This window comes from Pseudomonas sp. CDFA 610, assembly GCF_021147865.1.
Taxonomy (GTDB): domain Bacteria; phylum Pseudomonadota; class Gammaproteobacteria; order Pseudomonadales; family Pseudomonadaceae; genus Aquipseudomonas; species Aquipseudomonas alliivorans.
In genome coordinates this window covers 1-114,160 of record NZ_JAGTPM010000010.1, presented here as the reverse complement: position 1 = coordinate 114,160, position 114,160 = coordinate 1, and the positions used below count along the sequence as shown (strand labels likewise).

At 59.3% G+C, this 114,160-nt stretch carries 100 protein-coding genes, 4 tRNA genes, 5 pseudogenes and 1 riboswitch; of the genes and pseudogenes, 57 read left to right on the top strand and 52 right to left on the bottom strand.

The window, feature by feature from the left end; all coding sequences use genetic code 11:
* The first annotated feature begins 47 nt into the window (after positions 1-47).
* Positions 48-2,318 (top strand): molybdopterin guanine dinucleotide-containing S/N-oxide reductase, encoded by a 2,271-nt coding sequence (locus KDX39_RS19485; RefSeq protein ID WP_231661489.1) that lies wholly within the window; start codon positions 48-50, stop codon positions 2,316-2,318.
* Here the strand turns inward: KDX39_RS19485 and KDX39_RS19480 are convergent, their stop codons facing one another.
* The 4 genes from KDX39_RS19480 to KDX39_RS19465 all read right to left on the bottom strand — a co-directional run bounded on the left by KDX39_RS19480 (position 2,319) and on the right by KDX39_RS19465 (position 6,884).
* Positions 2,319-3,494 (bottom strand): acyl-CoA dehydrogenase family protein, encoded by a 1,176-nt coding sequence (locus KDX39_RS19480; RefSeq protein WP_231661488.1) that lies wholly within the window; start codon positions 3,492-3,494, stop codon positions 2,319-2,321.
* A 40-nt stretch (positions 3,495-3,534) separates the two neighbouring features.
* A complete protein-coding gene (locus tag KDX39_RS19475; protein WP_231661487.1) occupies positions 3,535-4,524 on the bottom strand; it encodes an ABC transporter substrate-binding protein in 990 nt (329 codons plus the stop codon).
* A 171-nt stretch (positions 4,525-4,695) separates the two neighbouring features.
* Entirely contained in the window at positions 4,696-6,279 is a 1,584-nt protein-coding gene (locus tag KDX39_RS19470) for a rhodanese homology domain-containing protein (RefSeq protein WP_231661486.1), read from the bottom strand.
* A complete protein-coding gene (locus tag KDX39_RS19465) occupies positions 6,279-6,884 on the bottom strand; it encodes a cysteine dioxygenase (protein ID WP_231661485.1) in 606 nt (201 codons plus the stop codon). Before KDX39_RS19465 ends, KDX39_RS19470 begins: the two co-directional genes overlap by 1 nt.
* Positions 6,885-7,090: 206 nt before the next feature.
* On the opposite strand from KDX39_RS19465, the gene KDX39_RS19460 reads away from it, so the two are divergent.
* The gene (locus KDX39_RS19460; protein WP_231661484.1) at positions 7,091-7,996 is read left to right on the top strand and encodes a LysR family transcriptional regulator; all 906 of its coding nucleotides are present in this window, start codon (positions 7,091-7,093) and stop codon (positions 7,994-7,996) included.
* Positions 7,997-8,048: 52 nt separating this feature from the next.
* Here the strand turns inward: KDX39_RS19460 and KDX39_RS19455 are convergent, their stop codons facing one another.
* Positions 8,049-9,137: an LLM class flavin-dependent oxidoreductase gene (locus KDX39_RS19455; RefSeq protein WP_231661483.1), complete on the bottom strand. Its 1,089-nt coding sequence runs from the start codon at positions 9,135-9,137 to the stop codon at positions 8,049-8,051.
* Between the two features lie 258 nt (positions 9,138-9,395).
* On the opposite strand from KDX39_RS19455, the gene KDX39_RS19450 reads away from it, so the two are divergent.
* From KDX39_RS19450 to KDX39_RS19440, 3 genes are read left to right on the top strand one after another with little or no spacing between them, the layout of a single operon-like run.
* Positions 9,396-10,250: an ABC transporter permease gene (locus KDX39_RS19450; RefSeq protein WP_210043256.1), complete on the top strand. Its 855-nt coding sequence runs from the start codon at positions 9,396-9,398 to the stop codon at positions 10,248-10,250.
* 2 nt (positions 10,251-10,252) lie between these two features.
* A complete protein-coding gene (locus tag KDX39_RS19445) occupies positions 10,253-11,086 on the top strand; it encodes an ABC transporter ATP-binding protein (RefSeq protein ID WP_231661482.1) in 834 nt (277 codons plus the stop codon).
* Positions 11,087-11,137: 51 nt separating this feature from the next.
* Positions 11,138-11,440, top strand: a complete 303-nt coding sequence (locus KDX39_RS19440; RefSeq protein ID WP_231661481.1) for a SelT/SelW/SelH family protein — start codon at positions 11,138-11,140, stop codon at positions 11,438-11,440.
* On the opposite strand, the gene KDX39_RS19435 is transcribed toward KDX39_RS19440, so the two are convergent.
* The gene (locus tag KDX39_RS19435) at positions 11,434-12,309 is read right to left on the bottom strand and encodes a DMT family transporter (RefSeq protein ID WP_231661480.1); all 876 of its coding nucleotides are present in this window, start codon (positions 12,307-12,309) and stop codon (positions 11,434-11,436) included. The genes KDX39_RS19440 and KDX39_RS19435 overlap by 7 nt on opposite strands.
* 132 nt (positions 12,310-12,441) lie before the next feature.
* Between KDX39_RS19435 and KDX39_RS19430 the strand changes: the two genes are divergently transcribed.
* The gene (locus tag KDX39_RS19430) at positions 12,442-13,269 is read left to right on the top strand and encodes a UDP-2,3-diacylglucosamine diphosphatase (RefSeq protein WP_231661479.1); all 828 of its coding nucleotides are present in this window, start codon (positions 12,442-12,444) and stop codon (positions 13,267-13,269) included.
* Between the two features lie 9 nt (positions 13,270-13,278).
* Here KDX39_RS19430 and KDX39_RS19425 read toward each other — a convergent pair whose 3' ends face one another.
* Together KDX39_RS19425 and KDX39_RS19420 are read right to left on the bottom strand one after the other, a co-directional pair.
* Positions 13,279-13,590, bottom strand: coding sequence for a DUF962 domain-containing protein (locus tag KDX39_RS19425; RefSeq protein ID WP_099229161.1), 312 nt, complete (start codon positions 13,588-13,590; stop codon positions 13,279-13,281).
* Positions 13,591-13,756: 166 nt separating this feature from the next.
* Complete coding sequence (locus KDX39_RS19420; protein ID WP_099229160.1) at positions 13,757-15,211, bottom strand: TrkH family potassium uptake protein; 1,455 nt, start codon at positions 15,209-15,211, stop codon at positions 13,757-13,759.
* A 174-nt stretch (positions 15,212-15,385) separates the two neighbouring features.
* On the opposite strand from KDX39_RS19420, the gene KDX39_RS19415 reads away from it, so the two are divergent.
* Complete coding sequence (locus KDX39_RS19415) at positions 15,386-15,946, top strand: nitroreductase family protein (RefSeq protein WP_231661478.1); 561 nt, start codon at positions 15,386-15,388, stop codon at positions 15,944-15,946.
* 6 nt (positions 15,947-15,952) lie between these two features.
* Here KDX39_RS19415 and KDX39_RS19410 read toward each other — a convergent pair whose 3' ends face one another.
* The 6 genes from KDX39_RS19410 to KDX39_RS19385 form a co-directional block, all read right to left on the bottom strand.
* Positions 15,953-17,308 (bottom strand): sensor histidine kinase, encoded by a 1,356-nt coding sequence (locus tag KDX39_RS19410; RefSeq protein WP_210043252.1) that lies wholly within the window; start codon positions 17,306-17,308, stop codon positions 15,953-15,955.
* A 90-nt stretch (positions 17,309-17,398) separates the two neighbouring features.
* On the bottom strand, positions 17,399-17,863 hold the full coding sequence (locus KDX39_RS19405) for an LTXXQ domain-containing protein (protein WP_231661477.1): 465 nt from the start codon (positions 17,861-17,863) through the stop codon (positions 17,399-17,401).
* A 120-nt stretch (positions 17,864-17,983) separates the two neighbouring features.
* Entirely contained in the window at positions 17,984-18,661 is a 678-nt protein-coding gene (locus KDX39_RS19400; RefSeq protein WP_231661476.1) for a response regulator transcription factor, read from the bottom strand.
* Between the two features lie 7 nt (positions 18,662-18,668).
* Positions 18,669-19,076: a translation initiation factor 2 gene (locus KDX39_RS19395; RefSeq protein ID WP_231661582.1), complete on the bottom strand. Its 408-nt coding sequence runs from the start codon at positions 19,074-19,076 to the stop codon at positions 18,669-18,671.
* Positions 19,077-19,231: 155 nt separating this feature from the next.
* Positions 19,232-19,531, bottom strand: a complete 300-nt coding sequence (locus tag KDX39_RS19390; protein ID WP_004884303.1) for a YciI family protein — start codon at positions 19,529-19,531, stop codon at positions 19,232-19,234.
* A 1-nt stretch (position 19,532) separates the two neighbouring features.
* The gene (locus KDX39_RS19385) at positions 19,533-20,129 is read right to left on the bottom strand and encodes a septation protein A (protein ID WP_099229295.1); all 597 of its coding nucleotides are present in this window, start codon (positions 20,127-20,129) and stop codon (positions 19,533-19,535) included.
* Positions 20,130-20,194: 65 nt separating this feature from the next.
* Here KDX39_RS19385 and KDX39_RS19380 point away from each other — a divergent pair, with 65 nt between their 5' ends.
* From KDX39_RS19380 to arfB, 8 genes are all read left to right on the top strand, one after another.
* The gene (locus KDX39_RS19380) at positions 20,195-21,058 is read left to right on the top strand and encodes a PHP domain-containing protein (RefSeq protein WP_231661475.1); all 864 of its coding nucleotides are present in this window, start codon (positions 20,195-20,197) and stop codon (positions 21,056-21,058) included.
* A 13-nt stretch (positions 21,059-21,071) separates the two neighbouring features.
* Positions 21,072-21,701: an L-threonylcarbamoyladenylate synthase gene (locus KDX39_RS19375; protein ID WP_004884308.1), complete on the top strand. Its 630-nt coding sequence runs from the start codon at positions 21,072-21,074 to the stop codon at positions 21,699-21,701.
* 119 nt (positions 21,702-21,820) lie between these two features.
* Complete coding sequence (locus KDX39_RS19370) at positions 21,821-22,519, top strand: segregation and condensation protein A (RefSeq protein WP_173335978.1); 699 nt, start codon at positions 21,821-21,823, stop codon at positions 22,517-22,519.
* A gap of 15 nt (positions 22,520-22,534) precedes the next feature.
* Complete coding sequence (gene scpB / locus KDX39_RS19365; RefSeq protein ID WP_231661474.1) at positions 22,535-23,320, top strand: SMC-Scp complex subunit ScpB; 786 nt, start codon at positions 22,535-22,537, stop codon at positions 23,318-23,320.
* A 157-nt stretch (positions 23,321-23,477) separates the two neighbouring features.
* Positions 23,478-23,669: a DUF1289 domain-containing protein gene (locus KDX39_RS19360; protein ID WP_231661473.1), complete on the top strand. Its 192-nt coding sequence runs from the start codon at positions 23,478-23,480 to the stop codon at positions 23,667-23,669.
* A gap of 185 nt (positions 23,670-23,854) precedes the next feature.
* Complete coding sequence (gene rluB, locus KDX39_RS19355; RefSeq protein ID WP_210043249.1) at positions 23,855-25,078, top strand: 23S rRNA pseudouridine(2605) synthase RluB; 1,224 nt, start codon at positions 23,855-23,857, stop codon at positions 25,076-25,078.
* A gap of 296 nt (positions 25,079-25,374) precedes the next feature.
* Complete coding sequence (locus KDX39_RS19350; RefSeq protein WP_231661472.1) at positions 25,375-26,784, top strand: amino acid permease; 1,410 nt, start codon at positions 25,375-25,377, stop codon at positions 26,782-26,784.
* Positions 26,785-26,898: 114 nt separating this feature from the next.
* Entirely contained in the window at positions 26,899-27,312 is a 414-nt protein-coding gene (gene arfB, locus KDX39_RS19345; RefSeq protein ID WP_231661471.1) for an alternative ribosome rescue aminoacyl-tRNA hydrolase ArfB, read from the top strand.
* Between the two features lie 57 nt (positions 27,313-27,369).
* Here the strand turns inward: arfB and KDX39_RS19340 are convergent, their stop codons facing one another.
* On the bottom strand, positions 27,370-27,882 hold the full coding sequence (locus tag KDX39_RS19340; RefSeq protein ID WP_231661470.1) for a 6,7-dimethyl-8-ribityllumazine synthase: 513 nt from the start codon (positions 27,880-27,882) through the stop codon (positions 27,370-27,372).
* 126 nt (positions 27,883-28,008) lie between these two features.
* A riboswitch (FMN riboswitch) is annotated at positions 28,009-28,176 on the bottom strand.
* A 212-nt stretch (positions 28,177-28,388) separates the two neighbouring features.
* On the opposite strand from KDX39_RS19340, the gene ltaE reads away from it, so the two are divergent.
* The 7 genes from ltaE (at position 28,389) to KDX39_RS19305 (ending at position 34,351) form a co-directional block, all read left to right on the top strand.
* Positions 28,389-29,393, top strand: coding sequence for a low-specificity L-threonine aldolase (ltaE, locus tag KDX39_RS19335; RefSeq protein ID WP_231661469.1), 1,005 nt, complete (start codon positions 28,389-28,391; stop codon positions 29,391-29,393).
* Between the two features lie 143 nt (positions 29,394-29,536).
* On the top strand, positions 29,537-32,161 hold the full coding sequence (gene alaS, locus KDX39_RS19330) for an alanine--tRNA ligase (RefSeq protein WP_231661468.1): 2,625 nt from the start codon (positions 29,537-29,539) through the stop codon (positions 32,159-32,161).
* 93 nt (positions 32,162-32,254) lie between these two features.
* Complete coding sequence (locus KDX39_RS19325; RefSeq protein ID WP_004884328.1) at positions 32,255-33,487, top strand: aspartate kinase; 1,233 nt, start codon at positions 32,255-32,257, stop codon at positions 33,485-33,487.
* Positions 33,488-33,659: 172 nt separating this feature from the next.
* On the top strand, positions 33,660-33,848 hold the full coding sequence (gene csrA, locus KDX39_RS19320; protein ID WP_002554426.1) for a carbon storage regulator CsrA: 189 nt from the start codon (positions 33,660-33,662) through the stop codon (positions 33,846-33,848).
* Positions 33,849-33,910: 62 nt separating this feature from the next.
* A tRNA-Ser gene (locus KDX39_RS19315) sits at positions 33,911-34,001 on the top strand.
* A 109-nt stretch (positions 34,002-34,110) separates the two neighbouring features.
* A tRNA-Arg gene (locus tag KDX39_RS19310) sits at positions 34,111-34,187 on the top strand.
* An 87-nt stretch (positions 34,188-34,274) separates the two neighbouring features.
* Positions 34,275-34,351, top strand: a tRNA-Arg gene (locus tag KDX39_RS19305).
* A gap of 43 nt (positions 34,352-34,394) precedes the next feature.
* Here the strand turns inward: KDX39_RS19305 and bamE are convergent.
* Positions 34,395-34,889 carry an outer membrane protein assembly factor BamE domain-containing protein gene (gene bamE / locus KDX39_RS19300; protein ID WP_231661467.1) on the bottom strand — a complete coding sequence of 165 codons (495 nt, stop codon included), beginning with the start codon at positions 34,887-34,889 and terminating at the stop codon, positions 34,395-34,397.
* A 323-nt stretch (positions 34,890-35,212) separates the two neighbouring features.
* Here bamE and mgtE point away from each other — a divergent pair, with 323 nt between their 5' ends.
* The gene (gene mgtE / locus KDX39_RS19295) at positions 35,213-36,655 is read left to right on the top strand and encodes a magnesium transporter (RefSeq protein WP_099229145.1); all 1,443 of its coding nucleotides are present in this window, start codon (positions 35,213-35,215) and stop codon (positions 36,653-36,655) included.
* 149 nt (positions 36,656-36,804) lie between these two features.
* Here the strand turns inward: mgtE and KDX39_RS19290 are convergent, their stop codons facing one another.
* The 3 genes from KDX39_RS19290 to KDX39_RS19280 form a co-directional block, all read right to left on the bottom strand.
* A complete protein-coding gene (locus KDX39_RS19290) occupies positions 36,805-37,131 on the bottom strand; it encodes an Arc family DNA-binding protein (RefSeq protein WP_004884331.1) in 327 nt (108 codons plus the stop codon).
* A gap of 493 nt (positions 37,132-37,624) precedes the next feature.
* The gene (locus tag KDX39_RS19285; RefSeq protein ID WP_099229144.1) at positions 37,625-37,810 is read right to left on the bottom strand and encodes a PA3371 family protein; all 186 of its coding nucleotides are present in this window, start codon (positions 37,808-37,810) and stop codon (positions 37,625-37,627) included.
* A gap of 38 nt (positions 37,811-37,848) precedes the next feature.
* Positions 37,849-38,091 carry a hypothetical protein gene (locus KDX39_RS19280; RefSeq protein ID WP_231661466.1) on the bottom strand — a complete coding sequence of 81 codons (243 nt, stop codon included), beginning with the start codon at positions 38,089-38,091 and terminating at the stop codon, positions 37,849-37,851.
* Between the two features lie 315 nt (positions 38,092-38,406).
* On the opposite strand from KDX39_RS19280, the gene KDX39_RS19275 reads away from it, so the two are divergent.
* Positions 38,407-38,483, top strand: a tRNA-Arg gene (locus KDX39_RS19275).
* A gap of 193 nt (positions 38,484-38,676) precedes the next feature.
* On the opposite strand, the pseudogene KDX39_RS19270 reads toward KDX39_RS19275, so the two are convergent.
* The 3 genes and pseudogenes from KDX39_RS19270 to KDX39_RS19260 form a co-directional block, all read right to left on the bottom strand.
* A pseudogene (locus tag KDX39_RS19270) lies at positions 38,677-39,037 on the bottom strand (isochorismatase family protein); the annotation flags it as partial.
* 180 nt (positions 39,038-39,217) lie between these two features.
* On the bottom strand, positions 39,218-39,676 hold the full coding sequence (locus tag KDX39_RS19265) for a thiol-disulfide oxidoreductase DCC family protein (RefSeq protein WP_231661465.1): 459 nt from the start codon (positions 39,674-39,676) through the stop codon (positions 39,218-39,220).
* 146 nt (positions 39,677-39,822) lie between these two features.
* Positions 39,823-40,422: a TetR/AcrR family transcriptional regulator gene (locus KDX39_RS19260; RefSeq protein WP_231661464.1), complete on the bottom strand. Its 600-nt coding sequence runs from the start codon at positions 40,420-40,422 to the stop codon at positions 39,823-39,825.
* Positions 40,423-40,542: 120 nt separating this feature from the next.
* Here KDX39_RS19260 and KDX39_RS19255 point away from each other — a divergent pair, with 120 nt between their 5' ends.
* Positions 40,543-41,421, top strand: coding sequence for an alpha/beta hydrolase (locus KDX39_RS19255; protein WP_414813209.1), 879 nt, complete (start codon positions 40,543-40,545; stop codon positions 41,419-41,421).
* A gap of 61 nt (positions 41,422-41,482) precedes the next feature.
* Here the strand turns inward: KDX39_RS19255 and KDX39_RS19250 are convergent, their stop codons facing one another.
* Complete coding sequence (locus KDX39_RS19250; RefSeq protein ID WP_231661463.1) at positions 41,483-42,409, bottom strand: alpha/beta hydrolase; 927 nt, start codon at positions 42,407-42,409, stop codon at positions 41,483-41,485.
* A gap of 118 nt (positions 42,410-42,527) precedes the next feature.
* Between KDX39_RS19250 and KDX39_RS19245 the strand changes: the two genes are divergently transcribed.
* On the top strand, positions 42,528-43,460 hold the full coding sequence (locus tag KDX39_RS19245; protein WP_231661462.1) for a LysR family transcriptional regulator: 933 nt from the start codon (positions 42,528-42,530) through the stop codon (positions 43,458-43,460).
* Between the two features lie 20 nt (positions 43,461-43,480).
* On the opposite strand, the gene KDX39_RS19240 is transcribed toward KDX39_RS19245, so the two are convergent.
* Positions 43,481-44,101: a TetR/AcrR family transcriptional regulator gene (locus KDX39_RS19240; protein WP_231661461.1), complete on the bottom strand. Its 621-nt coding sequence runs from the start codon at positions 44,099-44,101 to the stop codon at positions 43,481-43,483.
* Between the two features lie 143 nt (positions 44,102-44,244).
* Between KDX39_RS19240 and KDX39_RS19235 the strand changes: the two genes are divergently transcribed.
* Positions 44,245-44,685, top strand: a complete 441-nt coding sequence (locus tag KDX39_RS19235; RefSeq protein WP_099229135.1) for a hotdog fold domain-containing protein — start codon at positions 44,245-44,247, stop codon at positions 44,683-44,685.
* Between the two features lie 50 nt (positions 44,686-44,735).
* Here KDX39_RS19235 and KDX39_RS19230 read toward each other — a convergent pair whose 3' ends face one another.
* The 6 genes from KDX39_RS19230 to KDX39_RS19205 all read right to left on the bottom strand — a co-directional run bounded on the left by KDX39_RS19230 (position 44,736) and on the right by KDX39_RS19205 (position 52,964).
* Positions 44,736-46,589 carry an ABC transporter ATP-binding protein gene (locus KDX39_RS19230; protein ID WP_231661460.1) on the bottom strand — a complete coding sequence of 618 codons (1,854 nt, stop codon included), beginning with the start codon at positions 46,587-46,589 and terminating at the stop codon, positions 44,736-44,738.
* A 259-nt stretch (positions 46,590-46,848) separates the two neighbouring features.
* Positions 46,849-48,555: an amidase gene (locus KDX39_RS19225; protein WP_231661459.1), complete on the bottom strand. Its 1,707-nt coding sequence runs from the start codon at positions 48,553-48,555 to the stop codon at positions 46,849-46,851.
* Between the two features lie 55 nt (positions 48,556-48,610).
* Entirely contained in the window at positions 48,611-49,588 is a 978-nt protein-coding gene (locus tag KDX39_RS19220; protein WP_210042983.1) for an endonuclease, read from the bottom strand.
* A 337-nt stretch (positions 49,589-49,925) separates the two neighbouring features.
* Positions 49,926-51,983 carry a TonB-dependent receptor gene (locus tag KDX39_RS19215; RefSeq protein WP_231661458.1) on the bottom strand — a complete coding sequence of 686 codons (2,058 nt, stop codon included), beginning with the start codon at positions 51,981-51,983 and terminating at the stop codon, positions 49,926-49,928.
* Between the two features lie 81 nt (positions 51,984-52,064).
* Entirely contained in the window at positions 52,065-52,463 is a 399-nt protein-coding gene (locus KDX39_RS19210) for a DUF2946 family protein (RefSeq protein ID WP_231661457.1), read from the bottom strand.
* Between the two features lie 90 nt (positions 52,464-52,553).
* Entirely contained in the window at positions 52,554-52,964 is a 411-nt protein-coding gene (locus KDX39_RS19205; protein ID WP_231661456.1) for a DoxX family protein, read from the bottom strand.
* A gap of 138 nt (positions 52,965-53,102) precedes the next feature.
* On the opposite strand from KDX39_RS19205, the gene KDX39_RS19200 reads away from it, so the two are divergent.
* Complete coding sequence (locus KDX39_RS19200) at positions 53,103-53,450, top strand: winged helix-turn-helix transcriptional regulator (RefSeq protein WP_442964563.1); 348 nt, start codon at positions 53,103-53,105, stop codon at positions 53,448-53,450.
* Between the two features lie 199 nt (positions 53,451-53,649).
* Here the strand turns inward: KDX39_RS19200 and KDX39_RS19195 are convergent, their stop codons facing one another.
* Positions 53,650-55,272 (bottom strand): methyl-accepting chemotaxis protein, encoded by a 1,623-nt coding sequence (locus KDX39_RS19195; protein ID WP_231661454.1) that lies wholly within the window; start codon positions 55,270-55,272, stop codon positions 53,650-53,652.
* A 330-nt stretch (positions 55,273-55,602) separates the two neighbouring features.
* On the opposite strand from KDX39_RS19195, the gene KDX39_RS19190 reads away from it, so the two are divergent.
* Positions 55,603-56,106, top strand: a complete 504-nt coding sequence (locus KDX39_RS19190) for a cupin domain-containing protein (protein WP_231661453.1) — start codon at positions 55,603-55,605, stop codon at positions 56,104-56,106.
* A gap of 83 nt (positions 56,107-56,189) precedes the next feature.
* On the top strand, positions 56,190-56,831 hold the full coding sequence (locus KDX39_RS19185; RefSeq protein ID WP_231661452.1) for a TetR/AcrR family transcriptional regulator: 642 nt from the start codon (positions 56,190-56,192) through the stop codon (positions 56,829-56,831).
* 59 nt (positions 56,832-56,890) lie between these two features.
* Here the strand turns inward: KDX39_RS19185 and KDX39_RS19180 are convergent, their stop codons facing one another.
* From KDX39_RS19180 to KDX39_RS19170, 3 genes are all read right to left on the bottom strand, one after another.
* Entirely contained in the window at positions 56,891-59,581 is a 2,691-nt protein-coding gene (locus KDX39_RS19180) for a glycoside hydrolase family 3 C-terminal domain-containing protein (RefSeq protein ID WP_231661581.1), read from the bottom strand.
* A gap of 57 nt (positions 59,582-59,638) precedes the next feature.
* Positions 59,639-59,887 carry a hypothetical protein gene (locus KDX39_RS19175; RefSeq protein WP_231661451.1) on the bottom strand — a complete coding sequence of 83 codons (249 nt, stop codon included), beginning with the start codon at positions 59,885-59,887 and terminating at the stop codon, positions 59,639-59,641.
* Between the two features lie 603 nt (positions 59,888-60,490).
* A complete protein-coding gene (locus KDX39_RS19170) occupies positions 60,491-60,976 on the bottom strand; it encodes a hypothetical protein (RefSeq protein ID WP_231661450.1) in 486 nt (161 codons plus the stop codon).
* Between the two features lie 278 nt (positions 60,977-61,254).
* On the opposite strand from KDX39_RS19170, the pseudogene KDX39_RS19160 reads away from it, so the two are divergent.
* Positions 61,255-61,839, top strand: a pseudogene (locus tag KDX39_RS19160) (ATP-binding protein); the annotation flags it as partial.
* 65 nt (positions 61,840-61,904) lie between these two features.
* On the opposite strand, the gene KDX39_RS19155 reads toward KDX39_RS19160, so the two are convergent.
* Positions 61,905-62,099: a hypothetical protein gene (locus tag KDX39_RS19155; RefSeq protein WP_231661449.1), complete on the bottom strand. Its 195-nt coding sequence runs from the start codon at positions 62,097-62,099 to the stop codon at positions 61,905-61,907.
* A 10-nt stretch (positions 62,100-62,109) separates the two neighbouring features.
* The gene (locus tag KDX39_RS19150) at positions 62,110-63,183 is read right to left on the bottom strand and encodes a helix-turn-helix domain-containing protein (RefSeq protein WP_231661448.1); all 1,074 of its coding nucleotides are present in this window, start codon (positions 63,181-63,183) and stop codon (positions 62,110-62,112) included.
* Positions 63,184-63,458: 275 nt separating this feature from the next.
* On the opposite strand from KDX39_RS19150, the gene KDX39_RS19145 reads away from it, so the two are divergent.
* Entirely contained in the window at positions 63,459-64,265 is an 807-nt protein-coding gene (locus tag KDX39_RS19145; protein ID WP_231661447.1) for an SDR family oxidoreductase, read from the top strand.
* A gap of 47 nt (positions 64,266-64,312) precedes the next feature.
* Entirely contained in the window at positions 64,313-64,609 is a 297-nt protein-coding gene (locus KDX39_RS19140) for a YciI family protein (protein ID WP_231661446.1), read from the top strand.
* On the opposite strand, the gene KDX39_RS19135 is transcribed toward KDX39_RS19140, so the two are convergent.
* On the bottom strand, positions 64,588-66,654 hold the full coding sequence (locus KDX39_RS19135) for a hybrid sensor histidine kinase/response regulator (protein WP_231661579.1): 2,067 nt from the start codon (positions 66,652-66,654) through the stop codon (positions 64,588-64,590). The genes KDX39_RS19140 and KDX39_RS19135 overlap by 22 nt on opposite strands.
* 265 nt (positions 66,655-66,919) lie before the next feature.
* Between KDX39_RS19135 and KDX39_RS19130 the strand changes: the two genes are divergently transcribed.
* On the top strand, positions 66,920-68,035 hold the full coding sequence (locus tag KDX39_RS19130; RefSeq protein ID WP_231661445.1) for a sensor histidine kinase: 1,116 nt from the start codon (positions 66,920-66,922) through the stop codon (positions 68,033-68,035).
* A 45-nt stretch (positions 68,036-68,080) separates the two neighbouring features.
* Here KDX39_RS19130 and KDX39_RS19125 read toward each other — a convergent pair whose 3' ends face one another.
* Positions 68,081-68,971 (bottom strand): LysR family transcriptional regulator, encoded by an 891-nt coding sequence (locus KDX39_RS19125; protein WP_231661444.1) that lies wholly within the window; start codon positions 68,969-68,971, stop codon positions 68,081-68,083.
* Positions 68,972-69,138: 167 nt separating this feature from the next.
* Here KDX39_RS19125 and KDX39_RS19120 point away from each other — a divergent pair, with 167 nt between their 5' ends.
* The 4 genes and pseudogenes from KDX39_RS19120 (at position 69,139) to KDX39_RS19105 (ending at position 74,005) form a co-directional block, all read left to right on the top strand.
* A complete protein-coding gene (locus KDX39_RS19120; RefSeq protein ID WP_231661443.1) occupies positions 69,139-70,221 on the top strand; it encodes a 4-oxalomesaconate tautomerase in 1,083 nt (360 codons plus the stop codon).
* A gap of 58 nt (positions 70,222-70,279) precedes the next feature.
* The gene (locus KDX39_RS19115; protein ID WP_231661442.1) at positions 70,280-71,584 is read left to right on the top strand and encodes a dicarboxylate/amino acid:cation symporter; all 1,305 of its coding nucleotides are present in this window, start codon (positions 70,280-70,282) and stop codon (positions 71,582-71,584) included.
* Positions 71,585-71,700: 116 nt separating this feature from the next.
* A complete protein-coding gene (locus tag KDX39_RS19110; RefSeq protein ID WP_231661441.1) occupies positions 71,701-73,005 on the top strand; it encodes a CitMHS family transporter in 1,305 nt (434 codons plus the stop codon).
* 84 nt (positions 73,006-73,089) lie between these two features.
* Positions 73,090-74,005 (top strand): annotated as a pseudogene (locus tag KDX39_RS19105) (OprD family outer membrane porin).
* 69 nt (positions 74,006-74,074) lie between these two features.
* Here the strand turns inward: KDX39_RS19105 and KDX39_RS19100 are convergent.
* Positions 74,075-75,526: an NCS1 family nucleobase:cation symporter-1 gene (locus KDX39_RS19100; protein ID WP_231661440.1), complete on the bottom strand. Its 1,452-nt coding sequence runs from the start codon at positions 75,524-75,526 to the stop codon at positions 74,075-74,077.
* A gap of 346 nt (positions 75,527-75,872) precedes the next feature.
* Between KDX39_RS19100 and KDX39_RS19095 the strand changes: the two genes are divergently transcribed.
* Both KDX39_RS19095 and KDX39_RS19090 read left to right on the top strand, forming a co-directional pair.
* Positions 75,873-76,592 (top strand): GntR family transcriptional regulator, encoded by a 720-nt coding sequence (locus KDX39_RS19095; RefSeq protein WP_231661439.1) that lies wholly within the window; start codon positions 75,873-75,875, stop codon positions 76,590-76,592.
* Positions 76,593-76,602: 10 nt separating this feature from the next.
* Positions 76,603-77,334 carry an aspartate/glutamate racemase family protein gene (locus tag KDX39_RS19090; protein ID WP_231661438.1) on the top strand — a complete coding sequence of 244 codons (732 nt, stop codon included), beginning with the start codon at positions 76,603-76,605 and terminating at the stop codon, positions 77,332-77,334.
* A gap of 199 nt (positions 77,335-77,533) precedes the next feature.
* Here KDX39_RS19090 and KDX39_RS19085 read toward each other — a convergent pair whose 3' ends face one another.
* Entirely contained in the window at positions 77,534-78,754 is a 1,221-nt protein-coding gene (locus tag KDX39_RS19085; RefSeq protein ID WP_231661437.1) for a zinc-dependent alcohol dehydrogenase, read from the bottom strand.
* A gap of 432 nt (positions 78,755-79,186) precedes the next feature.
* Positions 79,187-80,092, bottom strand: a complete 906-nt coding sequence (locus KDX39_RS19080; RefSeq protein WP_231661436.1) for a LysR family transcriptional regulator — start codon at positions 80,090-80,092, stop codon at positions 79,187-79,189.
* Positions 80,093-80,196: 104 nt separating this feature from the next.
* Here KDX39_RS19080 and epsC point away from each other — a divergent pair, with 104 nt between their 5' ends.
* From epsC to KDX39_RS19055, 5 genes are read left to right on the top strand one after another with little or no spacing between them, the layout of a single operon-like run.
* Positions 80,197-80,961, top strand: a complete 765-nt coding sequence (gene epsC, locus KDX39_RS19075) for a serine O-acetyltransferase EpsC (RefSeq protein ID WP_231661435.1) — start codon at positions 80,197-80,199, stop codon at positions 80,959-80,961.
* An 18-nt stretch (positions 80,962-80,979) separates the two neighbouring features.
* Positions 80,980-81,870: a VOC family protein gene (locus tag KDX39_RS19070; protein ID WP_231661434.1), complete on the top strand. Its 891-nt coding sequence runs from the start codon at positions 80,980-80,982 to the stop codon at positions 81,868-81,870.
* 14 nt (positions 81,871-81,884) lie between these two features.
* On the top strand, positions 81,885-82,775 hold the full coding sequence (locus KDX39_RS19065; protein ID WP_231661433.1) for an NAD(P)-dependent oxidoreductase: 891 nt from the start codon (positions 81,885-81,887) through the stop codon (positions 82,773-82,775).
* 3 nt (positions 82,776-82,778) lie between these two features.
* A complete protein-coding gene (locus KDX39_RS19060; RefSeq protein ID WP_231661432.1) occupies positions 82,779-84,296 on the top strand; it encodes an aldehyde dehydrogenase family protein in 1,518 nt (505 codons plus the stop codon).
* A gap of 5 nt (positions 84,297-84,301) precedes the next feature.
* Positions 84,302-85,459, top strand: a complete 1,158-nt coding sequence (locus KDX39_RS19055; protein WP_231661431.1) for a M20 aminoacylase family protein — start codon at positions 84,302-84,304, stop codon at positions 85,457-85,459.
* Positions 85,460-85,599: 140 nt separating this feature from the next.
* On the opposite strand, the gene KDX39_RS19050 is transcribed toward KDX39_RS19055, so the two are convergent.
* Positions 85,600-86,976: an L-serine ammonia-lyase gene (locus KDX39_RS19050; protein WP_231661430.1), complete on the bottom strand. Its 1,377-nt coding sequence runs from the start codon at positions 86,974-86,976 to the stop codon at positions 85,600-85,602.
* A gap of 127 nt (positions 86,977-87,103) precedes the next feature.
* Between KDX39_RS19050 and KDX39_RS19045 the strand changes: the two genes are divergently transcribed.
* A complete protein-coding gene (locus tag KDX39_RS19045; protein ID WP_184320254.1) occupies positions 87,104-88,009 on the top strand; it encodes a LysR substrate-binding domain-containing protein in 906 nt (301 codons plus the stop codon).
* Positions 88,010-88,150: 141 nt separating this feature from the next.
* Here KDX39_RS19045 and KDX39_RS19040 read toward each other — a convergent pair whose 3' ends face one another.
* The 3 genes from KDX39_RS19040 to KDX39_RS19030 all read right to left on the bottom strand — a co-directional run bounded on the left by KDX39_RS19040 (position 88,151) and on the right by KDX39_RS19030 (position 92,606).
* Positions 88,151-89,479: a DUF3100 domain-containing protein gene (locus KDX39_RS19040; RefSeq protein WP_231661429.1), complete on the bottom strand. Its 1,329-nt coding sequence runs from the start codon at positions 89,477-89,479 to the stop codon at positions 88,151-88,153.
* 420 nt (positions 89,480-89,899) lie between these two features.
* Positions 89,900-91,312 carry a 2-oxoadipate dioxygenase/decarboxylase HglS gene (hglS, locus tag KDX39_RS19035; RefSeq protein ID WP_231661428.1) on the bottom strand — a complete coding sequence of 471 codons (1,413 nt, stop codon included), beginning with the start codon at positions 91,310-91,312 and terminating at the stop codon, positions 89,900-89,902.
* Between the two features lie 46 nt (positions 91,313-91,358).
* A complete protein-coding gene (locus tag KDX39_RS19030; protein WP_231661427.1) occupies positions 91,359-92,606 on the bottom strand; it encodes a 2-aminoadipate transaminase in 1,248 nt (415 codons plus the stop codon).
* Between the two features lie 247 nt (positions 92,607-92,853).
* Between KDX39_RS19030 and amaB the strand changes: the two genes are divergently transcribed.
* Positions 92,854-94,344 (top strand): L-piperidine-6-carboxylate dehydrogenase, encoded by a 1,491-nt coding sequence (gene amaB, locus KDX39_RS19025; RefSeq protein WP_231661426.1) that lies wholly within the window; start codon positions 92,854-92,856, stop codon positions 94,342-94,344.
* Between the two features lie 24 nt (positions 94,345-94,368).
* Positions 94,369-95,655, top strand: a complete 1,287-nt coding sequence (gene amaA, locus KDX39_RS19020; protein ID WP_231661425.1) for an L-pipecolate oxidase — start codon at positions 94,369-94,371, stop codon at positions 95,653-95,655.
* A gap of 9 nt (positions 95,656-95,664) precedes the next feature.
* On the opposite strand, the gene KDX39_RS19015 is transcribed toward amaA, so the two are convergent.
* Both KDX39_RS19015 and KDX39_RS19010 read right to left on the bottom strand, forming a co-directional pair.
* Entirely contained in the window at positions 95,665-97,038 is a 1,374-nt protein-coding gene (locus KDX39_RS19015) for a sensor histidine kinase (RefSeq protein WP_231661424.1), read from the bottom strand.
* Entirely contained in the window at positions 97,035-97,697 is a 663-nt protein-coding gene (locus KDX39_RS19010) for a response regulator (protein WP_025996527.1), read from the bottom strand. Before KDX39_RS19010 ends, KDX39_RS19015 begins: the two co-directional genes overlap by 4 nt.
* 171 nt (positions 97,698-97,868) lie before the next feature.
* On the opposite strand from KDX39_RS19010, the gene KDX39_RS19005 reads away from it, so the two are divergent.
* The 9 genes from KDX39_RS19005 to KDX39_RS18965 all read left to right on the top strand — a co-directional run bounded on the left by KDX39_RS19005 (position 97,869) and on the right by KDX39_RS18965 (position 107,102).
* Complete coding sequence (locus KDX39_RS19005) at positions 97,869-98,135, top strand: PepSY domain-containing protein (RefSeq protein WP_231661423.1); 267 nt, start codon at positions 97,869-97,871, stop codon at positions 98,133-98,135.
* Entirely contained in the window at positions 98,135-98,680 is a 546-nt protein-coding gene (locus KDX39_RS19000) for a cytochrome b/b6 domain-containing protein (RefSeq protein ID WP_231661422.1), read from the top strand. Before KDX39_RS19005 ends, KDX39_RS19000 begins: the two co-directional genes overlap by 1 nt.
* Before the next feature lie 67 nt (positions 98,681-98,747).
* Positions 98,748-100,046: a sialidase family protein gene (locus tag KDX39_RS18995; protein ID WP_231661421.1), complete on the top strand. Its 1,299-nt coding sequence runs from the start codon at positions 98,748-98,750 to the stop codon at positions 100,044-100,046.
* On the top strand, positions 100,043-100,663 hold the full coding sequence (locus KDX39_RS18990) for a hypothetical protein (protein WP_231661420.1): 621 nt from the start codon (positions 100,043-100,045) through the stop codon (positions 100,661-100,663). The genes KDX39_RS18995 and KDX39_RS18990 overlap by 4 nt, the downstream gene beginning before the upstream one ends.
* Before the next feature lie 10 nt (positions 100,664-100,673).
* Positions 100,674-102,707, top strand: coding sequence for an LTA synthase family protein (locus tag KDX39_RS18985; protein WP_231661419.1), 2,034 nt, complete (start codon positions 100,674-100,676; stop codon positions 102,705-102,707).
* Positions 102,708-102,803: 96 nt separating this feature from the next.
* Positions 102,804-103,079: a metal/formaldehyde-sensitive transcriptional repressor gene (locus KDX39_RS18980; RefSeq protein WP_099229092.1), complete on the top strand. Its 276-nt coding sequence runs from the start codon at positions 102,804-102,806 to the stop codon at positions 103,077-103,079.
* A gap of 25 nt (positions 103,080-103,104) precedes the next feature.
* Complete coding sequence (gene dmeF / locus KDX39_RS18975; RefSeq protein ID WP_231661418.1) at positions 103,105-104,058, top strand: CDF family Co(II)/Ni(II) efflux transporter DmeF; 954 nt, start codon at positions 103,105-103,107, stop codon at positions 104,056-104,058.
* 195 nt (positions 104,059-104,253) lie between these two features.
* Positions 104,254-104,868 (top strand): biliverdin-producing heme oxygenase, encoded by a 615-nt coding sequence (locus KDX39_RS18970; RefSeq protein WP_184320222.1) that lies wholly within the window; start codon positions 104,254-104,256, stop codon positions 104,866-104,868.
* On the top strand, positions 104,865-107,102 hold the full coding sequence (locus KDX39_RS18965) for an ATP-binding protein (RefSeq protein WP_231661417.1): 2,238 nt from the start codon (positions 104,865-104,867) through the stop codon (positions 107,100-107,102). Before KDX39_RS18970 ends, KDX39_RS18965 begins: the two co-directional genes overlap by 4 nt.
* 53 nt (positions 107,103-107,155) lie before the next feature.
* Here the strand turns inward: KDX39_RS18965 and KDX39_RS18960 are convergent, their stop codons facing one another.
* The 5 genes and pseudogenes from KDX39_RS18960 to KDX39_RS18940 all read right to left on the bottom strand — a co-directional run.
* The gene (locus tag KDX39_RS18960) at positions 107,156-108,058 is read right to left on the bottom strand and encodes a hypothetical protein (RefSeq protein WP_231661578.1); all 903 of its coding nucleotides are present in this window, start codon (positions 108,056-108,058) and stop codon (positions 107,156-107,158) included.
* Between the two features lie 165 nt (positions 108,059-108,223).
* The gene (locus KDX39_RS18955; RefSeq protein WP_442964562.1) at positions 108,224-109,108 is read right to left on the bottom strand and encodes a hypothetical protein; all 885 of its coding nucleotides are present in this window, start codon (positions 109,106-109,108) and stop codon (positions 108,224-108,226) included.
* Positions 109,109-109,247: 139 nt separating this feature from the next.
* The gene (locus tag KDX39_RS18950) at positions 109,248-113,033 is read right to left on the bottom strand and encodes a hypothetical protein (RefSeq protein WP_231661416.1); all 3,786 of its coding nucleotides are present in this window, start codon (positions 113,031-113,033) and stop codon (positions 109,248-109,250) included.
* 248 nt (positions 113,034-113,281) lie between these two features.
* Positions 113,282-113,827: pseudogene (locus KDX39_RS26450) on the bottom strand (DUF4123 domain-containing protein); the annotation flags it as partial.
* Positions 113,824-114,160, bottom strand: a pseudogene (locus KDX39_RS18940) (DUF2345 domain-containing protein); the annotation flags it as partial. The pseudogenes KDX39_RS26450 and KDX39_RS18940, both read right to left, overlap by 4 nt.

The window sequence follows — 114,160 nt, the reverse complement described above, 5'->3', positions numbered from 1 at the left end:
GTGTCGAACACGATAAACATCACCAAACCCAAGGAGTGCGCCCTGACATGAGTCTGACCTCGCTGCACTGGGGCGCTTATCGCCCGCAGGTTGTGAATGGCAAGCTGCAAGCCTTGCAGCCTGTCGAGTGGGACAAGGACCCTTCGCCCATCGGTGACTCGGTGGCAGCGGCCATCACCTCGCCGACACGCATTATGCGTCCGGCCGTGCGGCGCAGTTTTCTGGAGCAGAAGGGCGGGCGTGCGCACTTGCGCGGGCAGGAACCTTTCGTTGAGGTGTCGTGGGAGGTTGCACTGGATCTGGTCGCCCGTGAACTGAAACGGGTCAGGCAGGAGCACGGTAATCAGGCGATTTTTGGCGGCAGTTACGGGTGGGGCAGTGCCGGGCGCTTTCATCATGCCCAAAGCCAGTTACACCGTTTCCTCAACTGCATTGGCGGCTATGTGTCCAGCACCGACAGCTACAGCCTGGGCGCCGGACGGGTGCTTATGCCGCATATTGTGGGCAGCATGGACTGGCTGCTGGCGGCTCACACCTCATGGAAAAACCTCGCCGAACACTGCGAGCTGTTCGTCGCGTTCGGCGGCCTGCCTGCCAAGAACGCCCAGACCAGCCCTGGTGGCGCAACGGATCACCTGCTTACCGACGCACTGCAAAAAATGTCTGACGCAGGTGTGCAGTTCGTTAACGTCAGCCCGCTGCGTGAAGACCTGGCAGGCCCTGCGCAGATCCAGTGGCTGCCGGTCAGGCCCGGCAGCGACACGGCCTTGATGATGGCGCTGTCTTACGTGCTGATCACCGAGAACCTGCACAACGAGTCATTCGTTCAACGCTACACCGTTGGTTATGAACGCTTTCGCGCTTACCTGCTCGGTCACACCGACAATCAACCGAAAAGCCCGGACTGGGCCGCAGCGCTGACGGATATTCCCTCGGAACAGATCGTCCGGCTGGCGCGCCAGATGGCAAGCAAGCGCACCATGATCAACGTTGCCTATTCGTTGCAGCGCTCGGTGCATGGCGAGCAGCCGTTCTGGATGACCGTGACCCTCGCTGCATTGCTGGGGCAGATCGGCCTGCCTGGTGCAGGTTTCGGCCTTGGATATGGCTGCATGAACAACACCGGCAGTGGACGCAAGGCGTTCTCCGGGCCGCGCTTTTCCCAGGGCAGCAACCCGGTCAAGGCGTTCATCCCGGTGGCGCGGGTGACCGACATGTTGCTCAACCCCGGCACCCCGTTCGATTACAACGGCCAGCGTCATACCTATCCCGATATCAAACTGGTGTACTGGGCAGGCGGAAACATTTTCCACCACCATCAGGACCTCAACCGACTGCTGGGCGCCTGGCAACGTCCGCAGACCATCATCGTTCACGAGCAGTTCTGGACCGCGCAGGCCAGGTACGCCGATATAGTATTGCCCGCGACCACTGCGCTGGAGCGCAATGACATCGGCAGTTCGGCGTCCGACCGGTTCATGATCGCCATGCAGCAGGCCATTGAGCCGGTAGGCGAGTCCCGCGACGACTATACGATCTTCTCCGGTCTGGCCGAGCGCATGGACGTTGCCGAGACGTTCACCGAAGGCCGCGATGCCCAGGCCTGGTTGCGATTCATCTATGACGATTCCCGTCAGCGTGCCGAGTCGTTCGGCATCGCGTTGCCAGCGTTCGACACGTTCTGGCGCGATGGCCTGCTGGAAATCGACTTTCCAGAAACCGACAATGTGCTGCTCAAGGCCTTTCGGGATGACCCGGATGCCCATCCGCTGCCGACGCCGTCCGGGCGTATCGAAATCTTTTCCGAGCGCATAGCCGGATTTGGTTATGCAGACTGTCCAGGGCACCCGGTGTGGCTGGATAAACCTGCGCCAGCCTTCGCCTTGCACCTGCTGTCCAACCAGCCCAAGACCCGGCTGCACAGCCAGTATGACCACGGCAGTTACAGCCGTTCTTCGAAGATCCGCGAGCGCGAGCCGCTGACCATGAACCCGAAAGACGCGCAGGCACGCGGGATTGTCGATGGCGATGTGATCAAGGTTTTCAATGAACGTGGCGCGTTTCTGGCCGGGGTGATCGTGTCCGAGGCTATTCGGCCCGGTGTGGTGCAGATCGCGACGGGTGCGTGGTTCGATCCGCTGGTGCGGGGCGAGCGCGGCAGCCTGGAGAAACACGGCAATCCCAACGTCATCACGCGGGACGTCGGTGCGTCGAGCCTGTCGCAAGGCTGCTCGGCACAGACGGCGTCGGTGGAAATCGTCAAATGGACTGAGCCGCTGCCATCGGTCACGGCGTTCGAGCCGCCAGCGATGGGTTGATCAAACACTGGCGTTTCGAGCAGCGAAAGCGGCCTTGCCGACACCGATCAGCACGGCATCGTTCTGCGGTGTGTGAACCCGGCCGCACAGCACGTTGCGGTAATGGCGCTGCAGTGGATTGCTGCGCGACAGGCCGGGATTGCCGGACGCTTCGATGGCCAGTTCCACGGCGCGTATCGCATTGCCGGTCACCAGGTATTTGATCTGTCCCGCGTGCTGAGCAGGCGTCAGGCCCTGCGCAGCTGCGTCAAGCAGGCTGCGGTTGGCGAACAGCAGCGTGTCGATGTGGCCAACGGTCTCCTGAAAGCGCGGCAGTGTCGAAAGCGCTGCGCCGAGGTTGGAAGGCTGGCGTTGTTCGAGCCAGTCCACCAGCCAGTCGCGTGCGGACTGCGCGATACCGTCGTAGACCGACGACAGCAGCACTGACATCCACAGCATGCCCGCGGGGTCCAGATCCGACTTCGGTGCGCTCCATGGGCTGACGCTCACCGCATGCTCCAGCGGCACCAGCACGTTGTCGAAACGGATCTCATGACTGTTGGTAGCGCGCATGCCCAGATGGTCCCAGTCCTCGATGATCTGAATGCCGGGCGTGTCCTTGTGCACCAGCCAGGTGCCTACCAGCGGGTCGTCGTCATCGCTGCGCCCCCACACAGCAAACCAGGTCAGGCCGTGACTGCCGGTGGAGTAGATCTTGGTGCCGCTGATGCGCCAGCCTTCAGCGGTACGACGGGCGACAGTGCCCGGCAAACCGCCACGTGCGGGCGTGCCCAGATCCGGCTCTACCCGCAGGGCATTGATCAGCGCGCCTTCACAGACGGCTTCCTCGCCGACGCGAACGCGCAGGTCGCGGGGCCAATTGGCGTTGTCCTGCAGGCGGGCGTGTTGCAGGTACTGCATCACCAGAATCAGCGCCGTGGAAGGTTCGCCTCGAGCGATCGCACTGATCACCTGCTGCGCCTTTACGAGATCCGCGCCGCCACCGCCCAGGCCGCTTGGCACCACGAGACCCAGCAGGCCATGTTCATGCAGCAGGCTGAAATTGGCATGCGGAAATTGCGCAGTGGCATCGTAGTGTGCAGCCGTCTCGGCCAGGGTGGCGGTCAGGCTGTTCAGTCGAGCTTCAAACGCTGCGGCCGATTCGGGCAGCGGCTGACGAAGGGGAAAAGGGCTCATGCGGGATCCTTTCGCAACGGGGCTGGATGGAGCGTACTGGTCATTGGCTGGCTGTCTGCGCGATTTGAGGCCGCGCCGCGTTGAAACGCTTGTCGAAGCCTGTCGAAACGTCGATTGGCTTGCCCAGAATGCCCTCGGCCAGATAGGTGTCAGCGGTGGCTTGCAAACCTTGAATGATCGTGTCGTCAATCAGCGTGCGCTGCATTTTGGTCGCCTTGGCAACTGACAGGTGCACCTCAAGCGGCAGGCCGGTGACCCTGGCCTGCGCGGCGGCGTACTCCTCGGGATGCGCATTGGTCCAGTTGAAGGCACGTTCGACCCGCGCGACGAAGTCGTCCAGTTGCAAACGTTTGCCTTCGATGGCCTTGCCGGTTGCGGCGAGATACAGGTGATTGCTCAACAGCTCGCTGCCGCTGACCAGCACCCGCGCATCGCTCTGACTGATGGAAATGGTGGTGTAAGGGTCCCAGGTCGCCCAGGCGTCGGCCTCGCCGCTGTCCAGCAGCAGCCGTGACTCGCTGGGCAGCAGGTTGATGAAGGTGACATCGCTGGTCTTGAGCCCCGCTTCATGCAAGGCGCGGATCGCCAGATAATGGCCGATGGAGCCGCGCCCGGTCACGATTCGCTTGCCCTTGAGGTCGGCCACGGTCTTGATCGGCGAATTCTTTGACACCAGCAGGGCGGTGGTAAAGCGGCCCTGGGCGTGAGTGATGCTCACCACTTTCAGCGGCGCGCCCGCACCCAGCGCGAACACATAGGGCGCGTCGCCCAAGGCGCCAAGGTCCACCGCACCGGCATTCAGCGCTTCGCCCAGTGGCGCAGCGGACGGGAATTCGGAAAACTGGATGTCATAGGGCACGTCCTTGAGTTCGCCGGACACCTGCAGCAGGGTTTTCAACAGGGACTTCTGGTTGGCTACCCGCAATGGCGCAAGGTCTGCCGCCAGTGCCTGCTGACTGGTGAGCAGGCTGAGTAAGGTGGCGAGCATCAGGCTTTTCAGCGGCGCGGCTGATTTGAAGAAAGGCAGCATGGAAGAAGAAACTCCGTTATCAGTAAGGTGGATCGCTCCGTGCTCTGCGTCATGCATCCATCAGCCTCACACTGATCGTTGCCTACGCGCAGCGATGGGCACGATCAGTGCCGAGGCAGACTTGTATCTGAAATGCGCGTAGAGCATAGGCACGGGCAGCTGTCTGGCGTCTCATATCACCCGAAACCCGTGTGTCCCGTCGCGGGCCAGTTGTTCGACCAGACCGAACTCCCAATCCAGATACGCCTGCATGGCGGCCTTGGGCGCGTCGGTGCCTTCGTAAGGACGGCGGTAGCGGTCGATGCGCGGTGACGCCAGACGCGTTTCGCCCTGTTCGAGCGCAAATCCGGCCTTGACCCAGCTGGCCGTGCCGCCCTCCAGCACGAATACCGGCCTGTCTGTCAGGGCCTCGACGTCGGCTGCCGCGAAGCGTGCCAGACGGCTGCTGCCACAGGTCAGCACATAGCGCTCGGCAGTCGGCACCTTGGCCAGTACCTGTTCGAGATCAGCCCGCAGGCTCCACCAGGCGCCGGGGATGTGCTGCTTCACGTAGTTGACGCTGGTGGTGAAATCCAGCACCGCCACACCGTCGTGGGTCTGCCAGTCGGCGAGGGTCCCGGCACTGATGAACTCCACCTGTGCAGGCGCAGGGAAGGGCGCGTCCCAGTCGCCCTGCTCGGAGAAGTCGATGGCTTGCAGCCCATCGATCACCGCCACCTCCCAGCCCAGTTGCGCCAGCCACGAAGCGGACATGTTGGCGCGCACGCCATCGTCATCGACCAGCACAATCCGTGCGCCGCGTACGCTGGCGTAGTGATCGGTTTCCTGCACCAGTTGTCCGCCGGGCGTTGAACGAGCGCCCGGCAGATGGCCTCTGGCGAATTCCTCGGGCGTGCGCACATCGAACAGGTAAGTGGTACGTGCCGTCTCCCTCTGCCAGCCGTGCAGATCGACCAGGCTGGCGCGCTTCACGCCTGCGCGGTCAGCCACGTTGCGGGCGTCGGCGCCAGCCGTGTTGCGGGTCCTGTCGCTCACTTCTGCGAAGCGCCGACTCTGCCCATGATCCAGCGTCTGATCGGCGAGCAGCCAGCCTATGGTGCCGTTGCGCAGTGCATGGACCTGATTGGGCAGGCCTGCATTGATCAACGACTGGGTACCGATGATGCTGCGGGTACGGCCTGCGCAGTTGACGATGATCCGGGTGTTCGGGTCCGGTGCCAGTTCACGGGCGCGCAGCACCAGTTCCGCGCCTGGCACGCTGATGCCGCTCGGGATGCTCATGGTCTGGTATTCGTCATAGCGCCGCGCATCGAGCACCACCACATCGGCCTGGCTGTCGAGCAGTGCCTTGACCTCTTCAGCGGCCAGCGACGGCGTGGCGCGATGGTGTTCCACCAGTTCGCCAAATGCCTTGCTTGGCACATTGACGTCGATGAACAGCTCGCCGCCGGCTTCGCGCCAGCCCTGCAAGCCGCCTTCCAGCAGCTTCACATCGCTGTAGCCCAACGCCTGCAAGCGTTGCAGGGCAATGTCCGCCAGGCCTTCGCCATTGTCATACAGCGTTACGGCGGTGTCGCGACGCGGGATGCGCGAGAACACTTCCAGCTCCAGTTTCGACAATGGAATGTTGGCTGCGAACAAGGGGTGTGCCTGCGCGAAAGGCGCTTCCTCGCGCACATCCACCAGCGCCAGTTCCTGATGGTCCAGCAGGGTCTGGCGAATCTCGGCAAAGGATCGGGTTGCGTGTGTGCTCATCAGGCGTGACTCCCTGTCGGTTGTGCTTGAGATGGAATCGGGGCTGCGTTGGAGTACCCGGAAATAAACAGCTTTTCAGTGCCGTCCAGCTCGTAAACCGCGCGCTTCACCTGACCGATGTCGGCGCCGTATACATGGATACTGATCGAAACCTGATCGCTGAAGGCATTGCTGACCTGATGGACATCATTGCGATGCGGCAACAACGCTTCGACCTGACCTGGCACCAGACGCACCGCCGCACCCTGTGGCTCAAGACGCCCTTCAGCACCGCGCACATAACCCTGAGCGTCTTCTGCGCCGCGCAGCATGCCGATCAGTCCCCATACACGGTGGTCATGAATCGGCGTGCGCTGGCCCGGACCCCAGACGAAACTCACCACCGAGAAGCGCTGGTGTGCATCGGCGTGCAGCAGAAATTGCTGGTAACGCGTCGGGTCGGGAACCGCGAATTCGTCAGGCAGCCAGTCGTCGTGGCTGACCAGCTGCGCAAGCAGTCTGCTGCCGCGAAGCAGCAGGTCGGTTTCGTGGGTATCGCTGCCGATCAGTTCGGTCAGCGCATCGATGAAAGCCCCGAGTCGTTCGGGGTGTCGGTTCTGAGTCATGTCCATTCCAGATCAGCGTCAGGTATGGATCGATATAAGCATAATACACAGGTTTAATATGCTATTTTTTAATGATTAGGATATAACGAAAACGTCTTTCACCGGCAATGATTCGGCCTTATGTTGGAGGTGTGGACTATTCATGAACGCCCATTGGTACTATGCTTTTTGCCTATGTTTCTTTTATATTTTTATGTGCGGTCCGAATGAAAATTGATGATATCGATGCGTTCGTTGCGGTGATTCGCTGTCAGTCGATCAGCCATGCGGCTGAATCGCTGGACCTGACCCAGCCGGCCATCACGCGCCGGGTGCAAAATTTCGAGCAGGCGCTGGGCGTCGAACTGTTCGATCGCAACACCAAACCGCTCAAGCCCACCGCCATGGGCATTCAGGTCTATCAGAAATGCCTGGCGATCCTGCGTGAAATGGACGCGCTGCGTGAGCTGGTGGCCAGCGATACGCCGCCCAGCGGCCTGCTGCGGCTGGGTGTGCCGCAGACCATTGGTGACGTGGTGCTGCTCGACGCGCTAAAGCAACTGCGGAGCGAGTTTCCCGACCTGCGCGCCCAGGTGAGCACCGGCTGGGGCAGTTATCTGATCGGCAAAGTCGAAAACGGCGAACTGGATGCGGCTGCCGCACTGTTCCCGGCCGGCAAGATTTTCCCTGAAAACATCGTGGCGCAGTCCATTGGCCGAATGGAGTTGGTTGTGGTCGCCGCCAGGAACACGGTGCCGAAAAAGCCCGGCAAGCTGGCCGACTGTTATCAGCAGGGCTGGGTACTGAATCCCGACGGCTGCGGATTTCGGGCGGGCCTGCAACGCACGTTGTCCGATCAGGGCCTGAGCATGAAGGTCAATCTGGAAACCTTCGGCACCGAGCTGCAACTGGGGCTGGTTGCCGATGGCATGGGGCTTGGCCTGGTGCCGCGTCCTTTGCTGGAACGCAGCATCCACCGCGATCAACTGGCCGTCATGCCTTTGAAAGACTTCAAGCCGGTGATGGACCTGTGGCTGTTCTATCCGCGTTTTCTGGGCAACCTGCAAGGTCCGGTGGATGCGTTCGGCGCGCTGGTGGCGCAGTCGCTGGAACAGGTTTCGGCTGCTGCCTGACGGGGCTCACCGGCAGGCATGACTGTGCCGACCGGTGTCATCTGCCAAAAGCTCAGGCAACCTTCTCGCGGGCTTCGCGCTCGCGCTGGGCGACCAGCTCGCGGGTCAGCGGAATAAGTTTTTTGCCGTAGTCGATGGCGTCATCCAGCGGGTCGAACCCGCGAATCAGGAAGGTGGTAATCCCCAGGTCGTAGTAATCCAGCAGCGCGTGTGCGACCTGTTCGGGCGTGCCCACCAATGAGGTCGAATTGCCCTGCGCGCCCAGCAATTCGGCGATACCTGTCCACAAACGCTTGTCCAGACGCGACCCTTGCGCGGCAGCGGCCAGCAGGCGGCGAGAACCCTCGTTCGGTGGTTCTCGGCGAATAAACCCGTTGCGCTCGGCCAGTGCCCTGGCTTTTTCCAGAATGCTGTCGGCACGTGCCCAGGCCTGTTCTTCGGTGTCGGCCAGAATCGGCCGCAGCGACAGGCTGAAACGAATGGTGCGACCGTGTCTGGCGGCCTCGGCGCGAACCCGTTTGACCACGTCCCGCACCTGCTCATACGTCTCGCCCCACAAGGCATAAACGTCGGCGTGTTTACCTGCGACGGCAATCGCGGCGTCTGACGAGCCACCAAAATACAGGGGAATATGTGGTTGTTGCGCAGATTTGACCAGCGAGTGCGCGCCCTCGAACTGGTAGTAAGTGCCCTGGTGATCGAAGGGTTTGTCGCTGGTCCATTCCTGACGCATTACGCTCAGGTATTCGTCGCTGCGCGCATAACGCTCATCCTTGCCGATATGGCTGCCGTCGGCACGCAGTTCCTTGTCATCGCCACCGGTGATGATATGCACCGCCGTCCGGCCGCCATTGAACACATCCAGCGTCGCGAACTGACGGGCCGCGACGGTCGGCGAAATGAAACCGGGACGATGCGCGATCAAAAATTTCAGTGTGTGGGTCACGCTGGCAGCGTGCGCAGCCACCAGCGTGCTGTCCGGACTGTTGGAGTGATAGGCGATCAGGGCTCGGTCGAAACCTGAGTCTTCATGAGCCCTGGCGACTTTCTGTACGTAATCGGGCTGGACGGCCGCGCCACTGCGTGGATGGATTTCCGAACCGGGCTGCGTCGCGATATAGCCGATGAATTCGATGCTCATGAATAACTCCTGCCAATGGTTGAGGTCCGTTCGACCTTGTCGACTGGCACCTTAATGGGCGGGAGCGGAGGCTGTGAAATTCGATTTTGGTCTAAGTTAATTATAAAAAATATGCATTATGTGAATGGGTGATAATCAAATATTTTAACTATTAGCTTAGATTCAAATAGAATTTCACTCAGTGTTCTTATGCACCTAGCATGGGCTTATCCAGTGAGTCGGGTGCGTTTGCCCGATCCGTTCAGCAAGGATGCCTTCATGCCTGAAACAACCCTCAGTTCCATCGATGCCGGATTTCTGGTCGTCAACAAACCCGAGCGACAGGCCGCTGCGCCGTCCGGCAGCCCTTGGCGCGTGCCCGGTTTCGTGCTGCGTCTGCTCAGCCCGCTCGCGTTGTTACTGCTCTGGGAGCTGGCCTCACAGACCGGCCTGCTGCCGGTGCGGGTCATTGCTGCGCCGTCGCAGATTGGCGGCACGCTCTGGTCGATGATTCTGTCTGGCGAACTGGGCCGACACTTGTGGGTGTCGCTGCAGCGCGCGCTGCTGGGCCTGAGTATCGGTGTCAGCATCGGGGTCGTGGCCGCGTTGATCACCGGTCTGTCCAAGCGGGGTGAAATTGCCCTCGATTCTCCGATGCAAATGCTGCGCACCATTCCCTCGCTGGCGCTGGTGCCGCTGTTCATCCTCTGGTTTGGCATCGGCGAGTTCACCAAAGTCGCGCTGATCGTGATGGGCACCACGTTCCCGGTGTACCTGAACCTGTTTTCCGGGATCCGCAACATCGACCCCAAACTGATCGAGGCCGCCAACACGCTGGGTCTCAGCCGTCGCGAACTGATCTGGCACGTGATCCTGCCTGGCTCGCTGCCATCGTTCTTCGTCGGCCTGCGCTATTCGCTGGGCATTTCCTGGCTGGCGCTGGTATTCGTCGAGCAGATCAACACCACGGCGGGTATCGGTTATCTGGCCAGTGACGCCCGCGACTTCATGCGCACCGACGTGATTGTCATCTGCCTTCTGATCTACAGCGTTCTCGGGCTGGTGATCGACGGCATCATTCGTACGCTGGAGCGCTACGCCCTGGCCTGGCGCCCGACTTTTCTGAGGAACTGAACATGACTGCTTTCGACGTGCGCAACACACAGACGACCCTGCACCGTGCCCCCGAACAAGTCGAGCAGGCTCCGGTCCAGCTGCGCAATGTGGTCCGGCAGTTCGGCCAGCAGCGCGTGATTGACGGGCTGAATCTGGACATCGCGCCGGGTGAATTCGTCGCATTGCTCGGGGCCAGCGGATCCGGCAAGACAACCTTGCTGCGTACCCTCGCCGGGCTGGACAGCATCGACAGCGGCGAGCTGCGCGTGCCGGTGGCGCGGGCGGCGGTGTTTCAGGAGCCCCGCTTGATGCCATGGAAGAGTGCCTGGAAGAACGTGGTGCTCGGTCTGCACGTCGACAACGCCAAGGCGCATGCCGAAGCCGCGCTGGGCGAAGTCGGTCTGTCGCATCGGGTCAATGCGTTTCCAGCCACCTTGTCCGGCGGTGAAGCACAGCGCGTGGCATTGGCCCGTGGGCTGGTGCGCGAACCGAAGCTGTTGCTGCTGGACGAACCCTTTGCTGCGCTCGATGCTCTGACGCGCATTCGCATGCATCAACTGATCATCGACCTGTGGCGCAAGCATACCCCGGCAGTGCTGCTGGTGACCCATGATGTGGATGAAGCGATTCTGCTTGCCGACCGGGTCATCGTGCTGGCCGATGGCAGGATTGCCGACGAGATTCGTATCGAACTGCCGCGCCAGCGCGACAGTGGGCAGACCGGGTTTCAGGCGATACGCAGTCGTCTGCTCGGGCTGCTGGGCGTCAAAGGGCATGAGCAGAACGCCGAACCGGACGATGTTGCGCACAACCCGACACTCAGCGACCTGCGACGTGTCGCCAACGCTCGTTGAGCGGGTAAACGGTGCGTATCATGGGCGCTCCTTCATGCGGAGCACGCGGTCATGTCTGCCGGAAAACCTGAAGTTGTCATTACCTACTGCACCCAGTGCCAATGGTTGCTGCGTGCGGCCTGGCTGGCGCAGGAGTTGCTGAGCACGTTCTGCGACGACTTGGGCAAGGTGTCGCTCGAGCCGGCCACAGGTGGCACCTTTCGTATTGCCTGCGACGGCGTGCAGATCTGGGAGCGCAAGGCCGACGGTGGTTTCCCGGAAGCCAAGGTGCTCAAGCAGCGGGTGCGGGATCAGATCGACCCGGCGCGCGATCTTGGCCACAACGACCGGCACCGCGCAGCGGACCCTCAATGAGATTCTGTTTCTGCATCTCGGCTGCCCATCAGGCCTGAGATCAGAATGGCGACAATGATCAGCGCCCCGCCCAACAGCATGCGCAGCGTGGGCGTTTCGGCGAAGATCATCCACGCGAAGGCAATGCCGTAAAGCGGCTCCATGGCAAACACCACAGCGGCCATCCTTGCCTTGATCACGGCCAGACTGGCGACGAACAGGCTGTGCGCCAGCCCGGTGCAGAACACGCCGAGCAGCGCAATCCACAGCCAGTCAGTGGTCGATACGCCGGGCAATGAAGCGGCTGCCCAAGGCAGCAGGCACATGGCAACGATCAGGTTCTGACACAGCGCGGCCTGCACCGCATGTACATGAAGCGCGCTGGCGCGGTTGACCAGCGACAGCAGGGCGAAGGTGAAACCCGAAAAAATCGCCCATAAAAGGCCGCCCGTCGCTTCGCTGGCCAGATCGAACCCTGGCGTTACCAGCATCAGTCCCACCGTGACCAGTGCGACCAGCAGCATCTCGATGCGCCGGATACGCTCGCGAAATACCAGACCCTCGAGTATCACGGTGAACGCTGGAAAGCTCGCAAAGCCCAGCGTCGCCACGGCCACCCCTGCCACTTTCACCGCAATGAAAAACGACACCCAGTGCAGACTCAGTAACACCCCGCTGAGCGCCAGACGGGCGCCGCTGGCTCGGCTCAATGGCTTCCAGCGCGAGCTGCCAACAAAGCGCACGAACACGGCGAGTGCTGCGGCAGCGAATGCAGCACGGCCGAAAACAATCACGGACGGGGATGCATGGGCCAGTTTGCCCAGTACGCCGGACAGGCCGAACAATAGGGCGCCCATGTGCAGGGCGAGCAGAGCGGAACGCGGAGTCATGACCATCCTTGTGGGCGCGGCGACAGGCAAGTCTACCTCGCAGAGGCTATTGTCATGACATCGCCATGTGCGTGTCACATTCAATTAACCGGCATGCCGCACTCTGTTGGAAAACCCGCCGGAGGTCGTCCCATGAGCAGTGCTCAGCTCGCCAAACCCAGCCGCAAGCAACGCGTGCGGACCTTGTGGATTTCCGATGTGCATCTGGGCACGCGCGATTGTCAGGCTGAACACCTGTCGGCGTTTCTCAAGCGCTATCAGGCTGACCGGATTTATCTGGTGGGCGATATCATCGACGGCTGGAAGCTGCGCGGCGGCATGTACTGGCCGCAGGCGCACACCAATGTCATCCGACGCCTACTGACCATGAGCAAGCGCGGCACCGAAGTCATCTACGTCACGGGCAACCACGACGAGTTTCTGCGCCGTTACTCGAAGCTGATTCTGGGCAACATCCAGTTGGTGGACGAAGCCGAGCATGTGACGGCTGATGGTCGTCGCCTGCTGGTGATTCACGGCGATCAATTCGATGTGATCACCCGTTACCACCGCTGGCTGGCGTTTCTCGGCGACTCGGCCTACGAGTTCACCCTGACCCTGAATCGCTGGCTCAACCACTGGCGAGCGAAATACGGCTATGGCTACTGGTCGCTGTCGGCGTACCTGAAGCACAAGGTCAAAACCGCCGTGAATTTCATCAGTGATTTTGAAGAGGCCATCGCCCATGAATGCGTGAAGCGCGGGCTGGACGGCGTGGTGTGCGGGCACATTCATCACGCGGAAATCAGCCAGGTGGGCGGCGTGGAGTACATGAACTGTGGCGACTGGGTCGAATCCTGCACAGCGCTGATCGAGCATCTGGATGGCCACATTGAGCTGTTCCGGCTGGCCGATGCGCACCTGAAAGCCAGCCCTGAAGTCGAGCAGCAGGAAGTGCCGTTCAGCGAGCCGGTTGCCTGACTTCCTTTCTCAAAACGGCACCTTGCCCAACAGCATGTCGCGGTACATGACGAAATCGCCGAGCAGGCTGTAGAAAGGGTGCTTGAAGGTGGCGGGTCGGTTTTTCTCGAAGAAGAAATGCCCGGCCCAGGCAAAGCCGTAACCGGCAATCGGTAACAGCGCCAACAGCCACCAGCGTCCACTGCCGATACCAAAAGCCAATAGAAAGATCACCAGCGTGGTGCCAATGAAATGCAGGCGCCGGCTGGTACTGCTGCGGTGTTCTTCCAGGTAGTAAGGGTAGAAATCGGCAAAGCGGGTGAACGGCTTTACGGTATCCATGTGCAGACCCTCGCGTTGGCTTCGGATCAGTCTAGCCTGACAGGGTGCTGTTTGGCAGTACCCATCCGGCGCAGTTCACCGTACTGCAGGACGTGGCCTGTCGGCGATCTGCCGTGAACCGGCGGCAGAATCGACACATCAGGCGTCAGCTTTTTTCAGCCGTGCATCAATGTCGCCAGAACGCAGGCACGCACAATACCAGCACGGTGATGATTTCCAGGCGACCCAGCAGCATGCCGCCGGACAGAATCCATTTTGCCGCATCCGGGAGGGTGGAGAAGTTGCCTGCGGGCCCGATGACTTCGCCCAGCCCAGGTCCGACGCCCGACACCGTGCTGGCGGCGCCAGTCAGCGCCGTCATCCAGTCCAGACCCAGCAGCGACAGCATCAGCGCGATCAGGCAGATGGTGATGGTGAAAAAGAACGAGAATGTCAGGATCGAACGCACGATCTCGTCGTCCAGCCGATGGCCGTTGTATTTCTGCTTCATCACGGCGCGTGGATGGATCAACTGGTTAAGGTTGGTCTTGAGCAGAATATAGGCGACCTGGAAGCGGAAAATCTTGACGCCGCCTGCGGTGGAGCCGGAACAGCCGCCTATGAAACCCAGATAAAAGAACAGCATCAGCGAGAAATTGCCCCACAGGCTGTAGTCGCCCAGTGCAAAGCCGGTGGTGGTGACCACCGAAGTGACGTTCAGCGCCACGTGACGCAACGCTTCGGTCCACGGCAGGTCGGTGGTGTTCGCGTACCACACGGTCATCACCAGCCAGGTGATCAGCAGCAGGCCGATCAGCCCCTGCACTTGCTCGTCCCGGAACAATGCACCCCGGTTACCGCGCAGTGTGGCGACATAAAGGGTGAAGGGCAGGCTGCCGAGGATCATGACCACAATGGCGACCCAGTGCACCGCAGGCTGCGGCCATTTCGCCAGGGACAGGTCGGACGTCGAGAAACCGCCGGTGGAAATCGCCGACATCGCATGATTGATCGCATCGAACAGGCTCATGCCCGCCATCCAGAACGCCAGACTGCCCAGCGCCGTGAAGCTCACATAAGCCAGCACGATGAACTTGGCCACCATGTGCGAGCGGGGCATGACCTTTTCGGAGCGGTCGGACGATTCGGTCTGGAACAGCCGCATGCCGCCGATCCGCAGCAGCGGAAGAATCGCGACGGCCATACCGATGAAGCCGATGCCGCCCAGCCAGTGCAGCATCGAGCGCCAGATCAGAATCCCCGGTGACATGCTGTCCAGATGGCTGAGCACGGTGGAGCCGGTGGCCGTGATACCGGACATGCTTTCAAAGAAGGAGTCTGTATAACTGATGTGCTGGGTCAGCAGAAAAGGCAGTGCCGCGAAGATGCACACCACTATCCAGCTGGAGACGGTGAGCATGTACATGTCGCGCGGGCGCAACTGAACGTGCTCCGGCCGACCGGGAACCACCATCGCAAGCCCGGCGATGAAGGTGATGGCGCTGGCCCACAGGAACGAGCGCAGGTCTTCGAAGCGATCGTAGATGACCAGCGTGGCCATGGGCACGATCATGGCGACAGCCAGAGTGATCAGGAAGATGCCGATGATGAAACCGATGATGCGAAGGGTCGGCAACGACATGAAGGACTCTGGCTGCAATGAAGAAAGGCGCCATTCTACCCGCGCATACGGGCATGTAAACCAGCATGGCCGGGGCTTGCGTTCGACATTGCCTGTAAGTAATTGCCCGGCGTACTCGTTATTGAAGCTGTACAGGCTCTAGAATGCCCGATCCATTTCGAAAGGAGACAACCCATGCAGGCGCTCGACGCTTTGCTCAACCGCGTATCGGTTCCTCGTCTGGTCGATCCGGCCCCGGATGCCGCACAGCGCGAAATCATGTTCGGCGCAGCCTTGCGCTCGCCTGACCACGGCCAATTGCGGCCGTACCGATTTCTGACCGTCGAAGGCGCAGCCCGCGAGCGCATGGGCGCCTTGCTGGCCGAGGCGCTGGAGCAGGGTGGTAGCGAAATCACCCCACAGGCGCTGGACAAGGCCCGCCTCGGCCCCTTGCGTGCGCCATTGGTTGTGGTGGTGATTGCGCGGTTGCAGGATCACTTTAAGGTGCCGCGCAAGGAACAATTGATTACTGCCGGGTGTGCGGCGCATGGCGTACTGCTGGCGGCTTACGCACTGGGCGTTGGAGCAGTCTGGCGCACGGGCGAGTTGTCGTATTCGCCCCACGTGGCCAGCGGGCTCGGGCTTGAAGCCGATGAGGAAGTGGTCGGTTTTCTGTACCTGGGCACGCCGCTGAACCCGCCCCGCGAAGCACCGAAAGTGGACGTGGGCGGGTTTGTCAGCGAGTGGCAGGGCTGACGGGCGTCAAACCGATGAGGGATTGACCGGTTCTGGCGGCAAATCCAGTGTGGCGATAAAACCGCCCTCGGGATGATTGCCCAGCGTCAGGCTGCCGCCATGGCGTTCTGCAGCGCGTCGGGCGATGGCCAGTCCCAGCCCGTGGCCCGGCGCGGTCTGGCCGGGCGCGCGATAGAAAGGTTCGCCCAGTTGCGCCAGATGTTCCTCGGCAACGCCGGGACCATGGTCGCGCACGCTCAGGCGTATGCGGTTGTCCACGCGAGTCGCCTGTAAATCGATGCTCTGGCCCGGCGGGTTGAAGCGCAGGGCGTTGCGCAGCAGGTTGTCCAGCGCACGTTCGATCATATCGGGCCAGCCCTGCAGCTGCAGGTCGCTTTGTACCTGCACCTTGATAGCCTGTTCGGCGCCATCGAGTTGCGTGTCGTTTTTCAGACGATGCAGCAGTCCTTCCAGATCGACCGGCTCGGCGCTGCCGAAGTCTGCATCCAGACGTGCCAGTGCGAGAATTTCGCTGATCAGTGCTTCCAGTCGATCACATTCGCGGCCCAGACGCGGCCACAGCTTTTCGCGCTCGGCAGGTTCAGCGCGCTCGGCCAACGCCAGTGCGATGCGCAGGCGTGCCAGCGGCGAACGCAATTCATGAGAAACGTCGCGCAGCAATTGGCGCTGACTGCCGATCAGGCTTTGCAGGCGGGCGCCCATGCGGTTGAAGTCAGTCGCCAGTACGCCGAATTCGTCCCGCCGGTTGGCCAGTTGCGCCAGGCTGTGCTGTTGATAGCTGGTCTGCCCCAGGTCGTGTACTGCGCCGCGCAAACGACTCAGTGGCCGGGTGATCGACAGGGTCACGAACAGACTGAACAGGGTCAGCACGACCAGTGCGATGCCCAGCGCACTCAGCGGCCACATCAGGCTCTGGCGATGCCATTGATCGAGTTCGGGGTGCGGAATCCGGTAAATGAACAGGTAAGTTTCGTTGGTCTTGGGGCTGGTGTATTCGGTTGCCAGACGACGCCATGGCAGTTTTCTGCCTTCATCGTCGTCACCGCCTTGCTGCTGGCGGGCTTCGAGGGCGGCTGCACGGGGCGGAAAGGTGCCGCGCACGACCGGTTCACCGCTGTCATTGAGCACCTGAACGTCGATCCGGTTGCGGCGTTTGAGGGTTTGCAGGTAGTCCTGAGACGCGTCGGCACCCTGTTCTTCGAACCGTTGTGTCCAGTTTTCCGGCAGCTCGTTGAGCACCGGGTGGCGGCTGAGGATCCAGGCGTCCTGATTGAGCATGTGCCCGAGCAGAATCGACAAACCTGCAACCAGAGCAATGGCCAGCCAGAAACTGGCCAGGATTCGCCAGAACAATGAGCGCACAGGTTTTCCTCGGTCAAGAAATGAACAAGCCCGGCATGCTCCAGCATGCCGGGTTGGTTGCAACCAGTCTGCCGTCAGGCGTGACTGATGTTATTGGGTCTTGGCAGCCTTGGCTGCTTTCCAGGCCTTGAACTCGGCCCACTCGGCACGACGCTCATCCTGCTTCTTCTTGATTTCGTCGAACTGCTTTTGCTGATCAGGCTTGAGCAGGGCGCGAATCTGGGTATCGGTTTCGTTACGCTTGGCGTTGATCTCGTCCTGCATGGCTTTCTGCTCGGGAGCAGGCATCTTGTCCAGGTAACGCTGAGTAATGTCACGACGCTCGTGCATCTGGTCACGCATCAGGCGGTCGATCTGCTGACGCTGTTCACGCGACAGGTCCAGATCACGGAAAGGGCCAGGACCTGGGCCGCGATGCATGCCTGGGCCACGGTCGTCGCGCTCCATGTGCATGACGGGTGCGCCGGCTTCAGGACCTGCAGGCGGTGGTGGAACAGCCATGGCAACAGTAGGCAGGGCAGCAGCAAACATCAAAGCGATCAGGGTCTTGCGCATGGTGTATCTCCTTGTCTCTAGTGCGGCTCTATGCCGTTGAGCCCAGTTTAGGGAGATCAAGGTCAAGCGCGGTCAGGGCTTGGTAAAGCTTGTGTAAGGATCGTCAGGGCCGGAAAACGCTCAAAGGCTGTAATAGTAGCCACGGCTGCGCAGCGCCACGATGCGCGGACGACCGTCCGGATGCGGGCCAATTTTCTTGCGCAGGTTGCTGACGTGCATGTCCAGGCTGCGGTCGTAGAGGGTGAGCTTGCGGCCCAGCGCCAGTTGCGCCAGTTCCTGCTTGTCCAGCGGCTCGCCAGGCTGGCGCAGCAAGGCTTCGAGCAGGCGACTTTCCGAAACCGTGAGTGTCAGTTCTTTCTCATCGATGCTGACCACGCCGCGCATCGGGCTGAAGGTCAGGTCGCCGAGTTCAAGCTGGGTTGACGAAGCGACCGGGTGGCTGCGGCGCAGGACGGCGCGCAGGCGGGCGGTCAGTTCGCGGGGGTCGCAGGGTTTGGCCAGGTAATCATCGGCGCCTAGTTCCAGACCCAGAATACGGTCCAGCGGCTCACCGCGTGCCGACAGCATGACCACCGGCAGGTCAGGGTGCTCGGACCGCAGTTGCTTGAGCAGCTCAAGACCGCTGCCGTCGGGCAGCATCACATCCAGTACCACAGCGGAAGGGGGCTGCTCGGCAAGGGCCTGACGCGCGCTGTTGCCATCGTGGCAGGCGCGCACCTGAAACCCTTCCTGACTCAGCCAACTGCTCAGCAGCTCACAGAGCTCCTGATCATCATCAATTAGTAACAGCTCGCTCATGACTCACTCAATTTAGCCACTGCCGACGTTGCCTACGCCAACCGCTGACAAATATACCGCACAGAAGGGCGATCATCGCAACGCCACCGCCTGCGACGAACCATTGTTGTTGCTCGGTCAGCAGACGCGGCGGCGTGGCTGACAGTGCCTCTTTGAGCTGCAACTTGAGCTTTTGGTTCTCTTGACGCAAACGGCCCAGCAGTGCGCTGTCGCGTTCGGTGTTCTGGACCTGCTTCATCAGGTCTTCGCGCTGGCGTTCGCTGTTGACGAGCCGCGACTGAAGATCCGCGATCTGGCCTGCTGCATTTGAATAATGCGTTGGCTGTGACGCCCCGACGGCGTCCGTTCCTTCCGCCTGAACCTGCAGGCTTGTACTCGATATCGCTATCAGCAGACACAACGTACCTGAACGCATCTGAACTCCCGTTGACCCGAACCGTTTTTGTTTGAACTCGGCAGGTTGTCGGCAGCGCGTCAGGAATGATGAGTATTGCGCAGGGGGAGGTCGAAGTGGCAGGGCCTGCTGTGTTTCATGCAGGACCGCTGCCACCACAGGGCATCAACTGCGAATCAGGGCAGAACCTTTTTGAACGGCTTGACCACAACGTTGGCGTAGACGCCTGCCTCGACGAACGGATCAGCCTTGGCCCAGGCTTCTGCAGCAGCCAGAGAATCGAATTCGGCGACGATCAGGCTGCCGCTGAAACCGGCTGCGCCTGGATCGTTGCTGTCGACCGCAGGGTTCGGGCCGGCCAGTTCCAGGCGACCTGCGTCCTTGAGGGCATTCAGGCGCTCAAGGTGGGCAGGGCGTACGCTCAACCGTTTTTCCAGCGAGTTTTCGACGTCAGTGGCGATGATTGCGTAGAGCATGTCAGTCCTCGGATTTGGTCGTGGTGGTAGCAGTGTCGTTCATGTGGCGAGACAGGTAGATACCCTGGGCGACCAGGAAAATCAGGGTCATTGCCAGACTGCCGAAAACTTTGAAGTCGACCCAGAAGTCTTGGTACGTGAACGCCACGTACAGGTTGGCCGCGCCGCAGAACAGGAAGAAGAAGATCCAGGCGATGTTCAGTTTGGTCCAGATAGCCGCAGGCAGTGTCAGGGCGTGGCCCATGATGCGCTGGATCAGCGGACGATCACCGATGAAATGGCTGCCGGCAAACGCCACGGCAAACAGCCAGTTGACCACCGGCGCTTTCCACTTGAGGAAGGTTTCGCTGTGAAAGGCCAGTGTCAGGCTGCCGAACACCAGACAGGCAATGAGGGTCAGCCACTGGCTTTTCTCAAGCTTGCGCTGCTTTATATAGAGGATGCCGTAGACCACCACCGAACTGATGATCAGCATGGCCGTGGCGCTGAAAATGCCGCCTACCGTATAGCTGTTACCGAGGATCTCGACAGCACGCGGTTCGGTTTTGTAGACAATGAAAAACAGGAGCAGCGGGATGAAGTCGATGAATTGTTTCACAATGGCAGCCAGAAGCAGGATGTAGCGGCATAATAACAAACATCAATGACTGCGAAAGCACCACTATGAATGTTGATCTGCATTGCCACAGCACCGCTTCGGACGGGGCCTTGTCGCCCACCGCACTGGTTATGCGTGCTTATGAAAATGGCGTGCGTGTCCTTTCGCTCACCGACCATGACACCCTCGAAGGCCTCGAAGAAGCCCGCGAGACGGCGCATTCACTGGGTATGCAGTTGGTCAACGGCGTCGAGTTGTCCTGCACCTGGGGCGGTGCGACCATCCATATATTGGGTTACGCGTTCGACACCAGGGCACCTGCGCTGACTGGAGCGATCTCGCGTTTGCACGAAGGGCGCTGGTTACGGGCTGAAGAAATCAGCCGCAAATTGGCGATCAAAGGTATGCCCGGAGCGCTGGAAGGCGCCCGGGCGATCCAGAAAGAGCTGGGCGACAGCGGCAATGCGCCGGCTCGTCCGCACTTCGCCGACTTTCTGGTACGTGAAGGTTTCGTCAAGGATCGCGCCGAGGCGTTCCGAAAATGGCTGGGTGCAGGCAAACTGGGCGACGTCAAGCAACATTGGCCGACACTTGAGGACACGGTGGCGACCCTGAGGGCTTCCGGCGCCTGGGTCAGTCTCGCGCATCCTTCGCATTATGACTTTACTCGCAGTAAACGGCGTAAACTGGTCGGCGATTTCATCCAGGCAGGTGGCCACGCCATCGAAGTGGTCAATGGCATGCAGCCTGCCGATCAGGTCGGAACCCTGGCGATCCTGGCGCGGGAGTTCGGTCTGCTGGTGACTGCCGGCAGCGACTTCCATGGCCCCGGTGCCTGGGGCGAGATTGGCACTTACCGCCCCGTGCCCGAGGATTTGCCACCTCTATGGTGCAGATTCAAACATGATCAACCTACTGCCGCCGTCTGAACAGGAAGTTACCGTGAGTCAATTTTTCCAGGTCCACCCGGAGAACCCGCAACCGCGCCTGATCAAACAGGCTGCGGAAATCATCAAGGCCGGCGGGCTGGTGGTGTACCCGACAGATTCGTCCTATGCGCTGGGTTGCCAGATTGGCGACAAAAGCGCCATCGAGCGTATCCGTCGTCTGCGTCAGTTGGACGACAAGCACAACTTCACGCTCATGTGCTGCGATCTTTCGCAACTGGGGTTGTTTGCCAAGGTCGACACCGGCGCTTTCCGTGCGCTCAAGGCGCACACGCCGGGTCCGTACACCTTCATTCTCAACGCGACCCGTGAAGTGCCGCGTCTGGTCCTGCACCCGAAACGTCGCACCATTGGTCTGCGCGTGCCCAGCCATCCGATTGCCCAGGCGCTGCTGGAGCAACTGGGCGAGCCGCTGATGAGTGTCAGCCTGATCATGCCCGGCGACACCGTGCCGTTGAGCGACCCGTATGAGATGCGCCAGATTCTCGAGCATCAGGTGGACCTAATCATCGATGGCGGCATCGGCGGTATCTCGGCGTCCACGGTCATCAACCTGTCCGAAGGCGAGCCGCAGGTGATTCGTGTCGGCTGCGGTGATCCGACGCCGTTCGGTGACGACGCGTAATGACAGTGGTCGAGACGGCCGACAGTCAGGCCGACGCCCAGCAGGAGCTGCCGTTTGCGCTGGTCTACGGACAGGCGCTCACGCAGATGCCACTGGACCTCTATATTCCGCCGGACGCGCTGGAAGTCTTTCTTGAGGCGTTCGAAGGCCCGCTCGACCTGCTGCTCTACCTGATCCGCAAACAGAACATCGACATCCTCGACATCCCGGTGGCGGAAATCACCAAGCAGTACATGGGTTATGTCGAGCTGATGAAAACCGTGCGCCTGGAACTCGCGGCCGAGTATCTGGTGATGGCTGCCATGCTCGCGGAGATCAAATCGCGCATGTTGCTGCCGCGTTCGGCGGAAATCGAGGAAGAGGAAGGCGATCCGCGTGCCGAGCTGATTCGTCGTCTGCAGGAGTACGAACGTTTCAAGGCCGCTGCCGAAGGCATCGACGGGCTGAAGCGGGTAGGGCGAGACGTCATCGTGCCAAAACTGGACGCTCCCGAGGCCCGCGCGCGCAAGCTACTCCCGGATGTCAGCCTCGAAGAAGTGCTGATGTCGATGGCCGAAGTGCTGCATCGCGGCGACATGTTCGAAAGCCACCAGGTGAGTCGCGAGGCGCTGTCCACTCGCGAGCGTATGAGCGATGTGCTGGAGCGCCTCAAAGGCGGCGGTTTTGTGCCGTTCGCCGAACTGTTCACCGCCGAGGAAGGGCGACTCGGTGTGGTAGTGACGTTCATGGCCGTGCTGGAATTGGTCAAGGAATCGCTGGTCGAGCTGGTCCAAAACGAGCCCTTTGCGGCGATCCATGTCCGGGCGCGAGCCGAGTAGACCTAGAGCACATCCATGAACCTCAATGAACCCCGCGAACTTGCGCCCTTGCTTGAAGCGTTTCTGCTGGCTTCTGGAAAACCGCAAACGCTCGACCGGCTTTATGAGCTGTTCGAAGAAGGCGAGCGCCCGGAGCCGCCAGTCTTCAAGAAGGCTCTGGACATACTGCGCAAGTCCTGTGACGGCCGCGCCTTTGAACTCAAGGAAGTCGCGTCCGGCTATCGTCTGCAGATCCGTGACACGTTTTCACCCTGGGTCGGGCGTCTGTGGGAAGAACGGCCGCAACGCTATTCCCGCGCCATGCTGGAAACCCTGGCGCTGATCGCCTATCGCCAGCCGATCACCCGTGGCGAGATCGAGGATGTGCGGGGTGTGGCGGTCAATAGTCACATTGTCAAGACGCTGATGGAGCGCGAGTGGATTCGCGTGGTGGGTTACCGCGATGTACCGGGCAAGCCTGCGATGTTCGCCACGACCAAGGGTTTTCTCGACCACTTCAATCTCAAAAGCCTGGACGAGCTGCCGCCGCTGGCGGATCTGCGCGAGATGGAAACCGAACCCGAACTGGACTTTGAAGATGCTCCAGTGCCCGCGCACCTTCAAGCGCTGGCCGATGCCAGTCTCGATGTCGATGAAGAGCCCGAGCCGCCACGCGACGAGACCAGCTTCCGCAGCCTGCTGGTCGAGCTGGACTCGATGGAGCAGGGGCTGAAGACGGATTTCGACGATCTGTTGCGGGCCGAGCCTGAATCGGTGGATGAGGATGAGTCCGACCCGGAGAGCGGAGGCGGAGCGTCCTAGACCTTAAGCACATTGATCAGGCCAATGCTCTGAGTTGGCATGCGGTCCGTGAAGCTCGGCATCACGAATGGCGCAGGCGATGATTTTCATCTGTTCGAATTCATCCCTCCACCTGCGGTCACACGTTCAGTCATCTTCCCCATGAGAGTTGCGGTCCATGAGTTCAGCCAAGAACCCCTGCATCAGCCTGTGCAAATTCGATGACGACATTTGTCTGGGATGCGGTCGCAGCAAGCGGGAAATCAAGGCCTGGAAGAAGCTGGAAAAGGATGAAAAGCGCGAGGTGCTGAGCGAGTCGGCCAAGCGTCTGGCGAAGCTCAAGACCGGTGGTCGCAAAAAGAAGAAGTGATGCCGGTAATTGCGCGCAAGGCTGGATGCGTAAAGTGCCACATGAGCGTATGATGGTCGACCCTCGGCGATAACCCATTCGCCAGGGCTTCAACGTATTCCGTCCTGCCGCTATCCACAGCGCGCAGGGCACAGGTCTCGCCGGTTCTCGGTCAGCCCTGATTCGACACACCGGGAGGTGCCCAGATGAGTGAAAAAGACAAGCAGGACAGCCAGGAAATCGGACCCGCAGGCGAAAAGCTGCAAAAGGTCCTGGCCCGCATTGGCGTCGGATCGCGCCGCGACGTGGAAGCCTGGATCACCCAGGGCCGCATCAAGGTCAACGGCAAGGACGCGACCCTCGGTCAGCGTGTTGACCTGCACGACGCCATCAGCGTCGACGGCCGCGTGATCAAGCGCGAAGAGGCAGCCGAAACGGTTCGCCGTGTCATCATGTACAACAAGCCGGACGGTGAAATCTGCACCCGTGACGACCCTGAAGGCCGTCCGACTGTATTCGATCGTCTGCCGCGCCCGAAAGAAGGCCGCTGGATCAATATCGGTCGTCTGGACATCAACACCACCGGTCTGCTGATGTTCACCACCGATGGTGAGCTGGCCAACCGCCTGATGCACCCGTCGTTTGAAATGGACCGTGAATACGCGGTTCGCGTACGTGGCGAGGTCGATGACGACATGCTGCTGCGGCTCAAGAACGGCGTGATTCTTGAAGACGGTCCTGCGCGTTTCACCGACATCCAGCAGGCACCAGGCGGCGAAGGCTTCAACCACTGGTATCACTGCGTGGTGATGGAAGGTCGCAACCGTGAAGTTCGTCGTCTCTGGGAATCCCAGGGGCTGGTGGTCAGCCGTCTGAAGCGCGTGCGTTACGGACCGGTGTTCCTGAACTCCGACCTGCCGATGGGCCGCTGGCGCGAAATGAGTCAGTACGAAGTCGACATTCTGGCGGCCGAAGTCGGTCTGACACCTGTGGCCCAGCCGCAGATGAATGCCAAGACCAAGGAAAAGCTCGAGCGTCTGCAGCGTCAGTCGTCCCGCCCGCTGGGCAAGGGCGAGCGCGTTCGTACGCTGCGTCCTGCCGCTGGCGCACCGGCGTCCGGCGAGCGTGCGCAGCGTCAGCCGCAAATCACCGGCAGCGATCGTGATCGCCCGCGTGGCGATTCGACCCAGCGCCCATCGCCGCGCAAGGATTCCGGCAAGCCAGGTTCCCGTTCGCCGCGTCCGGCCGACAACAGCCGTGGTACACCGGTGGCTGAGCGTCCGAGCGAAATGAACAAGCGCCCGGCCAAGCCAGCACCCAAGCGTGCCGGCATCAAGCTGGTTGACGATGACGCGCCGTCAGGCAAGCGTCGTGGTCCGCCGGCAGGTTCGGGTCAGCGTCCGGGCTTCGGTCGTCGCAAGCCACAGTAAGCGTGGCGTGTGAGTAAGGTGTGTGAATAAACGGAAACGCCAGCCCTTAGCGGCTGGCGTTTCTGTTTCTGGAAGTTTTCGCTCTGCGAAATGATTCGGATAAACACCCCGGCACGTCTGTCCGCCCTCTTTTAAACCTCGATGTGGAGGCCGGTGTACAATGCCGCGCTTTTTTCTGTGAATCACTGCTGTCTTGAAGCGCTCGGGGCTACCCGTCCCGCGTGCTGCATTCTGTTACGTCACGAGCGCAACAGGTCCTATTCCGTCACAGAACAAGAACAATCAGGTGGCTTTTGATGAGTGAACAAAACTCAGCGTCTGGCGAGTTGAAGCGTGGCCTCAAGAATCGACACATCCAGTTGATCGCGCTTGGCGGCGCTATCGGCACTGGCCTGTTTCTCGGCTCGGCGGGCGTGCTGAAATCAGCCGGGCCTTCGATGATTCTCGGGTATGCGATTTGCGGCTTTATTGCCTTCATGATCATGCGCCAACTAGGTGAGATGATCGTCGAAGAGCCGGTGGCCGGGTCGTTCAGCCATTTCGCGCACAACTACTGGGGCGGCTTTGCCGGTTTTCTGTCCGGCTGGAACTGCTGGCTGCTGTATATCCTGGTCGGCATGTCAGAGCTGACGGCGGTCGGCAAGTACATTCATTACTGGTTGCCCGATATCCCGAGCTGGGTCTCGGCCGCCGTCTTCTTCGTGCTCATCAACGCCATCAACCTGGCCAACGTCAAAGTGTTCGGCGAGACCGAATTCTGGTTCGCGATCATCAAGGTTGTCGCGATCATCGGCATGATCGCGCTGGGCAGCTACATGCTGGTCAGTGGCAACGGCGGACCGCAGGCGTCGGTCAGCAACCTCTGGGAGCACGGCGGATTCTTTCCCAATGGGGTCAGCGGTCTGGTGATGGCGCTGGCGATCATCATGTTTTCATTTGGTGGTCTGGAAATGCTTGGCTTTACCGCGGCCGAGGCAGAGCAGCCGAAAACGGTCATTCCGAAAGCCATCAATCAGGTCATCTACCGCATCCTGATTTTCTACATCGGCGCATTGGTGGTGCTGCTCTCGCTCACCCCTTGGGACAGTCTGCTGACCAGTCTTAATGCCTCGGGCGATTCCTACAGCGGCAGCCCGTTCGTCCAGGTGTTTTCGATGCTGGGCAGTGACACCGCTGCGCACATTCTCAATTTCGTTGTCCTGACTGCGGCGTTGTCGGTCTACAACAGCGGCACATACTGCAACAGCCGTATGCTGGTCGGCATGGCCGAGCAGGGCGATGCGCCCAAAATGCTGGCGCAGGTGGACAAGCGTGGTGTACCGGTCAAAGCGATCTTCGCCTCGGCTGCGGTGACGCTGGTGGCGGTGCTGCTCAATTACTTCATTCCGCAGCATGCGCTGGAGTTGCTGATGTCGCTGGTGGTGGCCACGCTGGTCATCAACTGGGCAATGATCAGCTATTCGCACCTCAAATTCCGTCAGCACCTGAATCGCACGCAACAGATCCCGCTGTTCAAGGCTTTGTGGTATCCGTACGGCAACTACTTCTGTCTGGCGTTCGTGGTGTTCATTCTGGGCATCATGCTGATGATTCCCGGCATTCAGATATCGGTCTACGCAATACCGGTCTGGCTGGCTGCGATGTGGCTCTGCTACCGGATCAAGAGTCGACGCAATCTGGTGGTGGCGTCTGCGACCGCCAAGTAGCGTGATTCGCTTTTGAAGAACCCGGCTCATGAGGCCGGGTTTTTATGTCAGTCATGCACGTCGGCTGCGCGCGGCGTATCCTTGGCTTCCATTCCGATTTACGTAGATGTTTTCATGCTGGTGATTTCCAATAACGTCCATCTGCCGGACACTGATATCGAGTTGACTGCCATTCGTGCCCAGGGCGCGGGCGGGCAGAACGTCAACAAGGTGTCCAGTGCCATGCATTTGCGTTTCGACATTCACGCGTCTTCGCTGCCGCCTTTCTACAAGGAGAGGCTGCTGGCGCTGAGCGACAGTCGGATCACCAGCGATGGCGTGATCGTGATCAAGGCGCAGCAATACCGTACGCAGGAGCAGAACCGTGCCGATGCGCTATTGCGGTTGAGCGAGTTGATCGTCAATGCAGCGAAGGTCGAGAAAAAGCGCAGGCCGACGCGGCCGACCCTGGGTTCCAAGACTCGCAGGCTGGAGTCCAAGAGCAAACGGGGTTCGATCAAGGCAGGGCGGGGGAAGGTAGACTTCTGATCAGGCGAGGCTGCAACTGATGCGCAGGGCAGTCAGTGCAGCCTCATCCTTACCGGTTTAGCGAGCGGCTTTGTGCTGAAGCTCGTGACGACGCAGGGCGCGCACCTTGTTGAGGGTGTCGGCACAGGTCTTGGCAGCTTCTTCGCCTTTGTGCGCGAAGTGATCGAAGAAGAATTTCTGATGCTCTTCGCCCGCATGGAAGTGATGCGGCGTCAGTACCACGGAGAAGACCGGGACTTCAGTTTCCAGCTGGACCTGCATCAATGCGCTGACGACGGTCTGCGCAACGAACTCGTGGCGATAGATGCCACCGTCCACGACCAGAGCGGCGCCTACGATGCCGGCGTAGCGGCCCGAATTGGCGAGCAGTTTGGCGTGCAGCGGGATCTCGAAAGCGCCGCCTACTTCAAAGAAGTCGATATCGCTCTCGGCGTACCCGTGGTTGGCCATTTCGGCGACAAAACCTTTACGGCTCTGGTCGACGATTTCCTTGTGCCAGCAGGCCTGGATGAACGCAACGCGCTCGTTCGGGTGACTTTTGCTTTTGCTGTCGATTGCAGTGGGTTGCACGTGTTCTGACTCCTGTTTATAGAAAAAACAGGGCATTTGGATCGAAAGGGATTCTAGTCGCGTAGGAAAACCGTTTGAACGATGTCGTTCAAGATGGGGTTTTGCAGACGTTCTTTTAGACGCCACTCCCGCTCTCTCTTCATCCGGACTATGACCGTCGGCCCCGGGATCACACCGGGTCTGCTGACCTTGCGAGTCATCAGCCGTGGCTGTCGACCCTCAAGCGCTCGCGGGCTAGATGCATTGCGCATCATTACCGCCGGTGGGGAATTACGCCCCGCCCTGAGAACGTTGCCGACACATTTCTTGGCCGGCGCGGGATTTTTATCACAGTTTTTTGGATCATGCATGGACACTTTCGTACAGTGAACCTGCCTTTTACTTATAAAGGAGCGCAATGCCGGGTTGTTCGGGCTTGATTATCATGGAGCGAGGCCTCAGTAATGCCTTGTTGCAACCGCTGGCTCGCATGCATTATCGACGTTCGAATTTCAGGGAGCTTTTTCGTGACAGTCATTGATCTGCGCAGTGACACCGTGACTTTACCGACGGCTGGCATGCTCGATGCCATGAGCAAGGCGCCTGTTGGCGATGACGTCTACGGGGAAGACCCGACGGTCAATCTTCTGGAGGCTACGCTGGCTGAACGCCTGGGCTTTGCCGCCGCGTTGTTCGTGCCGTCGGGCACCATGAGTAACCTGCTGGCGTTGATGGCCCACTGCGAACGGGGCGACGAATACATCGTCGGACAGCAGGCACACACCTATAAATATGAGGGCGGCGGCGCTGCGGTGCTGGGCTCGATCCAGCCACAACCACTGGATGTGCAAGCCGACGGATCGCTGGACCTGCAGCAGGTCCGCGACGCGATCAAGGCCGATGACTTCCACTTCGCCCGTACCCGTCTGCTTGCGCTGGAAAACACCATGCAAGGTCGGGTGTTGCCGTTGTCCTATCTGGCCGATGCACGCGCCATGACCGCTGAAAAAGGCCTGGCGTTGCATCTGGATGGCGCGCGGCTGTACAACGCAGCAGTCAGGCTGGAAGTCGATGCGCGCGAGATCACCCGTCATTTCGATTCCGTTTCGATCTGCCTTTCAAAGGGCCTTGGCGCTCCGGTGGGCTCTGTGCTCTGCGGCGCTCATGAACTGATTGCCAAGGCGCGCAGGCTGCGCAAGATGGTGGGCGGCGGCATGCGTCAGGCCGGTTCGCTGGCGGCTGCCGGACTGTACGCGCTGGATCATCAGGTCGAGCGCCTGGCCGACGATCACGCCAACGCGCAGTTTCTTGCCGACGGCCTTGCCGGGCTTGGCTACAGCGTTGAGCCTGTGCAGACCAACATGGTGTATGTGAACATCGGCGACCGCGCTGCTGCGCTCAAGGCATTCTGTGCCGACCGCGGCATCCGGCTCGTGGCCGCGCCACGCCTGCGAATGGTCACGCACCTGAATGTTTCACGTGCAGACACCGAGCGAGTCATCGCAGAGTTCGCCGGGTTTGCACGCCAATGACATGCCAATAGTCCAGTTACTTGTGTCTATCGTACAAACAGACTGTACCGAGGGCGCAACGCCTATATAATGCGGCCCTTTGCCGTCGCTACGTCTTTGACGTTTTGCAATTGCCTCTGGCCGCAGTCTCCGTGGAAGAACCTATGAAAAGCGCAGAAATCCGTGAAGCCTTCCTTGGCTTCTTCGAAGAGCAGGGCCACACCCGTGTCGCCTCCAGCTCCCTGATTCCGGGCAACGACCCGACCCTGTTGTTCACCAACGCAGGCATGAACCAATTCAAGGATTGTTTCCTCGGTCAGGAGAAGCGTGCCTACACCCGCGCGGTCACCAGCCAGAAGTGCGTGCGTGCCGGTGGCAAGCACAATGACCTGGAAAACGTCGGTTACACCGCTCGTCACCACACGTTCTTCGAAATGCTGGGCAACTTCAGCTTTGGCGATTACTTCAAGCGTGATGCCATCACCTATGCCTGGACATTCCTGACCTCCGAAAAGTGGTTGAACCTGCCCAAGGAAAAACTCTGGGTCACGGTTTACGCCACTGACGATGAGGCGTACGACATCTGGACCAAGGAAATCGGCGTACCTGCCGAGCGCATGGTTCGCATCGGCGACAACAAGGGTGCGCCTTACGCTTCCGACAACTTCTGGACCATGGGCGATACCGGTCCGTGCGGTCCTTGCAGCGAGATCTTCTTCGATCACGGTCCTGAAATCTGGGGCGGCCCTCCAGGTTCGCCGGAAGAAGACGGCGACCGTTACATCGAGATCTGGAACAACGTTTTCATGCAGTTCAACCGCACCGCTGACGGCGTGCTGCATCCGCTGCCAGCGCCGTCGGTCGACACCGGCATGGGTCTTGAACGTGTGAGCGCTGTGCTGCAGCACGTTCACTCCAACTATGAAATCGACCTGTTCCAGAGTCTGCTGGCGGCCTCCGCCCAGGCCATCGGTTGCACCAATGACAACCAGGCATCCCTAAAAGTCGTGGCCGACCACATCCGTTCGTGCGGCTTCCTGATTGCCGACGGCGTGCTGCCATCCAATGAAGGTCGCGGCTACGTGCTGCGCCGCATCATTCGTCGCGCCTGCCGTCATGGCAACAAGCTGGGCGCCAAGGGCAGCTTCTTCTACCAGATCGTTGCTGCACTGGTCGCGGAAATGGGGGCTGCGTTCCCTGAGCTGGTTCAGCAGCAGGCGCACATCGAGCGCGTGCTGAAAGCGGAAGAAGAACAGTTCGCCAAGACCCTTGAGCAGGGCCTGAAAATTCTCGAACAGGACCTGGCCGAACTCCAGGGGTCGGTCGTGCCGGGCGAAGTCGTGTTCAAGCTTTACGACACGTACGGCTTCCCGATGGACCTGACCGGAGACATCGCCCGCGAGCGCAACCTGACGCTGGACGAAGCCGGATTCGAACGTGAGATGGACGCCCAGCGCGTGCGTGCCCGTTCGGCCAGTTCGTTTGGCATGGATTACAACAGTCTGGTCAAGGTCGACGCGGCAACCCTGTTCACCGGTTACTCGGCGACCACTGGCAGCGCCAGCGTCGTAGCGCTGTACAAGGACGGCCAGTCCGTCCCGCAACTGGGCGAAGGCGAAGAGGGCGTTGTGATCCTCGACACCACGCCGTTCTACGCTGAATCCGGCGGCCAGATTGGTGACAGCGGCTTCCTGCAGGCCGGCGATGTGCGTTTCGATGTACGCGACACCACCAAGACCGGCGGCGCTTTCCTGCACCACGGCGTTGTGGCCAGTGGCAGCCTGACCGTCGGCACGCAGGTTGAAACCGAAGTGTCGGCCGAGGTTCGTCAGGCCACCGCGCTGAACCACTCTGCCACTCACTTGCTGCACGCGGCATTGCGTCAGGTGCTGGGCGATCACGTCCAGCAGAAAGGCTCGCTGGTCGACAGTCAGCGCCTGCGCTTCGACTTCAGCCACTTCGAAGCCATCAAGCCTGAGCAACTGCGTGAGCTGGAAGATATCGTCAACGCCGAGATTCGCAAGAACACCCCGGTCGTGACCGAAGAAACCGACGTCGAGACCGCCAAGAAGCGCGGCGCGATGGCATTGTTCGGCGAGAAGTACGGCGACAGCGTTCGCGTGCTGAGCATGGGCGGTGATTTCTCCGTCGAGCTGTGCGGCGGTATCCACGCCAACCGCACCGGCGACATCTCGCTGCTGAAGATTGTCAGCGAGGGCGGTGTCGCTGCAGGTGTGCGTCGTATCGAAGCAGTCACCGGTGCCGCGGCACTGGCCTGGCTGAACTCGGCCGAAGACCAACTGAAGGAAGCCGCGACGCTGGTCAAAGGCAATCGCGACAACCTGCTGGACAAGCTGACGGCTGTGCTTGAGCGCAATCGTCTGCTGGAAAAACAACTGGAGCAACTACAGGCCAAGGCCGCCAGTGCCGCGGGCGATGATCTGTCGTCGGCTGCGCTGGATGTCAAAGGCGTCAAGGTTCTGGCCACACGCCTGGATGGTCAGGACGGCAAGGCGCTGCTGGCGCTTGTCGACCAGTTGAAGAACAAGCTCGGCCGCGCAGTGATCCTGCTCGGCAGTGTTCATGAAGACAAGGTTGTCTTGGTTGCAGGCGTGACCAAGGACCTGACTGGCCAACTCAAAGCCGGTGATTTGATGAAACAAGCGGCCGCAGCGGTAGGCGGTAAGGGCGGCGGTCGTCCTGACATGGCTCAAGGTGGCGGTGTCGATGCAGGTGCGCTGGATGCTGCGTTGGCACTGACCGTTCCTTTTGTAGAGCAGGGTATCTGAATCGAATCCGCAGGTCCGTCCGCGCAAGGCGGGCCTGTCACGCGAATTCGATGATCAATGGGTGCTCTTAACGGGTTCTGAGGCGGCTTTGAGATGGCTTTAATCGTACAGAAATTTGGCGGCACCTCCGTGGGCTCTGTCGAGCGCATCGAGCAGGTGGCCGACAAGGTCAAGAAATTCCGTGAGGCGGGCGTTGATCTGGTCGTGGTCCTGTCGGCCATGAGCGGCGAAACCAATCGCCTTATCGAGCTGGCCCGGCAGATCAGCGATCAGCCGGTTCCACGTGAGCTCGACGTAATCGTGTCCACGGGCGAGCAGGTCACGATCGCACTGCTGGCCATGGCGTTGATCAAGCGCGGTGTGCCTGCGGTGTCTTACACCGGCAACCAGGTGCGTATTCTCACCGACAGCGCGCACAACAAGGCGCGCATTCTGCAGATCGACGACCAGAAAATCCGCAATGACCTGAAAGAAGGTCGTGTGGTGGTGGTGGCCGGTTTCCAGGGTGTCGACGAGGACGGCAACATCACTACGCTGGGCCGCGGCGGCTCTGACACCACGGGTGTCGCGCTGGCGGCAGCCTTGAAAGCTGATGAGTGCCAGATCTACACCGATGTCGATGGTGTCTACACCACCGATCCGCGCGTTGTTTCGCAAGCGCAGCGTCTGGACAAGATCACCTTCGAAGAGATGCTGGAAATGGCCAGTCTCGGTTCCAAGGTGCTGCAGATCCGGGCGGTCGAGTTTGCCGGCAAATACAATGTCCCGCTGCGCGTTCTGCACAGCTTCAAGGAGGGTCCGGGCACCCTCATTACCATTGATGAAGAGGAATCCATGGAACAGCCGATCATTTCCGGCATCGCTTTCAACCGCGATGAAGCCAAGCTGACGATCCGTGGCGTGCCAGACACTCCGGGTGTGGCGTTCAAGATTCTCGGCCCGATCAGCGCGGCAAACATCGAAGTGGACATGATCGTGCAGAATGTTGCGCACGATAACACCACCGATTTCACCTTCACGATTCACCGCAACGACTATCAGGCAGCCCTTCAGGTGCTTGAAACGACGGCGCGTGAAATCGGCGCACGTGAAGTGTCCGGTGATACCAAGATCGCCAAGGTCTCTATCGTCGGCGTGGGCATGCGTTCCCATGCAGGCGTCGCCAGTCGCATGTTCGAAGCGTTGGCCAAGGAGAGCATCAATATCCAGATGATCTCTACCTCGGAAATCAAAGTGTCCGTGGTCATTGAAGAAAAGTATCTGGAGCTGGCGGTACGTGCACTGCACACGGCTTTTGAACTGGATGCTGCTCGACAGGGCGAGTGACCGGTCTTCAAGCGGCCCGGCCTGGCTGTGCCGTTTGCGGGCTACGCAGAAAGGCTGTTCTTTTCTTTGCGTTAGTTGATACTCGGGTCACGCCTGCAGCCTTCACTGTTGCAGGCTGTGCCTACCGGTTGTGCAGACTGTTGTTCCTGAATGAATGCGTAAGGAGAAAGTTATGCTGATTCTGACTCGTCGGTGCGCAGAAAGCCTGATCATTGGTGATGGTGAAATCACTGTGACCGTGCTGGGCGTCAAGGGTAACCAGGTGCGTATTGGTGTCAATGCGCCCAAGGAAGTCGCGGTTCATCGTGAAGAGATTTACCTGCGGATCAAGAAAGAGAAGGACGAAGAACCAAGCCATTAATTTTTATTGAATTTTTGGTTTGCAAACGGGGAAAAGGGTGGTTATTATACGCCCCGTGTTGCGGAGAGCTGGCCGAGTGGCCGAAGGCGCTCCCCTGCTAAGGGAGTACACCTCAAAAGGGTGTCGGGGGTTCGAATCCCCCGTTCTCCGCCATTATTTATGTAGTGCGTTAGATTTGGCTTGATCTGTAAGTTGTTGAATTTACTAGAAAAAGTGCTTGACTAAACAATCTGACGACCTATAATGCGCGGCACCAACACATGCACTCGTAGCTCAGCTGGATAGAGTACTCGGCTACGAACCGAGCGGTCACAGGTTCGAATCCTGTCGAGTGCACCATTTAAGGTTGGCTTCAAAGTTGTAAGTTATTACAACGCTGAAGTTGACTGGCTTCAACCAGAGGTGATCTGGTCTAAAAACACCAATGCACTCGTAGCTCAGCTGGATAGAGTACTCGGCTACGAACCGAGCGGTCACAGGTTCGAATCCTGTCGAGTGCACCAAACACCAAAAAGCCCGTATCGAAAGATACGGGCTTTTTGCTTTTTAGCGTTTTCCTTTTACGCACCCATTCTCATCGAATGTCACGGTGTTACTGCGACCTTTCTTCTGGTTGTACACGTAACGCACCTCGCCATTGTTATGGGTCACTTTGTCCGGTCGCCCAAGCAGACTTTCGACGTCGCGTTGCGTCATGCCGGGTGGCGTGCGCTGGTTGATGATGGCTTGTCGACGCTGATCGGCGTTCAATCGATTGCCACAACCATCATCCCGCTGGCCGACAACGACGATTTCCCTGTTTGCGGATCGATCCCGCCGAGTCTCTTTGTCATCTGCGAATGGCAGCATCATGCCCTGCACGCTTCCAGGCGGTGGATTGAAGGCACGCTGTGCGCGGCTGGCATGCCCCTCAGGACAGCCTAGTGTCGTGAACATCACATTGCCGGAAGTGTCTTCGCAACGTTGCACGGTATTGGCCTCAGCGATCAGAGGCAGGCAGAGCAGGGTGCTCCACAGTGGAAAATGGCGGGTGATACGCATGTTTTATCCTTGATGGCAGCGATTGCGACAGCGTACTGGCGGCCTTCGTGCCGGGCTAACGTGTTTTGTTGGCTGAATGTGACGTCGAACCCCTGCCGATCTGCATAACGTTTGAGGTTTGCATCGCAAGCGCCTGTTTCAGGCTGAATTTCCCGCGTGCGCTTCGCTCAAAGCGGTGTATCATTGCGCCCGTCAGCCCCGCCGGGGCTTGTGGAATACCTCCATGGACTTACCCAGTAGTTACTCAATAGTTTGTTTCACCAATCATGAATTAACTGATTGATCTCCCCGGCGTGCTCCGCTGCTGGGAGTGGAGTTCGCCTATGACCGAAAGAGAAGTCAAAAAAACGCAGGAAAGCTTGCAGGATCGTCTTGCTCAAGTCATCGAGCTACTGCAGCGCCAGCGTATCGTTGAAGACCTGACTCACCGCCAGGAAGGTCAGCATCAGGATCGGGTAGAAAACCTGGTTCACCGGCAGAACCTCGTCGAGCTGCAGCGCAAGCTTGACGACCTTCACTCTGCCGACGTCGCCTATATTCTTGAAGCACTTCCTCTGGAAGACCGTCTCTCCGTCTGGCAACTGGTCAAGGCCGAGCGCGACGGCGACATCCTTCTGGAAGTGTCGGATTCCGTTCGTGAAACCCTGATCGCCGACATGGATGATCACGAGCTGCTCGCCGCCGCTCGGGACATGGACGCCGACGAACTCGCCGACCTTGCCCCCGAGCTGCCGCGTGATGTGGTTCATGAGCTCATGGAAGCCCTGGATTCGCAGCAGCGTGAACGTGTCCGCTCTGCGTTATCCTACGATGAGGACCAGGTCGGCGCACTGATGGACTTCGAAATGGTGACCATCCGTGAGGATGTCAGCCTGGAAGTCGTGCTCCGCTACCTGCGCAGGCTCAAGGAGCTGCCCGGCCATACCGACAAACTGTTCGTAGTGGATATCGACGGCGTGCTCAAGGGCGTTCTGCCGATCAAGCGTCTGCTGGTCAATGACCCGGAAAAGCAGGTTGGTGAAGTCATGGCCAACGACCCGGTCAGCTTTCATCCGGAAGACGACGCTTACGAGGCCGCGCAAGCGTTCGAGCGTTATGACCTGATCTCCACGCCTGTCGTCGACAAGAACGGCAAACTGATCGGCCGTCTGACCATCGATGAAATGGTCGATCTGATTCGTGAGGAGAGCGAAAGCGAAGTCCTCAATATGGCAGGTCTGCGTGAGGAGGAAGACATCTTCGCCTCTGTGTGGCGCTCGCTGCGCAACCGCTGGGCGTGGCTGGCGGTCAACCTGATCACCGCTTTTCTGGCGTCCCGCGTGATCGGTCTGTTCGAAGGCTCCATCGAGAAACTGGTGGCCCTTGCCGCCCTGATGCCTATCGTTGCCGGCATTGGCGGTAACTCCGGTAACCAGACCATCACCATGATCGTCCGCGCCATGGCGCTGGACCAGGTCAATGTCGGCAACACTTCGCGGTTATTGCGTAAAGAGCTCGCGGTCGGCCTTATCAACGGTCTGCTGTGGGGTGGGGTGATCGGCGTGGTGGCCTACATGTTGTACGGCAGTTGGTCGCTTGGCGTGGTAATGACGGCGGCCATGACACTCAACCTGCTGCTGGCTGCGCTGATGGGCGTTTCCATTCCAATGGCGCTCGCAAAGCTGGGGCGGGATCCAGCCATGGGTGCCAGCGTCATGATTACGGCGATGACCGACAGTGGCGGGTTCTTCATCTTTCTCGGGCTGGCGACCATCTTTCTGCTTTAAAAAACACCCAATAAAAAACCGCCTGAGTGGCGGTTTTTTTGTTTGAGATATGGCTTACATGGTGTAGTGAAGTTTCCCACAGCAACTAAGTGCAGATCCCAGAACAAAAAAAGGCCAGCTTTCGCCGGCCTTGTACTCTTTGCTAACTGTCACGACTCTTCTGAAGCAAGTTCCGTGTCGTGTGCAATCAGCGACACCAGCGCATTCTGCTGCCGGTGCGAAAGCTGGCGGAAGCGTTGCAGCAACTCACGTTCGTGCAAAGACAGCTCAGGACTGTCCAGACGCATGCTTGGCTCGTCGCCAAGGGCGCCTTCCTGAATCAGGCTTTGTTCGAGGCGAGCAATGATTTCCGAGTTCATGCTGCGGTGATGATTCTTGGCTACCTCTTGCACGCGATTACGCATGCCGTCTGGTAGGCGAACAACGAACTTGTCAGCCGTGCGGCTGGAATAAGTAGCCTGTTTCATAGGGCTCATATATTTAACCGGTTAGTTCAGGGGAAGCGGTTCTAGCAAGTGGCCGCAAGATTGTGAGCTTCTGACAGTCATTTTGGCCAAATGTTCCACCGCATTGTCGAAAGGGGCTGCATCATCCCTCATTACGTCGAATCCTTGGCGTCAATTCTGTGACAAATATTGACTCAGATAAAGGCGATTAGCCAGCACCAATTATCAGAATTGCGAACGGATTTGTAAAAACAATCAAAACCGCCCAACCGATAGCAAGATCCCCGCCTGACTACTTTTTGCCATGATGGCTATCTGTCGTCAGCGTAGAAGGTAAAGGCCGGGAACACGAACGCAGGCCGACAAACGTAAGGTCTGGCAGACGGATAGAAGAGGGGGAGGGAGGTGGCGTGGGCCAGATACCGGAAGATGCGTCCGGCAGAGCCGATGATCCGGTCAGAGCGCTTTGTGAGCATTACCGACCAGCACAACCATCAGCAGGTTGCAGATGACAGGTCAGCGCTCAGCGCAGAACCGGATCGAACTTGAAGCGACGACCGACTACCAGCGCAACAACGAAAAGACTCGCGAACACGCCAGCACCAATTTTCGCCGCTGTGCTCAAAGCCTGAGACTGAAGGGGAAGAAGCAGATCAACGGCAACCGCCATAAGTGCCAGGATCATGAAGGACAAAGCGGATTTCGACATGGCTACTCTCTCGGGAAGGTGGGCTATGTGTGACGGTTTCAGAAAATCCAGCGCTGTTCAGTGCGCGGAGCCTGCAGGTTTTCCTGAGCGTCATTGGTCAGCATAGCTGTATTGGCGCTTCTGTCAGTCATCACGGCCAGCTGAGGTGCCCGGCTCAGTTGATGATGAATAGGGGACTGCTGCACGCTCATCTGATCGTTCTTGATGCCCGTGTCCTGAAAATGAAAAGCAATGAGGGCTACCAGAGCTGCTGCATTCAACGCTGAGAGAGTCATGTTCATTGTTCAGTACCTGTGCCCGGACATCATAAGGGAGGGGTGGTTCGCTGATACTGATAATGCAGTCTGCATGCCAACTGAAATTAAGAAAAAAATCCTTTAGAAACAATGGCTTGAGTGTCGATGAAAATGCCCTTCTCTTGCGTTTTGCAATGATGGCTTTTTGGGGTAGTGCAAAATGCATGACCGGCCTGAGTAGGGCATGTCCTGCGGATCGTGACTACGCCGCTGGCGGGCAATGACGACATGACAAAACCGCTTCAGATCGTTAAGATGCTCGCCGTCCTCGCTGGCACCAATCGGTGTGCTGGCACCAGTGTCTCAGTAGCTCAATTGGATAGAGCATCCCCCTCCTAAGGGGAAGGTTGCAGGTTCGAACCCCGCCTGGGACACCATATTATTCAGGCCTTTCCGCTATCGTCTGCAACGGCTCAAAATGTCATGAGCGCATGGCGGCTGCAGTAGCGAAATCAGCTATGTTGTTTGCTGCAGCCTCACTACTTCGTAGAAGTGCGCTTTTGGGAGGGTCGTCAAGCCACAACGCTGCTACCGCTGTTCTCTTTCGACGAGAGCCAGCGGTTTGCTGGATCAGCGTGCAGCCAACGCAGCATAACTGTTCATCAAGTTCCGATAGCTCGGAATACGCTGCGACAACAGATAGCCCAAACCTTCGATATCGTTGCGCCAGTCACGCTGCAACTCACACGCCACCGAGAACCAGTTCATCATCTGCGCGCCGGCCTGGGTCATGCGGTTCCAGGCGGCCTGCTGCACAGCCGTGTTGAACGTGCCGGAAGAGTCAGTCCACCACGAACACATCAAAGCCTTCAGCCAGCGTCGACAATGTCGGGAACGCCACGCAAACGTCCGTCACCACACCGGCAATGATCAGTTGCTTGCGGCCAGTGGCCTTGATCGCCTTGACGAAGTCTTCGTTGTCCCAGGCGTTGGTCATGGTGGAATCCTTTTTCGAGGTGGTGAGTGGCTGTCTTTTCAACGTGTGGCTAGATTAATGTCCATCTGAACGTTGAAAAAGCATTCGAAAAAGGTTTTTCTGTCAACCTGAAAGAGACAATTACAATGCGTGAAGGGTTAGTGCTGAACTTGACCGATGACAGTTAGCAAGGCACTAGTTTTTATCAGGTGGTCGCTGATCAAGTGAAACACTGTCTGTTTCGGGAAGGGCGCAGCTGTTGTTCCGGCAGCGGGCGCTGCCATCAGGATGAGGCAGCCATGCCAGATGCGGGCGCCAGCGGCAGAAGAGCCGATAGGCCACGTTGAACAGCGGCCTGAATAAACGCCACGACAACGGTGCAGCCCAGACGCCGAGGCCCGCTGCTCGCCAGCTCCAGAGCGTTGCGTCCAGGCCTGTCACCCACGTCCCGTCGTCAAACCTGGCGTGGAGGGCTGATTCCATTTGTTCGAGTGTGTATCCCGTGGCCTGGGGATCAAAGGCTTCATCACTGATATCGACGAAATGAAGGCGATCAGGTGCAGCACGCGCACGCAGGATTTTGACTTCGCGCGCGCAGAGTGGGCATTCACCGTCAAAGTAGAGCGTCAGAGGCCACTTTATGTTCTCGTACATCGATGAGTGTCCCGTAGCGGCTTAGGTGGCGTTCTCAGCTTCAGAACAGATTCAGGCAACTCGGTTCCGTCAGGACCCGCAAGCGTCAGGTCGCGGGCTGTTGCTGTGTTGCAATCCATAGCCATTCGTTTCTATGCACCCATCAATCACGGTGCCAGCAATATTGAGGTCATCGGCTTGAATACGACTTCAGGCGGAATGTTGGACATCTCTTCCGGTTTTCTGTCTATCGCCAACGAGGCGTAGCCATGAGCCGTGCTCCAGGCAAGCAGGGTACGTTGTTCGAGCAGTGCCGGATCAGGCTCCGCACCATTCAGCGTGATCCATGCCGTGCGAATCGACTGTCGAAGCTGTTGAAGTGCGGCTTCGCCGGATTTCAGAAGTCTGGGCAATGAGCGGGTGGCGCCATCGCCGCCCAACATCAGTCGGAAGTGATGCGGGTAGGTGGTCGCAAACTTCACGTACCCAAGCCCGGCGCCCATCATAGGGTCTTTTATTTCGCTCTGAACGGCGCTGATGATTTCTATCAGGCGCTCATAGCCGTCGGCAGCCACTTCGGAAAGCAGATTATCCATCGAGCCAAAATGATGGGCGGGTGCCGAGTGGGAAACATTGGCTCGTCGTGCGCATTCACGCAGCGAAAGCCCCCGCACTCCCGATTCTCCAACGATGTCCCACGCCGCCTGACGTATGACAGCAGCCAGGTTTCCATGATGGTAGGCGCGGGTCGTTTCTGATTTCGGCATAGGGCATTTCCCCGGTTATTAAAATAAAAGTTATCCGGCATTCTCCTCTGGTTATCTTGTCACTGACAAGATGCGCTGTTTTAATCCCGTCAGATCACCTGATCTGCACGAGGAGTTGCCGTGAAAAAGCTCAGCAGAAAAATCCGTATGTTGACCCAGCTGTTTCTCTTGAGGCTAGCCAGTCAGGTGTTACCAGGCCCTACCGGAAAATACCTCGCCCGGCGATTCATCACGCCGCAGGCTGCTGAACGTTCGAAGGCCGCATCAGCCCTGAATGCGTCATCGGGCGTGCGTACCGAGACCCTGACGTTGGCCGGTATCAATATAACGACCTACCAATGGGGTGATCCTTCACGTGAGCCTTATGTGCTGCTCGCGCATGGCTGGTCAAGTTACGCGTTGCGTTTCGCCGAATGGATTCCGATGCTGCGATCAATGGGTTATGCAGTGGTCGGCTTCGATCAACCTGCTCATGGAGCAAGCAGCGGAAAAACCAATCATTTGCCGTTGTTCGTCGAGATGATTCAGCAGGTGGGACGCCATTTCGGAAAACCGGCAGTCTTCATCGGACATTCCATGGGCGCCTCTGCCGTGGTTTTTGCTCAGGATGAGGAATGGTGCCCAGAGCGCTTTGTGCTCATCGCGCCATTCGTGGCGATTTCAGAGAATGCCACTCGGCAGTTTGAGACCGCAGGAATCTCGCCCAAGGCATTCACTTCGTTTGAAGCGTACCTGTACTCGGTGACGGGTCGCCGGTTCGCTGAGTATGAAGGCGCTTTGCGTTTGCCCTTGATGAAAGGCCCTGCGCTGATCATCCATGATCGAAATGACCGCGAGACGCCATGGGAGAAGGGGGCCCGGTTTGCAAAGCTTTGGCCGGGCGCGCGGCTCTTCACGACTGAAGGGTTGGGGCACAATCGCTTGCTTGATCATCCTTCGGTTATCAATGAGGTGATGAACTTTATCAAGCCAGAAACCATTAACGGCCAGGTGGATTGAATAGCCGTTCGGACAGTGTGAAGGCTGCGGCAACCGACAAGCCGCCGCAGTCTGACGCGACTCAGCGGCTGGCTTCAGCCAGGCCCGTCTCGATAAAGCGTACAGAGCTCTCCATTGCCTGCTGACCTTCGGGCAAGATGGCGGCGTAGAAATGCCAGGCATGGAACATCGCAGGCCACACTTCCAGGTTCACACGAACGCGGTTGTCCGCCAGGTGAGTGGCAAGGCGCATCGCGTCACTCAGCATCAATTCGTTCTCGCCGATCTGCACCAGAATGGGTGGAAGCCCAGTGACATCGGCGAAAACCGGCGAGGCCAGCGGGTGGTTGGCAAGCGTGTCGCCCAAAAACGTTCTGGCCAGTATGTCCAGCACCGACTTGGCGTTCAACGGGTCCAGACCTTCTCGATTGCTCATGGAAGCGCCGGTGTGTTCGAGGTTTGCCCACGGCGAGATTGAAGAGCCCACCGCCGGTAACGGCAGCCCTTTGGATTTGGCCGCCACCATCACGCTCACCACCATCGCTCCGCCTGCCGACTCGCCTGAAAAGGCGATCCTGTTGGCCGGGATTTTCTGCTCAAGCAGCCACTCGTAGGCGCGCAGTGTGTCGTCGATGGATGCCGGGAATGTGTGTTCCGGTGCAAGGCGGTAGTCCGGCATGTAAACGCGAGCGCCGAGCATTTTTGCGTAGTTGCCGCCGATGCCGTGGTAGCCGTCCGGACGCCCGACAATGTAGGCGCCGCCGTGGATGTACATCACTACTGCGTCGGTTTTGATCTCGTCCGGCGTGACCAGTGTGCCCGGCACGCCGCCCATGTCGACCGCTTCGAACCTGACGCCGGCAGGCGCTGGATTCTGCGCGAGCATTGTTGCGTAGGCGTCGCGGATGTCGCTCATTTTTGTGGTGGTATCCAGTCCCTTCAAGACGGGTACCAGATCGCTCAGGCTGTTGGCCCAGGTTTGTACGGCGGCTTCGACTTTCGTATTCATAGATATCTCGATTGGAGTGGGTAGCGAATTAGCTAATTGAGATATTATTCGTGTCATTGGGGAATAGGGTTCCCTATACAGGGTGCTGCAGAGCCCTAGCCCGAGCGCTGGATACCGAATGGAAATTCACAACCTGAACGACATCGCCGCTTTCGTGAGCTCGGTAAATGCCGGGAGCTTTACCGCTGCGGCCAGGCAACTGGGGCTTACGCGTTCGGCTGTCGGCAAATCGATTGTCAGGCTGGAAGCTCGATTGCAGGTGCGTCTGCTCAACCGGACAACCCGCAGCCTGAGCCTGACGGACGACGGTCAGGTTCTTTACGAGCGGTGTGTGGGCATCCTTCAGGATCTGGACGATGTCGAGGACGCACTGGCGTTTCGTCGTTCGACACCCAGTGGCCGATTGCGCATGAGCCTTCCGGTTGCGCTGGGCAGGCTCCACGTTCTCCCTCACATTGAGCGCTGTCTGAAGGACTGGCCTTCGCTAAGCGTCGACGCGACGTTTTCCGACCGGCTGGTAGACCTCATCGACGAAGGGTTTGATCTGGCAATGCGGATCGGTCCGCCCAAAGAAGATTCCCGGCTGCTGACGCGCACAGTGGCGTATCAACAGATGATCACCTGCGCTTCACCGCGCTATCTCGCCGAACATCCAGAACCTCGGACGCCCGAAGGGCTGTCTGCGCACGAGTGCCTGCATTTCGTCAGCGGGGGCAGATTGTTGCCGTGGCATTTCCGGGTAGACGGTCAGACGGTCGCCTTCACGCAGGGCGGACGGCTACAGATGGACAGCGCTGAAGCGCTGCACCAGTCTGCGTTGGCAGGTTTGGGCATCACGACGCTGCCGTCGTACGTGGTAAGCCAGGATCTGCGCAGCGGCAAGCTCGTTCGAGTGCTCGCACACTACGCCGAGGCCGCAGAGCCCATCCGTATCATCTACCCCAGCAAGCGACACCTTTCACCCAAGATCCGGTTGTTTATCGACAGGCTGGTGGAGGCGTGGTCGCCGTGTGCTCCGTGGGAAGAGGCTCGAAATGAGGGGCTGGTTTGAACGTTGTATTCTAAATTTGGTTACCAAATTGCACTCACCCCCCGCCACGCCGCCTCCGCCAACGCCTCCCTGTAAACTTCCGGCCCGCGCTTCACCCGCCCGGAAAGCCAGGCCCTGCAGTAACTTTCCGCGGCACCTATCACCAGCGACGGCATCAATTCAAACGGCAGATCAAGCAATGCCTCCCGACGCCCCGGCTCGGTAAACCATTCTTTCAATTTCGCATTCCTCGCCCGGTTCGCTTCTTCAAGCTGTTCACCAAAGCCGCTTTTGGCCACGGCAAAACGCGCCTGATACTGGAAGCGCGCCCAGTCCGGTTGGCTGACGACCCAGTCCACGTAGCTGTTGACCATGGCGTAAACCCATTCTCTGGTGGTGCTGACGTCGCTGAGACAGTGGTCGCGAAGCTTGGCCTGGTCTTCGAGGGCGGCCATGTAGAGCGCGGCGACGAGGCCTTCCTTGTTTTCGAAGTGGTGATAGATGGCTCCAACGCTCATTTCGCTTGCGGCGCGGATGGTGTCGATGGTGGTGGCTTCCACGCCGTGTTCGTTGAACAGGGCTAGGGCGCAGCGGAGGATGTGTTTTTTGGACTCGGAGCGACGGCCGGGGTAGCAGCGGTCAAGGAGGTCGGCAGGTTCCATTCTTCGGTCCAGGCAAAAGAGGGGATGGTAAAGGATGTGGCGGTCTGGCACGAGTGATTGACAGGCATTGAGATTACAGAATAGTGTTCCGTAACAGAATAATATTCTGTAAATCCAGTCACGATAAAAACCAGGGGCCTCCCATGAGTCAGACTCTCAGCATGTACCAAAGCGTCGGCGCGTCAGCGTTCAGCAATATGGCCTGCCAGATGGCGCCGTATTTCAGCACCATTACGCCTGAAATTTCGGTTCTGGCACCGGGCCGTGCCGAGGTCAATGTGCCGTTTCGCAAGGAGATCACCAACCACCTGGCATCGGTTCATGCCATTGCGCTGTGCAACGCGGCCGAGTTGGCGGGGGGAATGATGACCGAGGTGTCGATACCGGCAGGCGCTCGCTGGATTCCGAAAGGCATGACGGTTGAGTATCTGGCCAAGGCCAAGACATCGATTCATGCGATTGCAGACGGCAACGAGATTGACTGGGCGTCGTCGGGTGACAAGGTGGTGCCGGTCGATATCTTCGACGAGAACGGTGTGAAGGTGTTTACCGCACGCATCACGATGAATGTGAAACTGGGCTGACCCTCAGAAAGCGTTCGCCCGCCGTTGCGGCGGGCGAACGGATTTTCAGCCTATTCCATCACCTCGGCCACACCCTGATCTTCTCCCAGAAAACCGCCGCTCTGGTGCTGCCACAACCGCGCGTAGGTGCCATTCCTTTCGAGCAGTTCGCTGTGAGTGCCTTGCTCGATGATGCGTCCGTCATCCATCACGATGAGCCGGTCCATTGCCGCAATGGTGGACAGACGATGGGCGATGGCGATGACGGTTTTGCCCTGCATCATTTCATCAAGGCTTTCCTGAATGGCCACTTCGACTTCCGAATCCAGCGCGCTGGTGGCTTCATCAAGGAGCAGAATCGGGGCGTTCTTGAGCATGACCCGCGCAATGGCGATGCGTTGGCGCTGGCCGCCCGACAGCTTGATACCGCGCTCACCCACCAGCGTGTCATAGCCGCTGTGGCCTTGCTTGTCGGTCAACTGCTTAATGAAGCCGTCGGCCTGAGCGTTGATCGCCGCCCTGCGGATATCCTCGTCGGTCGCATCCGGTCGGCCATAAGCGATGTTGTCGCGAATCGAGCGGTGCAGCAGCGACGTATCCTGCGTGACCATCCCGATTGCGCTACGCAGGCTGTCCTGAGTGACGTGCGCGATGTTCTGCCCATCGATGCGGATTTCGCCACTGTCCACGTCGTAGAAGCGCAGCAACAGGTTGATGAGTGTGGATTTCCCCGCACCGGAACGGCCCACCAGACCGATTTTCTCGCCCGGACGAATACTCAGATTCAGGCCATCGAGCACCTGACGCTCGCCGTTGTAGTTGAAGCTCACCTTGTCGAACGTCACCGCGCCGCCAGAGGTAACCAGCACGCCTGCGTCCGGTGCATCCTGAACCTTGGGACCGCGGGTCAGGGTTTCCATGCCGTCCTGCACCGTGCCGATGTTTTCGAACAGCGACGTCATTTGCCACATGATCCAGTGCGACATGCCGTTGACGCGTAGCGCCATGGCAGTGATAGCCGCCACTGCGCCCGTGCCGACTTCAGCCTGATGCCAGAGATACAGGGCGTAGCCGCCAGCACCCATGATCAGGGCGACTACCAGCGCCTGATTGACGATCTCGAACTGGCTCACCAGACGCATCTGGCGAAAGCCGGTCTGTTTGAAATCCTCCATCGCCGCGCGCGCGAAGTGCGCTTCACGTTTGGAATGGGAGAACAGCTTCACCGTCGTGATGTTGGTGTAGGCGTCCGAAACACGTCCGGTCATCGATGATCGTGCGTTGGCCTGTTCCTGGCCGACCTTTCCCAGACGGGGCACGAAATACATCATGGCCAGCCCGAACAACGCAATCCAGGCAAGGAAAGGCAGCATCAGTTTCAAGTCGAAGCCGCCCGCCAGCGCGATGATCGCAATGAAATACACCCCGATGCCGGGCGCGATCTCGATAAGGGTGAACAGCACCTCACGGACCGACAGTGCCGTCTGCATCACCTTGGTCGTGACCCGGCCGGAGAACTCGTCGGAAAAAAACGAAAGGCTTTGTCGCAGCATCAATCGGTGGAAGTCCCAGCGCAGCCGCAGCGGCAGGTTGATCGCCAGTACCTGATGCTGAACCATGGTTCTTAACGCCACCAGCCCGATGCTGACCACCAGAATGATGCCGATGCCCCACAGCACTCGACTTTCCTGCCCGCTCACCTCACCGCCAGCCTGCCAGGTCGAAAGCAGATCCACGACCTGCCCGAGGAAGGAAAACAGCCAGGCTTCGTAGATCGACACACTGGCGCCCAGTAACGCCAGCGCGAGGATGTAGCCCCGGGCGCCCCGCGTGCAGGCCCAGAGGAATTTCACCAGGCCTTCAGGCGGTGGTGGTGTCTCGTCGGGTGGGAAAGGGTCAAGCCGTTTTTCAAATGCCTGAAGCATCAGCAGTCTCCATGGGAATCAGTTAAAGCGATCCTGTCGTTGCGCTGTACGTTGAGCTTCCGGGACAAGGTGCCGCGCTCAATGATCAAAAGTGAAGCTGTGCATAAAGTCAGTCAGTAGCAGACCTGCTGCAAGAGCAGGGGTTGCACCCGGATTGGATCAGCAAAGAGATGAAGGTGCAGCGGGAGGTCTTGATGAGACGGGTTTCATGGGCATTCGCCCGCACTCGTGGCGGGCGAACAAATCCCTGATAACGGCGTCAGTTACCCAGCGGTGGCGTGCGGGGCGGAATCACGCGTTTGCTGCCCATGGCTTCAAAAGCCGAGGCAAAACGCAGCAGGTTGGAGTCGTCATACGCACGACCGGCGAACGTCAGCCCGACAGGCATGCCGATGTCGGCCATCAGGCCCATTGGCACCGTAACGGTCGGGACGCCCAGGTGGCGGATGGCGAGGTTGCCGTTGGCCACCCAGACACCGTTGCTCCAGGCGATGTCGGCGGATTCGATGTTGACGTCCGCATCGGCGGGGCCGACGTCGGCCACCGTCGGGAACAGTACAGCGTCAAGCCCGAGTTTTTCCATCCAGTCTTCGAGGTCGATGCGGCGCGTCTGTTCCAGCCCGCGTAGGCCGTCCGGCAGCGTCGGGATTTCGTTCCAGGGCGTGATGCCGCGCTCGGCCATGCGCACGTACTCGTCCATGCCTGCCGCCAGATCGTCTTCACGATTGGGCAGGGTGCCAGGATCATGCGGGAAGATTTTCGGCCCGTCGACATCGGCGAGGCGGTTCAGCGCCGGATCGCCGTTGGCGCGCAGGAAGTCATCGAATGCCCAGGCGGAAAGGTCCCACAGTTCGTGGTGCAGAAACGCTTTCGAGACCAGTCCACGGGTGAACACCGTTGGCGCGCCGGGACGATCACCTTCGCAGTTGGAGACCAGCGGGAAGTCGACGTCGATCACTTCGGCGCCTGCTGCAACCAAAGCCTGACGTGCGTCTTCCCACAGATCGATCACCGAAGGGCGGGTGACGATGCGCTGGCCGGTGGGGCCGCCAATACCGGGCTTTTCGGCGGTGCCTGCGTCAGGGTCGGCATTGATGTACATGCGCGGCACACCGAAGCGTTTGCCAGCCAGGCTTTCTGCGCCAGCACTCAATTCGGTGTAGGCGGCAGGGCGTACGGAAGCTACTGACGGAATCGGCACCCAAGGCTGCAGACGCCAAAGATCGCCGCGTGTCTCGGGGTCTTCGGCGACGATCACGTCCAGCACTTCCAGCAGGTCTGCCATGGTTCTGGCGTAGGGTACGACTACGTCCATGGTCGGCGTCAGCGGCCAGTTGCCGCGCACCGATATCACACCGCGCGAAGGGGTATAGGCGCACAGACCGTTATTGGAAGCCGGGCCGCGTCCGCTGGACCAGGTTTCCTCGGCCATGCCGAACGCTGCGAAGCTGGCGGCGGTGGCCGTGCCTGCGCCGTTGGACGAGCCGGAGGCGAAGGGCGCGGTCAGATAGCTCGCGTTGTAAGGGCTTTCGGCGCGTCCATACACGCCGCGCTGCATGCCGCCATTGGCCATCGGCGGCATGTTGGTTTTGCCCAGACAGATGGCCCCGGCGTCACGCAGGCGGCTGATGGTAAAGGCATCTTTCTGCGCGACCAGATCGGCAAAAGCCGGGCTGCCCGAGGCGGCAGTCAGACTTTTCACCAGATAGCTGTCCTTGGCGGTATAGGGAATGCCGTCGAGCGGTCCCAGTGTTTCGCCTTTCGCACGACGCGCGTCAGAGGCTTGCGCTTCGGCAAGCGCCTCGGGGTTCGGTACCACGAGGGCGTTCAGTGCGGTGGCAGTGTTCGGTCCGTCATAGGCGTCGATGCGTGCAAGGTACGCCTGAACCAGCTCGACCGCAGTGGTCTTGCCGGATTCAAGCGCCGCACGCAGCTCGGCAATGGAGACTTCTGTGACTTCGATCATGGGATTTTCACCGACGGCTTATAAGGAACGGCACTGGCGCTCGCGTTGTGTGCACTCAGGTGCAGTTTGCTGCTTTGCGATAGCCCGCCGCCCTGGCTTTGGATTCAGAGTCGAAGGATATCCGATTTTTCGACGAGACTTTATCGTAGCTCGGGCAGCCCTGAGGCAGGTGATAGATGTGACTGTTGAGGTTGCCGATGATCACGCCTGCCGAGGACGCGCGGGTCGCAGGCTTCTGCGCGTCAGGCTGCGTTTTGGTCTGCGCGGTTTTCTGCGCAATGGCGCTGACCACACCGTCGCCGACTGGCTTGTAGCCTTGGGTCCAGGTACGGGCGCGGCTCACGAACGGGTTGGCGTGCCCCATGACGGTTGCGATGCGACGGTCACGTTCCTTTTCCCACGCCGTCACCGGGTATTGCTTGTCCCAGGCCATCAACAGCTGTTGCTGTTGACGCGACATGTTCAGGTTGTACCGATCGAACATGTAAAAAGTGGTACGTGCGACCATGCCTTTCACTTCGTCACGCGGTTCGGCAACGTTCTGCTGGAAATCGACCTTGGTCTTGCACTGTCCATACTGCGGCGCTACGCCTGAGGCCATGCCGTAATTGTAATTGTTGCGGTCGCCGTTCACTTCGCCCACTGCCGGGTAAAGGTTGAACAGGTCGGCCTCCATGGCCTTGAACACCGGGTCATCGTTTTCGCAAAATTCGCGCCCGCCTTTCTGCCAGCACTGACGCTGATGGCCGAAGGTCCAGGCCGGAACAATGTGCTCCCATTCGGTACGCGCTGCGCGGTTCTCCTGTTTGCGGGCCTGCAGGCCGCAGGAACCGGCATCGATACGGCCACCTGATTTTCCGACCCAGGTCCATTTGCAGCCGCAGTACAGATCGCCCTGAGCGCTGCTGGCCTGATCGAGATAGATCTTTTGTTTGGCAACCACCTTGGCTTCGGAAAACGTTGAAGGCGGCTCTGCGAAAGCGGGGTTGATAGCGAGGAATGACAGCGTCAATACGTAAAACAGAAATTTCATGAGTCAGCATATTTCAGGTTCAGGGGCGCGCATTGTACTCATGACAGCCTGAGGGTAAACGTGCGATTCGGTTTGATTACAACCGTGCCTTGAAGCGCGCGCGATGTTCCCCAAGCGCTATTCGGGTTCCATGCATGACCATTTTTCGTCGCCGCACTTTCAGGCGTTGATCCTGCTATTGGTGTCCCGCTTGAGCAGGATCGTAGTCGATATCCCTCGCTGATCCGGTTGTGAAGTGTCGATCAATGTCAGGGCTCGAGACAGAACGGACGTTTCTCGAAGCGCTCGTTGCACACTGCGGCAACGAGCGCTTTTTATTGAACGTCTGACAGGTCCTTTAGAAGTCCAGCGTCAACCCCGCATAGATTGCACGACCATCGCCAGGCGCATGCAGCGACTGCTCAACGCCGCTGCTGGAGTCGTACCATACGTATTCGTAATATTTATTCGTGATGTTCTTCGCCTGAACATCAAGGCTCAGCTGAGGTGACAGTTGGTACGTTGCCCCGAGGTTGAGCAATACATAACTGCCGTATTTGCCGGTGCTGTTGGTTCGTTCCAGGTAGTAATCACTCTGTCCGCTGAGCCAGGTCGAGACTTCGAGTCTGGGTGTCAGCCGATAGGCCGAACCTGCGGTGTACAGATGGTGAGGGACGTGATCCATCTCCTTGCCTTCGCTGGCCGGAAGATTGGGGTTGGGTTTGAGTATTTCGGAGAACTGCCTGGAATAGGACAGCCACAGGCTGCTGGCGTCGGTGGGGTAGACATTGAGCTGCACATCCCAACCCTTGCGCAGGGTTTGCCCGACGTTTTCGGCATCGCCGACGGCATCGTTGAGCTTGCGCTGCACTTCATCCGAGGCTTTCTGCTCCCAGTACGCGATGCGTCCGTTGATCCAGTCGGCTGGCTGGAATTTGATCCCGGTTTCCCAACCATCGTTGATCGAAGGCTTCAAGTCATCGGCTTGCGTCGCCAGGCGATACGCTGCCGAGCCAACTCCTATCTGATAGCTGCGTCCCCAGTTGGCGTACAGGCTCGCCTGCTCCCAGGGTGAATAGACCACGCTGAGTTTGGGCTGACGAATCTGGCCGTAGTCGTTGACGTCGGCTCGCTCGCCTGTCAGTTCGTTGGTGTAGTCACCGTAGACCTTGTCGATGCGGTATGCCGGAATGATCTTCAATGATTTGAACGGCTCGATCACTGCCTGTACGTAAGCACCGTAGACATCGAGATCGAATTGTTGATCGCGCGTCTGCGCCACCCGCGAACGTTGCAGGGTTCTATACCTGAGGCTCTGGTTTTCCTGGCGTTGCACCTCTGCACCACCTTCCAGCGCGAAGGCATACAGATGCTCGACCTCCGGACGCCAGGTCAGGCTGCTCAGCGCGCCATATTGTGTCTCGTCGCTGTAGCGTTCCTGTTGCGAGGATGTACGCCAGTACTGGGTCCAGCGCCGGTCTTCGAAGGTGTTCACATAGGCTTTGCCGGCCAGGCTCAGGGTCTCAGTGAGCGTCGCGTCCAGATGCAGGCCGAGCTGGTTCATTTCACGCTCGCCGGTGTCAGTGGCGTTGTTGGCATAGGACTGGCGAGCATGGTCCCGTGCGTCGCGCCGGCTCAGGTAACCGGCCTCGTCGGCATCCACCTTGTAGTGGCGGGCAGTGAGCCCTGCGCGCCAGCTTTCATCGTCGGCGGTGTAGAACCATTTGCCGGAAAAGCTCATACGTTCGGCGTCGGCGTGGTTGCGGTAACCCTCGCTGCCCTGATAGCTGAACGAGTAGTTCTGGCTCCAGTTGCCTTGCTCGACGCCTTTGATCAACTGCAGCTCACGGGTGTCGAAACTGCCGTAGCGCAATCGCAATTTGCCGTCGTTGCCGCCCTGGCGGGTGTTGATGCTGGCATTGCCTGCGATGTTGTGCAGGCCGTATCGCGGGTCATTGGTGCCGCGCACCACTTCGATACTGTCGATTTCCAGCGGGAAGATCATGTCGATGAACGGCATGTTCCCGTCATTGGTATTACTCGGAATGCCATCGATCAACAACTTGACCGCATTGACTTCCCCTTCGCCATTGAACCCGCGAAACGAGAGCTTCCCGGACGTGGTGCCCTGATTGAACTGAGTCAACATGACACCCGGAACCCGACCGAACAGTTCCCAGCTGTAGTGCACCGGCTGTTTTTCCAGCAGGTCGGCGCCCAGCACATCGACTGAGCTGAGGATATTGCGGCTGGCCAGCGGGCCGTTCCGGCCTGCCGAGACGTCTACAGCTCCGAGCGTAACGACCGAGTCCGCGCTGTCGCGGGTTTCGGCAATCGCCTCGCTGAGCGGCGTGAGGGCAAACAGGCAGGACATCAAGAGGGGTGATGCAGGGTATGAGGTACGGGTTGTTTTCATGAGCGGCGTAATCCACGCAAAAAAGTGACGCTGTCCCGACGTGCACGCACAAGCGCGCCCGAGGGTTCAGGTTGGGTCAAGTCACACAGCGAGGAACGGGAGAGGAGGCGAGCGAGGGCTGACGGCGGGCCACAGGTAGCGCGGAGGCGGCTGCGCCCAGGAGCGAACGGTGATCGGTGAAATGCTTTTTGCCGGAGCCGGATTCAGCATCCAGTCGGAAACGTGGCTGGCTGTCAGTACCGTGAAAGAGGAACACACCGGGCAGGAGAGCTGGGGGAGGGCGTGCTGCTTCTGATCCGACTCACTGGAGTCCAGGCCCGCACTGCCTGACCCATCCAGCGAACAGTAACCCCCGTTCAGACCGCTGAGCGCCAGACCGCTCATTTGTCCGTGATGCAGGCCGCAGAAAAAAAGGCTCAGCAGGACGCTGGCGTACAGCGTCCATGCAATAAGCGACCTTTCATCACGGGTTATTTTCATGGGGCGCAACTCTATCACCGCCCCCGCTTTTCAAGCATTGCCCGAGTGTGGCGAATCGTCGCAACTGGTGGGTCGTGTCGGGCGTTCAGGTCATTGGCTTAACGTTGTCTGAAAGAAGCTCGACGCGGATGCGTAAGGCGATGCAAGTTGGCGAGCGTCATTTTGCGTCATGAAGGAGATCGCCAGAAACACCAGGCCCATCGCGGCCGGAATGGCACCTTTGGGTTTATGGACATTCAGGTGCGCCATGGCGGACAGGATCAGGTGATAAAAGATGCCTGCGTAGGCAAGGTCGCTGAGTGCCACGTTGAAGCGCGACAGAATCACCACAGGGCCGAGCACCTTTACCGCGATCATGAAGGGGATAAGTCCCGTTGCTGAATAGCCCAGTTCAGCCTGGGCTTCACGTACATAGGTTTGTTTCGTCACGTACATGAACGCCGACGCGAAATACAGCAGCGACAATAGGGCGGTGCTGGTCCAGTAAAGGTAGAGAGTCATAAGGTTCTCGCTATTGTTTGTATTCGACAGACGGCGAGAATGTAGACTCATATGAAAACTGACAAGTAGGATGAAATAAGGTGGATTAGTATGGGAAACCAGACCAATACCAGCGCCCATTTGAACATGCACGAAGAAATGCGCCGCGCATTCTCATTGCTGTCAGGCAAATGGAAGCTGGAAATCATGTGGCTGATCAATCAGCGTGTCTATCGCTTTGGCGAGCTGCGCAAGGCCATTCCTGGCATCACTCAGCACATGCTGACCGCGCAACTTCGCGAGCTTGAGGCAGACGGGCTGGTGACACGCACCGTGTTCGCCGAAGTGCCGCCGCGTGTGGAATATGAGATTACCGAAAAGGCGCGGGGGCTGGGGCCGACCATGGAAGCGCTGATGATCTGGTGGCAGGAACATGGTGCCAGCGTGCCGGTCAGGTCGGCCGGGCGTGGTCGTGTTGCAAGGGATTCAGGCAAGAAATCCAGCTGAGGGCACCGGATACCCTGATCAGGCAAAACAACCTGGCTGACTGAGTGAGCGGAGATTTTGTGGGGAGGCCGCCACCTCTTCGACGTAGCGCTGTCGCAGAGCAAACGCTGGAGGGTGGGAGGCGGCTGGCCGACGATTCGGTTTCCCGGACGAATCGTCAGCCACTGAAGCGCCCCGGCACGCCGGGGCCTGATCAGTCTTACAGTCGGAACCTGCCCACTTCCTGTTGCAGACTGGTCGCGAGGTTTTTCAGCCCGCCGCTGGTCTTGAGCAGTTCCTGAACGGACATATTGTTCTGTTCGGCCATTTGTGCAGAGCGTTCTACGCTACGCGCGACATCCTGGCTGGCAACGGTTTGCTCGCGCAACGCAAACGATATCTGGTCCACCACATGCAAAACCTTGCTGGAACTGTCGCGGATTTCGATAATCGCCTGGCCGGCATTGCCTGCCATTTCCACGCCGCTGTTCACTTCCAGCACTCCGCTGTGCATGCTCTGGACGGTCTCTCTGACGCCAGCCTGGATTTTCTCGATCATCCCGGCAATCTCTTTGGTCGATTTACCGGTGTTCTGCGCCAGGAGGCGTACCTCGTCGGCCACGACGGCAAACCCGCGTCCCTGTTCGCCCGCCCGCGCAGCTTCGATGGCAGCGTTGAGCGCCAGCAGGTTTGTCTGGTCGGCGATGCCTTGAATCACGCTGATGATCGATGAAATATGCTCAGAATGCTGGCCCAGGCTTGAAACCTGAGTCGACGAATGCTGCACGGTCCTGGCAATGCCGTTCATGCTGGACAGGGTGTTTTCGATGACCTGCGCGCCTTCTTTGGATTGCTCGCCCGAGCGACTGGCGATCTGGTGGGCCTCGTCGGCGTTCTCGGACACGTGATGAATGCTGACGGTCAGTTCCTCGATGGTGGCGGCCATCATTGAAGCCGAGGTCGACTGTTCCTGGATGGCGCCGGACAGTTGCTCGGACGCACCGGAAATCTGCTGCACAGACACCACCAGTTGATTTGCCGCCTCACTGATCTGTTGAATCATCTCGCGCAGGCGCTTCTGCATCCGGTCGAACGCTTTGGGCAGTTCATCATGGCTGCTGGTGTCGATGACCGTGTCCAGCCTGCCATCGGCAACGGCTGTAGCGGCGTCAATTGCCAGTTGCAGGCGTGCGGTGGTGCTGCGACCCAGTGCCGTCGCCAGAATGGCGGCAAGAAGCGCGGCCGCAATGCCACCGCATACCAGGATCATCAGTGCGAAGTGCTTGGCGTCGATCATGTTCTGGCTTCTGACGACCAACAGCGTGTTTTCCGCGGCGCTGATCTCGGCCAGCGTCACACGCATGCTGTCCATCTTGGCTTTGTCGGCACCGGCGATGATGCGTTTGTCCAGTTCATCATCAGGCAGGTTGCGTGCAGTCAGGTCCCTGCGCATGGCAACGATGGTGTTGACGTCATCTTCAAGCCAGCGCTTGTAGGTTTCTCCCAGCGATGCGAGGCGTCGCTGTTGCTCCGGGTTGTCAGCTGTCAGCTGCTTGAGCGCATCGAGCTCTTCGCCAAAGCGTTTTTCGCCGGCAATGAGAGGCTCGAGAAACGCGTCTTTCGACGTGATGACAAAGCCACGCATGCCGGTTTCGATATTGATCAGCTGTTCCAGGGCCAGTTGCGCTTCACTGAGCACCTTATAGGTATGAACATTGCTGTTAGTGGCGTCTTCAACCTGCTCGAACCCCCTGTAGGCGCTGGCCACCAGAACCGCGATGAGTACGACAATAGTGATAAAACTGAAGTAAAGCTTCTGCGAGATGCTGAGCTTATTGAGCATGGTGTCAGTCCTGAAACTTGCCTCCCTGGCAGTCCAATGATGTTTTGTATGAAGAGCGGCAGTGTGCAAATTTCTTAGAATGATGTCATTTAGATATCATAATTTCGACCGTGCCTTGATGAACTTGAGGCGCAGGCGAGCACTATTTGAAATATTGCGAAATAATTTATTTAAATGTTTGATATTTAAAGCAATATTATTTTGATTTCGGTTGTAATTTATAACGTTTAACGCGTGAAAGTTAAGATTTTGACGGCGTTAAGTTGACGGGCTCTGTGTCGATCAATGGTCTAAGATCACTGCTTCCTCACTGTTCCGGGCTGTACGGCGATGACACATGACACCTCGCTTGAACTGGCTTCCCGCCTGATCCGCAACTTCAATGAGATCTCGCTTGAAAAGCAGGTCCGCGATCCTTTGTATGAAAGTCTGGCAGGACCGCTGGCAACGGGAACGGCCGCCAGCAAGTTGGGCGCCTCCATTGATATCGTTGCGCCGGGCAAGCGCTCGTGCCCTTATCATTTTCATCATGCGCAGGAGGAAATGTTCATCGTCATCGAAGGCGAAGGCAGCCTGCGGGTTGCAGACCGGATGCTGCCCATCAAGAGCGGCGATGTGATCTTCATTCCACCGGGGCCGCAATACCCTCACCAGATCATCAATACGTCGTTGTTGCCTCTGAAATACCTGTCCATCAGCACCCGTGAAAAGCCCGAGATCTGCGAGTACCCCGACTCAGGCAAGTACCAGGCCATGGCGTCCGGTGAGGGCGCTGCTTTCGTGGCCAGGCAACGGGTCGATCTGAATGTGGACTATTGGGATGGCGAGCCGTAAGCCGGACGCGCTCGTGCACATGCGCACCCGGTGCTGTGCCTGTATGCTTCTGCCGACCCAAAAATGAAGTAAACGAATTCATCATGTCTGAAAACCTGCCCGATCCCGTCTCAACGCCAGCCGCCAAACGTCGTCGCATTCCGAAAGGCGATCTGCGTAAGGTCGATATCATTCAGGCAGCGCTGGTGATCTTTGCCCGCGATGGCTTTGCCGGCGCATCGCTGTCGAACATCGCCAAGGTGGCGGGTATTTCCCAGGTCGGATTGCTTCACCATTTCCCCAACAAACTGGCCTTGCTGCAAGCGGTGCTCGACCATCGGGATCAGTACATCTCGACGCGGTTGCAGGACGCCGAACAGGTGGCAACGCTGGAAGGCTTCGTAGCGTTCCTGCAGTTCATCATGCGGTTCAGCATCGAAGACGCGTCTGTCAGTCAGGCGCTGATGATCATCAACACCGAAAGCCTGTCCGTTACCCATCCGGCGAATCGATGGTTCTGCGAGCGATTTCATATCGTGCACAGCCATCTGCAGGCGCAGTTGAAGCTGCTGGTGCAGGCGGGCGAAGTGCGAGGGGACATCGATGTGAAACAGGTCAGTCTCGAGCTGGCATCGATGATGGACGGGATGCAGATTCAATGGCTTCGTTCACGGTCCGACGTGGATATCGAGCGCGCATTCAAACGGTTCCTCGACCGAATGGCGTCAGACCTGGGAGTGCGCTAGCAAAGCGTCTGGCGAGCCGTTGGCAATCGGTGGCCGCGAAGACCACCGATTGCTGCCTGTCAGTAAGCCTGTTCCGGCTTGACCTGAACGGCCTTGCGCAGCGGAACGGGGAGAGGGTTGGAGTCACGTGTGGTCAGTTGCTCCGGGTAGAGCGCGACGACGGTGCGGTTGAGTGCCAGATTTTCCGAGTCCTTGCCGACCAGCACCTTGAACTTGCCCGGATCGACTTTCCAGCTCACCGAATCCGGCGCGTAGTAAGCGAACGAACGCGAGTCCAGCGCAATGGTGACGGACTTGCTTTCGCCCGGCTTCAGGTAAACCTTGGAGAAGCCTTTGAGTTCTTTCTCGGGACGATCAACCTGCGGCTTTGACGGTTGCACATACAACTGAGCGACTTCGAATCCGGCCTTGTCGCCGGTATTGGTGATCGTGAACGTCGCGTTGATGGTCGAACCGGGTGCCAGCACGTTGCTCGACAGCTTCAGGTCGCTGTACTCATACGTCGTGTAAGACAGACCGAAACCAAACGGATAAAGCGGCGTGGCGTGTTTCTTGTCGTAACCACGATAGCCCGGATACAGGCCCTCGCTGTAGGTCATTTCAGTGGGCGGGTTGGCACTGCTGAAATAGTACGGCACCGGGTCCTTGTACGACGCGTAGCTCGGGTTGTCCTCGACCTTCCTGTCCAGCGTGATCGGCAGTTTGCCGGACGGGTTGACCTTGCCGAACAGAATTTCAGCCAGTGCCTGACCGCCTTGCTGGCCGGGGAACCAGGCGTGCAACGTGGCTGCAACCTTATTGGCCCACGGTTGCATGTCCATGCCGCCACCGCCGTGCATCACCACGATGGTTTTCGGGTTGGCTTTCTGTACGAAGCTGATCAGCTCGGACTGGAACTGTGGCAATTCGAACGGATGGTCGAGGGATTCGCCTTCATATTCGAAGTTGCTGCCTGCCGCGACGACCACGGCATCGTAGTCCGCCAGGTTCTTCGGCGGGCGCAGTGACGCCCAGCTCATCTGTACGCCATTCATGCCGCCCAGTACCGGCGTGAAGTTGCCTTTGAGACGGCGATACTCCAGACGCACGTTGTACTCGCTGCCGGCTTTCAGGCTGGCGGTCTTGATCGCGCGAGGAACAACCGGGATCAGGTCGAACGAGACCTGTCCGCCTTCGTCTTCGGCCACCAGTTCGTCGTTGATCCACAGCTTGTACGCGCCATCGGCACGGACCTTGATCACATGCGGGCCGGTGATCGTCGGTTTGATCTTGCCAGTGAAGCGGGCGGAGAACGCACCTGCCACCGGGTTGAAACCGCTGACGGTGCTGGTGCCGTTGTCGGTCACGTTGCTGCTGGTGATCCAGTCCAGGTTGACGCCCGGCTCGATGTGCGTTGCCACCGGATCGCCCGACAGACTGGTGTTGGCGTAGTACTCGGCTTTGACGCCTGCGTTGCTGATGGCCTGTTTGCCTGAGCCCGGCTGATACCAGACCGACGACTTCGGGTTCAGGCTCATTTGGCTGATGTAGTCGACATTGGCCGTGTTCGACGCCAGTTGCTTCAAGCCACTGAGTTCGGTGACGTAGCTGGCCGGAACGGAATAGGCGGTCCCGAAAGGCGATGTCGGTGGTTGAACAGCCAGATCGCCGATGACGGCAATCTTCGAGTTCTTCGCCAGCGGCAGCAGCGGTTTTTGTCCGTCCACCGGTTCGTTGCGCAGCAGAACGATGGATTCCCTGGCCATGTTCAGCGCAGCCACCTGACCGTACTCGCGATGCACCAGCGGTTGCGCCTTGTTGATGCTCTTGTCGAAACCGTAGCTCACCAGCGCCCGGAGGTTGCGGCGGACCTTGTCGTCGATCACGTTCTGGTGCAACTGGCCGTTCCAGACGTAAGGCAGCAGTTTGGCTTCGGTAAATTGCAGGCCGCTCGGCATGTCGATGTCAGTGCCCGCCCAGGCGCCCTTGAACGCGTCCTGAACCGAGTTGAAGTCGCTCATCACGTTGCCCTGGAAGCCCCATTGGCCTTTCAGGATGTCGGTGATCAGGTGGTGATTCTCGCAGGCATACTCGCCGTTGATCTTGTTGTAGCCGCACATGACCGAGGCAATGTTGGCGTTTTTGACCAGTGACTCGAAGCCTGGCAGATACAGCTCCTGCATGGCGCGCTCGTCGATCTTCACGTCCAGATAATGCCGGTTGGCTTCCTGTTCGTTCATCAGATAATGCTTGGCGGCGGCCTGCACGCCCTGCACCTGAATACCGTTGGTGACCGCAGGCGCCAGCACTGCGCCGAGGAAGGGGTCCTCGCCGCTCATGTACTCGGCGGAACGTCCGTTGAACGGTGTGCGGTACAGGTTGATGGCTGGAGACAGCATCTGCTGGCCGCCCGCAATGCGGGTTTCATAGCCGATCGCCAGACCGAACTCCTTGGCCCGGTTGATGCTCCAGGTCGCAGCCAGTGCGGAAGGCGACGGATACTGCGCGCCGAACGTCTTGCCGCCGACCAGCACGCCCATCGACGAGTCATAGGCCACGGTGCCTTGCAGGCCGAACTTGTCCAGCTTGGGGATCATTCGTCCGTCGTCGACGCGAGAAAAATTGATCTTCTCCGATTGCGTCATGTTGTCCAGCATCGCGCCCACTCGGGCTTCGACTTCGTTGCCGGTCATGGGGGTGGCGGCGAACAGCGCGCTTGCCTGGGCAACGCTCAGCGCAAGAACGCTCAGGCCCAGGCCTTGTTTGATCATGGACACGGTACTACTCCTCGGATAACGGCTTGGGTGATGTGCGAGTCAACGCAACACTCACGGCTTTGCATCCACGACGGGGGCGTCTGCGGTATCGATGGGGGCGTCCAGCAGAGCTTGTTCGCCAGTCGGTTGTTCTTGGGGCACGGCGTCGGCACCGGTGAGGTGCTGACGCTTGGCATCGACCTGCGCACGAAGCGCGTTGGACGTTGCGGGTGACGGGTTCTGATTGTCCGCAGCCGAGGCTGGCAAGTTGATCAGGCACATCAATACGGTGGCAGCGAGAGGCAGCAAGCGTCTGGCCATCGGGAATTCTCCAGATAGAGGAAGGTGTCAGTCAGTTAGCGTCGGGTGATAAGGGAAACCGGACGTGAGCGTTAAGGCCGCAGTCTGGGGATAAAGTTCTCTAGCGGCAAAGGAGAGGCGGTTTTTTGTGTTTAAATTTGTCTTGAATTGAAATTTAAATTGCTAATATATTTAATATATAAGTTATTAATTATGGTTTTAAGTAAATTTCTTAATTAAAATTTCAATTTATTTTTTATTTTTGGAATAAATTACCTTTTTTCAAAACAGATCATTCATTCTGTTTTGAGATTCTTTAAAGACGTTGGATTCTGAAAGTTGATTGAGCTTCTGCGCCGTAGTTGAGGAAGGTTTTTATTGGGCGGGACGTTCTGAAGAGCAAGAGTCTTCATCGAGCGCCATGGCTAAAGCCGCCAATGCACTTGGCAGCTTCAGCGCGACGTGATGAGCCAAAAGAGCCTACAAAATGACTCAGAAGGCCCGTGGTCTGGGGCCGACAATGGAGGCGCTGATGATCGTGTGGCAGAAATACGGCGCCCGCGTGCCAGCCAGGCGCAGGGTTTCTTTTCAGTCGGCAGCGAGGTGTCCGGCAAGCGTTGGCGCTTAACTCTTCATCGCCAGTGCAGAGGCTTGTTGTGCCTGCTCGCTGGACAGTGTTCCGTTTCGGGAAAGCTTGGCCAGGGTGTTATTGGCGCTCATCAAGCTGTTGGTCAGTGCCCCCAGTTCGGATTGCACGCCCGCGACACGAGCCCGTTTCACGTCAGGGCTCAGGCTGGTATCCGCCATGAGGGCCTGAAGCTCCTCAAGCTTTTCCCGGATCTTTTGCTGCAGCTTGCGAATTATCTTCAGGACACTTTGCGCCTGTTCTGGCAGTCCGCTCTCTTCAATGTCCTTGTTCCAATGGGCGCTGTTGTCCTCAGCGGCCTTTTGCAGGCTGACGCTGGACAGCGACACCTTGACCCCTTCGGCGGGGTCTTTTGCCGTGCTGCCGGAGGATACGTCCAGAGCATCATCGGCTGCGCTCTTCAGGCCGGTGTTCAGCGTCGATGTCGGCGCGGCGCTGGCGAACTGCACGTTAAGGGTGATCATGGTCTTCGCCTGAATGGGTTTACGTATAACGCTGTATCGGCCTGTCACGGGTGTTCTTCATTTCAGGTATTCAGGCACTTCAGACAATTGTGACCGCAGCCTCATAATCCTGAGCGGATACGCCCATCAACTCATGAAGCGTCTGACGATCAACACGCGGGAAAAACCGATATCCGCGAGGACCGGGCAACGTATGGGCCTGAGTGGCCATTATATCGGGACTGCGGGCCTCAAAGGCGTGGCAGGTCGGCTGCACGCAAACGTCAAGCCCGTCCTCGCGTGACGACATTGATGACCGCGTCAAAGGACTTGAAGCGGGTGCTGACGATTACCTGCTCAAACCGTTCGATCTGCGCGAGCTGTTCGCCCGTCTGCATACGCTGGTACGACGCGCTACCGGACGTGCGGTGAACATCATTGAGCACGGTGCCGTGACGCACGACCCATCCACCTGGCAAAACTGGTTGGCCGGGGATGCGATCGACCTGTCGCGTCGTGAGCAGGCGTTGCTGCTGGCGTTACGTAACCTGCTGGACAACGCCTTGCGCCACAGCCCCGAACACACTCAGGTGCTGGCTAGCTTCACAAGTGAAAACGATTTTGCGTTCGTCAGCGTCAGAAATATCAGTGCAACGCTGTCCGCAGACAGCCTGCAATCCATGACCAAGCGTTTCTGGCGCAGCAGCACAAGCTCCGGGTGTGGGTTGGGACTTGCCATTGTGCAGGCCATCGTCGAGCGTTGCGGTTGCACGATACAGCTCGATTGTGTCGATCAGCAGTTCAACATCACGCTCAGTCTGCCCTTATTGGCTCAGGTCGGGCAGCCGTTGCCAGCGGCGTCGCTCAGTTCCTTCAAAGGCTGACCCACGTCTTGCAGTCAGGCGCGGATCAAGCACGAAATGCTCGGTTGCTTTCTCGACCTGCAGGCTCAGCGTATTTGCTCCAGCCTCAGCCGGGTGGGCGCTTCCAGCGGGTCGGCCAGCGCCTTACCGAACTCGAATCTGGGCAACGGCATACGCAGTTCACGTGGCACGGCGCTCAATAATGCCTGCTGCTGAATGCTGTTGCTGGCGGCCGCGGGGTTGATCGGGGTGATGAATGGTGTGGCACGTGTTGCGAGCAACGGTGGCTCACTAATCCGGCGTCCGACTGGCGCTGGCGACGTCCTGGGCATTGCCGACAGCCAACTCGTGACGCACCGCCCCCGGCGTTTTCCCGGTCCATGACTGAAAGGCTCTGGCAAACGAATTGGCATCCTCGAACCCCAGCAGGAACGAAATTTCCGCACTCGACATGGCCGTGTTGCGCAGGTAATGGTAGGCCAGCGACTCACGCAGGGTATCGAGTATCTGTTGAAACGAGGTGCCTTCACCTTGCAGCCTGCGTTGCAGGGTGCGGGTGCTGACGCCCAGTTTGCGACCGACCGCCTGCATCGAGACCTCGCCGGCCGGTAGGCTTTCCAGCAATGCGCTGCGTACCCGTTCCAGCATGCCGCAGGTTCTGTCCAGATCCGAAAGGCGCTGACGCAGGTCGGGCTCGAAAAACAGCCACATTTTGTGATTTTCGGTCAGAAACGGGCGGTCCATGTCGGCGTTGTCCAGTACCAGCGTCGTGACAGCGCTGTGAGTGACCGGGGTGCCAAAAAACGCTGCGTAGAGGCCGGAGTCTTTCTCGAAATCGTCCGGCAATGGCCAGCTTATCTGCAGTGGGTTGATCTGGGTGCGAGTGGCCAGTCGCGCCAATTGCACAAACAGCACCATCTTGAAGATCAGAAACACGGCCGGCGGCGGCTGCGAAGCGGTCAGGAAGTCCAGCGTAATGGTGGTGTGTTTATCGTTGCGCACCATGCGGATGGCCATCGGCGCGATCAGCCGTATGTAGGTGGCGAGGCGCTCCATGGCCCCTCTCATGTGAGCGCTGCACAACGCGGCAAACAATTCGGGATCGAACCAGTCCGAGGACATGACCCGTGCGATCTGCAGTGGCGTAGGAATCGTGGGTTGCAATGACTGGGCTTCTGCCTCGATGGCCTCCCACAACCGAAAGAAGTCGGCCGAGTTCAGGCGCACGCTGCGACGTGCGAACAGGTCGCCCGGCAACTGCGCGCGTCGCAGCACTGGAGGCGCGGTCACGCCAGCGTCCTGCATCAGCAGTCGCCATCCTGGCCAAACCGAATATTCCAGCGTCGAGCTGCGTCTGCCGTTCATGGGCGTCTCACTCAAGTGTCTGCACGTTGAAGGGCAGTCTAGGTAGCCGATCGTGCCATCACAATAGCCGATGGCGCCAACGCACTGTGTTGAAAATTGGCGCGTTGGGCAGTCGTTCTGGCGCGTTGTGCGAGTGTCAAAAGGCCGGGACGCGAGCAATCTGTTGTCACGGGCCAACGTCAGGGGCACTTGATGACTCATCATGATCGCTTCGCTGTCACAGCCCGCCGAGCAGCCTTACAACGGGCACCCATGCGACTCTTCAGGGCATCCAGATGAAAAAGACAGTGTTGATTACCGGCGCATCCTCAGGCTTCGGGCTCCTGCTCGCTACCCGGCTACACGATCAGGGCTTCGAGGTGATCGGCACCAGCCGTCATCCCCAGAACCACGCTGGCCGTTTTCCCTTCAAACTGCTACGCCTTGACGTAACCGATGACGCGTCCATCAAGCTCTTTGTCGAGCAGCTGTTCACGAACATCCCGCACGTCGATGTGCTGATCAATAACGCCGGTTACATGCTGACCGGCATTGCCGAGGAAACGCCTGTCGAGGCAGCGCGGGAGCAGTTTGAAACCAACTTCTGGGGCACCCTCAGATTGACGAATGCGCTGCTGCCATTCATGCGCGACAAGAAGGGCGGTCAGATCATCACGGTCAGCTCGATTGTCGGTTTGATAGGGCCGCCCAACCTGTCCTATTACTCGGCGTCCAAACACGCGGTCGAAGGCTACTTCAAGTCGCTGCGCTTTGAGCTGGACCCGTTCAATATCAGCGTCAGTATGGTCGAGCCTGTCTGGTTCAAAACAAAACTGGGGATGAATGCCGTGGCTTCGAAAGGTCAGCAGATCGAAGCGTACGATCAGTACCGGCGCAAGGCTGACGCAGCGACTCAGAAGGGCCTGAACGAGGCGCAGGCGCCGGACGCGGTTGTAGAGAAAATCATCAGTCTGATAGGCACCCGCAAGCCGCCGTTTCGCAACCCGGTCGGCAAAATGTCGGGAATGATCGTGTTCCTGCAGCACCACGCCCCCAAAGTCTTCGAAAGTTCGATCCTGAAGAGTGTCGCCTCGGCTCGATAGCCCCGACGCCCTTGTACGATCCTTTCTTATCTTGCAGGTGACTGACCATGAAGTTCTATTTGTGCAAATACCTTCCGCCCAGGGCGGACTTTCTCGCCACGATGACCGATATCGAACGCGCCCTCATGGCGCAGCATGGAGCCTATCTGAACGAGCTGCTCGACAAGAGCGTGATTGTCGCGCATGGACCGGTCATGGACGAGCACGGTGGTTATGGCGTGTCCTTGTATCAGATCGACGATGATCAGGAGATCGGCGACTTCACGTCACAGGATCCCGTCGTCAAACAAGGGATAGGCCACTACGAGCACTACCCCATGCTTCACTTGAGGGCGCGTGGCTGACCCTGCTCCTGGCCGCGTTCGCTGATCAGTTCCTTGATTCTGGACGCCAGCACCTCCAGCCCGAACGGCTTGGTCAGTATCTGAGTCTTGGGCTGCAGGTGGCAGCCGTCCAGTGCCGAGGTCTCGGCGTAACCGGTGATGAACAGCGTGGGCAGGGCCGGGCGTTTCGTTCGCGCGACATCGGCCATTTCCCTGCCGTTCATGCCGCCGGGCAGGCCGACATCACTGATCAACAGATCAATGTGCGTGTCCGATTGCAGAATCTCCAGGCCCGCCTTCGCATCGGCGGCCTCCAGCGCTTGATAGCCCTGGGTCTTAAGCACCTCGACGACCAGCATTCGCACGGACGGTTCGTCATCGACCACCAGCACGGTTTCACCGTGACGAGGCAGGGCGGCTTCTTCGTTGTTCGTGTCGGCGACCTGTTGCCGCGCATCGGGAATGTGACGAGGCAGGTGCATCACAATGGTCGTGCCCTGGCCTTCGACCGATTCGACCTTGATCTGACCGCCCGATTGCCTCACGAAGCCATACACCATCGACAGGCCCAGGCCGGTCCCCGCGCCAATCGGCTTGGTGGTGAAGAACGGCTCGAATGCCTTGGCCACGGTGTCCGGGCTCATTCCGGTACCTGTGTCCGTCACGCGGATGCTCAGATGCTCCCCGGCCGTGTTGCCGTGATCCGGATCAACGCATTCATCCAGCAGCGCGTTGGAGGTTTCGATGATGATCCGGCCGCCGTTGGGCATGGCGTCGCGGGCGTTCAGGCACAGGTTGAGCAGGGAGTTTTCCAGTTGCGCATGGTCGATCAGTGCAGGCCACACGTCTTTCCCGGCCACGACTTGCAGCTCGATGGAAGGGCCGACCGTGCGGCCGATCAATTCTTCCATGCCATGAATGAGGGTGTTTACGTTCGTGACTTCGGGCGACAGCGTCTGACGTCGGGAAAACGCCAGCAAACGATGAGTCAATGATGCCGCTCTTCGAACGGCCCCCTGAGCCACGCTTACGTATTTGTCCACGTCGGCCAGACGCCCTTGCGCCATGCGGGTCTGAATCATTTCCAGGCTGCCCGAAATACCGGCCAGCAGGTTGTTGAAGTCGTGGGCTATGCCGCCGGTGAGTTGGCCGACGGCGTCCATCTTCTGCGCGTGCCGCAAGGCATCTTCGACCTGTTCACGTTCGTGAATGGCCTGCTCGATGCGTTGCTCAAGGGTCTGATTGAGCTCCTTGACGGCCACCTCGGCCTGCTTTCTGGCGGTCACGTCGATGGATGAGCCGATCAGGCCGATGACTTCACCATCGTCATTCAGCAGCGGGGCCTTGGTTGACAGGAAGATAGCCGTCGAACCGTCGGAGAGATTGACCTGCTCCTCGATCTGTTCGCTGGTGTTGCTGTCCATGATCCGGCGGTCGGTCCGCATGATGATGCGCGCCTGGTCCTTGTCCTCCAGAAAATCCATGTCGGTTTTGCCGATGAAGAATTCCGGAGGCTTGCCAATCAGCGCTTCCGTACCGCGGTTGGCCACCAGCATTCGACCTTCCAGGTCCTTGGCGTAGACCACACCGGGAACGGCCGCGGTGAAAATGCGCAGTAGCGAAGTCAGACGGTCGCGTTCCTGCTCGGCGGCGCGGCGCGCTTCGATATCCAGCAGCACGCCGGGACAGCGTATCGCCTGTCCCTCGTTATCCCGCTCGATGCGGCTGTTGGCTTCCACCCAGCGGTAAACGCCATCCCTGTGCATCACCCGGTATTCGCAGCGAAAAATGTCGCCGCTGTTCAGGATGTCCGTGATGGCGTCCCCGACCCGGATCACATCGTCAGGGTGGATAGAGGCCATCACGCATTCGAGCGGTAAGCCGTCACGGCAGTTCTGTTTTGGCAATCCAAAGGTGCGGGCGAAACGTTCATCTGCCACGAGCAGGTCGCCGGGCACGTCCCAGACCCAAGTGCCCACGACGGCGCCCGAGTCCAGTGCCAGTTGCATCTGCTCGAAGTTCTCTTCTGTCGAAGAACCCGATTGTTCTGAATGTATTGGCCCCATGTCAGGCGCATCAGTATTCATACGGTCGACTCGTTTACGCGCTTGATTCACAAGGCCTCAGGTATCAGGCAGTTTTGCTGGGCAGAAGTTGTGCGATTGGAAAACTTTTGCGGTCACATGGCCCGACGTGAGCATCACTGACACGCGATCATTCCATAAATTACGGACTCAAGTGATGTTAAAAGTGCATCATGGTGCTCAGACCCCGGCCGAAGGCTCGCCAATGCCGGGCGTCTTTCCCGTATTTGATGACAGGAACCAACCAATGCCAGGTCCCCGCGTCGCGGATACAGCCGATAGCCCGGAGCGTCTCGCTGCGCTGCGCAGCTACGGCATTCTCGATACGCCCCGGGAGTCGGACTTCGATGACCTGGTCGAACTGGCGGCCAGGTTATGCGGCGCTCCCATATCAGTCGTCAACCTGATCGAAGACCACCGCCAATGGTTCAAGGCCGAGGTCGGTCTGGGCATTGACGAGACGCCGCTGGACGTGTCGATCTGCAGGCATGTGCTGCTGCAGCCCGGACTGACGATCATTTCCGATCTGCGCGAAGACCCCAGAATGTGCCTCAACCCGCTGGTCACCGCCGACGCCGGGCTGCGTTTCTATGCAGGGTGCCTGCTGCAAACCGCTGAAGGTCATGGCCTGGGCACGCTGTGCATACTGGACCGTCAGCCGCGAACGCTGACAGACGAACAGCAGTCTGCACTCGTGGTGCTGGCCAGGCAGGTCATGACCCAGCTTGAGTTGCGGCGATCGCTTCTTGAGAAGGATCAGTTGCTGTTGCAGAAGGAAATGCTGCTCAAGGAAGTCAACCACCGCACCAAAAACCACCTGCAATTGATCATCGGCCTGATTCAACTTCAGATCAGGCAAATGAGCGATCCACAGGCCCAGGCGGCGCTGGTCGACACCTGCAGGCGCATCACCAGCATCGCAGCGGTCCATGAAAAGCTGTATCAGGCCGATCAGGTGGAAGCCGTGAACGCAGGCGCCTATCTGGCGCAAGTCATTGCAGGCATCCAGGGCTCGGCATCCAGTCAGACGTTCTTTGTGGTGGACCTGGACAACGTCGTGTTGTCGTTGGACAAGGCCATCCCGCTGGCGCTGATTCTCAACGAGCTGATCACCAACGCCTTGAAATACGCTTACGACGCAACAACCCCCGGCAGTGTCAGCATCAGCCTGAAAATGGTGGATGGCCAGATCCGTCTGATCGTGGCGGATCAGGGCAAGGGGCTGCCGCAGGGGTTTGAGGTCAGGAAAAACTCGTCTGTCGGCATGCGCATCATTCGGTCACTCGCTCAGCAGCTCAAAGGTGACATCGCCTTTATCGACAGCGCGCCGGGCCTGGAGTGTCGGTTGCTGTTCGCGCATTGAGACAAGGTTCGTTTTACCGGCCATCCATGCCTGTTTCGTCAGCCGTTATTGCGGCCACTGCTCCAACAGCATCGCGACGAATTTCTCGGCCGCGGGGGACAGCGATGCGCCGCGTCTGGAGACGAGCCCCAGGGTTCTGATCACTACCGGATCAACCAGCGGAACACTCACCAGCGTCGGGTGATCGTCGGCGGGCATCGCCAGGCTGGGCATGGCCGAGATGCCCAGGCCTGCTTCGACCATTCCCAATGACGTCGACAAATGCTGCACTTCGTAGAACCATTTCGGACGCCAGCCGAGCCCGGCGAGGGCGTGGTCGAGGATCATCCGGTTACCGCTCAGGCGTCCTACACCGATCAACCGGTAATCGCTCAGCTCAATCCAGGCCACCGATTCACGCTTTGCCAGTTCATGATCACGCCGGCACGCCAGTACGAACGGCTCTTTCACCAGTGGCACGAATTCAATGTCGGGGTGCTGCCCGCTCATCATGTTGATGCCGAAGTCCGCCTCACCCCGCAGCACCGCTTCCAGACCTTCGTTGGCGCTCAGGTCGAGCAGGCGGATGCGGATCTGGGGATAACGCTCGTTGTACAGCCGGATCACGCTGGGCAGGAAATAGAACGCGGCGGTCGGGATGCAGGCGAGGGTGACCTGACCAATCTGACGCTCGGCCAGTTCACGGATGTTGAGAATCGAATCCTCGAAGTCATCCAGCAGACGTCGTGCCTTGGGAAAGAAATCCCGGCCTACGCTCGTCAGGCTGACCCTTCGCGTGGTGCGGTCCAGCAAGGACGTGCCCAGGCCGTGTTCCAGCTTCTTGATGCGCCGCGTGAGTGCCGGTTGCGAAATATGCAGCACGTCGGCAGCTTCGTGAAAGCTGCCAAGTTCGGCGATCTTCACGAAAGATCGGATATCCTGCAGTTCATATTCCAAGATTTATTCCTCGCTGCCGAGCATGGAAGGGCCATTTGGTGAGCTTAAATTATTTCGTTAAGTGGAATAATGGCTACGATCTTTGCATTGGATAAAACCTGAACATCCGTGTGACTCTTGCTTTCAACGCATCAATGCCTCCAATTGATCACTAAGAGTCAGATTTTATGCAACCGATTCCCTGCGTTCTTATGCGCGGCGGCACCTCCAAGGGGCCGGTATTCCTCGCCAGTGATCTACCTGTTTCAACGGCCGAACGTGACGAACTGCTGCTGGCTGTCATGGGCTCGGGGCATGAGCTGGAAATCGATGGCATTGGAGGCGGCAGTCCGCAGACCAGCAAGGTCGCCATTGTCAGCCTGTCTCCGCACCCTGATGCCGACGTCGATTACCTGTTCGTGCAGGTGATGGTGTCCCAGCGCCGTGTCGACACTGCACCCAACTGCGGCAACATGCTCTGTGCGGTCGGGCCTTTCGCGGTCGAGCACGGGTTGGTGGCGGCGACCGGTGATGTCACCCAGGTGCGGATTCGCAACCTCAACACCGGTACGTTTGTCTGCGCCGACGTCAACACGCCGGGCGGTCAGGTCAGCTACGACGGTGACACGCAGATCGACGGCGTGCCCGGTTCTGCCGCACCTGTGCAACTGACGTTTCTCGACGCGGCGGGCAGCAAGACCGGCAAGCTGTTTCCGACCGGCCAACAGACCGATGTCTTCGACGGCGTGCCGGTGACCTGCATCGACATGGCGATGCCGATGGTCATCATCGAGGCCTCGTTGTTGGGCAAACGCGGCGACGAGAGCCCCGCTGAGCTGGATGCAGACACCGAGTTTCTGCGCAGGCTCGAGGCATTGCGGCTCAAGGCCGGCGTGGCGATGGGGCTGGGTGATGTCAGCGACAAGGTGATCCCCAAACCTGTGCTGGTCTCCCTGCCCAGCGCAGGCGGCACACTTAAGGTCCGTTACTTCATGCCGCATAACTGTCACAAGGCGCTGGCGATCACTGGTTCGATCGGCCTGGCAACAGCCTGTGTCAGTGACGCCACGGTGGTCGCGCAGTTGCTTGGCAGCAGTGGCGGCGAGCGCCTGCAGCACGTGCGAATCGAACACCCGAGCGGGGCCATCGACGTCGCAATGAGTTACGTGGGACCTGATCGGCAGACTATCCGGGCCTCGGTGGTACGCACGGCGCGTCGACTGTTTTCCGGCGAAGTGTACGCGCCGCTCGCTCAGCGAATGGCTGGCTAGATCGCCTGACCTGATTATCAATCCGCATCAGAACAACTCCAATAATGGGTGATGCCTCATGAAAATCGCAAAATCACTGTATTTCCAGATCATCTGCGCCGTGATCCTCGGGGTCCTGGTCGGCCACTTCTGGGCACAGCAGGCCGTCGCCCTCAAACCGCTGGGCGATGCGTTCATCAAGCTGATCAAGATGATGATCGCTCCGGTAGTGTTCTGCACCATCGTCACCGGCATTGCCGGCATGAGCGACAAAAAGTCGCTGGGTCGCCTGATGAGCAAGACGCTGCTGCTGTTTCTGGGGCTGACCGTGATCAGCCTGATCATCGGGCTGGTCGCGGTTTACGTGTTCCAGCCCGGTACAGGCATGAACATCGATCCGGCAGAACTCAGCACGGCGGGCCTGTCCCAGTACACCGAATCGGCTGCCAGACTCGGTGTTGTGGATTTTTTCATGCACATCATTCCCGAGACTTTCGTGGGGGCGTTCAACAAGGGTGAAGTGCTGCCGGTGCTGTTCATCGCTGTGCTGTCGGGCTTTGCCCTGTCGTCGCTGGGCGAGCGCGGCAAGCCGGTACTGAACGTGCTTGAGTCGGCCTCGCAGATGGTCTTCAAGATTTTCTCGTACCTGATGCGCTTCGCCCCGATTGGCGCGTTCGGTGCGCTGGCGTTCACCGTGGGTCAGTACGGCATTACTTCGCTGGGTTCGCTCGCCAAGCTGATCATGACGCTGTACATCGCCTGCGGCTGCTTCGTGTTCGTGGTGCTGGGCAGTATCTGCCGGGCCAACGGCTTCAGCCTGTGGAAACTGCTGCGCTATTTCCGCGAAGAGTTTCTGGTGGTGCTTGGCACTTCGTCCACGGAACCGGTGATGCCACGCATGCTGGAAAAACTGCAGGCGCTGGGTTGCAGGAAGGGTGTGGTGGGGCTGGTGCTGCCAACCGGTTATTCCTTCAACCTGGATGGCACGGCGATTTATCTGTCGCTGGCTGCCGTGTTCATCGCCCAGGCCTGCAACATCGAACTGAGCATGACCCAGACCCTGACCATGCTGGCGATCATGCTGCTGTCCTCAAAAGGCGCGGCTGGCGTGACCGGCAGCGGCTTCGTTGCACTGGCTTCGACCCTGACCGTCATCCACGACATTCCGCTGGCGGGCCTGGCCTTGCTGATCGGTATCGACCGGTTCATGTCCGAAGCCCGCGCGCTGACCAGCCTGGCCAGCAATGCGGTCGCCACCGTGGTGATCTCGCTTTCGGAAAACGCCTGTGATCGCCAGGTGCTGATGCAGCAACTCGACAACCGATCGACGGCCAAACGGCCTGTTCCTGAGTGGGACACGCCTCAGGTCGCCGAACGGAGCTGAACCCGCCTCAAAGCCATCGACCGACACGTATCATCTGCTTTCGGGCCTCGCCATCGCGAGGCTCGACGAGCCTTGCCGTGCGCGTCGTTCATCCATAACAAGAAGAGAATATTCCGATGCTTGCCTTCCTCGGCTTAGCCATGGTGGTGGTTTTCACCTACCTGATCATGTCCAAACGCCTGTCGCCTATCGTCGCGCTGACCCTGGTGCCTGTGGTTTTTGCGGTGCTGGGCGGCTTTGGCGGCACCACCGGCAAGATGATGCTGGACGGCCTGAAAATGGTCGCACCGTCAGCCGCGCTGCTGCTGTTCGCGATTCTGTTTTTCGGGCTGATGATCGATGCCGGTCTGTTTGATCCGCTGATTCGCAAGATCCTCAAACGCGTCAACGGCGACCCGCTGAAAATAGCCGTCGGCACCGCGTTGCTGTCGCTGACCGTTGCACTGGACGGCGATGGCACCACCACCTACATGATCACCTGCGCGGCGATGTTGCCGCTGTACAAGCGCATCGGCATGAACCCGATGATTCTGGGCATCATCTCGATGCTGTCGCTGAGCATCATGAGTGGCATGACGCCCTGGGGTGGACCGGCCACACGTGCCATTGCTGCGCTGGGGCTGGACGCTGGCGAGTACTTCATTCCACTGCTGCCGACCATGATCGGTGGCGCTGCATGGGTGGTGTTCGCCGCCTTTCTGCTGGGCCGCAGCGAGCGCAGGCGCATCGGGAATGTGCAACTGCAGAGCGGCGGTGGCGGTTGCTACATCGATGCCATCCTGGGCGACACGCCGCACAAGCGACCCAGACTGGCCTACGTCAACCTGGCGCTGGTGATCGTGGTGATGGTGGCGCTGGTCATGGGCCTGATGCACTCGGCGATCCTGTTTCTGATCGGCTTCGTGCTGGCGCTGATGATCAACTACCCGCAACTGGATATTCAGAAAGAGCGGATTCTGGCCCATTCCGGCAATGCCATGACCGTGGTGTTGCTGGTGTTCGCCGCGGGCATTTTCGCCGGGATATTTTCCGGTACCAAGATGGTCGACGCGCTGGCGCAAACCCTGGTCAGCTGGATCCCGCCTGAATGGGGTCATCTGTTCCCGCTGGTGGTCGCCATCACCAGCATGCCGTTGACGTTCGTACTGTCCAATGATGCCTACTACTTTGGCGTAGTGCCGATCCTCGCCAATGCGGCCGCTGCGTATGGAATCAGCCCGCTGGAAATCGCCCGGGCCTCGATTCTCGGCCAGCCGGTGCATCTGATGAGCCCGCTGGTGGCCTCGACCCTGCTGCTGGTGGGCATGATTGACCGTGACATCGGCGACTTCCAGAAAGCCACCCTCAAATGGGCCGTGCTCACGTCACTGGTGGTGACCGCGCTGGCGCTATTGACGGGCGCGATCACGCTGTTCGTCTGACGTAAACCCCTTCGCATGCCTTCACCCGCCCGTTATCGGGCGTGCGGATGGCTGCGCCTCCAATAACAAGAAAGAGCCATGAGCATGAACACATTTTTCCAACGCGCAGCCTTGCCCTCACTGCTGTTGAGTGTCGCCCCTTGGGTCAGCGCAGACGGTTTCATTGAAGACAGCAAATTGAAACTGCAACTGCGCAATGTCTACTTCAACGAAAACTTTCGTGATGAACACGGCCTGAGCACGCGTGCTGCGTTGACGGCCAAGAGCGAGCGGAGTGAATGGGCGCAAGGCCTGCTGCTGGACTATCAATCCGGGTTCACCCAGGGCTTGCTGGGTTTCGGTTTCGACGCCTCCGGGTTGCTGGGTATCAAGCTGGACTCCGGAAAGGCGCGCAACGGCACCGGCCTGTTGCCGGTCCACAGCGATGGCCGAGCTGGAGGAATTCTATCGCCAGCAGTTTGCGTCCATTCAGCATGATCTGACGCTGGGCTCGGGCGTGCTGACCAGCGACCTGCGTTATTTCCGCAGCGTCGATGCCGGTGCTGCGCGCAACGGCAAGATCGACAATGACATGCTCAGCGGACAGTTGACCTATGCGCTTTCCGGACACAGTGTCGGCGCCGGTTATCAGGTGCTGAGCGGCGACGCGGGCCTGCCTTATATAAGCGAAGCGACGGTGTACTCGTTCAGCAATGTCGGCATCGGCAAATTCATCGAAGAAGACGAGAAAACCTGGATGGTCAGCTACGGCTACGACTTCGCCCGACTGGGCGCGCCGGGCCTGACGTTTTCCACGCGCTATTTGCGTGGTGACAATGAAAAGTCAGGTCCGGCGCAGTTACGTGAGTGGGAACGTGACGCCGAGATTGCCTACGTGGTGCAAGGCGGCACCTTCAAAGGGCTGGGTGTGAAGCTGCGCAACTACGTGTACCGGTCCGATTTCGCCCGGGGGCGAGACAGCAACCGGCTGTATCTGACTTACGACATAGCGCTCTGGTGAGAAAGCCTTCGTCAGAAAAAGCGCAATGCCTGGGCGAGCCAGGCATTGTTGTCTTCGTCGCAACCTTTGTCAGCCGTGGCTGGCGGTCGGCGCCAGGTTCGCAGCCTGTACCGGTGAGCTTTTGGTCAGACCGTAATACAGCACGCCTCCCAGAATGCAGCCGGTGAACCAGGCAAAGTTGGCGATGGGCTTGAACCACGGAATGAAGGTGAAGCACAGGCCGACCAGCGCGGTCAGCACCAGGGCTTTCACGGCGACCCGGTTCACACCGTTGGTGTACCAGTAGCGGCCGCTCGGGGTGTCATTGAACAGGGCATCGACGTCGATCTGCTGTTTCTTGATCAGGTAATAGTCCACCAGCAGGATGCCGAACAGCGGGCCGATGCAGGCAGCGAGTACGTCCAGGGTGTAGTGGATCACTTCCGGGTTGTTGAACAGGTTCCAGGGTGTAATGAAGATCGAGGCCACGGCGGCGATCATGCCGCCCGCCCGCCAGCTGATGCGGCTCGGTGCCACGTTGGCGAAGTCGAACGCCGGGGACACGAAGTTGGCGACGATGTTGATGCCGATGGTCGCGGTGACGAACGTGAACGCACCCAGCAATACCGCGGTGGTGTTGTCGATACGCGCCACGGTTGCAATCGGGTCGTGGATCATTTCACCGAAGATCGGCAGCGTGCCGGACACGATCACCACCGTCACCAGCGAAAATGCCAGGAAATTCACCGGCAGGCCCCAGAAATTGCCACGGCGCACGTCTGCCATGCTGCGACAGTAGCGGCTGAAGTCACCAAAATTCAGTGTCGGTCCGGAGAAGTACGAGACGACCAGCGCAATGGCCATGACCACCTGGCCGAACGCCGCCCAGCCCGACAGTTCTTTTTCGGCCAGCGTGAAACTGATGTTGTCCCAGCCCGCGCGCCAGACGATCCAGCCCGCCAGCGCGAACATCACGGCGTACACGGCCGGGCCGGCCCAGTCGATGAAGCGTCTGATCGATTCCATGCCGGTCCAGAACACGGCGGCCTGAACCACCCACAGAGCCAGAAAGCCGAACCAGCCCAGCCATGACAAGCCGAGAAAGCTCACGTTCTGATAGGCGGCCAGTTCCGGGAAGAAACGCAGCACCACGATCACCAGTGCGCTGGACGCCAGGTAGGTCTGAATGCCATACCACGCGACCGCAATAAGGCCACGGATGATCGCCGGGATGTTGGCCCCGAAGACACCGAACGCCAGTCGGCAAATGACCGGGTAGGGCACCGCTGCCTGCTGGCTGGGCTTGGCTACCAGATTGGCGATCACCTGAATGATGCAGATGCCGAACAGCAGCGCGATCAGCACTTGCCAGCTGGCCAGACCGAGGGCGAACAGGCTGGCGGCAAAGACGTAACCGCCGACGCTGTGCACGTCGCTCATCCAGAACGCCAGAATGTTGTACCAAGTCCACTTTTGCGGAACCGGTCCCAAATCATGGTTGTGCAGGCGCGGACTGTAGCCGGCCGGGCGTTGGTCTGTCATTGCGTTACTCCCTCGCTGAGTCGTGACGGGATCGGGGTACGATCGTTGATCTTTTTTGTATACGATTGTGTACGCAAGACATGTGCCATGCCTCGTTTTCGGTTGGCCGAATGGCTTGAACGCCTTGTCGTGTTAAGTGTTTTTTCTGAAAAGCTGACGTACTGGTCAATCCCGTGCGGCGAATCAAGGTGCACGTAAACAGGGCGCTTTTGCGCGTTTTGAGTGCGAAGCCATTGAAGGTGGTGTGATGCCGGTTCAACAGCGCTTTGCAGATAGCGCTATTCAGAACCGGGTTCATCGGGCACTATTCTTGTATACGATCTGCATGCCAAAGCGATGTGATGCCATGACCCGAACTTCCAGCGCTCCTCTGTTCATTGCCCCCGCTGCCGACGAAAAAGGCCGCGATGAGCAGATCTATCAGCACGTGCTGGAGGCCATCGTCGAGCATCGACTCGCGCCCGGCACACGCTTGCCGGAGGACGCTCTGGCTGAGGTATTCGAGATCAGTCGCACCGGCATTCGCAAGGTGCTGCAGCGGCTGGCGCTGGAACGTCTGGTGACGTTGCGGCCCAAACGCGGCGCTGAGGTCGCCAAGCCCTCGGCGCAGGAAGCGCAGGATGTCCTGGGTGCCCGGCAACTGATTGAAACGGCCTTGATGGACAGCGTTGCCTCACGCGTCAGTGGTCAGCGGCTGGAAGCACTGCGCTCGCTTTGCGACCAGGAGCACGAGGCGCAGCGTGCCGGGCGTCATAGCGAAGCCATTCAGTTGTCCGCACGCTTCCATGTGCAACTGTGCGCGCTGGCGGGCAATCAGGTGTTGACCGAGCAGGTTGCCCAATTGACCACACGCTCGTCACTGATCCTCGCGGTGTATGGCTCGCGACGCAGTGTTGGTTGCGACTGCGGCGAGCATGCCGATCTGTTGACCTTGCTGGAGGCCGGGCAGGGTGACGAAGCTCGAAAGTGGATGGCCGAGCACCTGCGTCGCATCCGTGCCAGCCTTAACGTGGATGAACCCGTCGGCGAGGCGGTGGACTTCCATAGCATTTTCAAACGGCGCTGAAGGAGGCCCGGTGCGTATTCAAGTCATCAATCCCAACACCAGTGAAGCCATGACCCGCAAGATGGGCCTGGCAGCTGAAGCTGTCGCGCGTCCCGGTACGCAGATCATGGCCTGTACTCCTGCAGATGGTCCGGTGTCCATCGAAGGGCATTTCGACGAAGCCATCGCCACGCTGGGTGTGCTGGAAGAGGTGCGCAAGGGGCGTGAACAGCGGGTTGACGCGCACATCATCGCCTGCTTTGGCGACCCCGGTCTGCTGGCCGCCCGCGAAGCCGCTAGTGCTCCGGTCATCGGCATTGCCGAGGCGGCGTTTCACGTGGCGAGCCTGATCTCTACCCGGTTTGCCGTTGTCACTACCCTCACTCGTACCCGGATCATCGCCGAGCACCTGCTTCAGCGTTACGGGTTCAGCGAATTGTGCACGTCAGTGCGCTGCATCGATCTGCCGGTATTGGCACTGGAGGAGAGCGGCCCGGAGCTGGTCGAGCTCATGGCTGAACAGGCGCGCAAGGCACGCGATGAAGAAGGCGCAGGCGCCATCGTGCTGGGCTGTGGCGGGATGGCCGATCTGGGCCGGCAACTGAGCGAAGCCGTCGGCCTGCCTGTGATCGATGGCGTTGCAGCGGCCGTGAAGCTCGCCGAATCGTTGGTGGACCTTGGCCTGACTACCAGCAAACACGGCGACCTGGCTGACCCGATTGGCAAACCGTTCAAAGGGCGGTTCGGATACCTGAGTCGGTAGTCATAGCGCCGTTGCCAGTTGTTGAAGCGGACGCGGAGCATGGGAACGATCAGGCACACGTGATGATGATCGCTCACACGCTCCTGCATGGTAACTCCGCTCAGGACGCTCTCGAATGTGACGCGCCCATCGCCCCTTGCTGTGCTCATTCCATGTCGGCGCTTCGACCACGCCACGCGAGCCGGCGACACCTTTCTCACTACGCTGGAACACCCGCCAGCGAGTCAGGCACCGCCACCGGGATGTCATTGCGGCCAGGTGTCAGGATCACCTTGCGGCAGTCTTCTTCTTTCTTGTCGAAAATCCTGTAGGCCGTGGCGGCTTCTTCCAGCGACATGTGATGAGTGATGATTGCCTCGGGCTCAAGGCGGCCGGTCTCGATATAGCCCAACAGCTCAGGCATGAAACGCTGCACATGGGTCTGGCCCATCTTGAACGTCAGGCCTTTGTCGAACGCATCACCGAACATGAAGCCGTGGATGAACCCGGCGTAAACCCCAGGCACGCTCACGACCCCGCCGCGTCTGACCGTGGCGATGCACTGGCGCAGTGCCTTTCCGCTACTGCCCTCAAGCTTGAGGGTAGCGAGCACGGTTTCGGTGGTGCTGCCCTTGGCTTCGAATCCTACGGCATCCACTACGCCGTCGACGCCACGCATGCCCGGTGTCTGACGAAGAATGGTGTCGGCCGGGTCGTCATCCTCCTCGAAGTTGATCGGAATGACGCCATAGGTCTGCTGTGCGTAAGCCAGGCGATAAGGATGGTGGTCGACCATGAAGATCCGCTCGGCCCCCAGCATTCGGGCGCAGGCCGCGCTCAGCAGTCCGACCGGCCCCGCACCGTAGATGGCGATGCTCGAACCCTGGCCGATGCCGGTGTTGGTCACGGCCTGCCAGGCGGTCGGCAGGATGTCGGAGAGAAACAGGACCTTATCGTCCGCCAGAGTACCGGGCACCTTCAGCGGGCCGACGTTGGCCTTGGGGACTCGCACGTATTCCGCCTGACCGCCTGGAACACCGCCGTACAAATGGCTGAAACCGAACAGTGCGGCCCCCGGCGGAATGGATTTCTTGTTGAGAATCGCGCCGCGTCCGGTATTGGTGGTTTCACAAGCCGCAAACAAGTCCTGATTGCAGAAAAAGCATGAGCCGCAGGCAATCACGAAAGGGATAACGACTCGGTCGCCGCGTTGTACTGACGTTACAGCCGAGCCGGTTTCTTCAACGATGCCCATGAACTCATGGCCGAAGATATCGCCATGCTCCACCGTAGGAATCTTGCCGCGATACAAGTGCAAGTCCGAACCGCAGATGGCGGTCGCTGTCACCCTCAGAATGATGTCATCGGCCTGCTGTATTTCAGGGTCCGGAACGGTGTCGACTTTGACATTGTGTGCGCCGTGATAGGTCAACGCTCTCATAGGAAGCCCTCTGTCTGATCGAAAGTCTGATCTGTTACTTCTGATGAGCGGATTCACGGTTTTTTGGTTCAGTGGATTTGTTCAAGGCGGGACTAACGGTCCTTCTTTAACGACATCAACGCGGCTGGATGCTGTTCGTCGGCTTGTCGCATGCCCGGACTGAACGGCGTATCGGGCCTCAAGTCAGTCAGACTGACGGCGATAAATGAGGCCGTTCGCCTGAGTCGATCCGAATCTGGATTTACTCAAACGAGGTTCCCGATTAACACCGCATCCAAAAAACCACGATTGAAGACCTGTTCATTCACGAGCTTTCCGACATTCACAGCGCTCAAAGGCGGATCACAGTCTTTGACGTTACGCTGTCGCGCTGCGAACTCAGTGGGTTACAGGTTGTTTGATAAGAGGCGGCTTGCCCGCGATGGCGTCAGTTCAATGCCTGAACGCGGTCATATCCTGCAGCAACATGCCCATCAATCGACTGGCTCCCACACTCAACTGACGGCCCAGTCGGCTGATCAGATGCGTTTGCGGGCTGCTGAATACCTCGTGCTGTAACGGCAGGGCGCGCAGCCTGCCGCTCTTGATGTCCTCTTCCACAACGAAGGTCGGCAGCAGCGTGACGCCACCCTGCATGGCGAAATGCTTGAGCATGGCGAAGGTGTTGCAGGTCAGGGTCGGCTCAAGCGTGATGCCCAACTGGTGTTCGGCTTCGAGAAGAATCTGACGAATGCCGTATGAAACGGCGGGCAGTGCCAGGCGATATTCAGCCAATGTCTTGAGTTCGATGGGACCTGATTGCTGGGTGAGCGGATGATCCGGTGCGGTCACCACGCAGACCGGCTTGCGCTGGTGGGCGTGGGATCGAATTTTCGGGTCGGCCGCCGGGTTGAAGACAAGACCGATGTGCGCCTCGTCCTCGACCACCTGGCGGATCACTTCGTTGCTGCCGCAGACATTCACGATCAGCTCGATTCGCGGATACAACGCCGAAAACTTCGCCAGCGGCTGCGCCAGGCTTTCCAGAAAACCTTCCCCGGACACCAGCGTTACCGAGCCGCTGTGCAGGCCGCGCAATGCCTGAATCGAATCCAGCAGGACTTCCTGCTGAGTCAGTCGCTGGCGGTAATAGGCCAGGACCTTGTCGCCCGCTTCGGTGGGCTTGACCCCGCGTCGATGGCGTTCCAGCAGCGGCGAACCCAACTCCAGTTCCAGCTGGGCGATCTGACGGCTGACCGCCGACGGCGCGACGTTCAGAAAGTCCGCCGCTGCCCGCACGCTGCCCAGCCTTACCGCTTCGAAGAAATAAAGGATCCGACGATCCTGCACCAGACTCATGGGTGTCCTGTGTTGCGATCAAGGCAACATAAATGCGATTTCCGGATTATTGCTGAGAGGGGAGAACGCTGTCCATACTCGGTCATCAGCACAAGGGAACGCGTATGAAGGCTCTTTGGCAGTGTTTGCAGGAACAGGCGAAACAATTGGGTGAGCGTAACCCGGTGCTGGGCCGCTATGCACAGGACCGGCTTTCGGCGCATGCGTCCTTCGAATCGGCGCTCGCTGCCAATCTGGCCAGTCAGTTGCAGAGCCAAGTGACAGAGGCTGACCTGACCGGCTGGTTCGGCAGCGTCCTTCGGGAGCACCCCGACATTGCCGAATCGGCAGCGGCAGACATCGAGCATCTGGTGATCGTCAACCCGGCCTGTCCCGATCACCTCACCGCCTTTCTGACCTTTCGTGGCATCCAGGCCGTGCAGACGTATCGCATCGCCCATGCAATGTGGAACGACGGCGATGTTCAAAGCGCGGTCCTGCTGCAGAACTGGGCCGCCAATACCTGGGCCATCGACATTCATCCTGCTGCATGTCTCGGCAAACGCCTGTTCGTCGACCACGGCATGGGGCTTGTGATCGGCGAAACCGCTGTGGTCGAGGATGACGTCAGTCTCTGGCATGGCGTCACGCTGGGCAGCACGCTCAGCGAGGCAGGCGACCGTCACCCCAAGATCCGTCGCGGCGCGCTGATCTGCGCAGGCGCCACGGTGCTGGGCAACATCGAAGTGGGCGAGCGCGCCATCGTTGCCGCAGGCGCGGTGGTGCTCAAGCCGGTTGAGGCCGGAGTCGTGGTGGCTGGCACGCCAGCCAGAGTCATCGGCCAGGCTCCGGATTCGCTGGCCACGTTCACCAGCAAGTCTCAAGACTGATTCAGGGAGCAATCGCATATGGCAGCCGTCGCCCAGTTTCCACAAGGTATCGATCATCCGCTGGTCACCGTTCGAGATCACGCCGCCACGCTTGAGCTGTACCGTCGGATGGGCTTCGCGCCGTCGCCGGTCAGCTATCACCCGTGGGGCAGTGTGACCTCGCTGATGATGTTCAAGAGCAACTTCATCGAGTTGATCGGCATCCACGACGCTTCTCTGTTTGGCACCGGCTCGGTCAATGGCTTCTGCTTCGGTCGCCAGTTGGGCGAGTTTCTGGATCGCGGCGAAGAGGGCGTTTCGCTGGTCGCGTTGCACAGCCAGGACGCCGACGCGGATCATGCGCGACTGGTGCAGGCCGGTTTGCCAAGCCAGGGCCGGATCGACTTTCGCCGCGCCATGACCCTGCCGGACGGGCGTCCTGACGAAGCGGTGGTTTCGCTGGGCCTGTTCATCGACCCGCAACTGCCGGACGCCTCGAATTTCATCTGTCATCAGCGCCGCCCCGAACTGATCTGGGTGCCGGGCTGGCAACAGCATCCCAATGCGGTGGACGGCATTGTGAGCGTGACGTATCTGGCCGATCCCGCTCAGCTTGAACCCCGCTGGCGAGCCATTTACGGCGATGCGGTGAGCTGGCAGGGCGATGTGCTGGTCGCCGATACCCGATGCGGCGTGTTGCGTGCCATGGATGCGGAGACAGCCGCTCGTTATTACGCCGATACGCCGCTGCCACAAGCTCATCGCGAACGGCCACACGCCATTGCCATTGGCCTGCACACCACCAGCCTCGACACGCTGCGCGCCATTCTTGCCGAGAACAAGGTCGCCTATCAGCAGGCGCCCGGACGCGTCATGGTCGAGCCGCAGGCGGCAGGCAACGTCATTCTTGAATTCGTACAAAACCTTTAATAGAGATACAGAACATGACTTTGAAAACAGGCGTTATCGGACTGGGCAACATGGGCGGCGGCATGGCCACGACGCTGGCGGGCAAGGGCTTCGATGTCAGTGGTTTCGACCTGTCGCAGGCTGCGCTGGCGACGGCCGAGAGCAAGGGCGTAAAACCGGTTGTCGACCGCACACAGCTGATCCAGAGCGTGGACATTCTGATTCTGTCGTTGCCCAAGGCCGAGCATGTCGAGTCTGTGTGTCTGGGCGCGGGCGGCATTCGCGAAGCGGGCCGGGAAGGTTTGATCGTGGTCGATACCACCACTTCGACGCCTGAGATGAGCCGCAAAGTCGCTGCCGAATTGGCCAAGGCTGGAATCGCTTTCATCGACGCCCCGGTCTCCGGCGGCCCGAAAGGGGCGGCCACCGGCACCATGTCGATGGTGATCGGTGCTGAAGAGGTCGATCTGGCGCGGGCGATGCCGGTGTTGGAAGGCATGAGCGGTACGCGGGTCCACGTCGGTCAGTGCGGCGCGGGCAATGTGGCCAAGATCGCCAACAACATGCTCGCCGCCTGCCACCTGATCAGCACCGCCGAAGCGGTCGCGATGGCTGCCAGGGCGGGCGTCGATCCGGAAAAACTGCTGCAGGGCCTGAATGCCGGTTCCGGCCGCAGCGGCGCGACGCAAGTGATGTTTCCCGCCTGGGTGCTGAACAAGGCCTACGACTCGGGCTTCACCATGGGCCTGATGCGCAAGGACGTCGGCCTGGCCAGCGATCTGGCGGACAGTCTGGACATGGAATTGCCGCTGTCGCGCATCGTCGCGCAACTGTGGAAGGCCAGCAGCGAGACGCTGGCCGACAACGAAGACTTCTGCGCCATCGTGCAACGCACCGATGCCAAACTTTACGGTCACGGAGAATAAGTGATGAGCACTGCAAAAATCCTCGAACTGATGCGTCCTTACTGGGGCGATCGCGGCGTCATTGCCAGCTACGTGGGCGGTGAGTTCATCGAAGGCCACGGTGCGCCGGTCGAAGTGCGCAATGCCCATGACGACAGCGTGTTGCTGAGCTTTCCCGATGCCGACGACTCGCTGGTCGAGAAGGCTGACAGCGCTGCAAAGGCCGCGCAGGTTCAGTGGTGGGCATTGACGGCGCAGGCGCGTGGTCGTGCCATGTATCAGGTCGGCAACCTGATTCGTGACGAGCTGGAAAACCTCGCTCAGATCGAATCACTGACGGCCAACAAGCCAATCCGTGACGCCCGTGTGGAAGTGCTCAAGGTCGCCGAGATGTTCGAGTACTACGCCGGCTGGGCAGACAAACTGCACGGCGAGATCATCCCCGTACCGACCACGCACTTGAACTACGTGACCTATGAACCGCTGGGCACGGTACTGCAGATCACCCCGTGGAACGCCCCCATCTTCACCTGCGGCTGGCAGATCGCACCGGCGATTGCGGCAGGCAATGCCGTCATTCTCAAGCCGTCGGAACTGACCCCTTTGAGTTCGCTGGTGGTTGGCGTGTTGATCGAACGTGCCGGCGTGCCCAAAGGCTTGGTCAACGTGATCGCCGGTTTCGGCCACTCCATCGGGCAGTCGTTCATTGCCAGGGCTGACATCCGCAAAGTCGTGTTCGTCGGCTCACCTGCCACCGGTCGCCACATCGCCGTCGCGGCGGCACAGCGCTGCATTCCCGCGGTGCTGGAGCTGGGTGGCAAATCGGCCAATATTGTTTTTGAGGATGCCGACCTGGACGTCGCCTTGCGCGGTGCTCAGGCGGCGATTTTCTCAGGGGCAGGGCAGAGCTGTGTGTCGGGTTCGCGACTGTTGGTGCAGGCGTCGATCTTCGAAAAGTTCACCAACGCGCTGGCGACCGCTGCGACCCAGTTCAAGGTCGGCGACCCAGGCGACCCGGAAACCCAGATCGGGCCGATCAACAACGCCAAGCAGTACAACCACGTGAAGACCATGGTCGAGCGTGCCTTGAAAGACGGCGCCAGGCTGGTGGGTGAGCATGCCGATCCGATCCCCGACACGCCGGGTTACTACATCAACCCGACCGTGCTGGCGGGCACCAACGACCTGTACTGCGCTCAGGAAGAAATCTTCGGGCCGGTGGTCGTGGCCATTCCGTTCAAGGACGAAGAAGAGGCGATCCGCATCGCCAACGACAGCCGCTTCGGCCTGGCGGGCGGCGTGTGGACGCGTGACGTGGGCCGTGCGCACCGGGTCGCGAAACAGGTACGTGCCGGCACGTTCTGGGTCAACGGCTACAAGACCATTCATGTCAGCTCGCCATTTGGTGGCTACGGTGAAAGCGGCTATGGTCGTTCTTCGGGTCTCGATGCGTTGCGCGAATACAGTGAAGTGAAAAGCGTGTGGGTCGAGACCGCCGCCAAACCCGCCGCCAGCTTTGGTTATGGCGCGAGCCTGGAGTGATCGACATGACTGTTTCCAAGACACTGATCGAAGAAGCCACGGTCTGGCGCCGCGCCCTTCATGCGGCCCCGGAGCTGGGGTTTCAGGAGCTGAAAACCTCGGACAAGGTGGCGCAACTGCTGACCGACTTTGGTCTTGAGGTCCATCGCGGGCTGGGCGGAACCGGCGTGGTCGGCACCCTGCGCACCGGCGACGGCCCGACCATCGGCATCCGCGCCGACATGGACGCCTTGCCGATCCAGGAACTGGGCGACACCGCACACAAGTCTTCGCACAAAGGCTGCATGCACGCCTGCGGGCATGACGGGCATACCGCCATTCTGCTTGCCACTGCCAGGCATCTGGCCGAGACGCGGCGCTTTCGCGGGACCGTACATTTTGTCTTTCAGCCTGCCGAAGAAAACCTCGGCGGCGCACAGCGCATGATCGAAGACGGACTGTTCGAGCGTTTTCCGATGGAGGCCATCTACGGCCTGCACAACTGGCCCGGCGTGCCTGCGGGTAAGGTGGTGGTCAATCCGGGGCCGATGATGGCGTCGCTGGACACCTTCGAAATCACCCTGACCGGCAAGGGCAGCCACGCCGCCATGCCGGACAAGGGTAACGACCCGATTGTGGCCGCTGCCGAGCTGGTGCTGGGTCTGCAGACCATCGTGTCCCGGCGCCTGTCTCCGCTGGACTCCGCGGTAGTCAGCATTACCCAGTTCAACGCGGGTGAGGCCATCAACGTGCTGCCGGAAACGGCCGTGCTGCGCGGAACCGTTCGCTGTCTGCAAACCCCGGTGCGCGAGAAGGTTCAGCAATGGATCGGCGAATTCGTCGAGCGTCTGCCGATGGCTTTCGGCGTGCGTGGCGAACTGGTCTACAACGTCGGTTATCCGGTCACCGAAAACCACGTCGAAGCCGCCGCGACGATTCGTCGTGCCGCTGTTGCCGCAGTCGGTGAAGCCAACGTGCAATGGGGCTGCAACCCGTCCATGGCCTCGGAGGACTTTGCCTTCATGCTGCACGCCTGTCCGGGCGCCTACATCTGGATGGGCGTGGACGGAGAAAAGCCTTCGGCAGCGCTGCACAACCCGTATTACGACTTCAACGATCAGGTGATCGAGCCCGGTGTGAAGGTCTGGACGTCGTTGGTGGAGCAGTGTTTGCCGGTGGTGTGAAGGATGCGTGTCCAGTGGCGTTCACCGGACTGCGGGAGATAGCTTGCCGGCGAGTGTGTCCGTTCGACTGCATCGCCGGCAAACCGCCGCCCACCATGAAGGCGCTTGCTCAGCGGGTTACGGATAACCCGCCGTGCAGATCAGCACTCGATCAGGTTCACCGCCAGGCCGCCGCGTGAGGTTTCCTTGTACTTGTCATGCATGTCCGCGCCCGTGTCGCGCATGGTGCGGATGGCGTGGTCGAGCGAGATGAAGTGTTCACCGTCGCCACGCAGGGCCATCTGTGCTGCGTTGATTGCCTTCACGGCGGCAATCGCGTTGCGCTCGATGCACGGCACCTGAACCAGTCCGCCGACCGGGTCGCAGGTCAGGCCCAGGTTATGTTCCAGACCGATCTCGGCAGCGTTTTCCACCTGCTCCGGCGTTGCCCCGAGAATCTCCGCCAGACCCGCAGCGGCCATGGCGCAGGCTGAACCCACTTCGCCCTGACAACCCACTTCAGCCCCGGAGATGGAAGCGTTTTTCTTGCACAGGATGCCGACAGCGGCGGCGCTCAGGAAGAAGCGCACCACGTCGTCATCGTTGGCCGTGGGTTTGAATTTCATGAAGTAGTGCAGCACAGCAGGCACGATGCCTGCCGCGCCGTTGGTAGGTGCCGTCACCATGCGCCCACCCGCAGCGTTTTCTTCGTTGACCGCCAGCGCGAACAGGTTGACCCATTCCATGGCGCTGAGGGTCGAGCCGATCACGTTGGGGTTGTCGAGGTTCTGCAGGCTCTGGTGCAGCCGGTAGGCACGACGACGCACGTTCAGGCCGCCGGGCAGAATACCCGTCTCGAGCAGGCCTTTGTTTACGCAGGCCTGCATCGCGGCCCAGATGACCATGATGCGCGAGCGGATTTCTTCTTCGCTGCGCCAGACCTTTTCGTTGGCCATCATCAGTTCGGAGATGCTCAGGCCATGGGCCTTGCACAGTCTCAGCAACTGCGCGCCGCTGGAGAAGTCGTAAGGCAGAACGGTGTCGTCCGCATCCAGCACGCCGCTGGCTGCTTGCGCCGCGTCGATCACGAAGCCGCCGCCTACCGAATAGTAAGTCTGCTCGTACAACTCGCCCGACTTGCCATACGCGCATAACGTCATGCCATTGGGGTGATAGGGCAGGCTTTCTTCGAGCAGGCACATGTCGCGTTCCCAGACGAAGGTGATCGGCTGTTCACCGGCCAGCAGCAGTTGGCCGTCTGCACGCAGCGCGTCGATCCGCTGGTTGACCTGGCTGGGGTCGATCTGGTCTGGCCATTCGCCCATCAGGCCCATGACCGTCGCACGATCACTGCCATGACCGATGCCTGTGGCGGACAGAGAGCCATACAATCGCACTTCAACACGTTCTACGCTGTGCAAACGATCCTGATTGCGCAGGTCGGTGACGAATAAAGCTCCGGCCCGCATCGGCCCGACGGTATGGGAGCTGGACGGGCCGATGCCGATTTTGAACATGTCGAAGACGCTGATAGCCATCACGGTGGTCCTTCAAATGAGATGATGCAGAGGAGTTGAAACCCCTTCTTTCTGGCTTTCATCTTTGGCTTCAGCTGTCGAAACGACAAACGATTGTTCCTATGCAACGCTTTAGCGGAACTCTTCAATGAGCAGAATTTTCAACGCACAGATGCACGCCTGGTTACAGGTCTTTGCCTGTGCAGCCCGACACCTCTCCTTCACGCGCTGCGCCGAGGAACTCCACGTCACGCCGGGTGCGATCAGCCAGCAGATGCGCCAGCTTGAGGAACGGTTGGGGTTTGCGCTGTTTCATCGCGTCGGTCGCGGTCTTGAGTTGACCGCTGAGGGGCAGCGCCTGGCGGTGGTCGCCAACGAAGTGCAAAGCCGCATCAGCGAAGAACTGCGCCTGCTGTATTCAGGACGGATCGGCGGGGTGTTCAAGCTGCGCTGCATTCCATCGTTTCTCAGCAAGTGGCTGATGCCGCGCCTGCCACGGTTGCAGGAAGCGTTTCCGGATATTCAACTGCGGATCATTGCCGAAGACAGCAGTGGCTCGTTGCGCGATGACGACTTTGACCTGGCCATCGACCTGAATGACGGAAGCTATCCCGGCCTGTCGACCACGCCGCTGCTGGAGGAAGAGCTTTTTCCGGTCTGCTCGCCCACATTGCTGGAAGGCAAACCGCCGCTGGATACACCCAGCCAGTTGGTGCACTTTCCGTTGCTGCACGACATCACTGCCTGGCGCGGCAGTTATGAGTACGCAGAGTGGGAGTTCTACCTGACTGCGATTGGTGCCGACGGCATTGACGTGCGCCGCGGCCACACGTTCAACCGCAACCACTTGACCATCGACGCTGCGCGCATGGGCATGGGCGTGGCCATCGCCCGTAAGGCATTGATCACTGACGAGCTTGAACAGGGCTCGCTGATCGTGCCGTTCGGACAGCCGATCAAGGCCCGCAAGAAATACGTGCTGGCCTACCGCGAAGGCGCCCTCAACACCCCGGCACGCCGGGCCGTGCATGACTGGCTGGTGAATGAGGCGTGAAGAGAGCGTGCTCGGCGCGTAACCAATCGTGCCCATCGCTCCGCGTTCGCCTGCATTCCGTGATGCTCTGCGTCAGATTCGGGAGCGTCCTGAGAGACGTTCCCACGCGGAGCATGGGAACGATCCTTTATAAGCACCCAATCAATGAAACAACTCGGCGATCATCACTGCGCCGATGAAGGTGCCGAAGTTGGCCAGGAACGACACCAGCACGATCCGCCAGCCCAGACGGCGAAACGCTGGCAGATCCTTGGCAATCGACAGGCCGGCGAAGGTCAGCATGGGCGTGATCACGGCCAGCATGTTGATCGAACTGGTGAGGCGCGCGATCTCCGCGGCCCATGGGCAGGCCGGGGAGGTCAGGAACATCGCCACCAGCGACACCATGCACACTGCCGGAATCTTGCGGCGAATCAGGCCGCATAGCGCTTCACCGACGAAGGCGCAGAAAATCATGATGCCTATGCCGGTGAAGGCATCGGCGGACAAGGTCTTGTAGCCGACATAGTTGGCGATCAATGCCAGCGCACCGGCGGCCAGCCACGCACTGACCTTGCCCGACCAGCCCAGCTCAGGCACGTCCAGCGACACATCGCTGTGACGCAGGCCTTCATCGCTGATCGAAGCTTTGGTGGTACGGCCGATCAGCGGTTCGAGAACCCGATAGCCCCAGACCGCCAGCGGCAACGAGATGAACAGCGTGAAATAAGTACCGATGGTGGTGGTGATCAGGTTCGACGCCGCCGCCAGGGTCATGACTTCCTTGGCCACTTCAGGGGTCTGCTGAGCCGCAATAGCGCCCGCAGCGGCCGCCATCATGCTGCCCGAACCGATGCCGGAACCCATCGCCAGCGAATTGGGATGGAAGATATTCAGGCTGGCAATGAAACCGGCCACGATGGCAATGAACAGCGCACCGAACAGTGTGCCGGTCAGGTACTCGGCAAGCACGCCGCGTCCTTCCGGGGAGTCCATGCCGTAGCGTTCGCCAATGATCGCCAGGCTTGGCTCGCGTCCGACCGAAAAGGTTGCGCCAATCGCTTCACGCTTGATCCCCAGCATCAGCGCCACCGGCAAGCCCAGAATCACCGTGCCGACAAAATGCCCGAACTCCTGGAACACCAGCGCCCACCCCGAGGCGAATACGACTGGCAGTGAGCCGCCGACCACCAGCCCAAGTTTGGCGATGAAGATCAGCAGGGCCGGTTGCAGAATGGACGCGGAGCGCAGTTGCGTGCGGTGATCGATGCCGATGGTGCCCGGCATGCGTCGACTGGCGATGCCGATCATCGCGCCCAGCAATAAGGCCCAGACCATCGGCAGAAGGACCACTTTACCCGGGCCAAGTGGGATGCTGATGGCGCCAATGGATTCGGCAACGACGAGGATGACGGCGGCCCAGACATACAGCTTCACCGTCGAAGAAACGGCCTGCTTGTCGCCCACGACGGCTGCGTGTGAATTTTGCATGATGATCCCCTTGCCTGCTGAATGACCTTTAAAGGCCTTATCAATCGTTATTCTGTTTTTTCAGGTAGGCGCAGCGACGCGCCAGGGCAGCGTTGGAAGTCCATGGAGTCATGGAGACCGGTATCCGGCCGAGTATTTTTATAAGGTCCGAAATCAGCGGACCCAGGCTGCTTCGAGCCTTTCAAGAGGAACAATCGAGGTCCTCCCGCCATCGCAGTATGCATAGCGGGAGGTTACACACCAATATTGCAGATTTTATTTATCGTTGCGTTAAAGAGAACACTGGAAGGGGAAATTCGAGACGTGTTTGCAGCGCAGGAATGTAACGCAGGGCGTCACGGGCGGCGTGCCCATGCGGAGCATGGGCACGATTATAGAGCGTGAAAAATGATCGTTCCCACGCGCTCGTAGCAATGCCTTTCAGGACGCGTCGCGTCCTCTTTTGACGGCCTGCAGACCCAGGGCCTCGTTGCATTCTTCCACCGACCTGCGCTCGGTCTCGGCATACAGCTTCAACTCATCGAGCGTCTGACGCCCCAGTGCCTGTTGGAAATCTTCCTGATTCGAGCTGATCGCATAGTGCGTCTGCGCGTTGTCGCCCAGGTTGGACTGGAAGATGCCTGCCGCACTGACCGGTAGAAAATCCTCGTACACCAATGGCTCGAAGCGCACGTAACCCTCCTGAATCCATTGCTCAAGGTCCGTGCCTGCCTCGACGCGTGCAGCAAGACCCTGCTCGGTCGGGAAGTAGCGAAAGTAAGCCAGACCTTCAGCACGCATCTCGCTGTAGCTGTCCGGGAACGCTTCAAAGGCTTTTTCCATCAGCGCCGAATAGCTCACAGCGTTGGCCTCATTGGGAAACTCGCCCAGCGCTTCGCGTGCCGCGTTCAGCAACCGGTCGTACAGCGCGCGCCCCTTGGGCGTCAGCGCCGCGCCGCGCTGTTCGATTTCACCGAAGCGGGCCGAGTGACTGCCGGACTCATTGGCGTTTTGGCCGACAAAAGTAATCGGCTCTTGCAGCGCCTTGAAGCTGGTCTGGCGCAGCAGGATCGGACAGCGACGGCGCGGCGGGCCTTCGACCACGGCCTTGGGCGTGATGCCTTTACCGGGCATGCCTGCCTGCACCGCGTCGATATCCAGCGTGCGCGGCGTGAGGTGGTTGATGTGCGGACCCCGAAACGCCACCACATCGGCGATCAGGCGATGCTGGGCGTTGAGCTGTTGGTAATCTTCCAGCGAAACCGTGGCCGTGTTGTGCCAACGAAAGGTCTCCAGCGCCTGCTGAATGAATTCCGCGGCGTCCGCTTCATCCAGGCCGCCGTTCTGCTCGTGCTTTTGTATGAGCTCAAGCGCCCTCGCAGTGAAGATCTGACGGCTGGCAAGCACCTGACCGGCGAACTCACGCAGGCTGTCGCTCTCGATCAACTCCAGACGCAGCAGCGAGGTGAACACGCGAAACGGGCTGACCTGCAGCGCGCTTTCATGCACGGCACGAAAAGCCGTCGAATGCACCGGCACGCCCGCAGGCGTCAGGTCGTAATAACCCACCGGTTCCATCCCCATCACTGCGAACAGGCGGGCGAGGGTGGCCAGTTCCAGCGCGGTGCCAACCCGGATCGCGCCGTGGCGCTCCATGTCCAGACGCTGGATTTCACCGGTCTGCCTGAGGCTGTCCAGCACGCGCTGGTCATGGCTCATGACTTGGTCGTTGACCTCGCTCACCAGCTCCATCAACGTGCCGTACAGCGGGACTTCTTCCTTGTACATCTGCGACATGGCGCGGGAAAAGCCAGCGCGAATATCGTCAGGACTGGCAAAGCGTGCGGTGCTCATCAGGGTTGTATCTCCGTGCTCTTCCCGGTTTCTATCAGTCATCAAATCAGGCCAGCGCCGCCAGGCAGCGCTCGAAAATATCCAGCCCTTCGTTCAACACCTCGGGCTCGATGGTCAGTGGAATCAGCAGTCGAATGATATGCCGGGACTTGCCGCTGGGCATCAAGAGTAGCCCGGCTTCTCTGGCCGAGGTCAGCAGGTCGGCGAGTTGTCGGGAGGCTGGCGCGCCGTCCGGTGTCATCAGCTCAATGCCGCGCATGCAGCCCACGCCGGTCAATCTGCCCAGATACGGCGAGAGCTTGTTTGCCTGCCAGGCGTGGTAGCGCGACACAATGGCGTTTTCCTGCTGCTCGCCCCAAGTCGACAGGTTTTCATCGGTCATCTGCGCCAGCGAGGCCAGGCCCGCTGCGCAGCCAATTGGATTACCGGAATAAGTGCCGCCCAGCCCGCCCTTGGGCAAATTGTCGAGCAGCGCCTTGCGTCCGACCACGGCACCCAGCGGAATACCACCGGCGATGCTTTTGCCCAGCAGAATCAAATCCGGTTCGATGCCCAGGCGACTGAAGGCAAAACGCTGTCCGGTGCGGCCAAAGCCCGACTGGATTTCATCGGCGATCAGCACGATGCCTTTTTCGGTACAGAACGCGCGTAACGCCTGAGCGAATTCCGGCTCCATGGCCAGAAAACCGCCTTCACCCTGCACCGGTTCAAACATGAAACAGGCCACATCATTGACGTCGATCTCGACGCTGAACAGGCGGTCCATGGCCTTGAGCGCCTGGTCGGTGGTGACACCGTTGTCCTTGCTGGGAAACGGGATATGAAACACCGACCCCGGCAAGACGCCGACTTTCTGTTTGTAGGGCGCAACCTTGCCGTTGAGGTTCAGCGTGGCCAGCGTACGACCGTGAAAGCCGCCGTCGAACGCGATCACCGCCGTGCGACCTGTCGCGCCACGGACGATTTTCAGCGCGTTTTCCGCCGCTTCCGCGCCGCTGTTGGTGAGCATGCCGCTCAACGGATAACTCACCGGCACGAACTGCGTGAGTTGCGCCATGAACCGCAGATAAGGCTCGTGCGGCGTGGCGTTGAAGCAATAGTGGGTCAGTTTTGCCGCCTGTTCCTGAATCGCCTTGACCACCTGAGGGTTGCAGTGCCCCAGATTGAGCACCCCGATGCCACCGACGAAGTCGATATAGCGCTTGCCGGTGGTGTCCCACACTTCCGCATTGCGGCCATGGGACAGCGTCATGCTGTGGACGAAGGAAATGGATTCGCTGATATGTTCGCTCATGGACAGGCTCTGCGACGATGGCGTGATGGGCTATCCAAACGCACAAGGGGGACTCGCCACAAACGAAATAAAATCACCGAGTCATTCCAATAATTCAGGAAGTTGAGGCTTTTAATGTCTGGATGAGCCAATAGTTCATTCCTGAAAGGAATCATGTCGTTCAAAAACGTCGTTTGTGAGCAGCCCTTGAACGGGTCGATACTGGGTCATCATTGATTTCAACCCTTGTCATGACAGGAGAATCAGCATGGTTGCCGAGTTGTTAGCCAATCTGGGCGTGGCGAAAAGTGCCTGCACCGACGGAAATTATCCCGTCCATACCCCGATCGATGGCAGTCAGATCGCTTCAGTCACGCTGGAAGGCAGCGCTCAAGTGCAGGCGCGGATCGACACTGCGCACGAAGCCTTTCTGAAATGGCGCACTGTGCCGGCCCCACGTCGTGGCGAGCTGGTGCGGATCTTTGGCGAAGTATTGCGCGAGCATAAAGCTCAACTGGGCGAGCTGGTATCGGTCGAAGCGGGAAAGATCACTCAGGAAGGTCTGGGTGAGGTGCAGGAAATGATCGACATCTGCGACTTCGCCGTGGGCCTGTCGCGCCAGTTGTACGGACTGACCATCGCCTCCGAGCGTCCCGGTCACCATATGCGTGAAACCTGGCATCCACTGGGCGTGGTCGGTGTGATCAGCGCGTTCAACTTCCCTGTTGCGGTCTGGGCCTGGAACACCACGCTGGCGCTGGTCTGCGGCAACCCGGTGATCTGGAAGCCGTCGGAGAAAACGCCCCTGACTGCGATGGCCTGCCAGGCACTGTTCGACAAGGCGCTGAAGATTTTTGGTGACGCGCCACAGGGCCTCGCGCAACTGGTGATTGGTGATCGCGATGCAGGTGAAGCACTGGTCGACGACCCGCGCGTGCCGTTGATCAGCGCCACCGGCAGCACCCGTATGGGCCGTGAAGTGGGGCCGCGTGTCGCGGCACGATTCGGCCGCAGCATTCTGGAACTGGGCGGCAACAACGCCATGATCCTTGCCCCGAGCGCCGATCTCGATCTGGCCGTTCGCGGAATTCTGTTCAGCGCCGTGGGCACGGCCGGGCAGCGCTGTACAACGTTGCGCCGTCTGATCGTGCACCGCTCCATCAAGGATGAAGTGGTTGCGCGGGTCAAGTCCGCCTACGCCAAGGTGCGCGTCGGCGATCCACGCGAAGGCAATCTGATCGGTCCGCTGATCGACCAACAGGCATTCTCGGCCATGCAGGATGCGCTGACCAAAGCACGTGACGAGGGCGGCCAAGTGTTCGGCGGCGAACGTCAACTGCAGGACAGATACCCGAACGGTTACTACGTCACCCCGGCCATCGCAGAAATGCCCGGCCAGAGCGAGGTGGTCCGTCACGAGACCTTCGCGCCGATCCTGTACGTGCTGGCCTACGACGACTTCGAAGAAGCGCTGCGCCTGAACAATGAAGTGCCACAAGGCCTGTCGTCGTGCATTTTCACCACCGACCTGCGTGAAGCCGAGGCTTTCCAGAGTGCGGCGGGCAGCGACTGCGGTATCGCCAACGTCAATATCGGCACCAGCGGTGCGGAGATTGGTGGGGCGTTCGGTGGCGAGAAGGAAACCGGCGGCGGTCGTGAGTCGGGCTCCGATTCGTGGCGCGCCTACATGCGCCGACAGACCAATACCGTGAACTACTCCCGCGAGCTGCCTTTGGCTCAGGGCATCGTCTTTGATTGATTCGGGCATGGCTGGAGTTGTTCGATGGCGCACTTGCATGAAGGGTGTCTTTGGGAGCAGTTGACGCCGCAGCGTCCGGTCAGCCCTGCGCTGTTCGGCGAATGCAGCGCGGATGTGTGCATCATCGGCGCAGGTTTTACCGGACTGTCGGCCGCCCTGCAGTTGCTGGAGGGCGGCAAGTCGGTGTGCGTGGTCGAAGCCCATCAGGTAGGTCACGGCGGGTCCGGGCGTAACGTCGGTCTGGTGAACGCCGGAACCTGGGTCGCGCCCGACGAGCTGGAAAAAACGCTGGGCGCGGTCGAGGCCTCGCGGCTCAATACCGCGTTGGGCGCGGCGCCTGCGCTGGTGTTCGCGACCATCGACACATACAACATCGAGTGCCAGGAGACACGCACTGGCAACCTGCACATGGCACACAACGCCAAGGGGCTTGCAGACCTGCGCAGTCGCGCCGAGCAGTGGCAGCGCCGGGGTGCCAATGTTGAATTGCTGACCGGCAAGACCTGCGAAGACGCCTGCGGCACCGACAAGGTCGCCGGCGCGTTGCTGGACCATCGTGCGGGCACCGTCAACCCGATGGCTTATGTATCGGGCATGGCGCTCAACGTGGTGGCGCGGGGCGGGCAGTTGTTCGGTGGCTCGTCAGTGACCGGACTGCAACGCACCTCCGATGGCTGGAAGGTGTCGACCGCAGCCGGGAGCGTGCGCGCAGAAAAAGTGATCATTGCGTCCAATGCCTATACCGAAGGCGAGTGGACCGACATCAAGGATCACATCTTCGCCGGCTACTACTATCAGGTCGCCTCGCAACCGCTCAGCGGTGATGAACAGGCCGGGATTCTGCGCGGCGGACAGGGTTCGTGGGACACGCGCACGGTCCTCAGCAGCATCCGTCGCGATGCGCAGGGGCGTCTGGTACTTGGCAGTCTGGGCAATGCTGGCAATTATCCGCTGTGGTTCATTCGCCGATGGGCCGACCGCATCCAGCAGCATTACTTTCCTCAGTTGGGCAAGGTTGAGTGGGAAAGCACCTGGACCGGTCGCATCGGTTTCACGCCGGACCACCTGCTGCGATTGTTCGAACCTGCGCCGGGACTGTTGGCGGCGACGGGCTTCAATGGACGGGGTGTCACCACCGGCACGCTGGTGGGCAAGTGTTTTGCCGACTACCTGCTGACCAACGACGCTCAGGCTCTGCCAGTGAGTTTCTCCAGCAGCGGGAAAGTCTCCGGCAGCTCGATAAGGACCCTGGCCTACGACGCTGGATTCACCCTGTATCACGCAGGCCAGTGTCTGCGCGTGGTGCTCTGAAACGGCGTCTCAAGTGGTTCTGCTCTTGAGCCTCAGTTCCGCACACAGTCCGCCTTGCGCCGAGTTGCGCAAGTGCAGGCTGCTTTCCAGTTTACGTACGATCATGTCGACAATCGCCAGGCCCAACCCTGCGCCGTTGCTGTTGCCCTGACTGTAAAAACGTTCGAACAGACGCGCCTTCTGTTGCTCGTCGATGCCGGGACCTGCGTCCTCGACCGACAGGTATGCGCTGCCATCCTGCTGCGGGTGCAGCACCACGCGGATTTCGCTGGCGGGCGGTGCGAAGTTAAGCGCGTTGGTCAGCAGGTTCTGCAAGGCAATGGTGATGGCCGCCGGGTCGCTGTGGATAACACAGTCCTCTCCCGCTTCGAACACCAGATCCACCCGTTTTTCCAGGGCCAGCGGCGTCAGCTCGGCCATTTCTTCACGCACCAGCGTGTTCAGTTCGAAGCGGGTCAACTGGCTGTCGCTCAAGCGAGGTTCCAGGCGCGCCATGGTCAACAACTGGCTGGCCAGGCGTGCCGCGCGATCCACCCCGTGGACCAGGAAATCCAGGGCTTCGAGCCGCTGCTCCGGGGTTTCGGCCTGTCGGGCGTTCTGCGCATGGATGCGCAGGATGGTCAACGGGGTGCGCAGTTCGTGGGCCGCATCCGCGATGAAGCGGCGCTCGCGTTCCAGCACGTTTTCGATCTGGGTCAGCAGGCTGTTGAGCGCGTGCTGCATGGGTTCCAGTTCCTTGGCCAGCGGCGAGACGTCGAGCGGCTCCAGGCTCTCGGCGTCACGTCGGCTGATCAGTCGTGCCATGCTTTGCAGCGGACGCAGGCCCCAGCCAATCGCCAGCCAGATGGCCACGATCAGCAGCGGTACGCCGATCAACGCGGGCCAGAGCGTATGGCTGACGATCCGCTGGATCAGGTCCTGACGCACATCGTCGCGCTCGCCCACCCAGATCAGAAACCCCTGCTGCGGGTCTGCCAACAGAAAGCCGCACCACTCGTGGCCATTCTCAATCAGGTCATGGGAGCCTTCTTCGCCGGGCGGCGCAGCGAGCAACGGCGCTTCAGCCGAACGCACCAGCAGTTCGCCCGAGGTGCGCCATACCTGGAAGGTGAGGCGGGTTTCGTACGGGTGCGCCACGCCACTGGTGCCGACCCGGCTCATGGCCTGATCGAACGCTTGATAGAGCTTGTCCAGGTCCTGCTCGCCAGCCGCACGCTGACGCAGCACGCCTTGCAGCAGGCGAGCGCTCTGGGCGAGCTGTGCATCGTAGACTTCTTCGATTTCGTGATGGCTGTCGCGCAGGGCGAGCAGGCTGATGGTCAGGTCGCCCAGCAGCAACAGCAGCAGAACCGGGACCAGAATGCGAGCGCGTACCGAGGTCATGCCTTGAGCTCCAGCAGGTAACCGACGCCGCGAACGGTGCGGATCAGTTCGGTGGACAGTTTCTTGCGCAGGTTATGAATCAGCACTTCCAGGGTGTTGCTTTCGACCTTGTCCTGCCAGCCATACAGCGTGTTGGACAGGCGCTCGCGGGTCACGACCTTGCCGGGGCGGATCATCAATTGATGCAGCAACTGATACTCCATCGGCGTCATCGGCACTTCATTGCCCTGATAGCTGACCTGCTGCGAAGCCGGGTCGAGGCTGATGCCTGCATGTTCCAGCAGCGGTTGCGCGCGCCCCTGACTGCGGCGCAGCAAGGCACGGACACGGGCTTTCAGCTCTTCGACATCGAAGGGCTTGATCAGGTAATCATCGGCTCCGGCATCCAGCCCGGCGATGCGGTCGGCGGTGCCGTCGCGGGCGGTCATGATCAGCACTGGAAGCGTGATGTCTTCTGCGCGCAACTGGCGCAACAGGTCAAAGCCGTCCATGCGTGGCAGGCCGAGGTCGAGCAGCAGCAGGTCGAACGGCTCGCTGCGCAGGGCATGCAGCGCACTCAGCCCGTCTTCGAGCCAGTCGAGCGTGTAGCCCTCGGTATTGAGGGCGACCCGGATACCCTGGCCGATGGCTCGATCATCCTCGACAAGAAGCAGGCGCATAAGGTTTCGAACCGTGAGTGTGGGGGGGAGAAGGGCGCCATCATGCAGTGAGCGAGTGGTCTCGCGAAGCGCCGGGTGTGCGGGAAGATGTTACCAGCTGTTGCACATTAAGCTTTTCCTAAGACTCGTTTCGCACAGTGAGCGCTCCTTAACTGCCTGCGAGTATTTGCCATGCGTAAAGTCCTGCTGATTCCCCTGTTGTTGGCCAGCCCGTTGGCGCTGGCAGGTCCGCAATGCACCACGGCTGAAAAGTCCCAGTGGCAGGATCAGGCCAAATTTCAGGAGCAGCTCAAGGCTCAGGGTTACGAGATCAGCAAATTCAAGGTCACTGACGGCAACTGCTACGAAATCTACGGTTTCGATAAAGACAAGCGCAAGGTCGAGATCTATCACGATCCGGTCACCGGCAAAGCGGTGAAGAGCGAGATCAAGGGCTGATGAGCCAGGCTTCCCTGCGCCTCTGGGACCCGCTGGTCAGGCTGTTTCACGTCTCGATTGCGGGTGTCTTCATCGCCAATTACTTCTTCAACGAAGCCGGTGATGACTGGCACGTCTGGCTGGGCTACTACGCAGTGGCCTGGCTGGCGGTGCGGGTGGTGTGGGGATTCGTCGGGCCGCAGAGTGCGCGCTGGCGTGATTTCTGGCCGACTCCGGCGCGGTTGCGGACGCACGTGCGCTCGCTGATCAATCGCCGACCTGCGCACCGACTCGGCCATTCGCCGCTCGGTGCGCTGGTCATGATTCTGATGATGGCGCTGATCTTCGGTATGGGCCTGACCGGCTTCTTGATGGAAGAAGTCGATGCACTCTGGGGTGCCGACTGGCCACTGCAGATTCACGAGACACTGGCCAATACGCTTTGCGCGCTGGTGGTGTTGCACATGGCGGCGGCCCTGTTCGAGAGTTTTCAAGTGCGCGACAACCTGCCCTTGTCGATGCTGACAGGAAAACGACGTCCGTTGCCTGAAGATAGACGTTCATGAAAACCCGCCAACCCTGAATGCAGACCAGACGGTTACTTTCTTACCTCCACCACAGTGATGCCCCTTCATGCGTGTAATTTCCCGAAACCTGGTCGCATGGAGCGCAGGCCTGATCGTTGTGTCGATTTTTATCAGCGCGTGGCTCAGCCATCCGCTGCACCGGATTTCCGGCTTTGCGGTAAGCACGCCTACCGTCAACGCGGAAAGCATTCCCCCCAAGGCTTCCTATAGCTCGCGTTTCGCCTCGTCCGATCTCGATGACTTCGTGCATTCCTCGGCAGTCACGGCGTTGCCCGGCGGCGACCTGATGTCGGTATGGTTCGCAGGCTCTCGTGAAGGCGCTGGCGATGTCGAAATACGCACCTCACGCTTCGACGCCGCAACCGAGGAATGGGGAAGCGAACATGTTCTGGCCACCCGCGAATCGACCCAGTCAGGCACCGGGAAGTACATCCGCAAGCTGGGCAATCCGGTGATCGCACTGGCCCCCGACAATCGACTCTGGCTGTTCTATGTGTCGGTATCGGTGGGCGGCTGGGCGGGCAGTACGGTCAATGCGATGGTCTCCAGCGACATGGGGACGACCTGGTCGCCGCCACGCCAGTTGGTGACGTCGCCGTTTCTCAATATCAGCACCCTGGTACGCGCCGCGCCGGTGTTCCATGCCGACGGTTCCATCGGTTTGCCGGTGTACCACGAGTTTCTCGGCAAGTTTGCCGAGTACTTGTACCTGAGCCCGGACGGTGATGTGATCGACAAGTTTCGCATCAGCCGTGGCAAGAACTCGTTGCAGCCGACCGTGGTGCCGCTGGACGGGCAGCGCGCTGTGGCACTGCTGCGTTATGCCGGTGAGACCCATCACCGCGTACTGGCCAGCCGCACAGAAGATGGCGGACAGACCTGGAGCGAGCCACACCCGTTGTCGCCCAGCAACCCCAACTCGTCGCTGGCTGCAGTCGGCGTACCCGGCAAAGGTTTGCTGGTGGCCTTGAACGACCTGCGAGAAGGGCGCTTCAAACTCAGCCTGTATGGCACCGACGAGCAGATGGACATCTGGCGGCCGGTGATCGATCTGGACAAATCCCCCGATCCGCTGGGCACGCCGTTCTCGCTGGAGGCTTACAAAGAGGTGATCGGAGAAGGCTTCAGAAGCTCCAGCGGCGCACGTCGGCAGCCGATGGAAGCCGAGTTTCTGAGCAACCTTGACCAGCGCGTCTGTTCGCCGCAGGGCTGTGATTTCGAATACGAATATCCGTACTTCATCCGCAGTCCCGAGGGCCTGTATCACCTGGTCTACTCGTGGAATAACACCTTCATCAAACATGTCAGCTTCAATGAGGCCTGGCTGGCGGAGCACCTCCTATGATCGCGCTTGGACTGGCCCATCTGGCGTTTGCGTGGACGCTGTTCATTCTGCTGGCACCCCTGACGTCATCGCTCTGGTGGCGTTGCGGTCTGCTGACGGCAACGTCGCTGCTCAGCGTGATTTCCGTGAATGACCTGACGATGGCGGCCTACGCCCGCAGCCTGACCGATGACCTGGCGATCAGCAGCCTGGTGGTGCTGGCCTGGCTGACGTTGAACCGACTGGGTGTCATCAAACCGATTGCTGCCTCGCATCGTCTGGTGGTGCTGTCGGTGTTCGCTGCGATGGCGCTCGCGCTGTATCCGGCCACGCTGGGGCTGACCTATTTCGATCCGTACCGCTGGGGCTACAACCCCAGGACCATGATCATCATTGTGGCAGTGATTGCGCTGGGGCTGGTCTGCCTGCGCAACGTGCCGGGCGTGTTGATGCTGAGCGTTGCCACGCTGGCGTTTACCTTCCGCATCAAGCCGTCGGAAAACTATTGGGACTACCTGATCGACCCGCTGCTGGCGCTGTATTGCTGCGTGGCGCTGGTGTGTCTGGCCGTTCGTTATGTCTATCGCAGGGCCATAGGGCGCAATCGCCCGACAGGCCTGTCTGCCAGTGCTGTCTAGAGGGAAGAGAATGAGTGGGTTGCAATCACGACGCCTGAGTTACTGGCTGGGTGCGATCGGGCTGGTGTTTGTGTTGCTGGCCGTGTTGCGGATGGTGTTCTTCTACGGCTTTTCGGGCCTGGAGCCGGGCACGCTGTTCACCCGAGGTGACGTGCTGCAGACACTGGGGATCGGTTTGCGATTCGACCTGCGTCTGGCGTTGTTGCTGATGCTGCCGGTGGCGGTGCTGCTCTGGCTGCCACGCGTGAACCTGATCCGCCTGCCTGCGCTGCGCTGGGTGGTGAGGGTTTATCTGATACTGGCGCTGGCCATTCTGACGATGGTCTACATCGTCGATTTCGGTCATTACGCTTATCTCGGCGTGAGGCTGAACGCCAGTGTGCTGCGTTATCTGGAAGACGCGCAGATCTCCCGAGACATGCTTTGGCAGACCTATCCGGTGCTATGGATCACCTTTGGCTGGCTGCTGATCGTTGCGCTGATGGGCTGGGCGCTGATCAGACTGGAGCGGGTGACGCTGGCGCGAGCTGCCAGGCCGATGACGCGCGTATCGGTTGCGGTGGTCTCGACCGTTATGGTGTGCGCGACGTTTCTGGGGCTGCTGGGCCGGGTCGAAAACCTCAATCTGGAAAACCCGGTGCCGTTGCGCTGGAGCGATGCATTTTTTTCTGGCAACAGTCAGGTGGCGGCGCTGGGGCTCAACCCGGCGCTGTTTCTCTACGACACGCTTAAAGTCGCTCAATCGCGCTACGACGAAAAACAGGTACGCGAGCACTACGACGTCGTCGCTCGCTATCTGGGTGTGGACAAGCCTGATGTGAGCGTTCCCGATTTCACCCGACAGCAGCCGGTGCAGCCGTATCGGCTGCCGGGTGATCGGCCGCCGAACGTGATGTTCGTAATGCTGGAATCGCTGGGTACCAGTGCCGTTGGTGCTTATGGCAATCCTCTGAATCCGACGCCGAATCTGGATCATCTGGCAACGCAGAGCTGGTTCTTCAAGCACTTTTACGTGCCGGTGACCGGCACGGCGAAAACAGTGTGGGCGAGCATTACCGGTGTTCCCGACGTGACCCGTCAGGAGACCGCCACGCGCCATCCGCTGCTCACCCGTCAGCGCACGATCATCAATGACTTCAAAGGCTACGAGAAGCTGTACATGATCGGCGGCAACTCGGGCTGGGCCAACATGAACGCGTTGATAAGGCGCAGTATCGATGACGTGCGGCTGTACGATGAGCGCGACTGGAAATCACCTCAAGTGGACGTCTGGGGTATTTCCGATCTGGACCTGTTCAAGGAAAGCGACCGCATTCTGCGCGCCTTGCCCGCTGACAAACCGTTTTTCGCCTACGTGCAGACGGCGGGCAATCACCGGCCGTTCACCATCCCCGAAGACAACGACGGTTTCAAAGTCAGCGACAAGACGCTGGAACAGGTTCAGGCCGCCGGTTCGCGCAGCGTCGAGCAATATAACGCGGTACGTCTGCTGGACTTCAACATCGGTCGACTGATGGAACTGGCCAAGGCGGGCGGGTATTACGAAAACACCATCTTCGTGCTGTTCGGCGATCACAACACGCGGATCAGTCAGATCCCGCACATGGCGCCTGCCTTCGAGCAACTGGGGCTGGAGAGCAATAACGTGCCGATGCTGATCCACGCGCCGGGCCTGCTCGGCACGCGTGTGATCAACGAAGCGGTAGGGCTTGCCGATTTGCTGCCGACGCTGGCGGGCATGGCCGGCATGCCGTTCAGCAACGGCGCAATGGGGCGCGACATTCAACAGCCCGCGCCGGAAGGCGAGCGGGTCGTGCCGTTGGTGCTGCGCGAAGGCACCTTCCCGTTGATCGGCGGTGTGACGCAGCATTACCTGCTGCAGATGGAACATGACGGCAGTTCTCCAACGCTGCACGATCTGGCTTCGCCGACACCGCTGGACAACGTCGCCGAGCAGAATCCTGAAGAGTTCGAGCGCCTGCGCGACCTGACCCGCGGGTTGCACGAGACAGCGCGAATGATGCTGTACCAGAACGTGCGTTGATCCCGATTACGCCAGCCTTTCGGTTGCAGGCTGGCGTTTGCCTCTCGCGTCCAATGCGTCTACCATTCACTGCTAGATAGGTAGGGGGGGTATAGTATGGCGCACATGATCGATAACAAGGCTGATCTGCTCAAGCGTGTGCGGCGCATTGCCGGACAGGTACAGGCCATCGAGCGCCATCTGGAAGGCGATGCCGAGTGTGGCAAGACGCTGCATCTGGTTGCGGCCACCCGTGGTGCCCTCAACGGCCTGCTGGACCAGATCATCGAAGCCCATGCCCGCGAGCATGTGGCGCATCCCGATTTGAGTGACGAGTCGCGGGCGCAAGGCCTGGAAGAATTACTTGAAGCCATCCGCCGGTATTCCAAATGACACCCGTCGTGCAAGGAGCCTTTCGATGAGCAACGCCCATCACGGCCATGCGGCCGCTCAGCCCCATCACCACGTATTTCTCGGTACCGCCCATGACCGCAACGCACGTCGCACGCTGTGGGTCGTGGCGCTGACGTTCGCCATGATGGTGGTCGAGATCGTGGCAGGTTATTTCACCGGTTCCATGGCTCTGCTGGCCGATGGTCTGCACATGGCAACTCACGCCGGAGCGCTGGGCATCGCGGCAGGTGCTTACGCCTTTGCGAGGCGTAATGCCCACAACCGCAGTTTCAGCTTCGGCACAGGCAAGGTCGGCGACCTTGCCGGGTTCGCATCGGCGCTCATTCTGGCCATGGCGTCTTTGGGTATCGGCGTGGAGTCGCTGGTCCGGCTGTTTCAGCCGACCACCGTTGCGTTTGGTGAGGCCACCGTCATCGCGATTATCGGGCTGGCGGTCAATGTGCTGAGCGCCGTTTTGTTGTCCGGCGGACACGGCCACGCGCATGACCATCATGATCACGGGCATTCTCAAGACCCTGATCACGACCACCATCACGGCGACAACAACTTCCGTTCGGCATACCTGCACGTCATGGCCGACGCTCTGACTTCAGTGCTTGCCATCGCGGCGCTGCTGGCCGGGCGCTATCTGGGTTGGGTCTGGCTGGATCCGCTGATGGGCATCGTTGGCGCGTGCGTCATCGCGAAGTGGGCGTATGGCCTTATCAAGGACAGTTCCCGCGTTCTGCTGGACGTGACTGACGAGCACGTGGCCGGTGAAATCCGCGAGGTTGTGGAAACCATCGGAGATGTGAGCATCATTGATCTGCATGTCTGGCGGGTCGGACCCCAGGCCCATGCAGCGATTGTCAGCGTGCTGGCTGATATTAAAGTGCCCGCTGATGTGATCCGTGGCAGACTCGGTCACGTACATGAGATCTCGCATCTGACGGTCGAATACCAGACCCGAAACGTCTGAGTTTCAACAGGCAATGCGTGCCGATGTTACAAGTAACAGGCATGCATTGACTTATGGTCGTCATTTCAAGCTTTTGTATTTCATCGCCCATTCGGAAAAAGACTGTTCGCTTGCGCATTCAGTCTGTATTTTGTCCGTCAATTTTCGCTCGGACGCGCTTTTTCTGACTTATCGAACCACCGAGAGCCTTACTGGATGCCGGCAAAGTTTTCCTGCTTGAAACCTTCGAAGTTGCTTGATGCACTTCGCTCTGAAACCAGTCAATTACACCTTCAACTCGAAAAACGTATGCCGTTTTTCTCTTCCAGTCTGGATGCCGCTCTTTACCTTCGTTTGATGCAGGCCTATTACGGGTTTTATTTGCCGCTTGAAGCGGCGCTGCGAACCAGTGCGCTCGTTCCGTCAGAACTCGTGCCGCACGAGCGGGTCAAAACCCCGGTGCTGATTGAAGACCTGCAGGCATTAGGCATGACTGATCAGAACATCGAGCGCCTTGCGCTCTGTTCCCGGTTACCTGTGGTCGATTCTCCTGCCGCGTGTCTGGGCGTGCTGTATGTGCTCGAAGGTGCGACACTTGGAGGGCAGGTGCTGCGCCGCGAGGTCGACAAACGACTCGGGCTGGACGAACAAAACGGTGCTGCATTTCTGGATGTGTATGGTGCGGATACCGGTCCGCGCTGGAAGGTGTTTTTGAATTATCTGGACACTGTGCCGGACGACAGTGTTTTCAATGCAGCTGCAGCGCAGGCGGCGCATTCCACATTTGCATGTTTCGAGCGCTGGCTCGACGGTCAAGAGGTACTTTTATGAGCCAACTCGACAAGGACGCTTTTGAAGCGCTCCTGGCCAATTGTGCTGATGAACCCATCCAGTTCCCGGGTGCCATTCAGCCCCATGGCCTGTTGTTCACTCTGACAGAACCTGCCCTGACCGTGCTTCAGGTAAGCGCCAACGTTCACACCGTATTAGGTCTTGAACCACAGCAGGTGATCGGCCAATCGTTGGAAAAGGCTTTGGGTGCCGGCTGGACTAATGTCATCAGAAGTGCCAGCGCCCATGAATCCTTCCTCGACGCGCCGCGTCTGCTCATCAACGTCAATGGCGTCGAATTCGAAGCCATGATGCATCGCAGCCAGGACGCGCTTATTCTGGAGCTCGAAATCCAGGATAAGGACGCTCAGGCCGTCAGTTATCTTGAACGTACGGGTAATCTGGGCCGCATGCTGCGTCAGTTGCATGCCGCCAAGGACCTGCAGACGCTTTACGAAATCAGCGTTCGTGAAGTTCAGAAAATGACCGGTTACGACCGAGTTCTGATCTACCGCTTCGAAGAAGAAGGGCACGGCCAGGTTATCGCTGAAGCTTCTTCCCCGGCGATGGAGTTGTTCAACGGTCTGTTCTTCCCGGCTTCGGACATTCCCGAGCAAGCGCGTGAGCTGTATCGCAGAAACTGGCTGCGCATCATTCCCGATGCCGATTACACGCCCGTACCGCTGGTGCCGCAATTGCGTCCGGACACCGACCAGCAGCTTGACCTGAGCTTTTCGACGCTGCGCAGCGTTTCTCCGATTCACTGTCAGTACATGAGGAACATGGGCGTGCTGTCCTCGATGAGCGTTTCGCTGATCCAGGGTGACAAGCTGTGGGGCCTGATCAGCTGCGGTCACCGCACACCCCTGTACGTTTCCCACGAACTGCGCAGCGCGTGTCAGGCACTCGGTCAGGTTCTGTCCCTGCAGATCAGTGCGATGGAGGCGCTTGACGTCAGCCGCCAGCGCGAGGCCAAACTGCTGACACTCGGCCGCCTGCATCAGTCGATGAGCGCTTCGGAAGAAAACGTCTTCGACGGACTGTCTCAACAGCCGCAGTTGTTGATGGATCTGGTGGGCGCTACTGGTGTGGCAATCATCGAAGACCGTCAGATGCAGTGCTACGGGGTTTGCCCAGAACCTGCTGATATCCGTGCGCTGCACACATGGATGATGTCGGGCAGCGAGCCTGTGTTCTCCAGCCATAAGCTGTCCAGTGTCTATCCGCCTGCCGAAGCCTATCAGTCCATCGCCAGCGGTGTTCTGGCAATGAGTCTGCCCAAGCCGGTTGACAATGGCGTGATCTGGTTCCGCCCCGAGGTCAAGGAAAGCATTCAGTGGAGCGGCGACCCGACCAAACCCCTGAATCTGGAAAGCTCTGATGTCGGGATGCACCTCAGGCCTCGTACCTCGTTCGAGATATGGAAGGTCGAGATGACCGGCATCGCGACCAAGTGGAGCCACGGCGACCTTTTTGCGGCCAACGACCTGCGTCGTTCGGCGCTGGAAGACGACCTGGCCCGTCAGGTCACCCGTGAACAGCAAGCCGTGCGTGCCCGCGACGAACTGGTGGCCGTCGTGTCCCACGACCTGCGCAATCCCATGACCGTCATCTCGATGCTGTGCGGCATGATGCAGAAATCCTTCAGCTCCGACGGCCCGCATACATCACGTCGCATCTCCTCGGCCATCGACACCATGCAGCAGGCTGCCAGTCGCATGAACGTGCTGCTTGAGGATCTGCTCGATACTTCGAAGATCGAAGCGGGTCGCTACACCATCACGCCGCAGACCCTTGAGGTGAGCCAGATCTTCGAAGAAGCCTACTCGCTGCTCGCGCCGCTGGCGATGGACAAGTCCATCGAGATTTCCTTCAATGCCGAGCCGGAACTCAAGGTCAAGGCTGACCCGGAACGCCTGTTCCAGGTGCTGTCGAACCTGATCGGCAACGCCATCAAGTTCACCCCCAAGCTGGGCAAAATCGGTGTGGCGGCGATGTCAAACGGCGAAGAAATTGTCTTCACCGTTTGCGACTCCGGCGAAGGCATCCCACCTGATCAACTGCCGCACATCTTCGAACGCTACTGGACCGTCAAGGAAGGCAACCCGAGCGGCACCGGGTTGGGCCTTTACATTTCCCAAGGCATCATCAAGGCCCATGGCGGCGTATTGGCGGCTGAGAGCGAAGCAGGCAAGGGCAGTGAGTTCCGGTTTACGGTGCCGCGGGCGGATTGATCCTGCCGGGAGCGAGGAACACTCGCTCCCGACCGCTGTTTTGCCGGCGTTTTTCAGTCGTTGTAACTGACATAGCGCTCCATCAGATTGGGCCGTGTAAACGTGTCGATGGCACACGCGCGCTGCCACATTGCATCCACTCGCTGTTTGAATGTGTCGTCGTCCATGTCGATCCAATAGCGTGGATTGCGGCCATTTTCCTTGTCGTATTTGGCGGTTACCGGATCCAGATGCCGGTAGGCTTCGAACAGCGGGATATCCGGGATCGGTCGGCTGACATCCATGTAATTCTGCAGAAAATCCCAGAGCGCACAGGGCCGATGCTTGAAGTCGTCGGGTCCAAGCAATGAATGAAAGTTGATCTGCCTGTCTTCATAACGATGGCGGAGCAGCAATCCGTAGTTGGAGCCGAAACGATCCCGAGTGGTGAGCATGTAGGCATCGAACTCGTAGAACGGTGCGATGAACTCGTCTATCACGCCTTCCTTTCGGTGGCGTTTGTAGTCGAAGATTGTTACCAGTCCTGTTCGGCGGTTCAGCTCCCAGAGTGGGCCTTTGGGGGGGCGGAACCAGATTTTGGGGAAATGGTTTACGACGACGTGACCTAGCCCCCAGCAGAACAGGGGTATTCCAAGAAAAATAGGGTAGACCTCTTGCAGTAGCTCAAGGGTAACAGTCTGCCAAGATTCTCTGGAATGATATATAGAAAGAAAATGTATATAAATCAGTATGGGTGGAAATATTATACATCCGGCTTTTCCCAATTGTAGTATGTAAAGCCATAGTTGAGATGTGAAGGGGAGTTGTGCGAATCTAAAATGTTCCTGATCATACTTTTGGTGAAGTTTTACATCCTCGAAGAGTTTGCGGGTATAGGTTCCTTCTATTTTCTGTTTTTCGTTTTCCTTCGCTGTGTTTTCCAAAAACCTCATGCTGGTAGGGGTTGACTGCTCCATGACGCCATTCGATGCCACTTGCTGGGTTGAGCTCCAAGGCAGACGAATTAAGGTAGAACCGAATGACTTACGCCTCAGACAGGGTTTTTGTTCAGGAATACTGCCAGGCCTGTAGGCCTGTGAACCGTAATAGTGCGGGGTGCTCTTTGTCGTACTCATAAATGCTCAATCATTATAGCTGACACTGTTTTCCATCAGGTTCGGCCGTGTAAACGTGTCGATGGCGCACGCGCGCTGCCACATTGCATCCACTCGCTGTTTGAATGTGTCGTCGTCCATGTCGATCCAATAGCGTGGATTGCGGCCATTTTCCTTGTCGTATTTGGCGGTTACCGGATCCAGATGCCGGTAGGCTTCGAACAGCGGGATATCCGGGATCGGTCGGCTGACATCCATGTAATTCTGCAGAAAATCCCAGAGCGCACAGGGTCGATGCTTGAAATCGTCGGGTCCAAGCAATGAATGAAAGTTGATCTGCCTGTCTTCATAACGATGGCGGAGCAGCAATCCGTAGTTGGAGCCGAAACGATCCCGAGTGGTGAGCATGTAGGCATCGAACTCGTAGAACGGTGCGATGAACTCGTCTATCACGCCTTCCTTTCGGTGGCGTTTGTAGTCGAAGATTGTTACCAGTCCTGTTCGGCGGTTCAGCTCCCAGAGTGGGCCTTTGGGGGGACGGAACCAGATTTTGGGGAAATGGTTGATGACGATGTGGCCGATGAGCCAGCATACTAACCAAGGTGACATAATTATGGGAAATGTATCAAATACATTCATGAGGTAATTTATAATTGCGGAGTCAGTAGTGTTTTCGATGCCGAGCAGCGAGGTCAGAAGAAAAATAGGCAGGAGTATTATAAATGACCACTTTCCTCCCGCATGCATGAATAGCCAGAAGTGTGAGCGGAAAGGCAGTTGTGCAAAACGTATACGCTCTTGGTCATAGACCTGATGAAGTTCGATGTCACGAAATGGAATGGGTGCGTTATGGGTGGGGGTATTATTTTGCTTTTCCCACATTCGCATTTCATTTGGGGCAGGCTCGGCCACGAATCCATCGGGAATGATGTTCGAGGTCGTTCCCCACGGTAACCGTACGCCATTAACGTTTCGCCGAGAAGGAGAAGCCTGTCTGGGTATCTTGTTTTTTTTGTATGTAAAGCTACCGTAGTAGGACGTAGATTTCGACTTATTCATGAGAACGTGCCTTGAATGTTTCTTCATCTGCCCAGAACGGCTGATTAACCTTACTGAAGTCTGGTTTGGCGTAGGTAAGGTTGTATTGAATTGGGTCGCTGGGGGAAGGTGCTGGAAAAACGCGTTTTTCATCGCCACGACTCATTACAAATTGGGCTCTGACTACCCAAGTTAAATGAGAGGTTTTAGTGTCGCCAATTGATATTGTCGGGTTTGTTGGGGTTCTGAAAAATAACTCCAACCCGTCAGGATGCAGGCGTTGTGCCTTTGGGAGTTCTTTTTTTTCGGCTGCTTGAATTTCGGTTTGGTAAGGTATTCCTTCTCGGCTGGAACGTGTGATAACACTGCCTAACCTGCATTCAGTATTTATATCGAGACTTTCAAGGCGGCTGATTAATCCTGGTAAATAACTTTGAATACGAATGATCGTGTCGGCACTTCTGATCGCGTGGGGGGGTTCAGTGAAAAAGTTGTACTTTGCACATGGTTCGTAGGCTGGATTTTTTTCTATTTTTATCGTTATGCCAGCGAGTAGGCTGGTGAGTCGATAAAATGCCTCCTGTGGGTCTTTCAAAAAATAATCACTGACATCTCCTTTTCCGAATGGACCACTTTTTAGCCATGTTTCCAGTGGTGTTGAGCTAAAGAGTAATATTACTCCGACTCCTGTGCCGATCAACAGTAAAGCGATCCAGCCCAAGGGACTCAGTCCGAGGAAAGTATTTGCTCCTGCGAATGCTGTGCCCAACGTGCCAGCTATTCCACCCATGGCAATAAGGATATGTCCGTATGCCGCATCATCGTTTCGCCGCCAGGCGTACCAAGCGTCCCAGAGGTTCAATACTGTCAGCGCTATCCCTGAAATGAGCTGGGCAAGCATCCGAGCAGTTACTTCCTTGGCAAGTGCACGGCTTAAAAAAGGACCAAGCCAGCGCTTGGAACCGGCATCAGTAATCCTCAATAGTGTCTGTCTAGTGGGTTGTAGTGAAGCTTTTGTTCCGGACATTTTTACGATTAAGGCTTCTAAAGCAATAGCTAGGTCTAGTCCCGCAGCCGTGCTCCCTAACGACGCCCGGTATTTACTCTTCTCTCTGGTTGTTTGATTGAATGCATCACTCTCCGAACTCACATTCCAAACCTCCAACATCAAAACCGCCACACAAAACCGTGTCGATGCCAGAAATTGGTAAACAGGCCCACGCTTCGTCGCATCCAGATTTTCGATGGCCTGACTCAGCCCGCTTCTCGCCCGAACATAGGCACTTTCCGCTTTGCCAGTCGCATGCCCCGCTTCTTGGGCGGCTTTCAGTTTGCGGTTGATGTCGCCGACCAGTTGCGCGGTTTTGTGGCTGCGCGGGATGACCAGCACGTGGTGATCGCCGGACGTCAGGGGGCCGTGTGGGTTGAACGGAGGATCGATGTCGCGGAACGGGTTGCCGTTCGGGTCCAGGTATTCACCGTAGCGGGCGTTGGGCATGGTGCTTCGGGTCGGCAGGTCTTCCAGGCCAAATACGTAGTGCTGCGCAGTAACCCGGTTTCGTTTCAAGAGGAACGCGGCGCCGAAGTGCTCCGGCATCATGCTGCGCAGTTGCTGAACGCCCCGGCCCTGGCGGTTGATGTTGATCCTGCGTGCGTTGGAACCGGGCTGTTCGCGGGCTTTGGCCAGTTGATCGATGGCCGACTGGCTTTTGATGTCGGCGGCAGCGACGTTGGCTTTACTGGAGGACAGCGTCTGTTCGGCGCGCCCGACAGCGTTCTCGGCGGCATCGACTGCGCCTTGCAGGTTCTCGAAGATACCGACCAGTGCAGCGGTTGTGGCTTTGCCGTTGTTGATGAGGAAGAAGTTCTGCAGGCTATCGCCTGCCAGGAGGTTGGCCAGCAGCGTCGCGTCCAGCGTGACCTGAGTCACGGGGTCGGGTGCCGGAAAGTGTTCGAAACGTGCCAGTTGCGTCGCGCGAAAGCGACCGTCGCCCAGGTTCTTGTCTTCGTCGAGTGGCACCTCATAAGGCTTGCAGACCGTTTCCAGATCGCTTTCAGGCCAGAGCATGAGGTGCAGTGGATGCTCGCTGTCGTTGGTTATCTGCGACAGCAGTGTCTGGCCCTGACTGACCCTGGCTTCCACGAAACCGACTTGCGTGACCGCGTCCACGATAGTGCCACCAGGTGCCAGCGGATCCACGTTTGAGGGTGAGAGTGCGAGTGCCGTCAGTGTGCGGCTCAGGTCATACAGTGCCGCTACGTACTCGAAGCCATTCTGGCTAAGGTGGTCGGCGACGGCCTGGAGTGTGATGGGGTGTTGAAGGCTTTCAACCAACAGGCCCTGAACGGCGATCATGTTGCGCCATGCCAGCGCTCGCTGGACGGTAGCGGTGCACTGGTTGACGGCTTGTCGGCCGGTGTCCGAGAGCGAGCTAATCACTTCATTGAGCGGGTTTTTCGCGCCGGCTATCGTTGGCGGAACGATCAACTGGTGCACCAGCAAGGCGCTGGCGTGATGAGGATGCTGGATGGCGTACCTGGCGCACACACCGAGCAGTTGCTGATGGGTATCGAGGCGCTGTCGTAAATGGCGTATTCGGTGATACGAGTCCTCAAGCAACACACCCCAGGCCTGACGCTGGCGAGCTTTGCTCAGTACGTCAGACACATTCGGATGAGCTTCCCAGAGGACAAGGTTGTCTGTGGAATCTTCTTCACCGGCAGGCAAGCTGGCCTGCATGGCATCGGCAAGCGCCGACAGTTCCAGATAATGTGTGTCCTTGACCGCGCTGCCTTTGTCAGCTTCGGCAAGAAAGGCGTTTGCCTGTTCGAGTGCCTTGGCTGGAAACTGGCCTGACAGATCACACAGATAAAGGGCAGGGTGTTCCAGCAGCCGTTCGTATCCGGGCTGGCGTGCACGTTGTGGCGCTGCGAGGCTGACGGGAAATGCTGACAGCTCCAGATTCAGGCGTGCGGCCGTGATCGGCGCCAGGGTGAGTTGCTGAACCTTGTCGAGCATGTTGAAACCTGAAAACGCCTTGAGCATGGCTTCGCCATCAGGCTTGCCCTTGTAAAGACGGGTGAAACGCTCTTTCGAGTAACTGAGGTCAGGCCTTTTGCAACGCTGGGTTCTCAACGCTGCATCGCGCTCCAGACGCTGCAGCCGGGGCGCGCTGAGCTGTATCTCGGAAAAGCACAGCTCCACATCCAGCACACGCTGGTTGTTCCACATTCCGGGCAGCCAGATGTCGTCAAGCGCCACGCCGATGGCCGTGCGTTCGCCCGGTGTAAAGCCCTCATCCTGACGAAACCGGGCGACATCAATGTCATGGTAGGTCGTACCGGTATCGCTGATCCGCACTTCAAGTTCACGCCAGAGCTTTTGTCGGTAGAACACATACACATAGCCCGAACGGGCCAATACTGGCGTGCCCAGGTCATAGGGACTTTTCGAACCCGGCAGGGCGACGAAGGGCAGCACCGGAACGATCTGGTTGAATTGTGCGTCAGCCTGCCGTGGAGTGACGTGTGTGTCACCGAGCAGTGGCAAACGTATCGGTTCGCCTTCGGTGGTCGCAATTTCGAGCGCCAGTTGCGTCTCGGCAGCGTGATCCCACACCTCCAGCATGCAGCTGTACTGCGCTCTTTCCAGCGTCTCGGGACGGGAAGGGTAGGTGCAAGCACCGTCCTTGCTGTTCAGCACCAGTTTTTGACTGGGCGCGTGATCCTTGCCCATGACCTGAACGATCAATTTGCCGGTTTCACAGCACGGACCGGTACTCAGACTGCCGATGGTCATTAGACAGATTCCTTGTGTCGCGCAGACTGCTGCAGCAGATCTTGCAGTGTGTTCAAGCGTGCTTCGCCAGTGCCGCCGTACTGGCGCGGCAGCGCTTCCTGGTCAGGGTGTTGTGCGCGCAACGAGAGGTAGCGGTTCATGAGCGTCGGGTCTGTTGCGAAGCCATGGGCCATGCCTTCGTCCAGATAGTCGAGTGCTTTTGCAAAGGCGACGCCGGATTTTTTCTTCCACCAGTCATAGGCAAAACGCTCGCGCTCCTGGCGACGAAAAGCGTGCTCATGGGCGTCGCTCAGTCTCGGCGTGGCTGGCTGGGTCGCAGGTGTCCATCGAGAGGCATGAGTATTGTCGAGGCTCATCCAGCGCTGGTTGCCTTGCGCAAGGTCTGGCCAGGTTCCGCCGTACCACGACAATCGGGAAATGGGACCAAACCATGGCGCATTCTCTTCGGTGGTCCCGGTTGTGAAGAAGTAGCTGGCCGTTACAGGATTCGAATAGCGCAGGACGCCCCGGCGGATTCCCTCAAAGTTGACGATTGACAGGTGTCTGAGATGCGCGAGCAGGATGTCGTTGTGAAACGGACTCTCGATAATCAGCCCCGGCCATTTTTCAGGATCGTCGTGGACCGCCTGTAAAACGTTATCGTCGTCGGTCGCAGCCAGCCACAGAGGGCTTTTATCCCGACAGGGTGCCAGTTCTGTTCTGTCGAACAGCATGTGTGGCTTGGGATCAGGCAGCAGTTGGTAAAGCTTTTCCAGCAGGTGGTCGGTACGCTCCAGCAGCAGGGAGATCCTCATGGTCTGCCTTCCTCCTGCAACGCCTTGCGACAGCCGCAATCGGGTAGCGGACAGTCCATCGGGGTTCCGCCTTCAGGCTTTTGACAGAGCTGGGCAAGTGGAACCGGATCTGCCAGCTTCTGCATCAACAGCTCGCCTGCGTTTTCTGTCAGAACCTCTTTGACAAGGCCCGGCAGGTTCGGCAGAGCGCCGCTGCCGCTGGCAGGCGCACCTCCCGAGTTCAGCCTCACCAATGGCCCGCTGACCGTCACCCCGCCCGGATCGATCTTGATAAAGCTGCCACCCACCTTGAGGGTGATTTCCAGCCCGGCCTCGATCACCACCTGGTCGCCC

Bases quoted from the DNA above. Each gene is read 5' to 3' on its own strand.
- KDX39_RS19485 (WP_231661489.1), top strand. From the start codon at position 48: ATGAGTCTGACCTCGCTGCACTGGGGCGCTTATCGCCCGCAGGTTGTG.
- KDX39_RS19480 (WP_231661488.1), bottom strand. From the start codon at position 3,494: ATGAGCCCTTTTCCCCTTCGTCAGCCGCTGCCCGAATCGGCCGCAGCG.
- KDX39_RS19475 (WP_231661487.1), bottom strand. From the start codon at position 4,524: ATGCTGCCTTTCTTCAAATCAGCCGCGCCGCTGAAAAGCCTGATGCTC.
- KDX39_RS19470 (WP_231661486.1), bottom strand. From the start codon at position 6,279: ATGAGCACACACGCAACCCGATCCTTTGCCGAGATTCGCCAGACCCTG.
- KDX39_RS19465 (WP_231661485.1), bottom strand. From the start codon at position 6,884: ATGACTCAGAACCGACACCCCGAACGACTCGGGGCTTTCATCGATGCG.
- KDX39_RS19460 (WP_231661484.1), top strand. From the start codon at position 7,091: ATGAAAATTGATGATATCGATGCGTTCGTTGCGGTGATTCGCTGTCAG.
- KDX39_RS19455 (WP_231661483.1), bottom strand. From the start codon at position 9,137: ATGAGCATCGAATTCATCGGCTATATCGCGACGCAGCCCGGTTCGGAA.
- KDX39_RS19450 (WP_210043256.1), top strand. From the start codon at position 9,396: ATGCCTGAAACAACCCTCAGTTCCATCGATGCCGGATTTCTGGTCGTC.
- KDX39_RS19445 (WP_231661482.1), top strand. From the start codon at position 10,253: ATGACTGCTTTCGACGTGCGCAACACACAGACGACCCTGCACCGTGCC.
- KDX39_RS19440 (WP_231661481.1), top strand. From the start codon at position 11,138: ATGTCTGCCGGAAAACCTGAAGTTGTCATTACCTACTGCACCCAGTGC.
- KDX39_RS19435 (WP_231661480.1), bottom strand. From the start codon at position 12,309: ATGACTCCGCGTTCCGCTCTGCTCGCCCTGCACATGGGCGCCCTATTG.
- KDX39_RS19430 (WP_231661479.1), top strand. From the start codon at position 12,442: ATGAGCAGTGCTCAGCTCGCCAAACCCAGCCGCAAGCAACGCGTGCGG.
- KDX39_RS19425 (WP_099229161.1), bottom strand. From the start codon at position 13,590: ATGGATACCGTAAAGCCGTTCACCCGCTTTGCCGATTTCTACCCTTAC.
- KDX39_RS19420 (WP_099229160.1), bottom strand. From the start codon at position 15,211: ATGTCGTTGCCGACCCTTCGCATCATCGGTTTCATCATCGGCATCTTC.
- KDX39_RS19415 (WP_231661478.1), top strand. From the start codon at position 15,386: ATGCAGGCGCTCGACGCTTTGCTCAACCGCGTATCGGTTCCTCGTCTG.
- KDX39_RS19405 (WP_231661477.1), bottom strand. From the start codon at position 17,863: ATGCGCAAGACCCTGATCGCTTTGATGTTTGCTGCTGCCCTGCCTACT.
- KDX39_RS19400 (WP_231661476.1), bottom strand. From the start codon at position 18,661: ATGAGCGAGCTGTTACTAATTGATGATGATCAGGAGCTCTGTGAGCTG.
- KDX39_RS19395 (WP_231661582.1), bottom strand. From the start codon at position 19,076: ATGCGTTCAGGTACGTTGTGTCTGCTGATAGCGATATCGAGTACAAGC.
- KDX39_RS19390 (WP_004884303.1), bottom strand. From the start codon at position 19,531: ATGCTCTACGCAATCATCGCCACTGACGTCGAAAACTCGCTGGAAAAA.
- KDX39_RS19380 (WP_231661475.1), top strand. From the start codon at position 20,195: ATGAATGTTGATCTGCATTGCCACAGCACCGCTTCGGACGGGGCCTTG.
- scpB (WP_231661474.1), top strand. From the start codon at position 22,535: ATGAACCTCAATGAACCCCGCGAACTTGCGCCCTTGCTTGAAGCGTTT.
- KDX39_RS19360 (WP_231661473.1), top strand. From the start codon at position 23,478: ATGAGTTCAGCCAAGAACCCCTGCATCAGCCTGTGCAAATTCGATGAC.
- rluB (WP_210043249.1), top strand. From the start codon at position 23,855: ATGAGTGAAAAAGACAAGCAGGACAGCCAGGAAATCGGACCCGCAGGC.
- KDX39_RS19350 (WP_231661472.1), top strand. From the start codon at position 25,375: ATGAGTGAACAAAACTCAGCGTCTGGCGAGTTGAAGCGTGGCCTCAAG.
- arfB (WP_231661471.1), top strand. From the start codon at position 26,899: ATGCTGGTGATTTCCAATAACGTCCATCTGCCGGACACTGATATCGAG.
- alaS (WP_231661468.1), top strand. From the start codon at position 29,537: ATGAAAAGCGCAGAAATCCGTGAAGCCTTCCTTGGCTTCTTCGAAGAG.
- KDX39_RS19325 (WP_004884328.1), top strand. From the start codon at position 32,255: ATGGCTTTAATCGTACAGAAATTTGGCGGCACCTCCGTGGGCTCTGTC.
- csrA (WP_002554426.1), top strand. From the start codon at position 33,660: ATGCTGATTCTGACTCGTCGGTGCGCAGAAAGCCTGATCATTGGTGAT.
- bamE (WP_231661467.1), bottom strand. From the start codon at position 34,889: ATGCGTATCACCCGCCATTTTCCACTGTGGAGCACCCTGCTCTGCCTG.
- mgtE (WP_099229145.1), top strand. From the start codon at position 35,213: ATGACCGAAAGAGAAGTCAAAAAAACGCAGGAAAGCTTGCAGGATCGT.
- KDX39_RS19290 (WP_004884331.1), bottom strand. From the start codon at position 37,131: ATGAGCCCTATGAAACAGGCTACTTATTCCAGCCGCACGGCTGACAAG.
- KDX39_RS19285 (WP_099229144.1), bottom strand. From the start codon at position 37,810: ATGTCGAAATCCGCTTTGTCCTTCATGATCCTGGCACTTATGGCGGTT.
- KDX39_RS19280 (WP_231661466.1), bottom strand. From the start codon at position 38,091: ATGAACATGACTCTCTCAGCGTTGAATGCAGCAGCTCTGGTAGCCCTC.
- KDX39_RS19265 (WP_231661465.1), bottom strand. From the start codon at position 39,676: ATGTACGAGAACATAAAGTGGCCTCTGACGCTCTACTTTGACGGTGAA.
- KDX39_RS19260 (WP_231661464.1), bottom strand. From the start codon at position 40,422: ATGCCGAAATCAGAAACGACCCGCGCCTACCATCATGGAAACCTGGCT.
- KDX39_RS19250 (WP_231661463.1), bottom strand. From the start codon at position 42,409: ATGAATACGAAAGTCGAAGCCGCCGTACAAACCTGGGCCAACAGCCTG.
- KDX39_RS19245 (WP_231661462.1), top strand. From the start codon at position 42,528: ATGGAAATTCACAACCTGAACGACATCGCCGCTTTCGTGAGCTCGGTA.
- KDX39_RS19240 (WP_231661461.1), bottom strand. From the start codon at position 44,101: ATGGAACCTGCCGACCTCCTTGACCGCTGCTACCCCGGCCGTCGCTCC.
- KDX39_RS19235 (WP_099229135.1), top strand. From the start codon at position 44,245: ATGAGTCAGACTCTCAGCATGTACCAAAGCGTCGGCGCGTCAGCGTTC.
- KDX39_RS19230 (WP_231661460.1), bottom strand. From the start codon at position 46,589: ATGCTTCAGGCATTTGAAAAACGGCTTGACCCTTTCCCACCCGACGAG.
- KDX39_RS19225 (WP_231661459.1), bottom strand. From the start codon at position 48,555: ATGATCGAAGTCACAGAAGTCTCCATTGCCGAGCTGCGTGCGGCGCTT.
- KDX39_RS19220 (WP_210042983.1), bottom strand. From the start codon at position 49,588: ATGAAATTTCTGTTTTACGTATTGACGCTGTCATTCCTCGCTATCAAC.
- KDX39_RS19215 (WP_231661458.1), bottom strand. From the start codon at position 51,983: ATGAAAACAACCCGTACCTCATACCCTGCATCACCCCTCTTGATGTCC.
- KDX39_RS19210 (WP_231661457.1), bottom strand. From the start codon at position 52,463: ATGAAAATAACCCGTGATGAAAGGTCGCTTATTGCATGGACGCTGTAC.
- KDX39_RS19205 (WP_231661456.1), bottom strand. From the start codon at position 52,964: ATGACTCTCTACCTTTACTGGACCAGCACCGCCCTATTGTCGCTGCTG.
- KDX39_RS19200 (WP_442964563.1), top strand. From the start codon at position 53,103: ATGCGCCGCGCATTCTCATTGCTGTCAGGCAAATGGAAGCTGGAAATC.
- KDX39_RS19195 (WP_231661454.1), bottom strand. From the start codon at position 55,272: ATGCTCAATAAGCTCAGCATCTCGCAGAAGCTTTACTTCAGTTTTATC.
- KDX39_RS19190 (WP_231661453.1), top strand. From the start codon at position 55,603: ATGACACATGACACCTCGCTTGAACTGGCTTCCCGCCTGATCCGCAAC.
- KDX39_RS19185 (WP_231661452.1), top strand. From the start codon at position 56,190: ATGTCTGAAAACCTGCCCGATCCCGTCTCAACGCCAGCCGCCAAACGT.
- KDX39_RS19180 (WP_231661581.1), bottom strand. From the start codon at position 59,581: ATGATCAAACAAGGCCTGGGCCTGAGCGTTCTTGCGCTGAGCGTTGCC.
- KDX39_RS19175 (WP_231661451.1), bottom strand. From the start codon at position 59,887: ATGGCCAGACGCTTGCTGCCTCTCGCTGCCACCGTATTGATGTGCCTG.
- KDX39_RS19170 (WP_231661450.1), bottom strand. From the start codon at position 60,976: ATGATCACCCTTAACGTGCAGTTCGCCAGCGCCGCGCCGACATCGACG.
- KDX39_RS19150 (WP_231661448.1), bottom strand. From the start codon at position 63,183: ATGAACGGCAGACGCAGCTCGACGCTGGAATATTCGGTTTGGCCAGGA.
- KDX39_RS19145 (WP_231661447.1), top strand. From the start codon at position 63,459: ATGAAAAAGACAGTGTTGATTACCGGCGCATCCTCAGGCTTCGGGCTC.
- KDX39_RS19140 (WP_231661446.1), top strand. From the start codon at position 64,313: ATGAAGTTCTATTTGTGCAAATACCTTCCGCCCAGGGCGGACTTTCTC.
- KDX39_RS19135 (WP_231661579.1), bottom strand. From the start codon at position 66,654: ATGGGGCCAATACATTCAGAACAATCGGGTTCTTCGACAGAAGAGAAC.
- KDX39_RS19130 (WP_231661445.1), top strand. From the start codon at position 66,920: ATGCCAGGTCCCCGCGTCGCGGATACAGCCGATAGCCCGGAGCGTCTC.
- KDX39_RS19120 (WP_231661443.1), top strand. From the start codon at position 69,139: ATGCAACCGATTCCCTGCGTTCTTATGCGCGGCGGCACCTCCAAGGGG.
- KDX39_RS19115 (WP_231661442.1), top strand. From the start codon at position 70,280: ATGAAAATCGCAAAATCACTGTATTTCCAGATCATCTGCGCCGTGATC.
- KDX39_RS19110 (WP_231661441.1), top strand. From the start codon at position 71,701: ATGCTTGCCTTCCTCGGCTTAGCCATGGTGGTGGTTTTCACCTACCTG.
- KDX39_RS19100 (WP_231661440.1), bottom strand. From the start codon at position 75,526: ATGACAGACCAACGCCCGGCCGGCTACAGTCCGCGCCTGCACAACCAT.
- KDX39_RS19095 (WP_231661439.1), top strand. From the start codon at position 75,873: ATGACCCGAACTTCCAGCGCTCCTCTGTTCATTGCCCCCGCTGCCGAC.
- KDX39_RS19085 (WP_231661437.1), bottom strand. From the start codon at position 78,754: ATGAGAGCGTTGACCTATCACGGCGCACACAATGTCAAAGTCGACACC.
- KDX39_RS19080 (WP_231661436.1), bottom strand. From the start codon at position 80,092: ATGAGTCTGGTGCAGGATCGTCGGATCCTTTATTTCTTCGAAGCGGTA.
- epsC (WP_231661435.1), top strand. From the start codon at position 80,197: ATGAAGGCTCTTTGGCAGTGTTTGCAGGAACAGGCGAAACAATTGGGT.
- KDX39_RS19070 (WP_231661434.1), top strand. From the start codon at position 80,980: ATGGCAGCCGTCGCCCAGTTTCCACAAGGTATCGATCATCCGCTGGTC.
- KDX39_RS19065 (WP_231661433.1), top strand. From the start codon at position 81,885: ATGACTTTGAAAACAGGCGTTATCGGACTGGGCAACATGGGCGGCGGC.
- KDX39_RS19060 (WP_231661432.1), top strand. From the start codon at position 82,779: ATGAGCACTGCAAAAATCCTCGAACTGATGCGTCCTTACTGGGGCGAT.
- KDX39_RS19055 (WP_231661431.1), top strand. From the start codon at position 84,302: ATGACTGTTTCCAAGACACTGATCGAAGAAGCCACGGTCTGGCGCCGC.
- KDX39_RS19050 (WP_231661430.1), bottom strand. From the start codon at position 86,976: ATGGCTATCAGCGTCTTCGACATGTTCAAAATCGGCATCGGCCCGTCC.
- KDX39_RS19045 (WP_184320254.1), top strand. From the start codon at position 87,104: ATGAGCAGAATTTTCAACGCACAGATGCACGCCTGGTTACAGGTCTTT.
- KDX39_RS19040 (WP_231661429.1), bottom strand. From the start codon at position 89,479: ATGCAAAATTCACACGCAGCCGTCGTGGGCGACAAGCAGGCCGTTTCT.
- hglS (WP_231661428.1), bottom strand. From the start codon at position 91,312: ATGAGCACCGCACGCTTTGCCAGTCCTGACGATATTCGCGCTGGCTTT.
- KDX39_RS19030 (WP_231661427.1), bottom strand. From the start codon at position 92,606: ATGAGCGAACATATCAGCGAATCCATTTCCTTCGTCCACAGCATGACG.
- amaB (WP_231661426.1), top strand. From the start codon at position 92,854: ATGGTTGCCGAGTTGTTAGCCAATCTGGGCGTGGCGAAAAGTGCCTGC.
- amaA (WP_231661425.1), top strand. From the start codon at position 94,369: ATGGCGCACTTGCATGAAGGGTGTCTTTGGGAGCAGTTGACGCCGCAG.
- KDX39_RS19015 (WP_231661424.1), bottom strand. From the start codon at position 97,038: ATGACCTCGGTACGCGCTCGCATTCTGGTCCCGGTTCTGCTGCTGTTG.
- KDX39_RS19010 (WP_025996527.1), bottom strand. From the start codon at position 97,697: ATGCGCCTGCTTCTTGTCGAGGATGATCGAGCCATCGGCCAGGGTATC.
- KDX39_RS19005 (WP_231661423.1), top strand. From the start codon at position 97,869: ATGCGTAAAGTCCTGCTGATTCCCCTGTTGTTGGCCAGCCCGTTGGCG.
- KDX39_RS19000 (WP_231661422.1), top strand. From the start codon at position 98,135: ATGAGCCAGGCTTCCCTGCGCCTCTGGGACCCGCTGGTCAGGCTGTTT.
- KDX39_RS18995 (WP_231661421.1), top strand. From the start codon at position 98,748: ATGCGTGTAATTTCCCGAAACCTGGTCGCATGGAGCGCAGGCCTGATC.
- KDX39_RS18990 (WP_231661420.1), top strand. From the start codon at position 100,043: ATGATCGCGCTTGGACTGGCCCATCTGGCGTTTGCGTGGACGCTGTTC.
- KDX39_RS18985 (WP_231661419.1), top strand. From the start codon at position 100,674: ATGAGTGGGTTGCAATCACGACGCCTGAGTTACTGGCTGGGTGCGATC.
- KDX39_RS18980 (WP_099229092.1), top strand. From the start codon at position 102,804: ATGGCGCACATGATCGATAACAAGGCTGATCTGCTCAAGCGTGTGCGG.
- dmeF (WP_231661418.1), top strand. From the start codon at position 103,105: ATGAGCAACGCCCATCACGGCCATGCGGCCGCTCAGCCCCATCACCAC.
- KDX39_RS18970 (WP_184320222.1), top strand. From the start codon at position 104,254: ATGCCGGCAAAGTTTTCCTGCTTGAAACCTTCGAAGTTGCTTGATGCA.
- KDX39_RS18965 (WP_231661417.1), top strand. From the start codon at position 104,865: ATGAGCCAACTCGACAAGGACGCTTTTGAAGCGCTCCTGGCCAATTGT.
- KDX39_RS18960 (WP_231661578.1), bottom strand. From the start codon at position 108,058: ATGGAGCAGTCAACCCCTACCAGCATGAGGTTTTTGGAAAACACAGCG.
- KDX39_RS18950 (WP_231661416.1), bottom strand. From the start codon at position 113,033: ATGACCATCGGCAGTCTGAGTACCGGTCCGTGCTGTGAAACCGGCAAA.